102 protein-coding genes, 5 tRNA genes and 1 other RNA gene (2 of these 108 running past the window's edge) are annotated in these 112,462 nt (G+C 63.6%); 43 read left to right on the forward strand and 65 right to left on the reverse strand.

The window, feature by feature from the left end:
* The 10 genes from AB7E19_RS04915 to AB7E19_RS04960 form a co-directional block, all read left to right on the forward strand.
* Nucleotides 1-77, forward strand: partial view of an acyl-CoA dehydrogenase family protein gene (locus tag AB7E19_RS04915; RefSeq protein ID WP_427934689.1) — the end only. 1,081 nt of this gene lie to the left of the window's left edge; only the last 77 of its 1,158 coding nucleotides appear in the window; its start codon lies off the left edge, out of view; the stop codon is at nucleotides 75-77.
* Nucleotides 78-195: 118 nt separating this feature from the next.
* Nucleotides 196-987: an enoyl-CoA hydratase gene (locus tag AB7E19_RS04920; RefSeq protein WP_427934690.1), complete on the forward strand. Its 792-nt coding sequence runs from the start codon at nucleotides 196-198 to the stop codon at nucleotides 985-987.
* Nucleotides 988-1,065: 78 nt separating this feature from the next.
* On the forward strand, nucleotides 1,066-2,166 hold the full coding sequence (locus AB7E19_RS04925; RefSeq protein WP_427934691.1) for an enoyl-CoA hydratase/isomerase family protein: 1,101 nt from the start codon (nucleotides 1,066-1,068) through the stop codon (nucleotides 2,164-2,166).
* Nucleotides 2,167-2,193: 27 nt separating this feature from the next.
* Nucleotides 2,194-3,114 (forward strand): 3-hydroxyisobutyrate dehydrogenase, encoded by a 921-nt coding sequence (mmsB, locus tag AB7E19_RS04930; protein WP_427934692.1) that lies wholly within the window; start codon nucleotides 2,194-2,196, stop codon nucleotides 3,112-3,114.
* A gap of 71 nt (nucleotides 3,115-3,185) precedes the next feature.
* Nucleotides 3,186-3,947: an SDR family oxidoreductase gene (locus tag AB7E19_RS04935; protein WP_427934693.1), complete on the forward strand. Its 762-nt coding sequence runs from the start codon at nucleotides 3,186-3,188 to the stop codon at nucleotides 3,945-3,947.
* Nucleotides 3,948-4,312: 365 nt separating this feature from the next.
* Nucleotides 4,313-5,749 (forward strand): arginine-ornithine antiporter, encoded by a 1,437-nt coding sequence (gene arcD / locus AB7E19_RS04940; protein ID WP_010674600.1) that lies wholly within the window; start codon nucleotides 4,313-4,315, stop codon nucleotides 5,747-5,749.
* Nucleotides 5,750-5,840: 91 nt separating this feature from the next.
* Nucleotides 5,841-6,629, forward strand: a complete 789-nt coding sequence (locus tag AB7E19_RS04945; RefSeq protein ID WP_043155469.1) for a sulfite exporter TauE/SafE family protein — start codon at nucleotides 5,841-5,843, stop codon at nucleotides 6,627-6,629.
* Between the two features lie 102 nt (nucleotides 6,630-6,731).
* Nucleotides 6,732-6,828, forward strand: an RNA gene (gene ffs, locus AB7E19_RS04950) — signal recognition particle sRNA small type.
* Between the two features lie 590 nt (nucleotides 6,829-7,418).
* Nucleotides 7,419-8,204, forward strand: a complete 786-nt coding sequence (locus AB7E19_RS04955; protein ID WP_427934694.1) for a MetQ/NlpA family ABC transporter substrate-binding protein — start codon at nucleotides 7,419-7,421, stop codon at nucleotides 8,202-8,204.
* A 183-nt stretch (nucleotides 8,205-8,387) separates the two neighbouring features.
* A complete protein-coding gene (locus AB7E19_RS04960; protein ID WP_210538005.1) occupies nucleotides 8,388-9,701 on the forward strand; it encodes an NAD(P)/FAD-dependent oxidoreductase in 1,314 nt (437 codons plus the stop codon).
* A gap of 61 nt (nucleotides 9,702-9,762) precedes the next feature.
* On the opposite strand, the gene yjfF is transcribed toward AB7E19_RS04960, so the two are convergent.
* From yjfF to AB7E19_RS04985, 5 genes are all read right to left on the reverse strand, one after another.
* On the reverse strand, nucleotides 9,763-10,776 hold the full coding sequence (gene yjfF / locus AB7E19_RS04965) for a galactofuranose ABC transporter, permease protein YjfF (RefSeq protein WP_202042518.1): 1,014 nt from the start codon (nucleotides 10,774-10,776) through the stop codon (nucleotides 9,763-9,765).
* Entirely contained in the window at nucleotides 10,769-11,788 is a 1,020-nt protein-coding gene (gene ytfT / locus AB7E19_RS04970; RefSeq protein WP_010674605.1) for a galactofuranose ABC transporter, ATP-binding protein YtfT, read from the reverse strand. The genes yjfF and ytfT overlap by 8 nt, the downstream gene beginning before the upstream one ends.
* A gap of 1 nt (nucleotide 11,789) precedes the next feature.
* Nucleotides 11,790-13,298, reverse strand: coding sequence for a galactofuranose ABC transporter, ATP-binding protein YtfR (ytfR, locus tag AB7E19_RS04975; RefSeq protein WP_039039167.1), 1,509 nt, complete (start codon nucleotides 13,296-13,298; stop codon nucleotides 11,790-11,792).
* Nucleotides 13,299-13,383: 85 nt separating this feature from the next.
* Entirely contained in the window at nucleotides 13,384-14,343 is a 960-nt protein-coding gene (gene ytfQ / locus AB7E19_RS04980) for a galactofuranose ABC transporter, galactofuranose-binding protein YtfQ (protein ID WP_010674607.1), read from the reverse strand.
* Nucleotides 14,344-14,626: 283 nt separating this feature from the next.
* The gene (locus AB7E19_RS04985) at nucleotides 14,627-15,592 is read right to left on the reverse strand and encodes a LysR family transcriptional regulator (protein WP_427934695.1); all 966 of its coding nucleotides are present in this window, start codon (nucleotides 15,590-15,592) and stop codon (nucleotides 14,627-14,629) included.
* Between the two features lie 117 nt (nucleotides 15,593-15,709).
* Between AB7E19_RS04985 and AB7E19_RS04990 the strand changes: the two genes are divergently transcribed.
* A complete protein-coding gene (locus AB7E19_RS04990) occupies nucleotides 15,710-16,561 on the forward strand; it encodes a type 1 glutamine amidotransferase domain-containing protein (protein WP_427934696.1) in 852 nt (283 codons plus the stop codon).
* Between the two features lie 62 nt (nucleotides 16,562-16,623).
* Here AB7E19_RS04990 and AB7E19_RS04995 read toward each other — a convergent pair whose 3' ends face one another.
* Nucleotides 16,624-17,502 (reverse strand): LysR family transcriptional regulator, encoded by an 879-nt coding sequence (locus AB7E19_RS04995; RefSeq protein ID WP_427934697.1) that lies wholly within the window; start codon nucleotides 17,500-17,502, stop codon nucleotides 16,624-16,626.
* 161 nt (nucleotides 17,503-17,663) lie between these two features.
* Between AB7E19_RS04995 and fdhD the strand changes: the two genes are divergently transcribed.
* Together fdhD and AB7E19_RS05005 are read left to right on the forward strand one after the other, a co-directional pair.
* Nucleotides 17,664-18,449 carry a formate dehydrogenase accessory sulfurtransferase FdhD gene (gene fdhD / locus AB7E19_RS05000; protein WP_427934698.1) on the forward strand — a complete coding sequence of 262 codons (786 nt, stop codon included), beginning with the start codon at nucleotides 17,664-17,666 and terminating at the stop codon, nucleotides 18,447-18,449.
* Nucleotides 18,433-20,730, forward strand: a complete 2,298-nt coding sequence (locus AB7E19_RS05005) for an FdhF/YdeP family oxidoreductase (RefSeq protein WP_039039077.1) — start codon at nucleotides 18,433-18,435, stop codon at nucleotides 20,728-20,730. Before fdhD ends, AB7E19_RS05005 begins: the two co-directional genes overlap by 17 nt.
* Before the next feature lie 81 nt (nucleotides 20,731-20,811).
* Here AB7E19_RS05005 and AB7E19_RS05010 read toward each other — a convergent pair whose 3' ends face one another.
* Together AB7E19_RS05010 and AB7E19_RS05015 are read right to left on the reverse strand one after the other, a co-directional pair.
* Nucleotides 20,812-22,386, reverse strand: coding sequence for a sensor domain-containing diguanylate cyclase (locus AB7E19_RS05010; RefSeq protein WP_239053500.1), 1,575 nt, complete (start codon nucleotides 22,384-22,386; stop codon nucleotides 20,812-20,814).
* 101 nt (nucleotides 22,387-22,487) lie between these two features.
* Nucleotides 22,488-23,405, reverse strand: coding sequence for a LysR family transcriptional regulator (locus AB7E19_RS05015; RefSeq protein ID WP_128297473.1), 918 nt, complete (start codon nucleotides 23,403-23,405; stop codon nucleotides 22,488-22,490).
* 163 nt (nucleotides 23,406-23,568) lie between these two features.
* Here AB7E19_RS05015 and AB7E19_RS05020 point away from each other — a divergent pair, with 163 nt between their 5' ends.
* Nucleotides 23,569-25,002, forward strand: coding sequence for a glycoside hydrolase family 1 protein (locus AB7E19_RS05020; protein WP_128297474.1), 1,434 nt, complete (start codon nucleotides 23,569-23,571; stop codon nucleotides 25,000-25,002).
* A gap of 95 nt (nucleotides 25,003-25,097) precedes the next feature.
* On the opposite strand, the gene AB7E19_RS05025 is transcribed toward AB7E19_RS05020, so the two are convergent.
* A complete protein-coding gene (locus tag AB7E19_RS05025) occupies nucleotides 25,098-25,856 on the reverse strand; it encodes an SDR family NAD(P)-dependent oxidoreductase (protein WP_128297475.1) in 759 nt (252 codons plus the stop codon).
* Nucleotides 25,857-25,986: 130 nt separating this feature from the next.
* On the opposite strand from AB7E19_RS05025, the gene AB7E19_RS05030 reads away from it, so the two are divergent.
* On the forward strand, nucleotides 25,987-26,922 hold the full coding sequence (locus tag AB7E19_RS05030; protein ID WP_427934699.1) for a LysR family transcriptional regulator: 936 nt from the start codon (nucleotides 25,987-25,989) through the stop codon (nucleotides 26,920-26,922).
* Here AB7E19_RS05030 and AB7E19_RS05035 read toward each other — a convergent pair.
* Nucleotides 26,902-27,912, reverse strand: a complete 1,011-nt coding sequence (locus tag AB7E19_RS05035) for a helix-turn-helix transcriptional regulator (RefSeq protein WP_048207601.1) — start codon at nucleotides 27,910-27,912, stop codon at nucleotides 26,902-26,904. The two genes, AB7E19_RS05030 and AB7E19_RS05035, sit on opposite strands and share 21 nt — an antisense overlap.
* A 231-nt stretch (nucleotides 27,913-28,143) precedes the next feature.
* Here AB7E19_RS05035 and AB7E19_RS05040 point away from each other — a divergent pair, with 231 nt between their 5' ends.
* From AB7E19_RS05040 to AB7E19_RS05050, 3 genes are all read left to right on the forward strand, one after another.
* Entirely contained in the window at nucleotides 28,144-30,180 is a 2,037-nt protein-coding gene (locus AB7E19_RS05040) for a glycoside hydrolase family 3 protein (RefSeq protein ID WP_427934700.1), read from the forward strand.
* Between the two features lie 169 nt (nucleotides 30,181-30,349).
* Nucleotides 30,350-31,207: a deoxyribonuclease IV gene (gene nfo, locus AB7E19_RS05045; protein WP_042880583.1), complete on the forward strand. Its 858-nt coding sequence runs from the start codon at nucleotides 30,350-30,352 to the stop codon at nucleotides 31,205-31,207.
* A 35-nt stretch (nucleotides 31,208-31,242) separates the two neighbouring features.
* On the forward strand, nucleotides 31,243-32,220 hold the full coding sequence (locus AB7E19_RS05050; RefSeq protein WP_427934701.1) for a Gfo/Idh/MocA family protein: 978 nt from the start codon (nucleotides 31,243-31,245) through the stop codon (nucleotides 32,218-32,220).
* 85 nt (nucleotides 32,221-32,305) lie between these two features.
* Here the strand turns inward: AB7E19_RS05050 and AB7E19_RS05055 are convergent, their stop codons facing one another.
* On the reverse strand, nucleotides 32,306-33,190 hold the full coding sequence (locus AB7E19_RS05055; protein WP_010674621.1) for a LysR substrate-binding domain-containing protein: 885 nt from the start codon (nucleotides 33,188-33,190) through the stop codon (nucleotides 32,306-32,308).
* 103 nt (nucleotides 33,191-33,293) lie between these two features.
* Here AB7E19_RS05055 and AB7E19_RS05060 point away from each other — a divergent pair, with 103 nt between their 5' ends.
* The 4 genes from AB7E19_RS05060 to AB7E19_RS05075 all read left to right on the forward strand — a co-directional run bounded on the left by AB7E19_RS05060 (nucleotide 33,294) and on the right by AB7E19_RS05075 (nucleotide 37,589).
* On the forward strand, nucleotides 33,294-34,274 hold the full coding sequence (locus AB7E19_RS05060; RefSeq protein WP_069651447.1) for a TDT family transporter: 981 nt from the start codon (nucleotides 33,294-33,296) through the stop codon (nucleotides 34,272-34,274).
* A gap of 220 nt (nucleotides 34,275-34,494) precedes the next feature.
* Nucleotides 34,495-35,484, forward strand: coding sequence for a lipid A biosynthesis (KDO)2-(lauroyl)-lipid IVA acyltransferase (locus AB7E19_RS05065; RefSeq protein ID WP_045524804.1), 990 nt, complete (start codon nucleotides 34,495-34,497; stop codon nucleotides 35,482-35,484).
* Nucleotides 35,485-35,638: 154 nt separating this feature from the next.
* Nucleotides 35,639-36,634 (forward strand): lipid A biosynthesis acyltransferase, encoded by a 996-nt coding sequence (locus AB7E19_RS05070; RefSeq protein ID WP_029314477.1) that lies wholly within the window; start codon nucleotides 35,639-35,641, stop codon nucleotides 36,632-36,634.
* A gap of 94 nt (nucleotides 36,635-36,728) precedes the next feature.
* A complete protein-coding gene (locus AB7E19_RS05075; protein ID WP_029314478.1) occupies nucleotides 36,729-37,589 on the forward strand; it encodes a PA4780 family RIO1-like protein kinase in 861 nt (286 codons plus the stop codon).
* 59 nt (nucleotides 37,590-37,648) lie between these two features.
* Here AB7E19_RS05075 and AB7E19_RS05080 read toward each other — a convergent pair whose 3' ends face one another.
* A complete protein-coding gene (locus tag AB7E19_RS05080; RefSeq protein WP_322131930.1) occupies nucleotides 37,649-38,527 on the reverse strand; it encodes a pirin family protein in 879 nt (292 codons plus the stop codon).
* 241 nt (nucleotides 38,528-38,768) lie between these two features.
* Here AB7E19_RS05080 and AB7E19_RS05085 point away from each other — a divergent pair, with 241 nt between their 5' ends.
* Nucleotides 38,769-41,171 carry a DNA polymerase II gene (locus AB7E19_RS05085; protein WP_427934702.1) on the forward strand — a complete coding sequence of 801 codons (2,403 nt, stop codon included), beginning with the start codon at nucleotides 38,769-38,771 and terminating at the stop codon, nucleotides 41,169-41,171.
* A gap of 131 nt (nucleotides 41,172-41,302) precedes the next feature.
* Here AB7E19_RS05085 and AB7E19_RS05090 read toward each other — a convergent pair.
* From AB7E19_RS05090 to AB7E19_RS05120, 7 genes are all read right to left on the reverse strand, one after another.
* A tRNA-Val gene (locus AB7E19_RS05090) sits at nucleotides 41,303-41,379 on the reverse strand.
* Nucleotides 41,380-41,418: 39 nt separating this feature from the next.
* Nucleotides 41,419-41,495, reverse strand: a tRNA-Val gene (locus tag AB7E19_RS05095).
* A gap of 121 nt (nucleotides 41,496-41,616) precedes the next feature.
* Nucleotides 41,617-41,693, reverse strand: a tRNA-Val gene (locus AB7E19_RS05100).
* 17 nt (nucleotides 41,694-41,710) lie between these two features.
* Nucleotides 41,711-41,787: transfer RNA gene (locus AB7E19_RS05105), tRNA-Val, on the reverse strand.
* Nucleotides 41,788-41,798: 11 nt separating this feature from the next.
* A tRNA-Val gene (locus AB7E19_RS05110) sits at nucleotides 41,799-41,875 on the reverse strand.
* A 194-nt stretch (nucleotides 41,876-42,069) separates the two neighbouring features.
* Complete coding sequence (locus tag AB7E19_RS05115; RefSeq protein ID WP_427934703.1) at nucleotides 42,070-43,449, reverse strand: MATE family efflux transporter; 1,380 nt, start codon at nucleotides 43,447-43,449, stop codon at nucleotides 42,070-42,072.
* A gap of 151 nt (nucleotides 43,450-43,600) precedes the next feature.
* The gene (locus AB7E19_RS05120) at nucleotides 43,601-43,807 is read right to left on the reverse strand and encodes a YaeP family protein (RefSeq protein WP_010674629.1); all 207 of its coding nucleotides are present in this window, start codon (nucleotides 43,805-43,807) and stop codon (nucleotides 43,601-43,603) included.
* A 133-nt stretch (nucleotides 43,808-43,940) separates the two neighbouring features.
* On the opposite strand from AB7E19_RS05120, the gene AB7E19_RS05125 reads away from it, so the two are divergent.
* Complete coding sequence (locus AB7E19_RS05125; RefSeq protein WP_039039091.1) at nucleotides 43,941-44,552, forward strand: riboflavin synthase; 612 nt, start codon at nucleotides 43,941-43,943, stop codon at nucleotides 44,550-44,552.
* Between the two features lie 102 nt (nucleotides 44,553-44,654).
* A complete protein-coding gene (locus tag AB7E19_RS05130; protein WP_029314482.1) occupies nucleotides 44,655-44,945 on the forward strand; it encodes a YciI family protein in 291 nt (96 codons plus the stop codon).
* Nucleotides 44,946-45,023: 78 nt separating this feature from the next.
* Here AB7E19_RS05130 and AB7E19_RS05135 read toward each other — a convergent pair whose 3' ends face one another.
* The 4 genes from AB7E19_RS05135 to AB7E19_RS05150 all read right to left on the reverse strand — a co-directional run bounded on the left by AB7E19_RS05135 (nucleotide 45,024) and on the right by AB7E19_RS05150 (nucleotide 48,288).
* Nucleotides 45,024-45,227, reverse strand: coding sequence for a CPXCG motif-containing cysteine-rich protein (locus AB7E19_RS05135; RefSeq protein WP_005336871.1), 204 nt, complete (start codon nucleotides 45,225-45,227; stop codon nucleotides 45,024-45,026).
* A gap of 130 nt (nucleotides 45,228-45,357) precedes the next feature.
* Entirely contained in the window at nucleotides 45,358-46,017 is a 660-nt protein-coding gene (gene hxpB, locus AB7E19_RS05140) for a hexitol phosphatase HxpB (protein WP_069785071.1), read from the reverse strand.
* 128 nt (nucleotides 46,018-46,145) lie between these two features.
* Nucleotides 46,146-47,324 carry a formate-dependent phosphoribosylglycinamide formyltransferase gene (gene purT, locus AB7E19_RS05145; RefSeq protein ID WP_322131177.1) on the reverse strand — a complete coding sequence of 393 codons (1,179 nt, stop codon included), beginning with the start codon at nucleotides 47,322-47,324 and terminating at the stop codon, nucleotides 46,146-46,148.
* Nucleotides 47,325-47,397: 73 nt separating this feature from the next.
* Nucleotides 47,398-48,288: a DMT family transporter gene (locus tag AB7E19_RS05150; protein ID WP_041211382.1), complete on the reverse strand. Its 891-nt coding sequence runs from the start codon at nucleotides 48,286-48,288 to the stop codon at nucleotides 47,398-47,400.
* A gap of 226 nt (nucleotides 48,289-48,514) precedes the next feature.
* On the opposite strand from AB7E19_RS05150, the gene AB7E19_RS05155 reads away from it, so the two are divergent.
* On the forward strand, nucleotides 48,515-49,102 hold the full coding sequence (locus tag AB7E19_RS05155) for an FMN-dependent NADH-azoreductase (protein ID WP_039039094.1): 588 nt from the start codon (nucleotides 48,515-48,517) through the stop codon (nucleotides 49,100-49,102).
* Between the two features lie 95 nt (nucleotides 49,103-49,197).
* Here the strand turns inward: AB7E19_RS05155 and AB7E19_RS05160 are convergent, their stop codons facing one another.
* From AB7E19_RS05160 to AB7E19_RS05175, 4 genes are all read right to left on the reverse strand, one after another.
* A complete protein-coding gene (locus AB7E19_RS05160) occupies nucleotides 49,198-49,377 on the reverse strand; it encodes a hypothetical protein (RefSeq protein ID WP_041215220.1) in 180 nt (59 codons plus the stop codon).
* 161 nt (nucleotides 49,378-49,538) lie between these two features.
* On the reverse strand, nucleotides 49,539-49,727 hold the full coding sequence (locus AB7E19_RS05165) for a DUF4250 domain-containing protein (RefSeq protein ID WP_043155974.1): 189 nt from the start codon (nucleotides 49,725-49,727) through the stop codon (nucleotides 49,539-49,541).
* Nucleotides 49,724-50,194: a MarR family winged helix-turn-helix transcriptional regulator gene (locus AB7E19_RS05170; protein WP_010674639.1), complete on the reverse strand. Its 471-nt coding sequence runs from the start codon at nucleotides 50,192-50,194 to the stop codon at nucleotides 49,724-49,726. Before AB7E19_RS05170 ends, AB7E19_RS05165 begins: the two co-directional genes overlap by 4 nt.
* Before the next feature lie 150 nt (nucleotides 50,195-50,344).
* Nucleotides 50,345-51,577, reverse strand: a complete 1,233-nt coding sequence (locus tag AB7E19_RS05175; protein WP_322131178.1) for a UPF0149 family protein — start codon at nucleotides 51,575-51,577, stop codon at nucleotides 50,345-50,347.
* Between the two features lie 271 nt (nucleotides 51,578-51,848).
* On the opposite strand from AB7E19_RS05175, the gene AB7E19_RS05180 reads away from it, so the two are divergent.
* Both AB7E19_RS05180 and AB7E19_RS05185 read left to right on the forward strand, forming a co-directional pair.
* Nucleotides 51,849-52,718, forward strand: coding sequence for a CvfB family protein (locus tag AB7E19_RS05180; RefSeq protein WP_042014378.1), 870 nt, complete (start codon nucleotides 51,849-51,851; stop codon nucleotides 52,716-52,718).
* Nucleotide 52,719: 1 nt separating this feature from the next.
* Nucleotides 52,720-53,031 carry a DUF1289 domain-containing protein gene (locus AB7E19_RS05185; protein ID WP_048207615.1) on the forward strand — a complete coding sequence of 104 codons (312 nt, stop codon included), beginning with the start codon at nucleotides 52,720-52,722 and terminating at the stop codon, nucleotides 53,029-53,031.
* A 45-nt stretch (nucleotides 53,032-53,076) separates the two neighbouring features.
* Here AB7E19_RS05185 and AB7E19_RS05190 read toward each other — a convergent pair whose 3' ends face one another.
* From AB7E19_RS05190 to minC, 6 genes are all read right to left on the reverse strand, one after another.
* Nucleotides 53,077-53,400: an HI1450 family dsDNA-mimic protein gene (locus AB7E19_RS05190; protein ID WP_010674643.1), complete on the reverse strand. Its 324-nt coding sequence runs from the start codon at nucleotides 53,398-53,400 to the stop codon at nucleotides 53,077-53,079.
* A gap of 284 nt (nucleotides 53,401-53,684) precedes the next feature.
* Nucleotides 53,685-54,461: a monofunctional biosynthetic peptidoglycan transglycosylase gene (gene mtgA / locus AB7E19_RS05195; RefSeq protein ID WP_410487966.1), complete on the reverse strand. Its 777-nt coding sequence runs from the start codon at nucleotides 54,459-54,461 to the stop codon at nucleotides 53,685-53,687.
* Entirely contained in the window at nucleotides 54,446-54,772 is a 327-nt protein-coding gene (locus AB7E19_RS05200) for an HI1450 family dsDNA-mimic protein (protein WP_167825555.1), read from the reverse strand. The genes mtgA and AB7E19_RS05200 overlap by 16 nt, the downstream gene beginning before the upstream one ends.
* 180 nt (nucleotides 54,773-54,952) lie before the next feature.
* Nucleotides 54,953-55,222, reverse strand: coding sequence for a cell division topological specificity factor MinE (minE, locus tag AB7E19_RS05205; protein WP_010674646.1), 270 nt, complete (start codon nucleotides 55,220-55,222; stop codon nucleotides 54,953-54,955).
* A gap of 2 nt (nucleotides 55,223-55,224) precedes the next feature.
* Nucleotides 55,225-56,037: a septum site-determining protein MinD gene (gene minD / locus AB7E19_RS05210; protein WP_010674647.1), complete on the reverse strand. Its 813-nt coding sequence runs from the start codon at nucleotides 56,035-56,037 to the stop codon at nucleotides 55,225-55,227.
* A gap of 18 nt (nucleotides 56,038-56,055) precedes the next feature.
* Entirely contained in the window at nucleotides 56,056-56,781 is a 726-nt protein-coding gene (gene minC, locus AB7E19_RS05215) for a septum site-determining protein MinC (RefSeq protein ID WP_039039101.1), read from the reverse strand.
* Nucleotides 56,782-56,887: 106 nt separating this feature from the next.
* Here minC and AB7E19_RS05220 point away from each other — a divergent pair, with 106 nt between their 5' ends.
* Together AB7E19_RS05220 and AB7E19_RS05225 are read left to right on the forward strand one after the other, a co-directional pair.
* The gene (locus AB7E19_RS05220) at nucleotides 56,888-57,166 is read left to right on the forward strand and encodes a YcgL domain-containing protein (RefSeq protein ID WP_029314494.1); all 279 of its coding nucleotides are present in this window, start codon (nucleotides 56,888-56,890) and stop codon (nucleotides 57,164-57,166) included.
* Nucleotides 57,163-58,125: a lytic murein transglycosylase gene (locus tag AB7E19_RS05225; protein WP_010674650.1), complete on the forward strand. Its 963-nt coding sequence runs from the start codon at nucleotides 57,163-57,165 to the stop codon at nucleotides 58,123-58,125. Before AB7E19_RS05220 ends, AB7E19_RS05225 begins: the two co-directional genes overlap by 4 nt.
* Nucleotides 58,126-58,286: 161 nt before the next feature.
* Here the strand turns inward: AB7E19_RS05225 and AB7E19_RS05230 are convergent, their stop codons facing one another.
* The 3 genes from AB7E19_RS05230 to AB7E19_RS05240 form a co-directional block, all read right to left on the reverse strand.
* On the reverse strand, nucleotides 58,287-59,657 hold the full coding sequence (locus tag AB7E19_RS05230) for an L-serine ammonia-lyase (protein ID WP_266142441.1): 1,371 nt from the start codon (nucleotides 59,655-59,657) through the stop codon (nucleotides 58,287-58,289).
* Between the two features lie 284 nt (nucleotides 59,658-59,941).
* A complete protein-coding gene (locus AB7E19_RS05235; protein WP_010674652.1) occupies nucleotides 59,942-61,324 on the reverse strand; it encodes an L-serine ammonia-lyase in 1,383 nt (460 codons plus the stop codon).
* 156 nt (nucleotides 61,325-61,480) lie between these two features.
* Nucleotides 61,481-61,765, reverse strand: a complete 285-nt coding sequence (locus AB7E19_RS05240) for a pyrimidine/purine nucleoside phosphorylase (RefSeq protein ID WP_010674653.1) — start codon at nucleotides 61,763-61,765, stop codon at nucleotides 61,481-61,483.
* Nucleotides 61,766-62,033: 268 nt separating this feature from the next.
* Between AB7E19_RS05240 and AB7E19_RS05245 the strand changes: the two genes are divergently transcribed.
* Nucleotides 62,034-63,278 (forward strand): dicarboxylate/amino acid:cation symporter, encoded by a 1,245-nt coding sequence (locus AB7E19_RS05245; protein ID WP_041215213.1) that lies wholly within the window; start codon nucleotides 62,034-62,036, stop codon nucleotides 63,276-63,278.
* A gap of 108 nt (nucleotides 63,279-63,386) precedes the next feature.
* Here the strand turns inward: AB7E19_RS05245 and AB7E19_RS05250 are convergent, their stop codons facing one another.
* Nucleotides 63,387-63,785: a MerR family transcriptional regulator gene (locus tag AB7E19_RS05250; protein WP_010674655.1), complete on the reverse strand. Its 399-nt coding sequence runs from the start codon at nucleotides 63,783-63,785 to the stop codon at nucleotides 63,387-63,389.
* Between the two features lie 132 nt (nucleotides 63,786-63,917).
* Between AB7E19_RS05250 and AB7E19_RS05255 the strand changes: the two genes are divergently transcribed.
* Nucleotides 63,918-65,084 carry a thiolase family protein gene (locus AB7E19_RS05255; protein ID WP_427934704.1) on the forward strand — a complete coding sequence of 389 codons (1,167 nt, stop codon included), beginning with the start codon at nucleotides 63,918-63,920 and terminating at the stop codon, nucleotides 65,082-65,084.
* 61 nt (nucleotides 65,085-65,145) lie between these two features.
* On the opposite strand, the gene AB7E19_RS05260 is transcribed toward AB7E19_RS05255, so the two are convergent.
* From AB7E19_RS05260 to AB7E19_RS05310, 11 genes are all read right to left on the reverse strand, one after another.
* A complete protein-coding gene (locus tag AB7E19_RS05260) occupies nucleotides 65,146-66,387 on the reverse strand; it encodes an EAL and HDOD domain-containing protein (protein WP_113070305.1) in 1,242 nt (413 codons plus the stop codon).
* A 116-nt stretch (nucleotides 66,388-66,503) separates the two neighbouring features.
* Entirely contained in the window at nucleotides 66,504-67,760 is a 1,257-nt protein-coding gene (locus tag AB7E19_RS05265) for an outer membrane protein transport protein (protein WP_427934705.1), read from the reverse strand.
* Between the two features lie 251 nt (nucleotides 67,761-68,011).
* Nucleotides 68,012-69,283: an outer membrane protein transport protein gene (locus AB7E19_RS05270; protein WP_039039109.1), complete on the reverse strand. Its 1,272-nt coding sequence runs from the start codon at nucleotides 69,281-69,283 to the stop codon at nucleotides 68,012-68,014.
* 408 nt (nucleotides 69,284-69,691) lie between these two features.
* Nucleotides 69,692-70,435: a DUF3379 domain-containing protein gene (locus AB7E19_RS05275; protein WP_041215209.1), complete on the reverse strand. Its 744-nt coding sequence runs from the start codon at nucleotides 70,433-70,435 to the stop codon at nucleotides 69,692-69,694.
* Entirely contained in the window at nucleotides 70,428-71,018 is a 591-nt protein-coding gene (locus tag AB7E19_RS05280; protein WP_109112700.1) for a sigma-70 family RNA polymerase sigma factor, read from the reverse strand. Before AB7E19_RS05280 ends, AB7E19_RS05275 begins: the two co-directional genes overlap by 8 nt.
* 30 nt (nucleotides 71,019-71,048) lie before the next feature.
* Nucleotides 71,049-72,527, reverse strand: a complete 1,479-nt coding sequence (locus AB7E19_RS05285; RefSeq protein WP_322131212.1) for a hypothetical protein — start codon at nucleotides 72,525-72,527, stop codon at nucleotides 71,049-71,051.
* A 62-nt stretch (nucleotides 72,528-72,589) separates the two neighbouring features.
* Nucleotides 72,590-74,050, reverse strand: coding sequence for a vWA domain-containing protein (locus AB7E19_RS05290; protein WP_322131183.1), 1,461 nt, complete (start codon nucleotides 74,048-74,050; stop codon nucleotides 72,590-72,592).
* A 21-nt stretch (nucleotides 74,051-74,071) separates the two neighbouring features.
* A complete protein-coding gene (locus tag AB7E19_RS05295) occupies nucleotides 74,072-75,034 on the reverse strand; it encodes a VWA domain-containing protein (RefSeq protein ID WP_069651224.1) in 963 nt (320 codons plus the stop codon).
* A complete protein-coding gene (locus tag AB7E19_RS05300) occupies nucleotides 75,031-75,588 on the reverse strand; it encodes a DUF4381 family protein (RefSeq protein WP_322131184.1) in 558 nt (185 codons plus the stop codon). The genes AB7E19_RS05295 and AB7E19_RS05300 overlap by 4 nt, the downstream gene beginning before the upstream one ends.
* Nucleotides 75,573-76,463, reverse strand: coding sequence for a DUF58 domain-containing protein (locus tag AB7E19_RS05305; RefSeq protein ID WP_322131185.1), 891 nt, complete (start codon nucleotides 76,461-76,463; stop codon nucleotides 75,573-75,575). Before AB7E19_RS05305 ends, AB7E19_RS05300 begins: the two co-directional genes overlap by 16 nt.
* Before the next feature lie 28 nt (nucleotides 76,464-76,491).
* On the reverse strand, nucleotides 76,492-77,442 hold the full coding sequence (locus AB7E19_RS05310; protein ID WP_039039116.1) for an AAA family ATPase: 951 nt from the start codon (nucleotides 77,440-77,442) through the stop codon (nucleotides 76,492-76,494).
* A 183-nt stretch (nucleotides 77,443-77,625) separates the two neighbouring features.
* On the opposite strand from AB7E19_RS05310, the gene fadI reads away from it, so the two are divergent.
* The 7 genes from fadI to AB7E19_RS05345 all read left to right on the forward strand — a co-directional run bounded on the left by fadI (nucleotide 77,626) and on the right by AB7E19_RS05345 (nucleotide 84,572).
* Entirely contained in the window at nucleotides 77,626-78,936 is a 1,311-nt protein-coding gene (fadI, locus tag AB7E19_RS05315; protein ID WP_039039117.1) for an acetyl-CoA C-acyltransferase FadI, read from the forward strand.
* Nucleotides 78,936-81,083, forward strand: coding sequence for a fatty acid oxidation complex subunit alpha FadJ (gene fadJ / locus AB7E19_RS05320; protein WP_408777696.1), 2,148 nt, complete (start codon nucleotides 78,936-78,938; stop codon nucleotides 81,081-81,083). The genes fadI and fadJ overlap by 1 nt, the downstream gene beginning before the upstream one ends.
* Before the next feature lie 262 nt (nucleotides 81,084-81,345).
* The gene (locus tag AB7E19_RS05325) at nucleotides 81,346-81,486 is read left to right on the forward strand and encodes a TIGR02808 family protein (RefSeq protein WP_010674670.1); all 141 of its coding nucleotides are present in this window, start codon (nucleotides 81,346-81,348) and stop codon (nucleotides 81,484-81,486) included.
* A gap of 189 nt (nucleotides 81,487-81,675) precedes the next feature.
* Nucleotides 81,676-82,233 carry a YaeQ family protein gene (locus tag AB7E19_RS05330; protein ID WP_010674671.1) on the forward strand — a complete coding sequence of 186 codons (558 nt, stop codon included), beginning with the start codon at nucleotides 81,676-81,678 and terminating at the stop codon, nucleotides 82,231-82,233.
* 11 nt (nucleotides 82,234-82,244) lie between these two features.
* Nucleotides 82,245-83,129: an AEC family transporter gene (locus tag AB7E19_RS05335; protein ID WP_322131188.1), complete on the forward strand. Its 885-nt coding sequence runs from the start codon at nucleotides 82,245-82,247 to the stop codon at nucleotides 83,127-83,129.
* Nucleotides 83,130-83,506: 377 nt separating this feature from the next.
* Entirely contained in the window at nucleotides 83,507-83,737 is a 231-nt protein-coding gene (locus AB7E19_RS05340; RefSeq protein WP_201888700.1) for a hypothetical protein, read from the forward strand.
* Nucleotides 83,738-83,753: 16 nt separating this feature from the next.
* Nucleotides 83,754-84,572, forward strand: a complete 819-nt coding sequence (locus tag AB7E19_RS05345; RefSeq protein WP_322131189.1) for a hypothetical protein — start codon at nucleotides 83,754-83,756, stop codon at nucleotides 84,570-84,572.
* 165 nt (nucleotides 84,573-84,737) lie between these two features.
* On the opposite strand, the gene AB7E19_RS05350 is transcribed toward AB7E19_RS05345, so the two are convergent.
* From AB7E19_RS05350 to AB7E19_RS05365, 4 genes are all read right to left on the reverse strand, one after another.
* Nucleotides 84,738-85,967: an MFS transporter gene (locus AB7E19_RS05350; protein WP_322131190.1), complete on the reverse strand. Its 1,230-nt coding sequence runs from the start codon at nucleotides 85,965-85,967 to the stop codon at nucleotides 84,738-84,740.
* Between the two features lie 55 nt (nucleotides 85,968-86,022).
* Entirely contained in the window at nucleotides 86,023-86,793 is a 771-nt protein-coding gene (locus AB7E19_RS05355; RefSeq protein ID WP_322131191.1) for an ABC transporter ATP-binding protein, read from the reverse strand.
* Nucleotides 86,786-87,838, reverse strand: a complete 1,053-nt coding sequence (locus AB7E19_RS05360) for a FecCD family ABC transporter permease (protein ID WP_010674675.1) — start codon at nucleotides 87,836-87,838, stop codon at nucleotides 86,786-86,788. The genes AB7E19_RS05355 and AB7E19_RS05360 overlap by 8 nt, the downstream gene beginning before the upstream one ends.
* A 101-nt stretch (nucleotides 87,839-87,939) precedes the next feature.
* Nucleotides 87,940-89,061: an ABC transporter substrate-binding protein gene (locus AB7E19_RS05365; protein ID WP_322131192.1), complete on the reverse strand. Its 1,122-nt coding sequence runs from the start codon at nucleotides 89,059-89,061 to the stop codon at nucleotides 87,940-87,942.
* A 597-nt stretch (nucleotides 89,062-89,658) separates the two neighbouring features.
* On the opposite strand from AB7E19_RS05365, the gene AB7E19_RS05370 reads away from it, so the two are divergent.
* Nucleotides 89,659-92,877, forward strand: coding sequence for an ExeM/NucH family extracellular endonuclease (locus tag AB7E19_RS05370; RefSeq protein ID WP_427934706.1), 3,219 nt, complete (start codon nucleotides 89,659-89,661; stop codon nucleotides 92,875-92,877).
* A 155-nt stretch (nucleotides 92,878-93,032) separates the two neighbouring features.
* On the opposite strand, the gene AB7E19_RS05375 is transcribed toward AB7E19_RS05370, so the two are convergent.
* Nucleotides 93,033-93,572, reverse strand: a complete 540-nt coding sequence (locus AB7E19_RS05375) for a glycine zipper 2TM domain-containing protein (RefSeq protein WP_010674678.1) — start codon at nucleotides 93,570-93,572, stop codon at nucleotides 93,033-93,035.
* A 160-nt stretch (nucleotides 93,573-93,732) separates the two neighbouring features.
* On the reverse strand, nucleotides 93,733-94,530 hold the full coding sequence (locus AB7E19_RS05380) for a helix-turn-helix domain-containing protein (RefSeq protein WP_427934707.1): 798 nt from the start codon (nucleotides 94,528-94,530) through the stop codon (nucleotides 93,733-93,735).
* Nucleotides 94,531-94,997: 467 nt separating this feature from the next.
* Here AB7E19_RS05380 and AB7E19_RS05385 point away from each other — a divergent pair, with 467 nt between their 5' ends.
* The 3 genes from AB7E19_RS05385 (at nucleotide 94,998) to AB7E19_RS05395 (ending at nucleotide 97,895) form a co-directional block, all read left to right on the forward strand.
* Nucleotides 94,998-96,620, forward strand: coding sequence for an acyl-CoA synthetase (locus tag AB7E19_RS05385; protein ID WP_427934708.1), 1,623 nt, complete (start codon nucleotides 94,998-95,000; stop codon nucleotides 96,618-96,620).
* A gap of 190 nt (nucleotides 96,621-96,810) precedes the next feature.
* Entirely contained in the window at nucleotides 96,811-97,509 is a 699-nt protein-coding gene (locus tag AB7E19_RS05390) for a helix-turn-helix transcriptional regulator (RefSeq protein WP_236277237.1), read from the forward strand.
* Between the two features lie 65 nt (nucleotides 97,510-97,574).
* A complete protein-coding gene (locus tag AB7E19_RS05395; RefSeq protein ID WP_322131196.1) occupies nucleotides 97,575-97,895 on the forward strand; it encodes a hypothetical protein in 321 nt (106 codons plus the stop codon).
* 92 nt (nucleotides 97,896-97,987) lie between these two features.
* Here AB7E19_RS05395 and hisIE read toward each other — a convergent pair whose 3' ends face one another.
* The 11 genes from hisIE to hisG form a co-directional block, all read right to left on the reverse strand.
* Nucleotides 97,988-98,623: a bifunctional phosphoribosyl-AMP cyclohydrolase/phosphoribosyl-ATP diphosphatase HisIE gene (gene hisIE / locus AB7E19_RS05400; RefSeq protein WP_319887711.1), complete on the reverse strand. Its 636-nt coding sequence runs from the start codon at nucleotides 98,621-98,623 to the stop codon at nucleotides 97,988-97,990.
* Nucleotides 98,616-99,389 (reverse strand): imidazole glycerol phosphate synthase subunit HisF, encoded by a 774-nt coding sequence (gene hisF, locus AB7E19_RS05405; RefSeq protein ID WP_042881382.1) that lies wholly within the window; start codon nucleotides 99,387-99,389, stop codon nucleotides 98,616-98,618. Before hisF ends, hisIE begins: the two co-directional genes overlap by 8 nt.
* Nucleotides 99,390-99,567: 178 nt before the next feature.
* A complete protein-coding gene (locus AB7E19_RS05410) occupies nucleotides 99,568-103,539 on the reverse strand; it encodes a PAS domain S-box protein (RefSeq protein WP_427934709.1) in 3,972 nt (1,323 codons plus the stop codon).
* Nucleotides 103,536-105,689 (reverse strand): PAS domain S-box protein, encoded by a 2,154-nt coding sequence (locus tag AB7E19_RS05415; RefSeq protein ID WP_316286273.1) that lies wholly within the window; start codon nucleotides 105,687-105,689, stop codon nucleotides 103,536-103,538. The genes AB7E19_RS05410 and AB7E19_RS05415 overlap by 4 nt, the downstream gene beginning before the upstream one ends.
* Nucleotides 105,682-106,791 (reverse strand): response regulator, encoded by a 1,110-nt coding sequence (locus tag AB7E19_RS05420; RefSeq protein WP_010674688.1) that lies wholly within the window; start codon nucleotides 106,789-106,791, stop codon nucleotides 105,682-105,684. The genes AB7E19_RS05415 and AB7E19_RS05420 overlap by 8 nt, the downstream gene beginning before the upstream one ends.
* 132 nt (nucleotides 106,792-106,923) lie before the next feature.
* On the reverse strand, nucleotides 106,924-107,670 hold the full coding sequence (gene hisA, locus AB7E19_RS05425) for a 1-(5-phosphoribosyl)-5-[(5-phosphoribosylamino)methylideneamino]imidazole-4-carboxamide isomerase (RefSeq protein ID WP_045524835.1): 747 nt from the start codon (nucleotides 107,668-107,670) through the stop codon (nucleotides 106,924-106,926).
* Between the two features lie 5 nt (nucleotides 107,671-107,675).
* Nucleotides 107,676-108,299 (reverse strand): imidazole glycerol phosphate synthase subunit HisH, encoded by a 624-nt coding sequence (gene hisH / locus AB7E19_RS05430; protein WP_039039129.1) that lies wholly within the window; start codon nucleotides 108,297-108,299, stop codon nucleotides 107,676-107,678.
* Nucleotides 108,299-109,432, reverse strand: a complete 1,134-nt coding sequence (gene hisB / locus AB7E19_RS05435; RefSeq protein WP_322131200.1) for a bifunctional histidinol-phosphatase/imidazoleglycerol-phosphate dehydratase HisB — start codon at nucleotides 109,430-109,432, stop codon at nucleotides 108,299-108,301. The genes hisH and hisB overlap by 1 nt, the downstream gene beginning before the upstream one ends.
* Before the next feature lie 19 nt (nucleotides 109,433-109,451).
* Nucleotides 109,452-110,522: a histidinol-phosphate transaminase gene (hisC, locus tag AB7E19_RS05440; RefSeq protein WP_322131201.1), complete on the reverse strand. Its 1,071-nt coding sequence runs from the start codon at nucleotides 110,520-110,522 to the stop codon at nucleotides 109,452-109,454.
* A complete protein-coding gene (gene hisD, locus AB7E19_RS05445) occupies nucleotides 110,519-111,844 on the reverse strand; it encodes a histidinol dehydrogenase (RefSeq protein WP_322131202.1) in 1,326 nt (441 codons plus the stop codon). The genes hisC and hisD overlap by 4 nt, the downstream gene beginning before the upstream one ends.
* Before the next feature lie 30 nt (nucleotides 111,845-111,874).
* Nucleotides 111,875-112,462: the 3' portion of an ATP phosphoribosyltransferase gene (hisG, locus tag AB7E19_RS05450; RefSeq protein ID WP_010674694.1), read on the reverse strand. It continues 309 nt past the right edge of the window; only the last 588 of its 897 coding nucleotides appear in the window; its start codon lies beyond the right edge, outside the window; the stop codon is at nucleotides 111,875-111,877.

Raw genomic sequence — 112,462 nt, forward strand, 5'->3', positions numbered from 1 at the left:
TGGAAGGGACGAATGAAGTGATGCGGCTCATCATCGCCCGCCACCTGCTGGCCGACCCCGGCCTGTCGCTGGAGTAGCGGGAGGGGCCTGCTCTGAGGACGCAGTCGGCGCGTCCTCATGCTTTGTGAGCCAGGTGCAGGTTGGCTCCATTCAACCCTGTCATCATGGGGCAGTTTTTTTGACAAGGACAACGCAATGACAAGGATCAGGCTCGAATATCACGGCCACGTGGCCTACATCACCCTCGATCACCCACCCGCCAACACCTGGACGCTCGCCAGCCTGAAAGCCTTCTTGCAGATGATGGTGGAGCTGGATGGTCGCCCCGACGTGGTGGCCCTGGTGATCCGCGGTGCCGGAGAGAAATTCTTCTGCGCTGGCGCCGATCTCAAGATGTTCGCCGACGGCAGCCTGGCGCATGCCCGCGAGGTGGCCGAGGCTTTTGGCCACGCCTTCGAGGCGCTGGCCCGCTTTCACGGGGTCAGCATCGCCGCCATCAACGGCTATGCCATGGGAGGGGGGCTCGAAGTCGCGCTGGCCTGCGACATCCGCATCGCCGAGCAGCAGGCCAAGCTGGGGTTGCCGGAGGCCTCGGTGGGGCTCCTGCCCTGTGCTGGCGGCACCCAGCGCCTCACCGAGCTGGTGGGGCCGGGCTGGGCCAAGCGGATGATCCTCTGCGGCGAGAAGGTGAGCGCCACCCTGGCCTACGAGATGGGGCTGGTGGAGGAGGTGGTGACCGAGGGGCACGCCTGGGAGGCGGCGCAGCAGATGGCCCAGCTGGTGGAGCGCCAGAGCCCGAGCGCCCTGCGTGCCTGCAAACAGCTCATCAATCAGGGGCGAAGCACCCACAGGGACGCGGCGCTGCCGCTCGAGCGCAGCCTGTTTCTCGCCCTGTTTGACGATACCAACCAGCGCGAAGGGGTGGCGGCCTTCCTCGAGAAGCGGGCCCCGCGCTGGCGTTACGACCAATCCAGGCCGAAAGAGTGAGGGAGTGAAGAATGAATGAGGTAATGATGGCGGCCCGCCATGTCGCAGGGGCAGATACCCGGTCTGCGGGGGCTGCCCATGAGTGAGCCCGTGCGCATCGAGACCCGCCCCACGGCGGATGGTGGCCACATCGGCATCCTCACCCTGGACAGCCCCGCCTCCCTCAATGCCCTGAGCCTTGAGATGATCCAGTTGTTGCAGGGGGCGTTGACCCGCTGGGAGCAGGATCCGGCCATCGTCTGCGTGCTGTTGCAGGGGGCCGGCGAGAAGGCATTCTGCGCCGGTGGCGACATCCGCTCCTTTTATTACCGCAAGCAGGAGGGGAGCGAGTCGGCACTGTTTGGCTATGCCCGCGACTTCTTCGAACAGGAGTACCGGCTCGATCACCACATCCACTGCTACGGCAAGCCCCTTGTCTGCGTGGCGGACGGCATCTGCATGGGGGGCGGCATCGGTCTCTTTGCCGGGGCCGGGTTCCGGGTGGTGACCGAGAAGAGTCTGTTCGCCATGCCGGAGGTGACCATAGGCCTCTATCCGGACGTGGGGGCCAGCTGGTTTTTGAGCCGGATGCCGGGGCGGCTCGGACTCTGGCTTGGCCTCACCGGTGCCCGCTTCAACGGGGCGGATGCCATCGGCCTGGGGCTCGCGGATCATGCCATGGGGAGCCGCGAGCGGGTGGAACTGCCGGTGCGCCTCGCCGCCCTCGACTGGTCTGCAGGCGACCCCTGCGAGCAGATCGAGGTGCTGCTCACCGATTTGCAGGAAGCCCCTGGTCAGGCATTGCCGCCTCCCGTACTGCTGCCCCACCAGGCCCGCATCGATGCGCTGTTGGCTGGCCGCTCCCTGCAAGGGGTGCTGGCACGCCTCGAGGCCGCCGGGCTGGACGAACCGGCGCTGGTTCAGGGGCGGGAGACCTGCCTTCGCGGCAGCCCCATCAGCCGCGCCATTCTCTGGCGCCAGTTCTGGCAGGCACGGCGCCAGTCCCTGGCCGAGGTGTTTGCCGACGAGCTGACCCTCTCGGTCAACTGCGTGCTCAGAGGGGACTTCGTGGAAGGGGGGCGGGCCCTGCTCATCGACAAGGACAAGTCCCCTCGCTGGCAGGCCCCGCAGGCGGGGGAGGCCTGGCTGGATGCCTTCTATCGCTGGCCCGAGGGTGACAACCCCTTGCGCCCCCGCTGACGCGGGATCACACACAAGGAGCACACCATGACAAGGATTGGGTTTATCGGGCTTGGCAACATGGGGGGGCCCATGGCCGCCAACCTGGCCAGGGCGGGGCACAGGGTGCAGGTGTTTGATCTGGTGCCCGAGAGCCTGAGCCGGGCCATCGAGGCTGGCTGCATTGCCGCCGGGAATGCCCGGGAAGCGGTGAGCGGCTGCGAGCTGGTCATCAGCATGCTGCCAGCGGGCGAGCACGTGCGCAGCCTCTGGCTGGGGGAGAGTGTCGGTGAGCGGGGCGGCCAGGATCTGCTGGCGGCCCTGTCGCCCGGTGCCCTGGTCATCGACTGCTCCACCATAGACGTGGCCTCGGCCCGTCAGGTGGGGGCGGCGGCGCAGGCGCGCGGCATCCGTTTTCTCGATGCCCCCGTTTCGGGGGGCGTGGCTGGCGCGGCGGCGGGCACGCTCACTTTCATCGTCGGCGGCGAACAAGCGGATTTTGAAGCGGCCAGACCCGTGCTCGCCTGCATGGGGCAGAACCTGTTTCACGCCGGTGCCCTCGGCGCGGGCCAGATCGCCAAGATGTGCAACAACATGCTGCTCGCCATCCACATGGCCGGCACCGCCGAGGCGCTGGCGCTCGGGGTCAAGGAGGGGCTGGATCCCGCCGTGCTCTCCACCATCATGGGCAAGAGTTCGGGCAACAACTGGAGCCTTGAGCGCTACAACCCCTGGCCCGGGGTGATGGAGAACGTCCCGGCATCCCGTGGGTATACAGGGGGCTTTATGACCCGGCTGATGGTCAAGGATTTGGGGCTCGCCATGGCGTTGGCGGAACATGCCCACAGCGCCGTGCCCATGGGGGCCCTGGCCCGCAACCTCTTCAACCTGCACGGGAGCCTGGGCCAGGAGAACAAGGATTTTTCCAGCATCCTCGAGCTCTATCGGGACAAAACAGCGTCGGGTTAAGGGCCGCTATCTACCTTTTTACCCGATAGTCTTTGACTCGACAGTCACCGGCCATCTCACCAGGAGCATTTATGGATATCACACGGAAAGTCATCGCCATCACGGGGGCGGGCAGGGGGCTCGGGCGCGCCATCGCTCTGAGTCTGGCGGAGCAGGGGGCCGTGCTGGCCCTCATCGACGTCAACCGCACCGATCTGGAGGTGACCGAGGCGGAAGTGCGCAGCCGTGACGGCCGCTGCGCCCTGTTCGTCTGCAACGTGGCAAGCGAGCCAGAGGTCGAGGCGACCTTCGCCGCCATCAAGGATCAGTTCGGTGCCCTGCACGGCCTCGTCAACTGTGCCGGCATCCTGCGCGACGGCATGCTGATCAAGGTGAAGGAGGGGGCACTGACGGAGAAGATGAGCCTGGCCCAGTGGCAGAGCGTCATCGACGTCAATCTCACCGGCACCTTCCTGTGCGGGCGCGAGGGGGGGGCGCTGATGGCCACCGGCGGGGAGGGGGGCGTCATCATCAACATCTCCTCCATCGCCCGGGCCGGCAACATGGGCCAGAGCAACTATGCCGCCAGCAAGGCGGGGGTGGCCTCTCTGGTGGTCACCTGGGGGAAGGAGCTGGCCCGTCACGGCATCCGGGTGATGGGCATCGCCCCCGGCGTCTTTGCCACCGACATGACGGCGGCGATGAAGCCCGAAGCCATGGCCCGCATGCAACAGGCCATCCCGGTGGGCACCCTGGGGCAGGCGGCGCAGCTGGCCCAGACGGTGCAGTTCATCCTTGCCAACGACTATCTGTCGGGGCGGATGATCGAGCTGGACGGCGGCTTGAGGCTCTAGTCCCCCCTGCATATACCCTCTCTGACGCCCCTCCAGCAGGGGCGTTTTTGCAGGGGAAAGGCCCCAGTGCAAGGGTGCATAGCCATGCAGGTCCGGCTTTTGAAAAGCGGGGCGGCATCATGAAAAGTCGTGAAATATCAACGGGTCTTTCTTAATTTGAACCAGCTCACAGGCACCCCGGGTCAGTGCTGTAAAATTGCGCGCGGTCAAGGCGGCTCATGATTGACGGCAAGAGGGATTGCGGCCGGAATAGTCATGCAATATAGTTGCCGCCTTTTTCACGGGGTATGGATTTCTAGCCCCTCCCATGTCGCGCGCTGTATGAATACGGATGCTCAGCCGCCGCCTAATAAAACAGGTTTGAGATGGACAAGAAACTGGGGCTGGGTGCCCTCATTTCGCTGGTGATCGGCTCCATGGTCGGTGCCGGGGTTTTCAGTCTGCCGCAAAACATTGCAGCGCACGCCAGTGCCGGGGCCGTCGCCCTGGGATGGGCCATCACGGGGATCGGCATGATCTGCCTCGCCCTGGTCTACCAGAATCTCTCCATGCGTCGACCGGATCTCGATGGCGGCATCTTCAGCTACGCCAAGGCGGGGTTCGGGGATTTCGTCGGCTTCAACGCCGCCTGGGGTTACTGGCTGTGCCAGCTGCTGGCCAACGTCTCCTACGCCATCGTGGTGTTCAGTGCGCTGAGCTACTTCTTCGACACGCCGGACAATGTCATCTTCGGTGACGGCAATACTCCGGTCGCCATCACGCTCGCTTCCCTGCTCATCTGGTCGGTGCATGCCCTGGTGCTGCGCGGCATCCAGGTGGCGGCGCTGGTGAACATCGTCACCACCATCGCCAAGATGGTGCCCCTCATCGTCTTCTGCGTAGCCATCCTGCTCGCTTTCAACATGGAGACCTTCACCCTGGATCTCTGGGGGCAGGGGAGTCCCGAGCTCGGCTCCGTGATGGATCAGGTCAAGTCCACCATGAAGGTGACCCTCTGGGTCTTCATCGGCATCGAGGGGGCCGTGGTGGTCTCCGCCCGTGCCCGCCATCGCAAGGACGTGGGCCGCGCCACCGTGCTGGCGCTGCTCGGCGCCCTGGCGCTCTACGTCATGGTGACCCTGTTCTCCCTGGGTGTCATGAACCAGCCGCAACTGGCGGCCCTCAAGAACCCCTCCACCGCCATGATCCTGGAAGCCGTGGTCGGCCCCTGGGGCGCCTGGCTCATCAACATCGGCTTGGTGATCTCGGTGATGGGGGCCCTGCTGAGCTGGACCGTGCTGGCGGCGGAAGTGCCCTACATAGCCGGCAAGACCGGGGTCTTCCCGGCCTGGTTCGCCAAGGAGAACAAGAACGGTTCCCCCAAGGTGTCGCTCTGGTGCTCCACCTGCCTGGTGCAGATCTTCCTCATCATCATCTACTTCCAGAACAGCACCTACCTGGCGTTGGTGAACATCGCCACCTCGGCGGCCCTGGTGCCCTATGTCTTCTCTGGTGCTTACGGCCTCAAGCTGGCGTTGAAAGGGGAGACCTACGCGGGCCAGCCCCATCAGCGCAAGCGCGACCTGCTGCTGGCCCTGGTGGCCACCGTCTATGGCTGCTGGCTGGTCTATGCCGCCGGGGTGGAGTACCTCTTGCTGGTGGCACTGCTCTACAGCCCGGGGATCTTCATCTACTGGAAGGCGCGCCAGCACCACGGCCTGCGCAGCCTCAACCGGCTGGAGCAGGGGATGACGGCAGCCCTGCTCGGATGCGCCGTGCTGGCGTTCTACAAGGTGATGGACGGTACCATTCCCCTGCATTAATCGGCACAATAAAGAGATGGCAAGATGCCATCTCTTTTTTATGGATAATGGCGGTCAAGTTGACCGCTGTTTCGTTATTGAAGGAATGTTTATGCTGTTTGTGGGCTATCTGGTGTTGGGCGCCTTCGCGGGCATGCTGGCCGGGCTGTTCGGTATCGGCGGCGGCCTCATCATCGTCCCCGTGCTGGTCCTGAGTTTTCACGCACAGGGCGTGGCGCCGGAGATCATCACCCATCTGGCCCTCGGCACCTCGCTGCCCACCATGATCTTCACCGGTTTCAGCTCCCTGCGTGCGCACCAGGAGGCAGGAGCGGTAGACTGGGGGATGATTCGGCGCCTGGGCGCCGGCATGCTGGTCGGTGCCTGGCTCGGCGGCATGACCGCCAACCTGCTGAGCGCCAGCACCCTCAACATCATCATCGGCTGCTTCGCCTGGACCATGGCCCTGCAGATGGGGCTCAATCTGAGGCCAAAAGCGGAGCGACACATGCCGGGCCCCCTTGGTACCGGGATCGCCGGCACCGTCATCGGCTGGATGTCGGCCTTGTTCGGCATCGGTGGCGGCTCGCTGACCGTGCCTTACCTCACCTGGAATTCGGTGCCCATGCGCAACGCCGTGGCCGCCTCCGCCGCCTGCAGCATGCCAATCGCCCTGGCAGGCAGCCTCAGCTACCTCTATGCCGGTTGGGGAGACGCCGAGCTGCCCGAGTGGAGCGTCGGATTCATCTATCTGCCGGCCCTGCTTGGCATCGTGCTCACCAGCACCCAATTTGCCCGTCTGGGCGCCAGACTGGCACACAGAATGCCACCCCGGCGGCTCAAGCAGGCCTTTGCCCTGCTCATGTTGCTGGTGGGTGCCAAATTCATGCTCTTTAGCTGAACCCTTGGCCAGATTGTTGAAAAATAAGGCGAACGGCTCGTGATGCGGTAGAAAGCCATTGCATTGAGGGGCCAGTTTGCCTATTCTCCTCGCCGGTGGTCCTATTGGTCCTCTCGCATTGATAACCCGTCGACCTGGTCAGGACCGGAAGGTAGCAGCCAAGGCGGGGGACTCGAGTGCCGGGATGTGGCTGGTAGGGCCACCACCTGTTTTTGCCATTCAACAAGTTACAGCTAATACCCCCTTCAGACCTCTTGGTAATCCACTTCATGTGGATGAATCAGGAGTCTTCAAAGTGAATCTCTGGCTCAATCCACACGGCAGCTGATACTACCGGAAAGTCACCAGGCACCCCTGTGGTGGTCGTAAAGCGTGCTCGTTGTAGCGATCAACAATCCCTGCAAACCCGCGACAAGCTGATGGCCCGTGCGGCGGTAGCCAAGTGGCCTGCGCCATCTCCTGGTGTGCTCCCCATTCCCTGTTGCCTTGGTCATCCGTCGGTGTTTGCCGGTCGTGCCCGTGCAGACCGTCAATACCCTCTCTTCGGCCCTGCCTGTTTCCTCGCTGGGCGGAAAGTCGACATGGGGAGTTCCAGCAACTGGTGTCGGCCGTCATCGGCGTACCACATGGCGGAAATAAAAGATTGAAAATAGCCCCTGGCATCGGGCTATTTCATTGATCCCGGCATTCGTCAATTTTGGTATATCCAAGGGATATCTTGTGCTTTGTACTCCTTGCATCGACCCCGTAATCTCGGGGGCGTCATCATTTATTAACAAGGAAAAAGCCATGTTGCAAACCATATTTAAATTGACGCCTCTGGTTGCCGCCATCATGTCAGGATATGCCAGCGCCGGGGAAACCATCCGGCTGGGGATAATGAGCGGCGAAGATGAAGGTGTGTGGAAAGTTGCCTCGGTACAGGCCAAAAAGCAGGGGCTGGATATCGAGCTTATCAAGTTCAATGACTATATTCTGCCCAACGAGGCGCTGGAGAATGGCGAAATAGATGCCAACGCATTTCAGCACAAACCCTACCTGGACAATCAGGTGAAGAGCCGTGGCTACCATATCGTGCCGGTCGGCAATACGGCGGTGTGGCCCATCGGTCTGTATTCCAAGAAATTCAATGCGGTCGGTGACTTGCCGGAGAGGGCCATCATAGGGGTGCCCAACGATCCCAGCAATGAAGGGCGTGCGCTGCGGGTGCTGGCGTCGGCCGGGGTCATCAAGCTGCGTCCCGGCTCGGGCATATTGGCGACCACTACGGATATTATCGACAACCCCAAGAAATTGCAGATAAGGGAGCTGGATACCGGCATCATAGGGCGCTCTCTGGAGGATCTGGATGCCGCCGTGGTCAATACGGACTGGGCATTGAAATCCGGCTTGAGCCAGCAGCAACGTATTTATTCCGAGACGGCAAAAGAGAATCCTTACAATAATTTCATCGCGGTCAAAAGCGGCAATGAAAGCGCCCCCTGGGTGAAAACTCTGGTGGCATCCTATCAAAATGAGCAAGTCAAGGCTGCGCTGGAAAAATACTATAAAGGGACGGCTATCCCTGCGTGGTAATTAATACCGGTGATCCATCACTGATGATTTATTGGTTATGGATACTGCCTTCTATCGGGGCCGCCTTCTCACCGGAGCGCGGTCCCCTATTTTGGGTGGCCGCACAGTGCGGCCATTTTGCAAGACAACCTGGGCCGGTACTCGACCGGGCCCTTGCAGACAAAGACATGAGCAGGATGCGCCATGAAGTTCCGTTATTTTCCCCGCACTGAAGAGATCAACGGTTGGGCCGCCATCTTGCCCGAGCGGGTGCCCAGCGCACCGCTGAAGGGGGTGGTCCAGGGGGACTGGGTGGTGGTGGGGGCGGGCTATGCCGGGCTGGCCTTTGCCCATGTGCTGGCCGAGCATCAGCCACAGGCCCGCATCGTGCTGCTGGAAGCGGGTGTGGTGGGGGACAACGCCGCCGGGCGCAACTCGGGGTTTGCCATCGATTTGCCCCACAATATCGGCAGCGGCACCGCCGAGCTGGCCAAGGCCAGCCACTATCGGCGACTGCTGAAAGGGGGACTGGCCCAGTTGGCGCACTGGGTCAGCCGGTATCGCATTGATTGCGACTGGCAGCAGAGCGGCAAGTATCACTGCGCCGTCAAGGCCGGATCCGCCGGGCTGCTCAAACAATACGCCCACGAGCTGGATCTGCTGGACGAAGGCTATGAGTACCTGGAAGGGGCCGCCCTCTCGGCCCGTCTCGGCACCGGCTTTTACCACTCGGCCATCTATACCCCCAATACAGTGCTGCTCAATCCGGCCGCTCTGGTGCAGGGGCTTGCCGACAAGCTGCCGGGAAATGTGACCCTGTATGAGCGTAGCCCCGCCTTGCGGGTGGACAGCGCAGGCGGCGTTCGTATCACCACGCCCCATGGGGAGGTGGTGGCGAGCAAGGCCATGTTTGCCATCAACGGCGGCGCGGGTCAGCTGACCCCCTTTGCCGGCAAGCTTGCCTCCCTGGTGACCCATGCCACCCTGACCGAGCCGCTGACGCCCAAGCAGCGGGCCGGGTTGGGGGACATTGCGCCCTGGGGACTGACCCCGGTCAACGCCATCGTCGGCGCGACCTTTCGCTACACCCGGGATCACCGCATCCTGATCCGCCAGCATGTCGCTCATGCGCCGACACTGCACAGCCGTGCCGGGACCAATGAGGCCATGGTGCGGCGTCACCGCCAGTTGCTGCTCTCCCGCTTTCCCGCGCTGGGGGAGGTGGCCTTCGCCCATAGCTGGTCCGGGCTCATCAGCGTGAGCCGCAACGGGGCGCCGCTGTGGGGCCAGTTCGGCCCGGATCTCTACGCCGCGCTGGGATGCAACGGGGCTGGCATTAGCAAGCAAACCATGGCGGGCAAGGCGCTGGCCGATCTAGTGTGCGGGGTGGAGAGCCCCTGGGGCGAGCAGATGCGCGCCCTGGGCACGGCAAGCTATCTCCCGCCACGGCCCTGGCTGGATCTGGGGGTGCAAGGCTATCTCTGGAAAGAGCGGCTGCTGGGGGCTGGCGAATACTAGCGCCTGGTCACCATGGGGGACCTGCCCCCTGGCTGAGCAGGGGACAGGTTGTGTGACGGTGTCAATCAAGCTGGGCGGCGGCAGACGCCTGGCGCTTGAAGGGACCTGGCTTGTTGGCCTTGCGGTGTTCCGAAACCAGGATCAGCAGGCGCTGCAGGGCGATGAAGCTGAACAGCAGCAGGCCGATGATGATCTTGGTCCACCAGGAGCTGAGGGTGCCGTCGAAGTTGATGTAGGTCTGGATCAACCCTTGGATCAGCACCCCGAACAGGGAGCCGAAGACGGTGCCCACCCCGCCGCTCAGCAGAGTGCCGCCGATGACCACGGCGGCGATGGCATCGAGCTCCACCCCGACGGCGGCGAGCGGATAGCCCGCCGAGGTATAGAGCGCGAACACGATGCCTGCCAGGGTCGCCAGGGTGGTGGAGAGCAGGTAGATGCGAATGGTGGTGTGGCGCACCGAGATCCCCATCAGGGCTGCCGAGGTGGCGTTGCCGCCGATGGCGTAGACGTTGTTGCCAAAGCGGGTGCGGTTGGCGAGCAGGATGCCGAAGACCACCACCGCCAGCATGATGAGGGCCAGCAGGCTCAGGCGACCGCCCCCCGGTATCTTCCACGACAGGCTCGACAGGTAGGTGAAGGTGGGGTGATCGATGGGCAGGGACTGCTCGGAGATGAGAAAACTGGCCCCCCGCAGGAAGAACATGCCCGCCAGGGTGATGATGAAGGCGGGGATCTTCAGGGTGTCGATCAGCCAGCCCATGAGGGCGCCAAAGCCTGCTCCGAGTACCAGCACCAGAGGGATGGCCAGCACGGGGCTGACGCCCAGCTTCCCGATGAGGGTTGCCAGCAGCACGCCGGTGAAGGCGATGACGGCCCCCACCGACAGATCGATGCCCCCCGAGAGGATGACGAAGGTCATGCCCACCGCCACTATGCCGAGAAAGGCGTTGTCCGTCAGTATGTTGCAGATGATGCGGGTGGACATGAAGGCTGGGAAGGAGGCCAGGCAGAGCAGATAGCCCAGCACGAAGACCATGATGGTCACCATCAGGGGGAGGTTGCGTTTAAACATGGCGAGTCCCTCGCTGGAAGAGGTGGTTGAGGGCCGGTGACTGCATGACCAGCACCGCCAGCACCACCAGGGCCTTGACGATCTGGTTCCACTGGGGTTGGTAGCCGGAGAGCAGGATCCCGGTGTTCACCCCCTGGATGATCAGTATGCCGATCAGGGAGAGGGCGAGGTTGAAGCGCCCCCCCATCAGGGAGGTGCCTCCTATCACCACCGCCAGAATGGCGTCCATCTCGAGCCAGAGCCCGGCGTTGTTGGCATCGGCACCCCGGATGTCGGCGGCGACTATCATGCCGGCGACGGCGGCCATCATGCCGCTCAACAGGTAGGTGGCGATCACCACCATGGGGGTGTTGAGCCCGGCGTTCTTGGCGGCCTTGATGTTGATCCCCACCGCTTCGATGAAGAGGCCGAGGGCGGTGCGCTTGGTCAGCAGCCAGAGCAGCAGCGCCATGCCCAGGGTGATGATGACCGGGGTGGGCAGATAGAAGAGGGAGCCGCTGCCGATCCAGGCGAGTGCGTCGTTGTTGAAGGTGATGATCTGCCCCTCGGTGATGAGCTGGGCGATGCCCCGGCCCGCCACCATGAGGATCAGGGTGGCGACGATGGGCTGGATCTTGAACACCGCCACCAGCAGGCCGTTCCACAGGCCGCACAGAAGGCCCACCCCGATGACGGCGGCGAAGATGACCGGCAGGCTGTGACCGCCGGTGGCCAGGCTGGCCATGGTGGCCCCGCTGATGGCCATGACGGCGCCCACCGACAGGTCGATGCCGCCGGTGGCGATCACCAGCGTCATGCCGAGGGAGAGCAGGGCCACCGGGGCACAGCGGTTGAGGATGTCGATGAGGCTGCCAAACAGCCGCCCATCCTGGATGTGGATGGCGAAGAAGTTGTCGGCGACCAGGGCATTGATGAGCAGCACGCACACCAGGGCGGCGCACTGGGCCGAGCCCGTGGGCCACTCCCTGCGGGCGCGCGACCCCTTGGCGAGGGGAAGAATGGATGACGTCATATCAGGCCTCACATGCAATGGCGTTCATGATGGCGGGGACGCTCAGGGCGTCCGTCGCAAGCTCTGCCACCTGTTTTCTGTCACGAAGGACGATCACCCGATCGGCATAGCCCACCAGCTCCTCGAGCTCGGAGGAGATGACCAGCAGGGCCAGCCCGTTGGCACAGAGGGATTCGATGAGGCGGATGATCTCGGCGTGGGCCCCCACGTCGATGCCCCGGGTAGGCTCGTCCAGGATCAGGAACTGGGGTTTGGTGAGCAGCCAGCGGGCGAGCAGCACCTTTTGCTGGTTGCCCCCGGAGAGAAACTGGATGGGCTGCTCCGGTCCCGGGGTCTTGATGGCCAACTGCTCGATGAGGCGGGCGGTGATCTCGTCCTGTTCCTTGCGAGACAGGGGATGCAACCAGCCCCGCTGGGCTTGCAGGGCCAGCACCATGTTCTCCCGCACCGAGGCCGAGGCGATGATGCCGGCGCTCTTGCGATCCTCCGGGCAGAAACCAAAGCCGTTGGCGGCCGCCTGGCGTGCAGAGCGGATGGTCACCGGCTTGTCCCGCACCCGGCACTCGCCGCTGTCGCTCGGCACTATGCCGAACATCAGCTCGGCGGTCTCGGTACGACCGGACCCGAGCAGGCCGGCGAGGCCCACTATCTCCCCGGGCATGACGTCGAGACTGAAGGGGGCGATGACTCCCCGCTTGCCATAGTCCCTGAACGACACCATGGGCTGGTTGCTGCGCAGTGTCTTGCCCGCCCGCTTGAGGGCATTGTCGTCCAGCTCGCGTCCCAGCATCATCTTGACCAGCTCCAGTTGTGGCAGTGCCTGGGTGTCGCGGGTGCCGACCAGCTCGCCGTTGCGCAGCACTGTGATGCGATCGCTGATGGCGTAGACCTGATCGAGAAAATGGGTGATGAAGATGAGGCTCACCCCCTGATCCCGCAGGCGCGTCATGAGGGAGAAGAGCATTTGGACTTCGCTGGCATCCAGGCTCGCGGTGGGCTCGTCCAGGATCAGGATCCTGGCGGAGAGTGACACCGCCCGGGCGATGGCCACGATCTGCTGCATGGCGACCGAATAGTGGTCGAGGGGCAGGGTGACATCCATCTCGAAGCCGTGGCTGGCCATGATGGCGCTGGCCTGCCGGGTCATGGCGCCCCGGTCGATGAAGCCGAAACGGCGGGGCTCATGGCCGATGAAGAGGTTGTCCGCCACCGACATGTTCGGCAGCAGGTTGACCTCCTGATAGACGGTGCCTATCCCCAGACGCTGGGCATGGGCGGTGTCCGTCGGGGAGATGGGGACGCCATCGAGTTCGATACGGCCGGCGTCTCGCTGATAGACACCAGTGAGGGTCTTGATCAAAGTGGACTTGCCGGCCCCGTTCTCGCCGAGCAGCGCCATGATCTCTCCCCGGCGCAGGGAGAAGTCCACCTGATGCAGGGCTCGTACTCCGGGAAACGCCTTGCATATTCCGCGGGCATTCAATACGACATCGTGAGTGTTCTCTGACATGAACATTGGCTCTCCGATATAGCGCGCCATACAAGTTCAATCACTTATATGGCGCGCTATGTGACAGTCTGGCGGGGGAGCGGGATTAATAACCCATGTCTTTTTTCAGCTCGAGCTGCGCCTCGGCACTCCCGGGCTCAAACAGTTTGGACTCCGTCTTGATATGTTTGGGGGGCAGGGTGCCATCTTTCTTATAGGCCAGCAGGGCATCGAAGGCCGGTCCCGCCATATTCGGCGTGAGCTCCACCGAGGCATTGGCTTCGCCTGCGATCATCGCCTTGAAAATATCCGGCACGCCATCGATGGAGATGATCTTGATATCCTTGCCCGGTTTCAGCCCGGCCTCTTTAATGGCCTGGATGGCGCCGATGGCCATGTCATCGTTATGGGCGTAGACGGCGCAAATATTCTTGCCGCTATTTTCCGCCTTGATGAAGCTCTCCATCACTTCCTTGCCTTTGCTGCGGGTGAAATCGCCGGACTGGGTGCGGATGATCTTGATGGTGGGCACGGCCGAGACGGTGTCGAGGAAGCCCTTCTTGCGATCCAGCGCCACGCTGGCACCCACCGTGCCCTGCAATTCAACCACGTTGCACGGTTTGCCATCCTGCTGCTTGATGAGCCACTGGGCTGCCACTTCCCCTTCGTGGACGCTGTCGGCGGCGACCCCGGTCATGAAGAGACCGTCATCTTTTACCGTGATATTGCGATCCAGCAGGAAGACCGGGATCTCGGCCTCTTTCGCCTCCTGCAATACCGGCTCCCAGCCAGTCTGTACCACGGGGGCAATAAAGATGGCATCCACTCCTTGGGCAATAAAGGAGCGAATGGCCTTGATCTGGTTCTCCTGTTTCTGCTGGGCATCGGCAATTTTCAGGATGATGCCGCGTTTTTGGGCCTCGCTCTTGGCGACCGATGTTTCTGCAGCTCGCCACCCGGATTCAGAACCAATTTGCGAGAAGCCCACGGTCATCTCTGCAGAATATGCAGTTGCCGAAAGAATAAGGGTGCTGATAATGCTCGCCAGTTTCACTTTTTTATACATATGACACTCCTTTGTGATGCATGGTGAAATAAACCGGAACACGTCAGGTTTTTATTGTACGGGTCAAGGTTATAGGCTCTTGAATTAAACGGCGGGAGGTGGCTCACAGAAAATTTTCAGCAGCACGATGCTTCATACAAACAGCAGAAGAGTTCATATATCGAGCCCTGCCTGCATTGATTTTTATGCATATTTATTTAATTAGGCAACCATTGTGTCCAGAGTGCCACCTGCTTTTTGCCCCCGTTATCGGGGGCGCAGGCACGCAGATGAGGGGCCCTCGTCAACGAAGAGGGGGATATTCCCCTGGCACAGGCGACCCCTCTTGGCGCACCGCTGCCAGCAGATAATCCACGAAGGCCCGGACCCGGGCCGAGAGGTGACGGTGCTGTGGATAGAGGGCGTAGAAGGGGCGGGATCGCCCCGCAAAGGGGGTCATCACCTCGACCAGCTTGCCTTGCAACAGCGCCTCGGCTGCCACGAAATGGTAGATCTGGAACAGACCGCCCCCAGCCACCGCCCAGCCCAGGCCCGCCAGCACATCGTCAAGCACCCGCTGTCTGCTCTGAACATGAAGGTCGACAGGGTCCCCCTGCTCGTTCACGAACTGCCAGGGGAAGGGGCGACCCGTGCTCGGGGTGATGAACTGGATCAGATCATGTTGCGACAGCATCTCCAGGGAGGTTGGCGCGGGGCGGCGGGCGGCATAATCGGGGGCGCAGAAGACCCCGAGGCTGGCATCCTCCAGCTTGCGGGCGATGATCCGCCCATCGCGCGGCTCTCCCAGCCGGATGGCCAGATCGTAACCATCATCCACGAAGTCGATGTTCCTGTTGGAGACATTGAGCTCCAGTTCGACCTCGGGATAGGCCGCCATGAAGCCCGGCAGCAGGGGCACCAGACGGTGGTGGGCATAGACGGTGCCCACGCTGATGCGCAGCACTCCTCTGGGGTGGCGCTGGCGACCGGTGATGGCCCGCTCGGCCTCGGCGATTTGCTCGAGCGCTTGCTGGCACTGTTCCCGATAGAGCTCCCCGTCATGGGTGAGGCGCACGCTGCGGGTGGTGCGATGGAAGAGTTTGACGCCGAGCCTGGCCTCGAGACGCTGGATGGAGCGGCTCACCGAGGCGGGCGTCACCCCCAGTACCTGAGCCGTGGCGGTAAAGCTGCCAAGTTCGGCTGCCTTGCAAAAGAGCTCTATGGTGCCGAGCTGGACGGGGTCGAAGGCACGGGACGTATGTTCATCCATGTAAATAATCAAGTTCAATGGTGTGAGTTTATTCGTCCGTGGGTAATCAGTAAATTGCTCATCGAGGGCGGCCCGGTGGCCGCCCGATCGATCACTGCCATCAAAAGGAAGATCACGATGAAGAACACCCTCAAGGCCGTGCTGGCCTCACTGCTGCTGGCGACCTCCGCTGCGGCCAGCGCCGCCCCGAAAGGCGAGATCCTGGTGCTGCTCTCGAGCGAGATCGAACTGCCGCTGCAAGGGGGCAAGAGCCTGACCACCGGCTTCTACCAGAATGAACTGGGGGTGCCTGCCGCCGCCCTGCTGGAGGCTGGTTATACCCTGACCCCGGTGACCCCGAGAGGGAACCGGCCCGTTGTCGACAAACACTCCGTCGATCCCCAGTACTTTGGTGGCAACCCGCAGGAGATGGTGCGCATCGGCGCCGTCGTGGAGGGGCTGCTTGGCGCCGGCAAGGTGCTCTCCCTGAGGGAGGTGCTGGCATCCGGTCCCGAGCGCTATGCCGGCCTCTTCATTCCCGGCGGCCATGCGCCCCTCATCGATCTTGCCAAGGATCCCGAGGTGGGGACCCTGCTTCGCCACTTCCATGACAACCACAAACCCACGGCCGCCATCTGCCACGGCCCCATCGCGCTGCTGGCGGCGCAGGCGGATCCGGCCGGGTTCGAGCAGTCGGTCATTGCAGGCAAGGCAGACGGCGCCAGAAAGTGGATCTACGACGGTTACAGGATGACCATCTTCTCCGACAAGGAAGAGGCGGTGTTTGAAGGCTCCCTGGGGGGTGACAAGCTGCGCTACTACCCGGCGAAGGCCATGGCCCAGGCCGGCGGCAGCATGCAGTTCGTGGCACCCTGGCAGCCTGGCGTTGTGATCGATCGCGAGCTCATCACAGGCCAGAATCCCTTCTCCGACCACGCCCTGGCGAGCGCCTTCATCACGGCGCTGGACAAACAGCAAGGGGCAGGCTGACGCCAGGAGAGGTGCAAGTTCCCCCCTTGATCAGTGCAGGCAGCCCCCGTGGGCTGCCTTTTTCATGCCTCAGCCTTGGCGAGAAACGCCTTCATGGCGGGGGTGACACTGTGTTTTCGGGTGATGAAGGCGATGGTGCCTGCGCTCGCATCGCTCAGGGGATGGCAGGGCAGTTTGAAGAGCTGCTGGGCGGTGGCGGCGATGCCGGCGCTGACCACGGCGCAGCCCAGGCCGTGGCTCACCCCGTTGACCAGGTGGAACAGGGAGTCGGTCTCCAGCACCACCCGCAGGCTGATCTGCTGGCGGGCGGCGGCCTCGTCCAGGTAGCGGCGAAACTGCATGGTGGTGCTTGGCAGGATCAGGGGGAGATCTTGCAGGTCCGCCAGGGTCAGCGGCCCGGTCGAGGCGCAGTGGGCAGGCAGGGGGCCCAGCAGGGCCATGGGGTTGGGGTGGCGCAACTGAACGTCGAGGGAGCGGCGCTGATGCTCGGTGAGCAACTCGTCAAAGCCGAGCCCGATGTCGATGCGATGCAGATCCAGCTGCTCCATCAGGGTGGCATGGGTCATCACGCAGAGGTGCAGGCCCACCTTGGGGTAGGCGTCGTTGAACCCCTTGAGCAGCGGCATGATGTCGATGCTCGACTGGGGCACGACGCCGATGCGCAGCGCCCCCGACAGCCCGCCCCGAAAGAGGCTGAGCTCCTGGCGCATGGCATCCTGCTCCTGCAGCATCCGCTCGGCGTGGTGCAGCACCACTTCCCCCGCCTGGGTCAGGGCCACGAACTGGCTGTTGCGCACCACCAGTTCGGTGCCAAGTGACTTCTCCAGGGCGGTGATGCTGGCCGACAGGGTCGGCTGGGTGATGAAGCAAGCCTTGGCCGCCTTGGCGAAGTGACGGTGCTGGACCAGCTCGTAGAAATAGTGCAACTGCTTGATATTCATCGTGGTAATGGCAGCAGGCAAAGGCAATGAGCGACAAATTTAATCAATCGACATCCCGATGGCAATAGAAGTTATCTATTGGTGAATAGATTTGTTTCATTGGTTTTGGCGCGGCGGCTTATCTAAACTTGAGGCCCGAATACAGCTTATAAGCGTCTCGCATGATCCCTTTCAATTCACGGTTGCCCAGTCTGGATGAGCTGGTGGAGGAGGTGGCCGTGTCCGTCAACATCAACGGCATCAACCATGCCGTCATGATGGCCACCCCGGACGATCTCGACGATTTCGCCATCGGTTTTCTGTTTGGCGAGGGGATCATCGGGGGCAACCACGATGTGCACGATATCCAGAGCACCCCGTCCGAGCACGGCATCGTGCTCGATGTCACCATCGCCAACCGCTGTCTGGCAGTGCTTGGCCAGCGCAAGCGCCGCCTGGCCGGTGCCAGCGGCTGTGGCATCTGCGGCGTGGAGGCCATCGAACATGCGTTGCCCGTGCTCACTCCGCTGACCCCGGGCGCCCCCTTCGACACCGCCTCTTTGCAGGATCTGCGGGAGCGCATCGTCCCCTGGCAGAGCAAGGCCCGCCAGAGCGGTGCCCTTCATGCCGCCCTGGCGCTGGATGATCGCGGCGAGATCCTGGCCTGCCGGGAGGACATAGGGCGGCACAACGCCCTGGACAAGCTCATCGGCATGCAGCTGCGCCAGCCGGTGCAGGCCGCCACCCTGGTGATCACCAGTCGCTGCGGCAGCGAACTCATTCACAAGGCGGTGCAATTTGGCGCCGCTTACCTCATCAGCCTTGCTTCCCCCAGCCAGCTCGCAGTGCGACTGGCCCTGAAGTACAACCTGACCCTGATCCATGTGCCCCGATCCGATGCCCCGGTCTGCTATGCCAGCCCCCGCGCCCAGGATCACGTTGGAGACTCCCATGTCCAGTCATATTGAGAAACCGGCCAAGGCCGGCGGCTTTTCCTCCCTGCAGTCCACCTTCAAGCAGGTGCTGCGCAGCCAGAAGACCCGCCAGAACATCAAGAACCTGCTGCGGGTCAACCAGACCGACGGCTTCGACTGCCCCGGCTGCGCCTGGGGTGACAACAAGCAGGGGGCCTTCCAGTTTTGCGAGAACGGCGCCAAGGCGGTGGCCTGGGAATCCACCGGCAAGACGGTGGGGGCCGATTTCTTCGCCGAGCATTCGGTGCGTCGCCTCGCCACCCAGAGCGACTACTGGCTCGAATACCAGGGGCGACTGACCGAGCCCCTGCGCTACAACCCGGCCACCGATCACTACGAGCCGGTTAGCTGGGATCAGGCGTTTGCCCTCATCGCCGACAAACTCAAGAGCCTGGCCAGCCCCGACGAGGTGGAGTTCTACACCTCGGGACGCGCCAGCAACGAAGCCTCCTACCTCTATCAGCTGTTTGGCCGCCTCTATGGCACCAACAACTTCCCCGACTGCTCCAACATGTGCCACGAGGCGAGCGGGGTGGGGCTCATCCAGTCCGTCGGGGTGGGCAAGGGCACCGTGGTGCTCGATGATTTCGACGCCGCCAAAGCCATCTTCGTCTTTGGCCAGAACCCGGGCACCAACCACCCGCGCATGATGAACGCCCTGCGCAAGGCGGCGCGCCAGGGGTGCCAGATCGTCACCTTCAACAATCTCAAAGAGGTGGCCCTAGAGCGCTTCGCGAGCCCCCAGAGCCCGGCGGAGCTACTGACCCCGGCGGCCACCACCATCAGCCACCAGTACCTCACGCCAAAGCTGGGCGGTGACATGGCGGCCATTCGCGGCATGGCGAAATACATCCTGGAAGAGGAGGGGGGGCGCATCGATCTCGCCTTCATCGAGCAGCACACCGCGCACTTTGACGACTACCTGGCCCAGGTGAAGGCCACGGAGTGGACGCAGATCGAGGCGCAATCCGGCCTCGGTCGGGAGGCGATCACCCGGGCGGCGCAGATCTTCGCAAGCAGCGAGAGCGTGATCAGCTGCTGGGCCATGGGGATCACCCAGCACAAGCATTCGGTCGACACCATTCGCGAAATCGTCAACCTGCACCTGATGTGCGGCCAGATTGGCAAGCCGGGGGCCGGACTTTGTCCGGTGCGCGGTCACAGCAACGTGCAGGGCAACCGCACCATGGGGATCAACGAGAAACCCAATGCCGCCTTCCTCGATCGCCTGGAGCGCCGCTTCCCGGTGGGCTTCAAGCGCACGCCGGGGCACAACGTCTACGAGGCCCTTAAAGCCCTTCATGGCGGCAAGAGCAAGGTGCTCATCTGCCTTGGGGGCAACCTGGCAGCCGCCGCGCCGGATACCGAGTTCACCTATGAAGCGATGCGAAGGAGCGAGCTCAACGTGCAGATCAGCACCAAGCTCAACCGCAGCCACCTCATGGTGTCAAAAGATGCTCTTATCCTGCCCTGCCTGGGCCGTACCGAGCTCGATCAGCAGCGCACCGGGGTGCAGAAGATCACCGTGGAGGACACCTTCAGCATGGTGCACGCCTCCACCGGGATGAACGAGCCGGTCTCGCCGCTCTGTCTCTCCGAGATAGACATCGTGGCCCGCATGGCCGAGGCAACGCTTGGCAGCGATCGGGTGGACTGGCTGGCGCTGCGGGATGACTACGGGCTGCTGCGGGATCTCATCGAGGAGACCATCGCGGGCTTTGGCGACTTCAACCGCCGCATCGAGGAGCCCTGCGGCTTCCATCTGGAGAACAGCGCCGCCCTGCTGCGCTGGAACACCGCGAGCGGGCGCGCCGAATTCAGGGCGAGCCGTTTGCCGGACTCCATCCTGCCCGAGTGCACCAGCCACGCGGAGCAGATGGTGGACCAGCCCGTGCTGCTGCTTCAGAGCCTGCGCTCCCACGATCAGTACAACACCACCATCTATGGCATGGATGACCGCTATCGCGGCATCAAGGGGCGACGCAACGTGGTCTTCATGAACGAGGAGGATGCCAGGAGGCTGGGGCTCGCCGAGGAGCAGCGGGTGGACATGAGTGCGGTGTGCAACGATGGGCGCGAGCGGGTGGTGCGGGGCTTTAGCGTCATCTTCTACGAGATCCCGAAAGGCAACATCGCCGCCTACTACCCGGAGACCAACCCCCTGGTGGCCATCGAGAGCATAGGGGAGGGCTCTTTCACCCCCACCTCCAAATCGGTGCCCGTACTGGTGACCCCGAGCGCCGCCTCGGTCGAGAGCCTGGCTGTCACGCTCTGATCTCCTGACATGGATACCGTCCGACCCCTGCCATGGCAGGGGTTTTTTATGGGCGAACGGTGTCCGGCAAAGCCTGGGCCATCAGCCCAGGGCCACCACCACGCAGTTTCGGCCCTGGCTCTTGGCATCATAGAGCGCCTTGTCCGCCTCCTTGAGCACGGCGGCGATGCTGGTGGCATCCGCCCCCCAGTGGGCGACGCCGAGGGAGATGGTGATGTGGCCTGCTACCTCCATGTCGTGGCTCGCCACCCGGGTACGCAGGCGCTCGGCGATCTTCTGCGCCTGTGCAAGGGAGACCCCGGGCAGCAGCAGCAGGAACTCTTCGCCGCCGCTTCGACACAAGGCGGCATCGGAACGCAGATCCTGCTGCATCAGGGTGGCGAGGGAGACGATGACGGCATCCCCCACGTCGTGACCGAAGCGGTCGTTGATGGCCTTGAAGTGATCGATGTCCAGGGCAATCACCGTCAGGGGCTGACGCTCGACCTCGTACTCGTCCAGCATCTGCTGCATGGCCCGGCGGTTGAACAGGCCCGTCATGGGGTCGGTGTGGCTGTCGGTGTGCAGCTTGTCGATCTTGGTGTTGAGCAGCCCCAGCCCCTTGAGGATGGCCTGCTTCAACTGGGCCGCTTCGAAATACCAGGCGCGGATCCCCGAGATGCTGGTGGCGGCCCCCTGCTGATCCATGAGCCCGGCCCGGTTGGCCAGTTGCCGCAAGGGTCTGGCGATGATGGTGGCCGAGAGCCAGATGACGAAGAGAATGAAGAGGGTGACCGGGATCATCCCCTTGAGGATCTCCAGCATCTGTTCATCCAGGCCGGCCAGGGTGGCGCTGCGGGGGCGCTGGGCCACCACCCCCCAGCCTGCGTCCGCCACCGGGGCAAAGCCTGCCAGCATCTCGCTGCCCCGGGAGTTGAGCACGCTTTGCGCGCCATCCTGCCCCTTGAGCACCGCATCCACCACCCGGTTCTTGCCAATCCTCTGGCCGATGCGCTCCGGGTTCGGGTGGTAGATGAGGGTGCGCTGGCGGTCCACCACATAAAGATAAGAACCATCCTGGTAGTAGTGCTGCCCCAGCAGGCTGGAGAGCACGCTGGCGGACTCCAGATAGATGGTGCCGGCGACATAGCCGAGGTAGCGTTTGTCTGCCGAGAAGATGGGGTGGGAGAGGCTGATGAGGTAGTTGCCAGTGAGGGAGACCAGGGGATCCGCGATGAGGGGCTGCTGGCTTGCAAGGGTCCGGCTCGCATTGGCCGAGGTGAGCTTGACCCCTTTCACATGCAATGCCTCGGGAGAGACGGCGACGATGACGGAATCGGTGTTCACGATGGCCACCGAGTTGAAGGTGTTGGTCTGCTGGCGCAACTGGCCTGCCACCTCCTCGAGTCCATGGAGGTCGTTGTCCTGCAGCAAGGGGGCGAGCCGGGCCGCGCCATAGGCCAGCTGTCCCTGGGCCGAGCGCAGCATGGTCTCGGTGGAGGCTGCGAGCTTGGTGGCATAGACCCGGTTTGCCTCCAGGGTGCTGTCGATGAGCAGTTGTCTTTGTGCCTGATAGATGGCGTAAAAGCTGTTGCCAAAGGTAGCCAGCACGCCGATGACGGCCAGCGCAAGGATGAGGCGATGCAGATCAAACCTCAGCAGCCAGTGAGAGTGCATGAACGAAACGGATCCTTGTCGTGGCGTCGGGGCAGTGCGGCAATTTTAAGGGGGGTGACCGCCCAATGCCATCGTTAATGTGATTCTCGAATGGTTCCCTTTCATGGCGTGTCCCGGGCGGCAGCCCCGTCCCCTGTCGTCATGAGGCCGGTGAGGGCGGGATCCGCCAGCTCCGCCACCGTCTGCCAGAAGGGGGCGACGAGGGGATTGTCGTTGCCCGGCGGGCGAATGAGCCCGATGATCCAGCTCGCGTCGGCCTCCCCGAGGGGCAGGGTCAGCACATCGGGATGCTCAATGGTGGTGGAGGAGGGGACCAGGGTCCAGGCGATGCCGGCCGCCGCGGTGGCGATGCCGGCGGCGAAGTCGTTCACGTACTGGATGTCCTGAAAGCGCAGGCCGCTCTGGGCGAGGTAATGGATGAACTGATCGTAAAAAGAGGGGGCCTTGTCCCGGCGCAGGATGGCGAGCGGCTTCTCCTGCAGATCGGCGAGCCCTGCCACCCCCTGATAGCCTGCGGGCAGCACGGCGACAAAATGGGCGCGCACCACGGGCAGCACCGGCCAGCCCTTGGGGGCGGGCAGGCGGCAGAAGCCGAGATCCAGGCGACCCTCCGCCAGCGCCAGCAACTGGTGATGGGTGGAGAGATCGTTGAGCTCGATGGCGACCCCGGGGCGGCTGGCCCGAAAACGGGCGATGGCGGCGGGCACCAGCAGCTTGGTGGCGACCCCGAAGCCGATGCGCAGGGTACCCGCGTGGCCCGCCAGCACGTCGCGGGCGCTGCGGGCGAGCTGCTCGCTCTGGGCCACCAGGGTGCAGGCGTCGGCGTAGAGGGCGCGCCCGAGCACCGTCAGCCGGGTGCTGCCGGCGTTGCGCTCGAACAGCTCGCCGCCAAGGTCCGCCTCCAGCCGGCGGATCTGCTTGCTCAGGGCCGACTGGGTGACGTGCTGGCGCGCCGCCGCCTGACCAAAGTGCAATACCTCCCCCAGGGTGACGAAGGCTTTCAGGTCTCTCAACTCCATGGTGCCTCGCTTGATTCCAGATAGGAATGATAGGTGGCCATAATTGTCATTGGACGGAATTCTAGAAGTGTTGGATGCTGGTGCCAACTCATTTCGGGCCCCTGTACGGGGCCGACGTATCACGGGATGGCCCCCGCCATCCGCGCAGAAGGAGCAACACCAGATGCATCATCACAAGTTCAACGACTTCCCGAACGGTTTCCTCTGGGGCGCCGCCTCCGCCGCCTATCAGGTGGAAGGGGCCTGGAACGAGGAGGGCAAGGGCCCCTCGGTATGGGACAGCTTCACCAAGCTGCCGGGCAAGACCTTTGAAGGGAGCAACGGAGACGTGGCGGTGGATCACTACCACAGGGTGGAAGAGGACGTGGCGCTGATGGCCGAGATGGGGCTCAAGGCCTATCGCTTCTCGGTGAGCTGGCCGCGCATCTACCCGACCGGGCGTGGCGAGGTGAACGAGGCGGGGCTCGCCTTCTACGAACGGCTCATCAATGCCCTGCTGGCCCACGGCATCGAGCCTGTGCTGACCCTCTATCACTGGGATCTGCCCCAGGCGCTGCAGGATGAGTACGGCGGCTGGGAAGACAGGCGCATCATCGACGACTTCGAGCGCTACTGCGTCACCCTCTATCAGCGCTTCGCCGGCAAGGTGAAGTACTGGGTGTCGCTCAACGAGCAGAACTACAACCTGACCAACGCCTACCAGCTGGGCACCCATCCTCCCGCCGTGCAGGACAGGAAGCGTTTCTTCGCTGCCAACCACATCGCGTTTCTCGCCAATGCCCGGGTCATCAAGGCGTTTCGCCAGCACGTGCCAAACGGCCTGATCGGACCGAGCTTTGCATACTCCCCCGCCTATCCGGCCTCCTGCGCCCCGAGCGACATGCTGGCGTTCGAGAATGCCGAGGAGTTCACCAACCTCTGGTGGCTGGATGCCTACTGCTTCGGCCGTTACCCCCAGGCGGCGCTCGCCTATCTGCGGGAGACCGGCGAGGCGCCGGAGATCCTGCCGGGCGATCTCGAGCTCTTGCGCGAAGGCACCCCCGACTACATCGGGGTCAACTACTACTACACCCTGACCTTCACCGACAACCCCCTCGGCGGCCAGACGATGCAGCGCATCAACACCACGGGCAAGAAGGGCACTACGCCCTCCAGCGGCATTCCCGGCCTCTACAAGACGGCCCCCAATCCGCACCTTGAGACCAGCAACTGGGACTGGGCCATCGATCCCACCGGGATGCGCATCGCCCTGCGCCGGCTCTCCTCCCGCTACGCCTTGCCGCTTATGATCACCGAGAACGGCCTGGGGGAGTTCGACAAGCTGGAAGCCGGGGACAAGGTGAACGACGACTACCGTATCGCCTATCTGCACAGCCACCTCAAGGCGTGCCAGGAGGCGATGCAGGACGGGGTCGAGCTGATTGGATATTGCGCCTGGTCCTTCACCGACATCCTGAGCTGGCTCAACGGCTACCAGAAGCGCTACGGCTTTGTCTACGTGGACAGGGACGAGCAGGGAGGATCTCTTCGTCGCATCAAGAAAGAGAGCTTCCACTGGTACAGCCAGGTCATTGCAAGCGGTGGCAAGACCCTGTAACGGGCCCGGTGCGCCGCACCTCGTCTGCCCAATGCCGGAAGGCCCCCTCATCGGAGGGGGCCTTCCTTGTTTGTGCAGCAGGCAACCATGACCGCCTAGATAAACATGCCGCCCGAGGCTTCGATGCGCTGGGCGGTGATCCAGCGGCAGTCATCGGAGAGCAGGGCGGCGATGGCGCCACCGATGTCGTCGGGCTGACCCACCCGGCCAAGGGCGGTCTGGCTCGCGAGAAAGTCGTTGACTCCCTTGTTGTCGCGCACCACGCCGCCGCCAAAATCGGTCTCGATGGCGCCGGGGGCCAGCACGTTGACCGCGATGCCCCTGGGGCCCAGCTCCTTGGCCAGATACTGGGTGAGCACCTCGACGCCCCCCTTCATGGCGGCGTAGGCGGCATAACCCGGCATGGCGAAGCGGGTGAGGCCGGTGGAGAGGTTGAGGATGCGACCGCCGTCTGCCAGGAGGGGCAGGAGCGCCTGGGTCAGGAAGAAGGTCCCCTTGAGGTGGATGTTGAGCAGGGTGTCGAACTGCTGCTCCGTGGTCTGCTCGAAGCTGGCATGAATGCCGATCCCGGCGTTGTTGACCAGGAAGTTGAAATGGGTGCGCTGCCACTCCCGGGCGAGCAGTTGCGTCACCTCCTCTGCAAAGGCCGCGAAGGTGGCGCTCTCGCCCACGTCCAGTGTAAGGGCATGGGCCCGAACGCCGAGGGCGCGGGCCTGGGCCACCACCGCCTCCGCCTCTGCGGCCTGGCTGCGGTAGGTGATGATGAGGTCGACGCCTTTGGCGGCGAGGGCCAGGGCCCCGTGCTTGCCAAGGCCGCGGCTGGCCCCGGTGATGAGGGCGATGGGTCTGGTCATGGTATGACTCCTGTCAGGGTGGCGGACACAGGCTCGATACGAGCCGACCGGATCACTGTATTGTTCCTTTTAAACTGGATAAATAGCGTGATAATAGAATCACTGTTCCGTTTATCGAGACAATCAGGTCATGGATCAACTGGATGCGATGAGAGCCTTCGTGCGTGTCGCCGAGCTGGAGAGTTTTACCCGCTGCGCCGAACAGACGGGCATCCCCAAGGCGACCCTCTCTGCCGCCATCCGCCGGCTGGAGGAGCGCATGGGGACCCGGCTCCTGCTGCGTACCACGCGGCGGGTGCAGCTCACCACGGACGGCCAGCTCTGCTATGCCAGATGCCGGGAGCTTTTGGCGGACATGGAGGAGTTTGACGGCCTGTTTCGCCAGGGGGGGCAGATCTCGGGACAACTGCGGGTCGACATGCCAAGCCGGATGGCCCGCCACCTGGTGATCCCGGCCCTGCCGGACTTTCTGGCGCAGCATCCCGCCCTGCAACTGATGCTGAGCAGCACGGACAGGCGGGTGGATCTGGTGCGCGAGGGGTTTGACTGCGTGGTGCGGGTCGGGGTGCTTGAGCCCTCGAGCCTGGTGGCCAGGCCCCTTGGTCACTATCGCCAGATCAACTGTGCCAGCGCAGGCTACCTGGCTCGCCACGGGGTGCCCCGCACCCTTGTGGATCTGGCGGGCCACCGGCTGGTGCACTATGGTCCCGGGTTTGGTGCCGGGCAGGGGCGCAGCGAGCCCGGCTTTGAATACCTGGCAGAAGATGGCCGCCGCGCCCTGCTGCCCATGGCGGGGGCCCTCATGGTTAATGACAGCGAGACCTACCTGGCGGCGGCGCTGGCGGGGCTTGGCATCATCCAGATGCCGCGGGTGGGGGTCGAATCCCTGCTCGCGGGGGGCGAGCTGGTGAGCATCCTGCCCCAGTGGCAGCCGCCGCCGCTCCCCATCCACGCCCTCTATGCCCATCGCCGCCAACTGGCCCCCAGGGTCCAGCTCTTCATCCACTGGCTGGCGGGGTTGCTCGCCGCCCATCTCGGGGGCACCTCAGAGGCGGCTGCGCCTTGAGCGAAACTCGCGGGGCGAGAGGGCAAACGCCTCACGAAAGAAGCGGGTAAAGCTGCTCTGGCGGGCAAAACCCAGGCGCTCCCCCACTGTCTGCAGGGGGAGGGCGGGATCCTGCAACAGGCGGCAGGCCTCCTCCCGGCGTACCCGCTCCAGCAGGCCCGAGAAGTGGCACCCTTCCTCCCGCAGATGGCGGTTGAGGGTCCAGCGGGTCAGCTTGAGGTGCTCGCACACCCCATCGAGCAGAGAGGAGGCCTCGGCGCTCTCTTGCCACAGTTGCTGGCGAATGAGTGTCATCACCCTGTCCCGGTAGCGGCTGCTTGGGCGAAGCTGGGCCATCTGCCGGTCGAGCTCCCCGAGCAGCAGGGGTTGCAGGGGCAGGTTGCACTGCCCGTGGGCGAGATCGAGCAAGGCGGCGGGAAAGCGGAGCTCGAAGGCCGCCCCCTGTTGCAACCGCCCTTCCAGCCAGCCTGCCAGCTCACGCCACAGCCTGGGGCGTACCGGGGTGGGCAGCACCAGCAGCCCCTGGCCCGGGTGGTAGAACTGGAGCAGGGCATAGAGGTGGCAGAGGTTGGCCAGGCTGCTCAGGGCGATGACGTCCGGATGATCGGACTCCGAGTGGTAGCTGATCCTGGCCTGTCCCTCTTCTTCTTGCAGGCGGATCTCGTCGCTCTCGCCGATGAGGGGGCGGTAGGCAAGGAAGAAGTGCAGGGCCTGGCGAAGGGTGGCGGCGTTGCAGCACAGGCTCGCCAGCGACATGAAGTCGGCAAAGAGACCGGGGAGGGCGGGGGGCGTCCAGTCGAGGGCCAGATCCACGTGGGGGGCTGCCCCGGCCAGCAGCCGGAAGTGGCGCCCGGTGTCGAGCCGCCCCTGGGGGATCAGCAGCTCTTCGTGAGCGATGCCGCAGGGGTGCAGGAGGGCAGCAGGATCCCGCCCGCGGGCCTGCCAGTGGTTGAGGCAGTGCAGGGCAATCCGGTTGGAGACGGTCTTCACGGCAAAAATCCTTGTCAGCGGTGGCCCACCATCATCGACCAACGGCGGCGGATTGCCGTGAGCCAGCGCCGCTTTCATGTTTCAGATTTGTAACCAAGGGTAACCCTGCAACCCTTTTCACACTTTTCAATCCTGCTCCCAACCGGCAACTTTCTGCACCCGACGGGCAAGTGAGAGGGGCCGCTTTTGCATAGAGTGGCGACTCCTACACACACAAGGAAGATAACAACAATGAAACACCACTCGCTCTCCCGAACCCGTGTCGCCCTCGCCATCGGGGCCCTGCTGCTGGCAGGGTGCAACGACAACGACTCCACCCCCAAGCCCGAGCAGCCCGTTCTGGGCCACCGCACCGTCACCCTCATCGAGCAGGACGGCCTGCAATTCAAGGATCTCGATGGCAGCGGCACCCTGACCCCCTACGAGGACTGGCGCCTCGGCGCCGCCGAGCGAGCCCGGGATCTGGTGGGCAGGCTCACCCTGGCCCAGAAGGCAGGGCTGATGATGCACGGCACCCTGGTGCTGGACGGGGCGGGGCGGGTGAACCTCGCGGCCATGGACAAGATGCTGCGCGAGGACGGGGTCAACACCTTCATCACCCGCATGGCCGGTGATCCGGCGGCCATCGCCGCGGACAACAACACCCTGCAGGCCCTGCTGGAAGGGGTGGGATTCGGCATCCCCATGACGGTGAGCACGGATCCCCGCAACCACTTCACCCATGATCCGAACGCCACCAGCATCGGTGCCGGGGCCTTCTCCCAGTGGCCCGAAACCCTGGGGCTGGCCGCCATCGGCGATGCCTCCCTGGTGCAGCGCTTTGGCGACATCGCCCGTCAGGAGTACCGTGCCGTCGGCATCCACGAGGCCCTCTCGCCCCAGGCGGATCTCGCGACCGAGCCGCGCTGGGGCCGCATCAACGGCACCTTCGGGGAAGACAACCTGCTCGCCAAGTCCCTGGTCAAGGCCTACATCGAGGGCTTCCAGCAGGGGAGCGAGGGGATAGGCAAGGAGAGCGTGGTCACCGTGGTCAAGCACTTCGCCGGGGCCGGTCCCCAGAAGGACGGGCTGGATGCCCACAACCCCTGGGGCAAGGAGCAGGTCTACCCCGGCGGTCAGTTTGCCTACCACCTGGTGCCCTTCGAGGGTGCCTTCGAGGCCAGGGTGGCCGCCGTGATGCCCTATTACGCCATGCCCCTGGGCCTGACCCAGGATGGGCAGCCCGTCGAGGAGGTGGGGTTTGGCTTCAACCGCCAGATCATCACGGATCTGTTGCGGGGCCACTTCAAGTTTGACGGCGTGGTGCTGAGCGACTGGGGCATCGTCAATGACTGTGACAGCCGCTGCGAGCAGGGGCTGACCCAGGATGAAGTCAATGCCGGGGTGAGCCCCTGGACCGTGCCCTTTGGCATGTCCTGGGGCGTGGAGAAGCTCACCAAGGCCGAGCGTTATGCCAAGGCCATCGACGCCGGGGTGGATCAGTTCGGTGGCGTAGAAGATCCGGCTCCCCTGCTGGCGGCGGTGCAGAGCGGTCTGGTGACCGAGGCGGCCATCACCACCTCGGCCGAGCGGATCCTGGCCCAGAAGTTCGCCCTCGGACTCTTCGAGAATCCCTATGTGGATGCCGAGGCCGCGGTGGCCCTGGTGGGCAAGGCCGAGTTCCAGCAGGAGGCCCAGGCCGCCCAGGCGGCGTCCCATGTGCTGCTGAAGAACGAGGGGGCCCTGCTGCCGCTGAAGGCGGACGGCAAGCGGGTCTATCTGCACAATGTCAACGCCGAGGTGGCCAGGGCCAACGGCTATACGGTGGTGACGAACCTGGCCGACGCGGAGCTTGCCATCGTGCGGGTCAACGCCCCGGGCGAGCAGGATCCCCGCTTCCCGTTTGGCAGCATCCACTTCGGCCAGCTCGGCTTTGCCAGCAATGATCAGGTGGTGCAGGAGACGGCCCACGAAGGGGTCTACCGCGGCGCGGATGACTATGCCGCCATCCAGGCCATCGAGCAGGCCGGGGTGCCCCTGGTGCTCTCCGTCTATCTGGACAGGCCCGCCATCCTGACCGAGGTGGCCCCGGCGGCCCGGGTGCTGCTGGCCAACTTCGGCGCCCTGGATCAGGCCCTGTTCGATGTCATGAGCGGCACCCAGAAGGCACGCGGCAAGCTCCCCTTCGAGCTGCCCTCGAGCTGGCAGGCGGTGCTGGCCCAGTCCCCGGACGTGGCCAAGGACTCACAAAGCCCGCTCTATCCCTACGGGGCCGGTCTGGCCTATTGACGGACAGGGATGTTCTGTCTCTCATCAAGGCGCCTGCGGGCGCCTTTTCCATTGCCCCCATCGACAATCCCGGTTTGGCGCAAGGGGTTGGCTTGGGCATAATGGCGCCCCGGCAACGGGTGCGGTGGCCAGCGCGGCAGGCACCCGGTCACAGTGCACAGGAGATGAGATGAAATTTATCGGAGCCCACGTCAGTGCGGCGGGCGGAGTGGAAAACACCATCGCCCGGGCCAAAGCCATCGGGGCCAACGCCTTCGCCCTGTTTACCAAGAACCAGCGCCAGTGGCAGGCGGCGCCCCTCTCCGAGGCCAGTATTCGCGCCTTCAAGGCCGCCTGCGAGAAGGAGGGCTTTCGTCCCGAGCAGATCCTGCCCCACGACAGCTATCTCATCAACCTGGGTCATCCCGACCCCGACGCCCTCGCCAAGTCCCGGGATGCGTTTCTGGACGAGATGAAGCGCTGCGAGCAACTGGGGCTGTGCTACCTGAACTTCCACCCGGGCAGCCATCTCAAGCAGATCCCCGAGGCGGTGAGCCTGAAGCTCGTGAGCGAATCCATCAACTGGGCGTTGGAGCGCAGCGAAGGGGTGACGGCGGTGATCGAGAATACCGCCGGCCAGGGCACCAACCTCGGCTGGTCGTTCGAGCACCTGGCCACCCTCATCGACGGGGTAGAGGACAAGAGTCGGGTCGGCGTCTGCTTTGACACCTGCCACGCCTTCGCCGCCGGTTACGATCTGCGTACCCCCGAGGGGTGCGAGGCGGTGTTTGCCGACTTCGACCGCATCGTGGGGTTCCAGTACCTCAAGGGGATGCATATCAACGGCGCCAAGTGTACCTTCGGTAGTCGGGTCGACCGTCACCACAGCCTGCGGGAGGGCAACCTCGGCGAGGCGGTGTTCCACCACATCATGAACGACGACCGTTTCGACGGCATCCCGCTTATCCTCGAGACCATCGATGAGTCCATCTGGGGCGAGGAGATAAGCTGGCTGCGCAGCCTGGCCGGGAGCCCGCGCCCGGCGTGATGCTGGGGTCCACCATTGGGTAGCAAGGAGAGACGATGCACGACGAGACAAGGGCGCCCCTGCGCTTTGGCATTGCCGGGGCGGGGGCCATCGCCCGGCGTTTTTGCCGCGATGTGAACGGGCACGCCAGGGGAGCCGAGGTGGTGGCCATCGCCGCCCGGGACCAGGGACGGGCGGACGAGTTCGCCCGGGATCTGGGGCTGCCCCACGCCTATGGCAGCTATGAGGCCCTGGCCGCCAGCCCCGAGGTGGAGGCCGTCTATGTGGCGGTGATCCACCCGGAGCACGCGGGCCTGGTGAGGCAGATGCTGCTGGCGGGCAAGCACGTACTGGTGGAAAAACCGGCGGTGACCCGGGTGGCGGATTGGGACGCCCTGGTGGCGCTCGCCCACGCACGGGGCCTGCTGCTGCTCGAGGCCATGAAGGTGATGTGCTTCCCCGCCATGCGCGCCCTGTTGCAGCGCCTGCCCCTGCTGCCGCCGCCGCGCGAGCTGCGGGCGGCGTTCGGTTCGACCCAGCCCAGGGTGGGCAAGCTGTTCGATCCGGCGCTGGATGGCGGCGCCGCCTGGGACGTGGGGGTCTATCCCCTCTGGCTCCATGCCGCCCTCTGCCATCGGCTGGGGCTGGGCTGCCCCGCCCCCGAGGTGACGCTGACGCGGGCTCCGGGGGAGGTGGATCTCGCCGCCAGCTTCACGTTCGATGAGCCGTTTCGGGCCGAGCTCGAGGCCTCCATCATCGAGGATTTCGAGCGGGAAGCGTCCTTGTCCGGGGAGGGGTGGCGCCTGGTCATCGAGGGCAAATGGTGGAATCCCCAGCACATTCGCTGGCAAGGGGGGCCTGCTCCCGTCATCTGGCCGGCGGACATCTACCTGCCGGTGGAGGGGGGCGGCATGCAGCACGAGGCGGATCACTTCGCCGATTGCCTGCGCCACCGGCTACTGGACTCCCCCTGGGTGCCCCAGGCCGTGACCCGGCAGGTGCTCGGCTGGATTGAAGGGGGACTCGCCGGCTGAGGCCGGGGAAGGGCTGAGGGCCGAGGGGAGCATCGGCTGAACGACAAGGGCGCCAATGGCGCCCTTGTCGTATCCGAAGGGGTTCTCACGCCAGGGTCTGGGCGCGGCAGAAGGCCAGGAAGCGGCGCAGGGCGACGGAGTGGAACTTCTGCTTGTGCCAGACGAGGGAGAGCTGGCGGGGGAAGCGGCGACTCGGGGTGAGGGCCACCAGGCGCCCCTGTGCCAGTCGGTCCGCCACCGCGAGGCGGGAGATGAAGGAGATGCCGAGCCCCTTCTCCACCGCCAGCATCACCGCCTCCAGGGTATTGAGCTCTATCCCCGCCTGCCAGCGGGGCAGGTGGGGCTGGAGCTGCTGCTCGAACTGCTCGCGGCTGCCGGATTGCGCCTCGCGCAGCACCCAGGTTTCCCCGGCAAGCCGGCGCAGGGGCAGCTCGAGCTGATCCGCCAGGGGGTGACCGGGGGCGGCGATGATGAGCATCTCGTCCTCCAGCCAGGGTTCGCTCACCAGGTCCGGGTGGTGGTTCTCCCCCTCGATGAGGGCGAGATCCAGCTCGAAGTGGGCAAGGGCATGGCACAGGAGGTGGGTGTTGGCGATGGTGACCCTGGGGGCGGCCCCCAGCTCCTGGGCCCCCTCCGCCAGCAGGGCGGGCAGCAGGTAGTTGCCGATGGTCTGGCTGGCCCCGAGGTGCAGCTGGCCGCTCGGCTCGGCATCGGGGCTGAAGAGCTGCTCTATCTCCTGCATCCGGGTCAGCAGCTCCTCGGCGGCCGGTTGCAGCAGGCGCCCCTCGCTGTTGAGCTGAAGCCTCGGGTGCACCCGGTCGAACAGGGGCGTGGCGAGCTGGCGCTCCAGCTCCTGCAGCGACTGGGAGACGGCCCCCTTGCTCAGGCAGAGTTCATTGGCGGCGCCCCCCAGGTTGCCGTGGCGGGCGATGGTGGCAAACACCTTGAGTTGTTGCAGGGTGAGCTTCATATCGTTTGATTTTCCTAAACGCTAAGTTCAATTCATTTAGATATCGTAAACGATAGACCCCCTTTATCCTATGCCCATCGTCATCATCAAGAGGGTATCCGCCATGATCGCAAGAACCCGCCGCTCCCTGGCCGCCGCCCCGACCCCCATGGCCGGTCTGGCACTCGGGATCGCCAGCCTCGGCTGGTGCTGGGAAAATGCCGGTCAGTTCGATGGCCGTCTGCAACTGCTGGGGGCCGCCATCGCCGCCGTGCTGCTCCTCGTCCTGACCTTCAAGTTCCTGATCCACCCGCGCCTGCTGTGGCAGGATCTCGCCCATCCCGTGGTGGGCAGCGTGGTGCCCACCTACGCCATGGGGACCATGGTGGTCTCCAAGGCGGTCGGCCTGCTCGCCCCGACGCTGGGGCAGGGGCTCTGGCTGTTTGCGGTCGTCGTCCACCTCGTCTTCCTCGCCACCTTCGTCTGGCACAGGGCCAAAGCGTTTGAAATCCATCACATGGTGCCGAGCTGGTTCGTGCCGCCGGTGGGGATCATCGTGGCTGACGTGGCCTACCCGGGCGGTCCCTTCGCATCCCTGGCCACCGGCCTGCTCTGGTTCGGCATGGCCTGTTACGGCCTGATGCTGCCGCTGATGCTCTATCGCCTCATCTTCAGCCACGAGGTGCCGGATGCCGCCAAGCCCACCATCGCCATCCTGGCCGCCCCGGCGAGCCTGTCGCTGGCCGGCTACCTCACCGTGAGCCAGGATCCCTCCCTGCTGCTGGTGGCGGTGCTGCTCGGGATCGCCGTGCTGATGACCGGCATCATCTACCTGGCCTTCATCAAGCTGCTGCGCCTGCCGTTCTCGCCGGGTTACGCCGCTTTCACCTTCCCCCTGGTGATCGGGGCCACCGCCCTGTTCAAGGTGAGTCACCTGCTGTCGCAGTGGCCACAGGCGGCCCGCTATGCCGAGCAGCTCCATCAGCTGGCCTATCTGGAGCTGGGGGTGGCCACCCTGGTGGTGGGTTACGTGGCCCTGCGTTATCTGATGTTCTTCCTGCCGGCCGTGCAGGATGACCTGCCGGGGCAGCCCGCACGCCGCTAGGCACAAGGTTTTCATCCCCCCTCGTCATCGACCCCGCCCGTGCGGGGTCTGCCGTTCGTGATGCAGTGACACAGAGAGGAATCAAATGAAGCAGATTAATTTTGTCAATCCGTGAAGTGGCTTAAATAGTTGCCCATACAGGCGACATTCAGTTGGCGTTAACTGGTAATACCTGTCACGATGCGCGCCACTTTATCTTCCCATTGTTTTGTCGTGCCCCATGTCCTCATCTGATCCCGTGTTTGACGCCCGATTCCAGCCTCGTCTGCTGCACCCCCGTTACTGGTTGAGCTGGCTCGCCCTCGGCGCCATCGGTGTGCTCGCCTTCGTTCCCCCGCGCTGGCGGGATCGCCTGGCCGATGCTCTGACGCCCCTGGTATGCGCCATCTCGAAGAAGCAGATCTACATCGCCAGGACCAACCTCGCCATCTGCTTCAAGGAGAAGAGCGAGGCCGAGCGGGAGGCCATCCTGATGACCTCCATCCGGGTCGGCCTCAAGAGCCTGCTGGGCTTTGGCGAGTTCACCTGGCGCAGCCCCGCCCACGTGATGGGGCGGATCCAGGTCAGCGGCTGGGAGCATATCGAGGCGGAGCAGGCCGCTGGCCGACCGGTGATCCTGGTGGTGCCCCACAGCTGGCCCATCGACGCGGCGGGCTACTACTTCGCCCAGCGGGGCCTGCCCATGTGCACCATGATGAAGAGCGCCCGCAACCCGGTGTTCGACTGGCACATCAACGGCGCGCGGGCCCGGCACGGCTGCCGCGTCTATGAGCGCAGCGCCGGCATCAAGCCGGTGATCAAGGCGGTGAAATCCGGTCTGAGCTTCTTCTATCTGCCGGATCAGGATCACGGACGGGAGGCGAGCCTGTTCGCCCCCTTCTTCAACCACCCCAAGGCGACGTTGCCGGCCCTGCCACGGCTGGTGAAGCTGACCGGTGCCCGGGCCCTGCCGGTGCTGGCCTGCTATGACGAGCAGGCGCACGGCTACCGGCTGGAGGTCGAGGCTCCCTACGCCGACTACCCGAGCGCGGATCTGATGGCGGATACCTGCCGCATGAACGACAGCGTGGAGCGCCAGCTCTGCCGCCACCCGGGCCAGTACATGTGGTTCCTCAAGATCTTCGACACCCGTGAGGATCAGGTGGGGCCGGATGGCCTCTACGAAGAGGGGATCCGGCGCATCCGTCGGGGCCTTGCTCCTCATCCCTGAGCCTTGCGCTCACCCGGTGCAAAAATGTGGCCCCAAGCGGGCCACTTTTTATTTCTAACTTGTCTGATCAGTGACTTGGCGCGGTGGCGCTGTGCAGGGCAGGGTAGAAAAAGTTGTCAGGATCACTAAAATGACGGTCTGTTTTGATGATTCGATGGCGACCATGTCCGCACAAGATCCGGTGTTTGATACCTCTTTTCATCCGCGCCTGCTGCACCCCCGTCTATGGGGCAGCTGGCTGGCCGTCGCCCTGCTCTCCCTGCTGGCCTGGGTGCCGGCAAGGGCACGGGACAAGCTGGCCGACTACCTGGCCCCCCTGCTGCTGCGCGTCTCCAGGAAGCAGGCCTACATCGCCGACACCAACCTCAAGATCTGCTTCCCCCATCTCGACGAGGCGGGCCGTCAGGCCCTGCTGCTGAAATCCATCCGGGTGGGGCTCAAGACCTTCCTGGGCTTTGGCGAGCTGACCTGGCGCAGCCCCGACTTCCTCAAGGGGCGCGTCAAGGTGAGCGGCTGGGAGCACGTGGAAGCGGAGCGGGCAGCCGGTCGCCCCATGATCTTCGTGGTGCCCCACACCTGGGCGGTGGACATGATTGGCCGCTACTTCCCCCTCCAGGGGATCAAGATGTGCACCATGATGAAAAGCCCCAAGGATGCGGTGTTCGACTGGTACATCAACCGCGAGCGCAGCAAGGGCGGGCGTATCTACGAGCGCAGCGTCGGCATCAAGCCCGCCATCAAGGCCCTGCGCAGCGGCGACAGCTTCTTCTATCTGCCGGATCAGGATCACGGCCGGGAGGCGAGCCTCTTCGTGCCCTTCTTCAACCACCCCAAGGCGACCCTGCCGGCCCTGCCCAAGCTGGTGAAGCTGACCGGTGCCCGCGCCGTGCCCATTCTGGCCTGCTACGACGAGGACGAGGGGTGCTACCGGCTGGAGATCGAGGCGCCGTTCGACCCTTATCCCACCGCGGACCTGGTGGCGGACGTCAACCAGATGAACCGCATGGTGGAGCAGCAGCTTGGCCGCTTCCCCGAGCAGTACATGTGGTTTCTCAAGATCTTCGAAACCCAGGAGCACGATCAGGGCGAGGACGGTCTCTACGAGGCGGGGATCCGCCGCATCCGCCAGGGGCTGCCACCGGAACCTTGATCGACACGGCCCCCTTGCGGGCCGTTTCTGACAGGGGTGGCAGGCCACCAGCAAACAGGTGCAAACAAGGTGCAAATAGGGTAAAAGGGCGGTCATGAAAATTCCAAATCGAATCCAACCTCTGGTTGATGACGGCCTGGTGGACGATGTCATCAGCCGGCTGATGAGCGGCAAAGAGGCCGACGTCTATGTGGTGCGCTGCGGCGACGAGATCCGCTGCGCCAAGGTCTACAAAGAGGCGTCAAAGCGCAGCTTCAAGCAGGCCGTGGTCTATCAGGAAGGGCGGCGGGTGCGCAGCAGCCGCGATGCCCGCGCCATGGAGAAGGGCTCCAAGTACGGTCGCAAGCAGCACGAAGAGGTGTGGCAGAACACCGAGGTGGATGCCCTGTTCAAGCTGGCGGCGGCCGGGGTGCGGGTGCCCAGGCCCTATGTCTGCCTTGATGGCGTGCTGCTGATGGAGCTCATCACCGACGCCGACGGCAACGTCGCTCCCCGTCTCAACGATGTGGCCCTGACCCGTGAGCAGGCTCTGGTGGATCATGGCAAGGTGATCCGCTACGTGGTGCGCATGCTCTGCGCCGGGCTCATTCACGGGGATCTCTCGGAGTTCAATGTGCTGGTGGATGAAGAGGGGCCCGTCATCATCGACCTGCCCCAGGTGGTGGATGCCGCCGCCAACAACCAGGCCAGGGCCATGCTGGAGCGGGATGTCGACAACATGCGCAACTACTACGGCATGTATGCCCCCGAGCTGCTCAAGACCCGGTATGCCCGGGAGATGTGGTCCTTGTTCGAGGATGGCAAGCTGGGCCCCGAGACCGAGCTCACCGGCCTGTTCGAAGAGAGCCGGGAGGCCATCGATCTGGATGGCGTGCTGCACGAGATAGAGAGTGCCCAGGAGGAGGCCATGGCCCGCCGGGCCAGGTTGCAGGCGGAGCAGGAAGAGGAGTCCTGACGGGCCTTCATTCCAATCAAAAAGAGCGCCATGGGCGCTCTTTTGTTTTGGACCCTGGCTCAGAGCCCGGTCAGGGGTGGCGCCTTGAGACGGGGCCCCTGGTAACCCGTCACCTCGCCAAAGCGCGGATGACCGCTCTCCCAGTCGGCGGCGGCGGTGCGAATGGCCTCCTTGTCGACGCTCACGAAGTTCCACCAGATCTGCAGCGGTCTGGGCAGGGGTTCGCCGCCAATGAGCAGCAGCCGGGCACCCGGGCGCAGGGTCAGCATTACCTCCCGGTTGCCGGGGGGCAGGTAGAGCAGCTGCTCCGGGGCCAGGGCCTCCCCTGCGACGATGGTCTCCCCCGCGAGGGGAAAGAGGCCGTGCTCGAAGGCGGGATCCAGGGGGAGGGTGATCTCGCCTCCCTCGGGGGCGTGCAGATCCAGCCCCAGAATGGGGGAGAAGTGCAGGGTGGGGGCGCGCTGGCTGCCGTGCTCGCCGATGAGCAGGGTGAGGGTGATCTCCCCTTGCTGCCAGCAGGGAAGAGTCGGGTAGTGATCGAAGCGGGGCGGGGTATGCTGATCCGCCTCGGGCAGGGCTATCCAGAGCTGGGCGGCGTGCAGATCGGGCTGGTTCGGGACCGACTCCTCGGTGTGGGCGATGCCCCGTCCTGCGGTCATCAGGTTCACCTGGCCCGGACGGATCACCTGCTTGCTGCCCAGGCTGTCCCGGTGGAGGATCTCCCCCTCCAGCATCCAGGTGAAGGTCTGCAGGGCGATGTGGGGGTGGGGCCCCACATCCATGCCGGGGGCGCCGGGGGCAAAGCGGGTCGGGCCGATATGATCGAGAAAACACCAGGGCCCGATGGTGCGCCGCTCCTTGACCGGGATGGCGCGAGCCACCGGGATGCCGCCCACATCGGTGAGGCGGGAGGCAATGCGTTGCCACTGTTGTGTCATGGGGTGCTCCTTGTCGAGGAAAAGGTTGGCGCACGCGCGCAGGTGGCTGCGTCTGCCGGGAGTTGGACATGCCGTCTCGCCCGGTGCCGGTGAGTGATGCCGAGGTTACTATGCCCCAATCCGGCGCCGGATGGCAAAGACGGGGCACAGCGCCTGCCCTGAGGGCCTAGCCCGGCAATTGCAGCCGGGTACTGTATGAACGTACAATAGTCCCATCCCACTCTTGAGCCCGACCACCTGCATGACCGACATCCAGCCCCTCCCTCCCGTGACCCCGCCGCTCGACGGCTTCATCCTGACCCGCCATGGTCGGGATGTGCAGGGGCGTACCGAGATCGTGATGTGGCTCTGGAGCGCACAGGGACCGGTACGGGTTGTGGTGCCGGGGCAGGAGCCGGTCTTCTTCCTGCCGGAACGCCACCTGGAGGAGGCGGCAGAGCTCTTCAAGGGGGCCGGGGTGAGGGGGCGTTTTCGCCGCCTCCCCATGCACACCTTCGAGGGGAGTCGGGTGGTGGGCTGCTACTTTGCCACCCTGAGCGCCTTTCACCGCGCCATCGAGCTGCTGCTCATCCGCGGATTGGAGCACTTCGAGGCGGATATCCGCCTGCCCGAGCGCTTTCTCATGGAGCGCTTCATCACCGCCGGGATGCGCTTTGACGGCAAGGCGAGGCGCAAGGGGGGCAGGCAGGGTTACTGGGAGGTAAACGAGGCGCGCTGTGCGCCGCAGGCGGTGACGCCGGCCCTCTCCTGGGTCTCCCTGGACGTGGAGTGCGCCATGGACGGGGCCCTCTTTTCGGTGGGGCTTCATAGCGAAGAGGACGCGCGGGTCATCATGATTGGTGCCCCGGAGCCGGACTCGCAGGACTGGGAGACCCCCGTCGAGTGGGTGGCGGACGAGCCAGCCCTGCTCGCTGCCCTGGAGGGCTGGTTCAGCCTGCACGATCCCGATCTCGTCATCGGCTGGAACGTGGTGAATTTCGACTTTCGCCTGCTGCTGCGCCGCGCCGAACTCCACAAGCGGCGGCTGCGGCTCGGGCGCGGGCGGGAGCTCTGCTTCTGGCGCTCGTCCCGAAACGACCCCCAGAGCGGCAACGTCATCATCCCGGGGCGCATGGTGCTGGACGGCATCGATACCCTCAAGAGCGCCACCTGGCAGTTCCCGAGCTACAGCCTGGATGCGGTGGCGAGCGAGCTGCTCGGGCGGGGCAAGGACATCGAGGACGTGGCCAACCGGGGGGAGAAGATCACCGAGCTGTTCCACTCCGACAAGGAGGCGCTGGCCCGCTACAACCTGGAAGATTGCAGGCTGGTGTGGGAGATCTTCGATTTCTGCCACCTCATCCCCTTCGCCATCGAGCGCGCCTCCCTCACCGGTCTTGAGCTCGACCGGGTGGGCGGGTCGGTGGCGGCGTTCACCAACCTCTATCTGCCACGGCTGCACCGCGGTGGCTATGTGGCGCCCAACCTGCCGGCAGACGGCGGGCTCGCAAGCCCCGGCGGCTATGTGATGGACTCCAAGCCGGGGCTCTATCGCCACGTGCTGGTGCTCGATTTCAAGAGCCTCTATCCCAGCATCATCCGCACCTTCTGCATCGACCCCATGGGGCTGGTGGAGGGGCTCAAACACCCGGATAACGCCATTCCAGGCTTTCGCGGCGCCCTGTTCTCCCGAACCCGCCACTTCCTGCCGGATCTCATCGCCACCCTGTGGGCGGCGCGGGATCGGGCCAAGGCCGCCAGTAACAAGGCCCTCTCCCAGGCCATCAAGATCATCATGAACTCCTTCTACGGGGTGCTGGGGTCGGGGGGTTGCCGCTTCTACGACCCGAGGCTCGCCTCCTCCATCACCTTGCGGGGCCACGGCATCATGCAGCAGACCCGGGAGTGGATAGAGGCAGAAGGGTTCGAGGTGATCTATGGGGATACCGACTCCACCTTCGTGCACCTGGGGAGCGATATCCGTCTCGAACAGGCGGACGAGATTGGCCAGCGGCTGGCGAAGATGATCAACGACAACTGGGCCGCGCTGATCAGGCGGGAGTTCGACCTGCCGAGCCATCTGGAGATCCAGTACGAGACGCACTACCGCCGTTTCCTGATGCCCACCATTCGCGGGCTGGAGAAGGGGAGCAAGAAACGCTATGCGGGACTGGTGGGCGAAGGGGAAGGGGAGCGCCTGGTGTTCAAGGGGCTGGAGACGGTGCGCACCGACTGGACACCCCTTGCCAAGGCATTCCAGACCCGGCTCTACGAAATGGTGTTCCACGACCAGGATCCCAGCAGCTATGTGCGCACCATGGTGGACGAGACCCGGGCGGGCCGTCACGACGATCTGCTCATCTACCGCAAGCGGCTGCGCCAGAAACTCGAGGAGTATCAGAAGAACGTGCCGCCCCATGTGCGGGCCGCGCGCCTGGCGGATGAGGAGAATCTGCGCCGCGGCCTGCCCCAGCGCTATCAGCACAGGGGCACCATCGCCTACCTGATGACCCTGAACGGCCCCGAGCCTTTGGAGTACCGGCGCAGCGCCGTCGACTACGAGCACTACATCGACAAGCAGCTCAGGCCCATCGCCGACGCCATCCTTCCCTTTGTGGGGGAGTCGTTCGAGCGGATCTGCGGCCAGCAGCTCGATCTCTTCTGACAACGCGAGGTAAACGCGGCGGCCATGGCACGACAATGGCGGCCCGCAGGCCAGGAGGCAGATGACGGGGGAGAGCGGGGGTCTGAGCCGACCAATGCAAAAAGCCCGCTATCAAGCGGGCTTTTCAAATCTGGTGCGTCCTAGTGGATTCGAACCACCGACCCCCACCATGTCAAGGTGATGCTCTAACCAGCTGAGCTAAGGACGCAGGGTGCGCAAGGCGACTTTGTGTGTCATTGCAGGGGAGTGGTGGGTTTAATTGGATTCGAACCAACGACCCCTACCATGTCAAGGTAGTGCTCTAACCAACTGAGCTATAAACCCACATCTGTGTTCAACCGGATTCGAACCAACGACATTGCCTACGCCATGTCAAAGTACTGTTCTAACCAACTGAGCTATAAACCCACATCAAATTCATATCTGCAATTTATTCAAACTGTTATGGTGCGTCCTAGTGGATTCGAACCACCGACCCCCACCATGTCAAGGTGATGCTCTAACCAGCTGAGCTAAGGACGCATAACAGGGTTTCGTGATGGTGCGTCCTAGTGGATTCGAACCACCGACCCCCACCATGTCAAGGTGGTGCTCTAACCAGCTGAGCTAAGGACGCATCACGAAAAGTGGTGGGTTTAATTGGATTCGAACCAACGACCCCTACCATGTCAAGGTAGTGCTCTAACCAACTGAGCTATAAACCCACTTCATAAACCGGGTTGAAAACCCGTTTTATCCCGCCAGCACTGCTGGCGTGGTCGGCATACTACCCATGGCCCCCAAGGCTGTCAACAAGGGACATGCACAAAGGAGACTGTTTGCCCAGTTCTTGTGCAGCCTGTTGATTTTACAGGCGAGCCGCCCCAAAAGTGCGGCTCCCCGTGCCCCTGGCCGCGCCCTATTGCGCCCGGGAGAGGGCGGTGCAGGCCGCGGGGCTGGCGAAGCGGCCGTAGATGACGCGCAGCCGCGCGCCCAGCATCAGGGCGGCGGAGGTGAGACCGACGATGAAGCCTATCCAGAAGCCCTGCGGGCCCATGCGCGGTACCACCCAGTCGGTCAGCCCCAGGATCATGCCGGTGGGCAGACCCAGCCCCCAATAGGCGACGATGGTGACGTAGAAGATGGCCTGGGTGTCCTTGTAACCGCGCAGGGCCGCCGCAGCTACCACTTGCACCGAGTCGGAGATCTGGTAGATCGCGGCGAAGAAGAGCAGGGTGGCGGCGAGGCCGATCACCTGCAGGTCGTCGGTGTAGATCCCCGCGATGGGGTCGCGCAGCAGCACGGTGAGGGCGGCGGTCGCGGCGGCGACTCCCATGCCCAGCATCAGGCCGGTGCGGGCGGCGACCCTGGCCTGATCCGGTTGACCTTCCCCTATGTTGTGACCGACCCGGATGGTCACACCGACACCGATGGACAGGGGCAGCATGAAGACCAGGCTGGAGAAGTTGAGCGCAATCTGGTGACTCGCCACCGTCTCCGCGCCGAAGGGGGCCAGCATCAGGGCCACCACGGTAAACAGGGTCACCTCGCAGAAGATGGCCATGGCGATGGGAAACCCCAGGCGAAACAGGCGCCAGATCCGGCTGCCGTTGGGGCGTGCCAGCTGGGCGAACAGGTTGATGCGCTTGAAGTGGGCAGAACACTTAACATAGACGATCATCGCCAGCAGCATGGCCCAGAGCACGATGGCAGTGGCCACGCCGCAGCCGACGCCGCCGAGTTTCGGCATGCCAAAGTGGCCGTGAATGAAGATGTAGTTGGCGGGGATGTTGACCGCGAGCCCCACGAAACCGATCACCATGGTCGGCATGGTGTGGGAGAGCCCCTCACTGAAGTTGCGCAGCACCTGGAACATCACGAAGGCGGGCAGCCCCCACACGATGGCGTGCAGGTAGCCGGCAGTCTTGGCCGCCATGACGGGATCCACATCCATGAACTGCAGTGCCAGGGGGCTGAAGTAGAGTGCCACCATGGCGATGGGCGTGACGATGAGGGCGAGCCAGAAGCCCTGGTGCACGGCGGGGCGCACCTCATCCTGCTTGCGGGCGCCGTTGAGCTGGGAAACGATGGGGGTGAGGGCCATGATGATGCCCTGCACCAGCAAGATGATCGGCAACCAGAAGCTGGACGCCACCGACACGGCGGCCAGATCCACGGCGCTCACCTGTCCCGCCATCACGGTATCGACGAAGTTCATGGCGATCTGGGCCACCTGGGCGACCAGAATGGGGCTGGCTAGACGAACGAGCTGCTTCGCCTCGGACCAATAACGTTGCACTGACACCTCCGAGTGGATCAGATAAAAGAGAAAGAGCGGGCAAGAGAGATGGGCTTTTGCCTCCTCGTCCTGAGGAGACAAAATGCGGGGGTGTCATTCTAGCCTGAAAAACCGCCAACGGGGAAGGTCGGCGGCAGATTTGTAGCCGGGATCAGGCGTCTTCGTGATCGCTGATCAGCAGATTGGCCGCGGCATAGGCCGCCTGCTCGCGCAGATCCGCCGGTACCCGCTCGTCGGAGGCCACGGCGTTGAGCGCCCGTATGCTGGCGGCAATGGCCTGGGGCACATAACCCTGCTCACCGGAGCCAATCTGGTTGTAGGCGATGCGAATGGCTTCACAGCATTGATATACCTGCATTTTTGTTTCCTCGTTCAGTCTGGATTGATTGGGGTCACTATAGCGATCGCGCTTCTCCTTGTCAGCCGGCACCCTTGTCTTGCAAGGTGGCCGGGGGTAACCTGCCGACAATTTTCACAGCCTGGAGAGACTCATGTTCACCGGCATCGTACAAGGGACCGCCGAACTGGTGGCCATCGATTCACTGCCCAATTTTCGCACCCACGTGATCCGCATGCCGAGCCCGGCCTGGGGCGAGGGGCTGGCCCTGGGGGCCTCGGTGGCCCACAACGGCTGCTGCCTGACCGTCACCCGGGTGGAGGGGGATCTGGTCAGCTTCGATCTGATGCAGGAGACTCTGCGCCTCACCAACCTTGGGCAACTGGTGGTGGGTGACAAGGTCAACGTGGAGCGGGCCGCCCGCTTTGGGGACGAGATTGGCGGCCATGCCATGTCCGGCCACATCATGGGGACGGCCGAGGTGACCTCGGTCATCGACACCCCCAACAACCGCCAGGTGTGGTATCGCCTCGATCCTGCGCTGATGAAGTACGTGCTGACCAAGGGCTACATCGGCATCGACGGCATCAGCCTCACCGTGGGCGAGGTGCGCGCCAGCGAGTTCTGCGTCAACCTGATCCCCGAGACCCTGGCCCGCACCAATCTGGGCTGGGTCAAGGCCGGCTGGCGGACCAACATCGAGATTGACCCCCAGACCCAGGCCATCGTCGACACGGTGGAGCGGGTGCTGGCGGCGCGCCAGTAACCACCTGAGCGCTGCCCCCAGGGTTTGAAGAGGAGGGCGGCATCCCGGGAAAGGCGCCCTCTTGTGGAAGAGGCGCCGCCCCAGAGCCTTGGAGACTTCTCTATGTTTGTCGTGACATTGACTTATGTGAAACCGCTGGCGGAGATCGATGCCCTGATCCCGGCCCACATTGCGTGGCTGGAGCGGCAGTATGCCGCAGGCCATTTTCTGGCGTCCGGGCGTCGGGTACCCCGAGTCGGGGGCGTCATACTGGCGCAGGGAGTGAGCCGAGACGCCCTGGAGGCGATGCTGGCAGAGGATCCCTTCAAGCAGGCAGAGGCGGCCGATTATCAGGTGGTGGAGTTTGTTCCGACCATGACGTCGGCGAAGGCGGCGTGCTTGAGGGAGGCGTGATCCAGCCTGACGATGGCACCAGAACAAACGGGACCCACAGGGTCCCGTTTGTTTTTATCTGTGTCTGGACAGGGGAATTCAGAACAGCTGCTCGTCGTCGGCATCCACGAAGAGTTGCAGGCAGTCGCGGGCTTCATCCCGGTGCAGCCGCAGGTGGATGGGGTTGCAGCAGGCCATGCAATCTTCGTAGAACTCCTGATCCCCCTGGCTGGCATCCAGCTCGACCCGGGTGTGGTGGCCACAGTGGGGGCAGACGATACGCTTGCTGGTGTATTCGATCATGGTGACCTCCTCGGGCCCGTGGGCCGTCTCTGTGCTCCTGCTGATTCTAGTCGCCACAAGGCGGCGCAACCGCGAGCAAGCGCACGTTTATGAGCGGGCTCAAGGGAGGCAGGAGGTCAGTCCGTGTTGCCTACTTGACCCAGTCGGCCAGCATCTCTGCGTTCAGCTCGGCAAGAGAGCGCAGCTCGTGGTTGGCGATGGCCAGACGGGGATCGCCGACCAGCGCCGGGTCCGGCACGATCAGCGCCGTCATGGAGGCTGCCTTGGCCGCCAGCAGGCCGGTGAAGCTGTCCTCGATGGCGAGACAGTGCACAGGCTCGACGCCGAGCTTCTCGGCGGCGTGGATATAGACATCCGGGTGGGGTTTGCCAAAGCGCTCCACCTCGGCGGAGTGGACCGCCATGAAACGGTCCTGGATGCCGAGTTTGCCGAGCACCGCCTCGACCATGGCAAACGGGGAGGAGGTGGCGAGCCCGATCTTGAGCCCTTGGGCCTCGATGAGGTCGAGCGCTTCCAGCACCCCGGCCTTGGGCTGCCCCTCTTGCAGGATGAGCGCGATCACCTGATCCAGGATGCGCTGTACTACCTCTTCCTGGCTGGGGCTGCTCCAGGGGCGGATCCGGTACCAGTGGGCCACCAGCTGATCGATGCGCACCCCTATGGTGGAGTTGCAGTCCTCCTCGGTGTGGAAGTGGCCCAGTTCGGCGAAGACGGCCATCTGTGCCCGTTGCCAGAAGGGTTCCGAGTCGATCAGAACACCATCCATATCGAAGATCACGGCAGTTAACATCTTGTACTCCTGACATAGGTGAAGGGGGGATTATAAGCCTGGTGCTTCAATGGGAAAGGGGCAGTCACCTGCCCCTTGCGCCGGATCACGCAGATAAACGTTTGTTTTTGCGTGGTAAAGCGGATTGCCTAGAACAGTACTTCTACCCGGGCTGCCACCGTCTTGGCCTGCTCCACGGCTTCCTGGCAATCCTGCCCACGGGCGAGCGCCACCCCGAGGCGACGACGACCGGCGATCTCCGGCTTGCCAAAGAGACGCAACTGGGCACCGGGCACCAGGGCCAGTGCCTCGCCAATCCCCTGATAGCGGATATCCTGGCTGTGGCCTTCCCGCAGCACCACGGCAGAGGCGCTCGGACCGTACTGGGTGATGGTGCCGACGGGCAGCCCCAGGATGGCGCGCACGTGCAGGGCGAACTCGGAGAGATCCTGGGAGATCAGGGTCACCATGCCGGTGTCGTGGGGGCGGGGGGAGACTTCGCTGAACCACACCTCGTCACCCCTGATGAAGAGCTCGACCCCGAACAGACCGTAGCCGCCAAGGGCTTCGACCACCTTGGCCGCCACCTCCTTGGAGCGGGCCAGGGCCAGCTCGCTCATGGCCTGGGGCTGCCAGGATTCGCGGTAGTCGCCATCCTCCTGACGATGGCCGATAGGCTCGCAGAAGTGGATGCCATCGACCGCGCGCACCGTGAGCAGGGTGATCTCGTACTCGAAAGGAACGAAGCCTTCGACAATCACCTTGCCACGACCGGCACGGCCCCCCTCCTGGGCATAGGTCCAGCTTTCATCCAGCCTGGCGAGATCGCGCAGCAGGCTCTGCCCCTTGCCGGAGGAGCTCATCACCGGTTTGACCACGCAGGGGAGGCCGATGGCCTCGACGGCGGCCACAAACTCCTCCTTGCTCTGGGCAAAGCGGTAGGCAGAGGTGGGCAGCCCCAGGGTTTCGGCGGCGAGGCGACGGATCCCCTCCCGGTTCATGGTGAGCTGGGTGGCGCGGGCATTGGGCACCACCTTGACCCCTTCCTGCTCGAGGGCGGCCAGGGTGTCGGTGGCGATGGCTTCAATCTCGGGGATGATGAGGTCGGGCTTGACCTCGGCCACCAGGGCGCGCAGGGCGGCGCCATCCAGCATGTCCAGCACGCGGGCCTGGTGGGACACCTGCATGGCGGGGGCGTTGGCATAGCGGTCGGCGGCGATCACCTCGATACCGAGCCGCTGCAGCTCGATGGCGACCTCCTTGCCGAGTTCGCCTGATCCCAGCAGCAGGGCGCGGGTCGCAGTGGGGCGGGTGGCGGTTCCAAACATCTGATCTCTCCTGAGGTCGGTGGTCAGCAGGGCTGATCCGGGTGAGCAAAAAAAGAGGTACGCATGGCGTACCTCAGGAAGTGGGTGGGTGGGCGCGCTGCTCCAGATGGGTGAGCAGGGTGATGGCGCCGATGATGATGGCCGCCCCCAGCCACAAGCGACCGGGGGGCGCCCAGCCAAATACCAGCCAGCCGGCCAGCACGTTCATGGGCAGCTTGGCAAAATCGAAAGGTTGCACGAAGGAGGCCTCCGCCACGCTGTAGGCGCGGGCGATGGACATCTGGGCCAGTGCCGACAGTACGCCAGAGGCGGCCACCAGCAGCCACTGGGTTTCGCTCGGCCACTGCCATTCAGGGATCGCCAGCATGGCGTTGAACGGGGTGCTGAAGACGAGCAGGTAGACGACGATGGTGTGGGACGACTCGCTGGCTGCCTGATAGCGCACCAGCAAGGAGTAGCCTGCCCAGAAGAGGGCGGCCGCCACCGGCAGCAGGGAGGCCAGGGTGAAGTCGTCGGTCCAGGGTGCCAGGATCAGCATGGCGCCCACAAATCCCGCCAGGGTCGCGAGAATGCGGGCCCGGCTCACTTGCTCTTTGAGAAAGAGGGCTGATCCCAGGGTGGCAAACAGGGGGGAGGTCATCAAGAGCGCGATCCCCTGCCAGATGGGGACGGGGACCGCCAGGGCCCAGAGCCAGAACTGGATGCCGGTCACCGCAAGGGCGACCCGCAGCAGGTGCAGGCGCAGCTGGTTCGTCATCAGGGACTGGCGCAGACCGTGGCGCACCAGCCAGGGCAGCAGGCAGACCAGGGCTATCAGATATTGGTGAAAGGCGACCTGGGTCGAGGGAAGGCCGAGCGTGAAGCTGACATACTGGCTCAGGCTGTTGACGGCGGCGAAGCAGAGGCCTGCCACCATCATCCAGACGGCGCCGGCAAAGGGGGAGTGCCTGCGGGAGGAGGTCATGAGATCCGGATCACGTACAAAAAGTGCGGCGGATCATAACGGCAATCGTTTGTCATGCCAAGGGTGTGGAGTTTGATGAGCCCCTCTCTGCCGAGGAAATGCACAGGCATCAAATTTTTTGAATGACTTGAGCATCTATTTTCGCTATCAGGCTTTAATGCCAGTCTTTATAGTGACCTCCATCGACAGCCTGGCTGTTCAATTGACAATCAAATGGAGTTTCACCATGGCCAATATCCTCGTTCTGAAGTCCAGCATCCTGGGCCAGTATTCCCAATCCAACGCCCTGATCGACGGCTACCTGGCCGAGCGCCAGGGTGACACCATCCAGGTACGCGATCTGGCGACCCTGAACCTGCCGGTGCTGGACGGCGAGCTGGCCATGGGCCTGCGTGGTGGCGAGAACCTGAACGAGCGTCAGCAAGCGGTGCTGGCCCAGTCCGACGAGCTGGTCGCCGAGCTCAAGGCGAGCGATCTGGTGATCATCGCGGCCCCCATGTACAACTTCAACATCCCGACCCAGCTGAAGAACTGGATCGATCTGGTGGCCCGTGCCGGCGTGACCTTCCGTTACACCGAGACCGGTCCGGTCGGCCTGGTGGAGAACACCCGCGCCCTGGTGGTCAGCCCCCGTGGCGGCATGCACGTGGGCAATGCCACCGACCTGGTGACCCCCTACATGCGTACCGTGCTGGGCTTCATCGGCATCAACGAAGTGGACTTCATCTATGCCGAAGGCATGGGCATGGGGCCGGAGGCGCAAGCCAAGGGGATCGAGCAGGCCAAGGAGCAGCTGGAAACCCTGGCTTACTGATGCGACTCGGGGCCTTGGCCCCCAGTATCCTGAAACAACAACGCAGCCCTCGGGCTGCGTTGTTGTTTTTGGGCAGGCATCACGCTCTGGCGTCGTTATTCGCGCAGGAAGTGGCGGCAGCCGCTGCCGACCATCAGAAAGACCGCCACCAGGGAGGCCAGCAGCAGGGTGGTGAGCCACTGCTCGGCGCTGCTGGGGACCTGGGGGAGGAAGAGGCTGATCACCAGCAATGTGCAGAGGGTGATCAGGCTGGTTGGTCGAATGAGGCGCATCATGGGTCATCCTTGGCTGCGGGTGGTGAACAAGAGGCTAACCGCGGTCTGTGACAACAAGATGTATCCATACCTCTTGCGAACATCAACGGACCGGGTAGCCACCACCTTAGCAGCTTTTGCCGACGGAGCCAGCGGCATGGGTCGGGTTGTGATCCGGATCCCTATCTGAACTGCTTCTGATCTTCCTGATAGTGGAAATCGCCGCTGGCCAGCCTGGCGACCAGGGCCTCCTTGTCGAGATCCTGCGCCCGGCAAAGATCATCGAGATCCTCGTAGTGATCACGCAGCTGCATGTTGACCAGGCTCAGCAGCATGTTGACATCCATGGTGGCAAAGTTGTTCAGCTTCATGAGGGTTGCTCGTTGTCCAGCAGGTGAAGTTGTTCGATGGCATCGCTGACGCTCTGCAGGTGCAGGCGAATGCTCTGACGCGCCTCGGCCGGCAGATAGTCGGTGAGGGTGTGCTGCCAGCTTCCCGCCTCCGTCTTGAGCTGCTGGAACAGGGTGAGCCCCGCCGGGGTGAAGGAGACCAGGCTGATGCGCTTGTCCTGCACGCTGTTCTCGGTGAACAGGATGCCTTTCTCCACCAGACGATGGATCTCGCGGGAGATCCGTACCTTGTCCATGCCGCTCGCCTCCACCAGTTCCTTCTGGCTGATGGGGTAGTGGGGGCCGAGCACCATCATCAGGCGCCACTGGGGCACGGTGAGTTGGTACCGCTGCTGATAAAACTGTTCAAAGGTATCGCGCACCATCTCAGCGGCGTGAACCAGCTGATAAGGAGGGTAGTGCGCGAGCAGCTCAATGATCTTCGACATATGACATCCTGCTGTGGCGGCTGCATCGGGTGCAGTTTCTCTTGATACTTTGGCCTTGATGATACGTAACACAGGGGCATTTGTCTGACCAGTCACCAGAAAAATGTGCGTTTGCGCACGTGTTCTGTCATCGAATCGGCAATTGGGGTCTCAACTGGCCTGCTTGCCCGCACTCTTTCGCAGCCATATCAAGGCGTTGTGGGTCAGCCAGGCCTCGCGACTCTGCAAGGCGTAGAGCGCCGCCTCGTCACGGCTGCCTCCCTGCCAGCGGCGAGGCTCCTGCTTGGGCAAGCGGCGCTGGCCCAGCAAAGTGGCGGGCACATGGGGATTGACCCCCATTGCCGCCGCCAGATGAGGGCGCGCCGCCGCTTCCCCTTCGCAGACAAAGCTCATCAAGGCCTTGTTGTAGAGCAGCCAGCAGGAGGCTTCATCAAAGCGCACCAGCAGTTGTTGCAGGGCATCCCATTCCCCTTGCCAGGCATAGAGGGTGGAGAGGGGGTGGCGGCAAGCGGGCTCGTCGGCTCGACAGAGGGCGAGCAGGGCCAGGTACTCATCCCGTGCCTGCCCAAGCTGCCCAAGTCGCAGCAGGCAATCGGCTCGACCGGCCCTGGCCGCGATCAGAGGGCGTGCCTCGGGGACCTGCCAGCCATGGCCCGCGTGGGCTTGCCAGAATGCCTCATCGAACAGGAGGTTGGCATCGGCAATGATGCGCTCGAACCAGCCAAGGCGAGCGAGGGGATCGCGGCTCTCTGCCGCCAGCTCGAACCACTGCTGCCACTGGCGAGTCTGCTCGTTGTCCAGGGACGGGCTCTCTTCAGGCTCGGCCTCGTAGTGATCCTGGCCGAGCAGGAGGTTGAGGGCCGTCTTCATCTGCTGGCGTTGACGCTTGCAAAAATCGAGGAAGGGGAGCTCGCTGGCCGCAGCCTGGTGCAGCATCATGGCCATGGGCTTGTCGCGAAACAGGCAGAGCTCGGCCACCAGGCTGAAGCGATGGCGGGTCGCCGGATCGTTCAGGTCGGTCGGCGCCGGCCAGCAGGCTACCCCCTGACTGAAGCCATAGCTCCATTGGCCCAGAGGATGGCGCTTGTCAAACACCTGCTCCGGGTTGTCGGTAGAGAGGCGACACTGGCTCGGCAGGGCTAGCTGCGCGTCGTCGGCCTGGGCTTCCAGCTCGGCGATCAGGTGATGCAGCGCCTCGGCACTCTTCTCGTCCAGCGCCGTATCATGAGGCAGCAGGCCGGCCAGCGGATCTTGCCAGTCGGGGGCTACGGGCCCCGTCAGACGGGCGCACAGGAAGCCGTGCAGGGCGGGGTAACTCATCTCCTGCTGGCTGTGGGTCTGGATCCATTGATTGAGATGACGGGTACGAGTGGCTGGGTTCATCGACGCTTCCTCTGGATTTGACGGCCGCGAAGTCTACCTAAAAGTGGGGTTATTTGCAGCAAAGGGGGAATTGAATGCTGCTAATATCGTCAATCTGGCCGCCCGGGAGCGGGAAAAGAGGTCAGACACAGGGGGGAGGGGCTAGGTCCTGCTGCCGCTCTGGGGTAACATGCGCGCCTGCATGACATAAATCGGCCCCGTCCTCTCTCATCCGACGGAGGCGATGCACCTCTATATGACGGGTCTTCCATGAGATGGGCCCATCCGGATATTGAAAGAAGAGATCACCATGTTACAGATTGGCAAGATGAACACCCTGACCGTCGTCGAGATCGAGGAGCGCGGCGCCTGGCTGGCGGCGGGGGAATACGGCGAGCTGCTGCTGCCCAGGCGCCAGTTGCCGGAAGGCGTCGCCGAGGAGAGCGAGGTGTCCGTCTTCCTCTATCTGGATGCGGATTGCGAGCCGGTGATCACCACCGACAAGCCCTTCGCCATGGTGGGGGACATCGTCGGTCTCAAGGTGGTCAACGCCAACAAGATTGGTGCCTTCCTCGACTGGGGCATGAAAAAGGATCTCTTCGTACCAAGCCGCGAGCAGAACAAGCCGATGCAGGTAGGCCATGTCTATCTGGTGCACCTGATGCTGGACAACGAAGGGCGCATGGTCGGCACCAGCCGTCTGGAGCGCTTCCTGCGCATCGACCCTCCTTTCAAGAGCGGTGACGAGGTGACGGTGCTGCCGGGGGAGCACACCCCCCTTGGCATCAAGGCCGTGGTCAATGGCCAGTACGCCGGCATGCTGTTCAAGAACGAGGTGTTCGGCCGCGTGATGACGGGCCGACCGCTGACCGCCTGGGTCAAGCAGGTGCGCGAAGATGGCAAGCTGGACCTGACCCTGCAAAAGCCGGGGCTGGCCCGGATGGATGACGCCGGCGCACGCATTCTGCTGCGCCTGCAAAAGCAGGGGGGCAGCCTTGCGGTGGGAGACAAGAGCGATCCTGACGTCATCTACAAGATGTTCAGCATGAGCAAGGGCACCTTCAAGAAAGCGATCGGCGGCCTCTACAAGCAGGGCAAGATCGTCATCGAGGAGCACAGCATCCGCCTCGTGGGCTCCGACACGCCGGCAGGGGACGAATAAGGTGCCGAGTCCCTGCATCGGTGACTGCCGGGCCAAGGAGGGGCTCTGCCTCGGTTGTGGCCGCACCCTGACCGAGATAGGCCAGTGGTCCACCATGGACAGCGAGGCCCAGCTGGCCCGCATGGCCGAGCTCGATGGCTCGAAGAGCACCCATGCCTGCCCGGGCTGCGGCGAGCCGGCGTTCTGCGCCGTGTCGGCGGGGGAACCCATCGAGCGCTGCTGGTGCAGCCAGCTTCCCGCGTTGCCCATGAGCGATGCCAGCGCCTGCTGGTGTCGCCGCTGTCTGGCCAAGGCCATCGCGACACGCCCCTGACTCGGGCATCGCAAAAAACGAAAAAGGCGCCTGGGGCGCCTTTTCTTATGCCTGTTGCTGGCGGTGCCAGCGGATATGCACGTCGTGCTCGCTTTGATCCCGGGGGAGCAGGAAGGTGGCGTAGATCACCTCGAACTCGTCCTGATGATCCAGCAAGCCGACCCAGACCTCGGCCCAACGTGCCATGTCCACCGGCTCGCCGAGTTCGGTTGACCAGTCGGCATTGGGCAGGGTTGCCTCCACCGCGCCACGTTGCTCGAACTCGAGGGTGATGTCGACGATTTGTTCGGGGGCCAGCATGTCGGCGGCCTGCTCCAGAAACTGATCATAGGCCCACTCGACCAGCTGATCCGGGCTACGTTGTTCCATGAAATCACTCCAGATACGTCCAGGTTCGCCACTTTAACAAGTATTGGGATGGGCAGCCAGCCCGGGGGCGGTGACGCCGTGCTGTCAAATGGCGGGATCAGGGGATAAGGTTAACAGAGCCGCCAGCAGGGGCGGCGTGACGGGGCGGCCTGGCAAGATGAAGCGACGACAGTACAGAAGGCAGATCAAGCGGCGGCGCGAAACCTGGTGGTGGCACTATCTGCCCCTTCATCGGGAAACCGTCGGCGGCCATCTGGGGCCCGCCTCTGATCCGCAGGATGGCGTTACTCTGTGCCGTGGACCCGGTTCAGGGTGACTTGCCCGAGTTGACCCATCTGACGACGGATCCAGGCCGAGCGCTGTTGCACATAGGGTGAGGGGGGCTTGACCCGATAACGCCAGGGATTGGGCAGGGCGGCGGCGAGCAGGGAGGCCTCGTAGCGGGTGAGGCGTATCGCCGGTTTGCCGAAGTAGTGCCTGGCGGCCGCCTCGGCGCCATAGATGCCGGGTCCGAACTCCACGATGTTGAGATACACCTCGAGAATGCGGGACTTGTCCCAGCCCAGCTCCATCAGCAGGGTGAACCAGGCCTCTATCCCCTTGCGCAGGAAGCTGCGATCGCTCCACATGAAGAGGTTCTTGGCGGTCTGCTGGCTGAGGGTGCTGGCACCGCGCACCCGCCCGCTTTGCTGGTTGTGCCTGAGGGCCGAGCTGATGGCATCCATGTCAAAACCGTGATGTTCGGCAAAGCGCTGATCCTCGGCGGCGATCACCGCCAGTTGCAGCTCCCGGGAAATCTGCTCAAGCGGCACCCAGTCGTGCTTCACCTCGGCCACCTTGGCAGGGGGAAACAGGGCGCGTTCGAGGCGCCAGGTCCACATGGGGGGGTCGATGAAGCGCAGCAGCGCGACCGAGACGATGGTGCTCGCAAAGGCGGCCAGCAGCAGCTTGCCGAGCCAGCCCAGCAGTCGCCGTCTGTGCGAAGGCATCACGGGCGCGGGCCCGCCGTCCCAGTCATAGTGGCCAGGATCATCGGGATCCGGAATTATTGGGGCAGCCATTCGATGTGGCAGAACTTCTCGTCGACGCGGCGGGAGAGCAGCATGCGGGCAAACAGGTGCTCGTACTCTTCTTGTTCGTTGCCAAGACCGACCCAGATCTCGGCATAGTCGGCGTCGTTCACCTCAAACCCCACGTCGGCCGCCCAGTCGTCGGCGGGATCGGTCTCCGCCAGCAGGCCGCGGTCGTTGAACTCCTGATTGAAGCGGACGATTTCCTGCTCGGGCAAGTTGTCGGAGGCCAGCTCCATGAAGAGTTCGAGGGCGGTGTCGAGCAGTTCCTCGACGCTGTGCATTTCGTCATTCAAAGACATAAAAGCCGTGTTCCAGATAAGGGGGGAGGGAAAGTCCGTCGGCAGCGCCTCGGGGTGCGCGGTATTCTAGCTGGCCCTGATGCCCTTGGCGAGATGCCGGGACGCCAGGCATTAAAAAACCGGATCCTGGGAAAGGATCCGGTCTTCATTGGGGGAAGGGGTCGCGCATGGTGCGTCAGCTCATCCCTTCTTCTGGTCGTCGGCGAAGGTGATGTTGAGCTCCAGCACCGACAATTCGTCACTCTTCTGATCAAGCTGGACGGTGATCTTGTCCGGGTCGATCTGCACGTATTTGCGGATCACGTCGAGGATGTCCTGCTTGAGCTGGGGCAGGTAATCCGGCCCCCCTCTGGATGAACGCTCGTGAGCCACGATGATCTGCAACCGCTCTTTGGCCAGTTGTGCGGTGTTCTGTTTCTTGTTGGAACGAAAATAATCCAATAATGACATGCTTAACTCCCGAACAGTCGGCTAAAGAAGCCCTTCTTCTCTTCTTCCAGAAAACGGAAATCCTTGGTGTCACCCAGCAGACGGGCGACGGCGTCCTCGTAGGCCTGACCGGCATCGGACTCCTTGTCCAGAATGACCGGCTCGCCGGAGTTGGAGGCGCGCAGCACCGCCTGGGACTCCGGGATCACCCCGAGCAGTTTGATGGCCAGGATCTCCTGTACGTCCTGCACGCTCAGCATGTCGCCGCGGTTGACGCGGGTCGGGCAGTAGCGGGTCAGCAGCAGGTGCTCCTTGATGGGATCCTCACCGCGCTCGGCACGGCGGGACTTGGAGGCCAGGATACCGAGGATGCGATCCGAGTCACGCACGGAAGAGACTTCCGGGTTGGTGGTGACGATGGCCTCGTCGGCGAAATAGAGCGCCATCAGGGCGCCGGATTCGATACCGGCGGGGGAGTCGCAGACGATGTAGTCAAACTGCATCTCCGCCAGCTGATCCAGGATCTTCTCCACCCCTTCACGGGTCAGGGCATCCTTGTCCCGGGTCTGGGAGGCGGGCAGGATGAACAGGTTTTCGCAACGCTTGTCCTTGATGAGGGCCTGGTTGAGGTTGGCTTCCCCGTTGATGACGTTGACGAAGTCATAGACCACGCGCCGCTCGCAACCCATGATGAGGTCCAGGTTTCTCAGACCAATGTCAAAATCGATGACCACGGTCTTGTGGCCACGCTGGGCCAGACCGGTGCTCAGTGCCGCGCTGGTTGTCGTCTTGCCAACGCCACCCTTGCCCGATGTAACGACTATGATTCGCGCCATTCTCGCTTCCTTGTAACTCTATTTGATTCGGTCTATACGAAGTTGTTCATTGTCGAGCCGGATATGGACCGGCTCTTGTATCACGCCTGCAGGCAATGCATCGCTGAGCTGGAAGGTGCCCGCGATGGAGAGCAGCTCGGCCTGCAATTGCTGGCAATAAATGCGGGCCTTGGGATTGCCCTTGGCCCCTGCGATGGCTCGGCCACGCAGGGCACCATAAACATGGATGCTGTCATCGGCGATGACTTCGGCGCCAGGGCTCACCGAGCCCAGCACCACCAGCGAGGTGCCGGCTGCATAGATCTGCTGACCGGAGCGCACCGGGCCCACGTGGACCTTGCTTGCCTCCACGGGCGCTGGCACCGGAGGAACCGGTGCGGCCTCCACTGGCTTGGGCTCAGGCACTGGCGGCGTCGGCTCAGGTTCTGCCTTGCGGCTCTTGCCTGACACCATGACGGCGAGGCCTGCCGCCTTGGCGGCCGTCTTCATCGCCTCGTCCCGCGCCCCCGTGATCCCGACCAGCACGAAGTCTTCCGACTCGACCAGCTCCCTGAGCTGTTCGAAATCGGGGATCGCCTCGAGGCGTTCCACATTGAGGACGAGGGGGGCACAATTAAAAAACTGGGGGGCCTGCGCGACCTTGGCCTCCAGCAGTTGTCGGATCCGGGCCGGATTGCCATCGCTGAGATGCAACACAGAAATAGTGAAGGTGGTCCCTTTCAATTCGTTATCGCGTTCAACCATGAATCTTCCCCGAACCGAGACGGTAATACGTTATTGTTATTCAATTCCTGATGTTATAGTTTGCCACCACCAGAGGCAATAAACCCGTCGGATTATATCAATTTCCATGTTGTGTGCAGTCTATAAAAGTCGCAAAAAAGCCGAGACCTATCTCTTTATTGAACGAAGAGAGGACTTTTCCCGCGTTCCCGAGGTGCTGATGAGTACCTTCGGGCGTCCCGAACTGGTCCTGATGACCAAACTGGACCCGGCCAAGCCCCTGGGGCTGGCCTCCACGGAGCGGGTGATGGCCGCCCTGAAGAGCCAGGGCTTTTATCTGCAGGTGCCACCGCCACCGGAAAACCTGCTGGAGCAGCACAAGGCGCAATTAAAGGGCGCACGATGAGGGCGGGGCGGCTGGCACTGCTGTTGTCAGGCGCCCTGTCGGGATCGCCGGTGCAGGCTGGCCCCGATTTTGACCAGTACGTGGCGAGCCTCAAAGAGCAGGCGCTGGCGGCGGGCATGTTGCCCGAGACGGTGAGTGCGGCCTTTGCGGATGTACATCTTGTCGATGCCGCCATCAGGCACGACAAAAATCAGCCGGAATTCAAACTGACCCTGGACACATATATTCCCCGGGCGGTGCCGGAATGGAAAGTCAAGCAAGCCCAAACCTTATATCGCCAGCATTTGCCGCTGCTCACAAAAATAGGCCGGGAATATGGGGTACAGCCCCGCTTTATTGTTGCCTTGTGGGGAATTGAAACCAATTTCGGCAAAATAACCGGCCATTATCCCCTTATCTCTTCTCTCTCGACCCTGGCCTGGGACGGTCGCCGTGAAGCCTTCTTCAAAGGCGAGTTGTTCGATGCCCTGCGCATTCTGGAGCAGGGACATGTGAACCCCGCCAACTTCAAGGGATCCTGGGCGGGGGCCATGGGACAGGTGCAGTTCATGCCCTCGTCATTCCTGCGATACGCGGTGGATCAGGACGGGGACGGCAAGAAGGATCTCTGGGGCAATCTCGCGGATGTATTTGGATCGGCTGCCAATTATCTGAGCCAGAACGGCTGGCGCGAAGACCAGACCTGGGGACGGCGGGTGAGGGTGCCAGAACGCCTGGACCCCGCCTTGCTGGGGCTTGATACCCGCAAGTCCCTGGCGACCTGGCAGGCCCTCGGGGTTCGCCAGCAGGACGGCTCACCTCTGCCTGCGGTCGACATGCAGGCCTCCCTCATCCGCCCCGACGATATTCACGGGCGAAGCTACCTTGCCTATGACAATTACCGGGTACTGCGTCACTGGAATCGCTCCCCCTATTTCGTGGTGGCCGTCGGCACCCTGGCCGATCGCATCGTGAAATAGCTCTCCCCCGTTCTCCTGTCACGGCGAACGGGTGGAGGTGATATGCCCGTCTCTTTTTATCCCTTGTCGGCCTCCCTTTATCCACGAACGCTGCCCTTTAAATCGCGACCAAAAAAAAGCGGGAATATATCCCGCTTTTTTCATGTCATCGCGATCCGGCGTTAGTCGCAGGCGACCTGCATCACCTTGATGGCCAGGCCACCACGGGAGGTCTCGCGGTACTTGGAGTCCATGTCCTTGCCGGTGATGTACATGGTCTCGATCACCTTGTCCAGCGACACGCGCGGCTTGGAGGTGCGACGCAGGGCCATGCGGGAGGCGTTGACCGCCTTCATGGCGGCGATGGCGTTGCGCTCGATGCAGGGTACCTGTACCTGGCCGGCCACCGGGTCGCAGGTCAGACCCAGGTTGTGTTCCATGCCGATCTCGGCGGCTTCACAGACGTGCTCGGGGCTGCCGCCCATCAGCTCGGTCAGGCCGGCGGCGGCCATGGAGCAGGAGACGCCCACTTCACCCTGGCAGCCCACTTCGGCGCCGGAGATGGACGCGTTCATCTTGTAGAGCATGCCGACGGCGGCAGCGGCCAGATAGAAGCGGGTGTACTCGTCGCGGCCCACCGGCTGGATGAACTTGTCGTAGTAGGCCAGCACGGCCGGGATGATGCCGGCTGCGCCGTTGGTCGGCGCGGTGACAACGCGGCCCCCGGCGGCGTTCTCTTCACTCACCGCCAGGGCGAACATGTTGACCCAGTCAACGATGTTCATGGGATCGTTGGAGAGGTTCTCGTTGGTGGTCAGCTGGCGGTAGAGCGGCGCGGCGCGGCGCGGTACGCGCAGCGGGCCGGAGAGGACGCCCTCGGTGCGGCAGCCGCGCTCGATCCCTTCCCGCATGGTGGTCCAGATCTTGCCAAGCTTCTTGTAGATCTCTTCCGGGGTGTTGAAGCACTTCTCGTTTTCCATCATCAGGGCGGAGATGGAGAGACCGCTCTGGCTGCAGTGGGCGATGAGCTCGGCGGCACTCTTGAAGGGATAGCTGACGGACATGTCGCCGCTGTCACCCTTGCCAAAGTTCTCTTCGTCGACGATGAAGCCACCGCCGATGGAGTAGTAGGTCTTGCTGTAGACGGTGTCATCTTCGATGAAGGCAGTCAGCCTCATGCCGTTTTCGTGCAGGGGCAGGGCCTCGTCATGGAAGATCATGGCGCCCTTGGGGAAGCTGACGGTGTGGCAGTGCAGGCCGATGGGCAGACGACCGGTCTGCTCCACGCGGGAGATGAATTCGGGGATGGCGTCGATGTCGACGTTCTCCGGCAGGTTGCCCGCCAGACCCATGATGATGGCGGTATCCGTGTGGTGGCCTTTGCCGGTCCAGGAGAGGGAGCCATAGACATCGACCTGGATCCGGGTGATGTCACGGATCTTGCCGCCAGCACGCAGTTCATCCACGAACTGTTTGGCTGCCTTCATGGGGCCGACAGTGTGGGAAGAGGAGGGGCCAACACCGATTTTGAAGATATCAAAAACGCTGATCATGTAACAATTACCTCAGGGTAGAAGGGGGCGCCATGCCCACTCGCAGAAAAGGGATCCATGGGACGGGTCTGTCGTCACAAAGGCCAGGGAACCGGATAACCACAGTGTAACGGTTCAATGCCTAAAAAAAGTTGAAACAGATCTATTTTTGTTGAATTCGTGGCGCGAGTATAAAATTTATTTTGATGGTTATCCATTTTGTTAAGCGCCAGACAAACGTTTTGCAAAAAAATACCCGGCGATGCCGGGTATTCGAGTGCCATATGCGGCTTTATCACAGAGGCTTAACACTCGGTGATGTTGACGGCAAGGCCGCCCCGGGCGGTCTCCTTGTACTTGGTCTTCATGTCGTTGCCGGTTTCCCACATGGTTCTGATCACCTTGTCCAGCGACACCTTGTGCTCGCCGGTGCCACGCAGGGCGAGGCGGGCAGCATTGATCGCCTTGACCGCGCCCATGGCGTTGCGCTCGATGCAGGGCACCTGCACCAGACCACCGACGGGATCACAGGTCAGCCCGAGATTGTGCTCCATGCCGATTTCGGCGGCGTTCTCGACGATGGCGGGGCTGGCGCCCAGCAGCTCGGCCAGGGCACCAGCGGCCATGGAGCAGGCCACGCCGACCTCGCCCTGACAGCCCACCTCGGCCCCCGAGAGGGAGGCATTCTTCTTGTAGAGGATGCCGATGGCGGCGGCGGTGAGGAAGTACTGCATCAGCAGCTCGTCATCCACCTTGCGCACGAAGCGATCGTAATAGTGCAACACCGCGGGGATGATGCCGGCGGCGCCGTTGGTCGGCGCCGTCACCACGCGGCCCCCGGCGGCGTTCTCCTCGTTGACGGCCAGCGCAAAGAGATCCACCCACTCCATCACCATCAGCGGATCCTTGTTGAAATTGGTCTCGCCACAGAGCTGGCGATAGAGGGCGGGAGCCCGGCGCTTGACCTTGAGACCGCCTGGCAGCACCCCCTCGCTCTTGCAGCCACGCTCCACACACCCCTGCATCGCCTGCCAGATCTTGCGAAGCCCGGCCTTGATCTCCGCTTCCGAGCGAAACACCTTCTCGTTGGCCAGCATCAGCCCCGAGATGGAGAGGCCGCTCTCCTGGCACTGGGCCAGCAGTTCGGCGCCGCTCTCGAAGGGATAGGGGATGGGGTGGGCGGCATCGAAACGGGCCGCCTCTTCCCGGGCGTTGGCGAAGTGACTCTCCTCGATGATGAAACCGCCCCCGATGGAGTAGTAGGTCTGCTCGAACACAAGGGTGTCACCCTCATAGGCGCGCAGTGTCATGCCGTTGGAGTGGGCGGGAAGGGTCTTGCGCCGGTTGAAGAGGATGGCGCCGATGCGGGGAAATTCGCTGGGTTGCTCGCCGCCAAGGCAGAGGGTCTGGGTCTGCTCTACCTGGGCGAGGAAGGCGGGAATGGCCTCAATGTCCACGGATTCGGGTTCAAATCCGGCCAATCCCAGGATGATGGCCTTGCCGGTGCCGTGCCCCTTGCCGGTCTGGCCCAGTGAGCCGTAGCACTCGACGACGACGCGTCCGGTACGGGAGAGGAGTGCGTTCGCTTTGAGGGTCTGGATGAAGGCGCAGGCGGCCCGCATCGGTCCCACGGTATGGGAGGAGGAGGGGCCTATCCCGATGGAAAACATGTCGAAGACACTGATCATGACGTACTCCAATTATGGATTTCGTCTAAACATTGTAAATTTTTTGTAGTCGTTGAAAAGGGGGGAGATAGCGGGGTGTGATGGCGGTAGGGAAATGGGCGCGGGAGAGACGCGCCATGGGGGAACCGCTCGGCATCCCATGGCGCCCGTGATACATCAGTCGAGGAACTCGCACAGATAGGCGGAGGCGATCTTCACTTCCAGCTTGAAGGAGGAGTGACCGGCCACGTCGAAGGATTCCCCCTGCTGGTAGGTGTGCCACTCATCTTCGTCGGCCAGCTGGATGGTGAGGGCGCCCTTGATCACCGTCATGCGCTCCGGGGCGGCGGTATTGAACAGGTACTCGCCCGCTTCCATCACACCAACGGTAGCTTTCTCGCCTTTTTGCTCGAAACCGATGGATTTAACATTTCCGTCAAAATATTCGTTAACTTTCAGCATCTTTTCTTCCCTGTATGCACGTTTGCAGAGCCAACGTAGCACACTGTTTTGGATGTTGTCATGGTAAAAGGAGCAAAAACAGCCGTGTCTCTTTTGAGGCTTTACTTTCTCATAAAGTTATCAATGCATTTCGTTAACGGATTCTGATGTAAAACGGGGCGCAAATATGAGATAAAGCGCACCGCCAGAGCAATGGAGAGGATTTGACGCTCTGGGTGGTCATTTACGCTGTAAAAGTGTGAGTAATTGCTAAATAAAGGAACATTCTGTGTTAACAAAAGGATTAATCAAAAACATCGGCTTCCAGGTAGTGGTGGCCATGGTGCTGGGCGCGCTGGTCGGGGCGCTCATGGGAGAGCAAGCCACGGTGTTTGCGCCGCTCGGCACCCTGTTTATCCAGCTGATCAAGATGCTGGTGATCCCGCTGGTGGCGGTGGCCATCCTGTCCGGGGCCGCCAACCTGGGGGCCAGCCCCGCTGCTGGCAAGATTGGCGTCACCACGCTCGCCTTCTTCCTCGGCACCTCCGCACTGGCGGTGTTCCTGGCGCTGGTGATGGGTCAGGTGTTCAAACCTGGTGTGGGCGTTGACTTTGGCGCCACTGCGGCCATGTTCTCCGGCGACTACGCCGACAAGGGTGCACTGCCCGATGCGGTGGCCACCCTGCTTGGCATGATCCCGACCAACGTGTTCAGCGCCTTGAACGAGGCCAACATCCTGCAGATCCTGGTGTTCTGCATGTTCCTCGGCATCGCCCTGGCCAAGCAGCCCCGTGAGCGCGCCAAGCCGCTGGTAGACGGGCTCAACACCCTGGTGGACGCTTTCGTCTGGATGATCAACAAGGTGATGCTGATCGCCCCCATCGGCGTCTTCGGCCTGATGGCCGACGCCATCGGCACCTACGGCTTCGACGTGCTGACTCTGGTGCTCAAGCTGTTCGTCGTCTATGTCGCCGCCATCCTCATCTTCGGCTTTGTGGTCTATCCGCTGCTGATCGCGTTCTTCTCCAACACGCCGGTACGCAAGTACTTCTCCGCGATGAAGAAACCGCAGATCGTGGCCTTCTCCACCGCCTCTTCCATGGCGACCCTGCCGGTCAACATGGAGACCTGCGAGCGCGATCTGAAGGTGACCAACGCCACCGCTTCCTTCGTGCTGCCGCTGGGCGCCACCATCAATATGAGCGGCAATGCCATCTATTACGGCCTGGTCGCCATCTTCTTCGCCCAGGTCTACAACATCGATCTCTCCATGGGAGCCTGGGCGGCGATCATCGTCACCTCCACCCTGGGTGCCATCGGTCAGGCCGGTGTGCCGGGCCCGAGCTTCCTGGTGGTTGCCGTGCTGCTGGCGGCCGGGATTCCCATCGAGGGTCTGCCGCTGCTGTTCGCGCTGGATCGTCTGTTCGACATGATCCGCACCGCGCTCAACATCACCGGCGATGCGGCCTGCGCCATCATTGTCGATCGCTACAGCCCGGATTACGATCCGAACCGCTGGAGCAAGGAGGCCTGATATCGGGTCATCCACCGTGCATGACAAGAGGGAGGCTTCAGGCCTCCCTCTTTCATTTGTGTCTATTTGCTGGCGGTGATCCCCGCTTGCCTCGCCCGTCTGCGTGACTCAGGGAGAGAGGTGGGCCAGGGCCTGGCGGCAGCGCTGTTCGGCCGCCTCCAGCTCCAGCAGGACCATCTGGATATCTTCCAGCTGCTGCTGCAGGGTCTCCCGCTTGTCGGCCACCAGCCCCAGCATGGTCTGCAACTGGGAGCGGCTGCTCTTGTCCGCATCGTAGAGATCGAACAGCTCCCGGATCTCTGCGAGGCTGAAGCCCAGACGTTTGCCGCGCAGGGTCAGCTTGAGCCGCACCCTGTCCTGACGGCTGTAGATCCTGTGCTGTCCCTGGCGGGTCGGGTTGAGCAGGCCCTGATCCTCGTAGAAGCGAATGCTGCGGGTGGTCACATCGAACTCGCGAGCCAGTTCGCTGATGCTGAAGGTGCGGGTGTCGTCCCTGGATTTGGTCATGGGGCTGTCTTGGCTGCCATCTGGTTGTCAATGCAGGCTGGCACCTTACCCAAACGTCAACTTCCCCGCAAGTCTTGTTCCCGTCGCGGTCGCGGCATATGTTATCCCGATGTAACAAGGAGAGTGCTATCGATGGATATCGTGATTGTGGCGGCCAAACGTACCCCCATGGGGGCCTTCCAGGGGGCCCTGAGCGTGCTCGGTGCCCCCGAGCTTGGCGCCTGCGCCATCCACGCCGCGCTGGCGCAGGCCGGGATGACGGGGGAGCAGGTCAATGAGGTCTATATGGGCAACGTGCTGAGCGCAGGGGTCGGCCAGGCGCCAGCCCGCCAGGCAGCGCTCAAGGGGGGGCTGCCGGACAGCGTGCCCTGTACCACCATCAACAAGGTGTGCGGCTCCGGCATGAAGGCGGTGATGCTGGCGGCGGACAGCCTGCGCCTGGGGGAGGCCGAGGTCGTGGTGGCGGGGGGCATGGAGAGCATGAGCCGCGCCCCCTATCTGCTGGACAAGGCGCGCAGCGGTTTTCGCATGGGGCACCAGAGCGTGCTCGATCACATGTTCCTGGACGGCTTGCAGGATGCCTACGAAGGCCATCTGATGGGTCATTACGCCCAGTTGAGCGCCGATCGCAGCGGACTGACCCGGGCCGACATGGATGCCTTTGCCATCGCCTCCCTGGAGCGGGCGCTGACGGCGCAGCGCAGCGGTGCCTTTGCCGCGGAACTGGCTCCCGTCATGACCTCTGAGGATACCCTGCTGCTGGCCGAGGATGAGCAACCGGGCAAAGCCAGGCCCGACAAGATCCCCGGCCTCAAGCCGGCCTTCAGCAAGCACGGCACCATCACGGCGGCCAATGCAAGCTCCATCTCGGACGGGGCGGCAGCCCTGGTGTTGATGCGGGGCGAGACCGCTGCCCGGCTCGGATTGCCGGTGCTGGCCAGGGTAGTGGGTTACCAGAGTCACGCCGCCCTGCCGGCGGAGTTTACCAGTGCCCCCGTCGGCGCCATTGACAAGTTGCTGGCCCGGGTGGGCTGGTCGGTGGAGGAGGTGGACCTGTTCGAGGTGAACGAGGCATTCGCCATGGTGAGCATGCTGGCCATGGCAGGGTGCGGCATTCCCCATCACAAGTTGAACGTGAACGGCGGGGCCTGTGCGCTGGGGCACCCTCTTGGCGCCAGTGGCGCCCGCATCCTGGTGACCCTGATCCATGCCCTGCGTGCCCGCGGCCTCAGACGAGGGGTGGCGAGCCTGTGCATCGGGGGAGGGGAGGCAACGGCCATCGCCATCGAGGCAGGCTGAATGCGTGGGTGAGAGTGCAGCGGGTTGATGGAATGACAACGTCCCTTCAAGAGGGAAGTTGTCATGTCTGGCGGGAGTGGACCGGTTGCTCTTCCATGGCCTGAAGCTGCTGGTTGACCCAGGCGGTGGCGCTCAGATAGAGGTGGCTGACCTTCTCTTCGTTGAGGCCGAGCCGGACGGTGTTGGCGGCAACCCGCTGCCAGTCGGCTTTCTCGAAATCTTCACAGAACGCCAGGTAGAACCCGAGCTTGCCCTTGCGGGTGAGCAGGGCGGCACGAATGTCGTCGGTCAGGGGAATGGAGCCGAGCAGCTGATCCAGCGGTTCTCCCATGAGCACGTCCAGCAGGGAGAAGAGGCCGGTGACAAAGGCTTGCTGTGCCTGCTCTGCGGGCGCATGGGTCTGGGCCAGCAGTTCGCAGAACCGGGCTCTGATGAGGGACATCTGATGGAGCTCGGCGCTCTTTTCACTCCCCGCACTGGTGGCGGCGATCAGGGCGACGAAGCGCTTGAGCTGGGCGTGCCCCAGGGAACTTGCGGCCTGGCGAAACGAGGCGATGGGCTGGGGGAAACGCTTGAGGTGGTTGATGTAGCGCAGCAGCTTGAGGGAGAGGGTGAGATCCTGGTTGAGCAGTTGCTCAATCTTGTCCAGGTCCGGTTCGGTCTGATTGACCACCTCGAGCAGCTGCATCACCACCAGCTGGGCCGGCGGTATGGTGGGCTGTTGCACCATCTGGGGGCGGCTGAAGAAAAATCCCTGGAACAGGGTGACGCCGAGCTGCTTCATCCGCTCGAACTCGGCCTGATCCTCGACTTTCTCGGCCAGATAGGTGAGGGGCAGGTGGCGATGATTCGCCATGAAGTGCTCGATGCAGGGTTGCGGCGTGCTGCGCAGGTCGAACTTGATGATATGGATGTAGGGGAGGAACCTGTCCCAGTCTGAGACCATGGTGAAGTCATCCAGCGCCAACCGATAGCCCAGCCCATAGAGCTGGATCACTTTTTCCAGCAGCGCATCGTCGGGCTCGGCATCCTCCAGGATCTCGATCACCACCTTGTCACGGGGGAGGCATTCGGCCAATCCATCCAGCAACAGGGAGTGGGGGAAATTGATGTAGCAGGGGTGATCTCCGATGAGATGATCGATGTTCTGCTGCAAGAACTGCTCGGCAACCAGCCTGGAAGTGGCCTGCTGTGCGGAGACGGAGGGAAATACATTGTCCAGGCTGTCGCGAAACAGCAGCTCATAGGCTTGGGTGTTCAACTCCCGATCCAGAATGGGCTGCCTTGCTACATAGGAATACATGCATCTCTCCACCATGGTTACAGGCTTGATTCTATGGTGAAGCGGATCACTATGCCAGTGCCGACCGGTCGGGAAGGTCAACAACTGGCATACTATTTGTCAGGAAACCCGGAGTGTCAGAACAGGTAGTTGAGCTGCAGGCCGGCGAGCCAGGCATCCCCTTCCGAGGTGCCATTGAAGGTGGAGGTGGTCTGGGGGATGCCGGGCCTGAGCTGCATGGTTTCGCTCACGTCCACCTTCTTGCCGTCGATCAGGGTCAGCCCCAGATCCAGCGAGAGGTGGCGGTCAATCTGGTAGCCCACGCCAGCGCTGTACCAGACCCGATCCGAGTCGGGGATGGAGATGGTGCGGCGATCCGCCGGGACCGGGCTGCGGTCGTAGGCGATACCGGAGCGCAGTTGCCACTGGGGGGCCAGCTGGTAGGTCATCCCCAGCGCATAGCGCCAACTGTCTTCCCAGTGCTCCTCCTTGATGTGCATGGTGCCGTGGTGGTCGAGTTCGGATTCGAGCTGCACGAACTTGCTCCAGTTGGTCCAGTTGATGCTCGAATGCAGCGCCAGGGCCGGGGTGAGCTGATGGAACAGGGCCAGCTCGGCGGTGGCGGGCAAGGGCAGATCCAGGCTGCCGGTATCGGTGAAGGGCTGGCCCCTTTGATCGATGCCGATGGCGTCACCGGAGAGGGTCAGGGTTACGTCGTGGCGATAGGAGAGACCGATGCGGGTTGCCTGCGACAACTCAAGCAGGGTACCCAGGTTCCAGCCCATGGCCCAGCCATCCCCTTTCAGGTGCTTGGCTATCTGGTTGTTGGAGGGGAAAGTGCCGCCCACTTCCCCTTCCCCCTGAATGGCGGAGAGACCTGCCCCGACGGACCAGATGCGGCTGATGCGATAGGCCAGGGAGGCCCCCAGATCCACTGTCTTGATGTCGGAGACGTTGCCGAAGTGACCGGCGTTGTAGTTGTCCGGCATCTTGACCCCGAGTCCGTAATAGGAGGTGGCGGCAAGCCCGAGGCGCCATTGCTCGCTGAGGGGCACGATGAGATAGGCGTTGGGTACCCAGGCGTCACCCGCAATGTCGTGGGCTCCGGCATCCAGACTGACCGGCCCCTGGGGGGTAGGCACCCGGGTGGTGCCCTCGATGTTGACGTCGGGGTGCACATGGATGACGCCGCCGGAGAAGGCCAGAGTATCGAATCGGGTCATGGCGGCGGCATTGCGGGAGAGCACGCTGGCATTGTCGGCGATGGCGGCTTCACCCGCGAAGGCACGCCCCATGCCGGTGGCGGATTGCTCCGCGAGCTGGAAGCCGGCAGCCTGCACCTGGCTCGACAGCAGCAAGAGGGCTATGAGGGAGGGTTTGAACGTCGGATGCATGGTCTTTCCTCGGGATGAACTGGGTGTTCATTCTGTTATTCGGTTGGGGCCGGGATTTTATATGGTATGACCAGCAAGGCAACGGGGAGAGGGGAACGTGCGGCAAAACGGGATTAAATGCTGAAAGAAATCCCCATAACAGCTTGATAAAAAAAGAAAAGAGTACAGTTGTTTACTACAACTGTGCGCTCAGTTGGCGAAATTGGATAAAAAAAGAGCGCCCTGGGGCGCTCTTGATGATGACATGAAAATCAGAATTTCATGTTGAACTGGGCGGAAGCCAGCAGGGCGTTGCCGTGAGAGGTGCCCTTCCAGCGCAGCGCATCGCTGTGGTTGCGCAGGCCTTCGTTCACGTCCACTTCCTTGCCGTCCAGATAGGCCATGCCGAAGTCGAGGCTCATGTCCGGATTGATGTGGTAGGTGGCACCGGCGCTGTACCAGATACGGTCGGAGTCAGGAATGCTCAGGCTACGGTATTCCGGCTCGATGGGGCTGTTGTCGTAGGCGAAGCCGATACGGGCTTCCCAGGACGGGTTGACGTACCAGGTACCGCCCAGGGCGTAACGGGCAGAGTCCTTGAACTTCTCGTCTTTTTGCAGGCACACGCCGCCGGCGCAGTTGCTGCTGGTGGCCTTGAGCTCCTGGAAGGCGCTCCAGTCGGTCCAGTTCACGGAGTAGTGGACAGCGAATTGCTGGTTCAGGCGGTGGTAGCCTGCAAATTCGGCCTGGGCCGGCAGATCCAGCTTCAGGTTGCCATCGACGACGCGGTTGCCGGAGGTGGCACCCTGGAAGTCGCCGTCAAAGCTCAAGTCCACCTGGGAGCGGTAGGTCAGGGCGAGGCGGTTGTTTTCGTTGATCTCGTACAGGGTGCCGACGTTCCAGCCAAAGCCCCAGGTGTCGCCCTTCAGGTGAGCCAGACGGGTATCGGAGTTGGCACCCGGAATGGCAGCGGAGAGCGCACCGGCATAACGGTTCAGCTCGGCGGCGGCGTAGACGGCATTGATGCCGGCGCCGACGCTGAAGCTGGAGTTGATGCGATAGGCGATGTTGGGGTTGATGTTGAAGGTCAGCAGCTCGGTGTCACCGGCGCCGGCACCGGCCGCGAAGGTCTTGGAATATTCGGTGGAGAGGCCGTAGTTGGAGAAGAGGCCGATCCCCCAGGCCCACTGATCGTTCAGGGGCTGGATGAAGTAGGTGGCCGGCACGAAGGCATCGGGGGCGATGTCGCTCTCGCTGGACGGAGCCAGCTTGGTTGGGCCGGCATAGATGTCGCCAGCCACGTCCACGTCGGGCTTGATATAGGTGCCGGATACAGACAGTGCCATCTTGTCGAAGGTGGTCATGGCCGCCGGGTTGCGGGACAGCACGGCCGCGTTGTCGGCGATGGCTGCTTCACCTGCGTAGGCGCGCCCCAGACCGGAGGCAGAGTGCTCGTTCAGCTGGAACGCAGCGGCGAAGGTCTGGGTGCTGGCCAGGGTCACGGCCGCAGCGATCAGGCTTTTCTTGAAAAAGGCAGTTGTCATAGTGTTCTCTCTTTGTAAGCAGATTTTCTGTCGACATCGCGGCTCTTTGGCGGCTATTGACGACATGATCTGTTGTTATGTCAGCTTCTTCCCATTCATTGCTGGCGTGATTCTATGGATCTGGTAGGAGGTAAGAAATCAGACCAGTGACAGCAGAATACATAAAAGTTTCCATTGTGTTAATCATTTGTTTTGACTTGCCGTTTTATTAGGCTGATTTATCTATTATTGGATGAATAAAGCACAAATGGTGCCGTTTGCGTCATTTAAAATAAATGGTAGAAATGTGACTTCGCGCAGGCAATAGGCGGGAACATGCGGGGATGTGGGGATGAACAGGCAGACAATGAGGATGTCTGCCTGTGATGTGGCTGAGGCGGAGGACGAGTCAGCCTGGGTCAAGGTCTGTTAAATGGACCAGTGCAGACGTGACTCAAGCTGGCGGGCAACCGGGGCGAGGGGCTCCTGCATGTCTCCGATGAGCACCATGTTGGCCCCCTTGAGCGGCAGTATCTCCCCCTTGAGGGTCCCGTCTGCAAAATCGGACTGGATCGTCAATGGCAGGTGCTTGGGGACGAGGAACAGGGTGACCGGTCCCATCTTGCCCTGCAGCACCATGTGCAGGGCCGGTCCCTGGTAGAAGGCGCAGTGGTTGACATAGGTTACCTTCATGCCCGGCATCTCGCTCAGGGTGGCGCCATATTTCTCCATTTTCGCGTTGATGGTGTGCAGGCTGACCCGCTCATCCACCGCATGAATGAAGGGCTCTTCCCCATAAACGTGGGACATGGCGACCTGAGCCAGCGACAGGGTGTCCGGTGCCACAGGCCAGCTGATCCAGCGGGTGCTCATGCCGAGCAGGAAGGCGACCGAGGCTGCGATAGCCAGAGCGCGCCATTGCGTGCGTGCAGGAGTGACGGGCAGCGGGACCACCTGCTCCTCTTCGGCTGCCATCGCCTGCCTGAGCAGGATCCGCTCCGCAAGACCGGCCGGTACGTCCACTTCCAGAGTGCTGCGCACCTGGCGCTCGAGCTGCTGCATCTCGTCCAGATGCTTGCGATTGGCCGGTGACGCCTCGGCGGCTTTCAGGAAGGCGGGATCCCTGTCCGAGGGGTGAGTGATGGCCCGGCGGCGAAATTCAAGCTCATCCATTGGTGTGTCCTCTCTGTTGTTTCGCAGACTCCATGGCCTCTTTTATCTGGTTGCGGGCGCGAAACAGCCTTGTCATGACGGTGTTCTTGTTCAGGCCGAGTTGCTCGGCGATCTCCTCCCCGCTGAATCCCCCCAGTACCTGCAGCAGCAGCGGCTCCTGATATTCGGCAGGCAGGCGGGCGATGTGGCGTCTGAGCCATTCGTGCTCCATCTCCTGCTCGCTTGGCAGGACACCCTGATCCCGCAGGGGGTGCTCGTCGAGGTCGACAAGATCGAACTGCTTTCGCTCAAAGCGGCGGGCATTCTCCCGCCGCAATATGGTGATGAGCCACGCCTTGGCAGCCTTGTCGTCCAGCAGGGTATCTATCGCCTTCCAGGCGCGCAGGAAAGTCTCCTGCACCAGATCCTCGGCGATTTGCGGATCCCGGCACAGCCAGTAGGCGTAGCGGTAGATGTCCCCGTGCAGGGCGTGCACCAGGGCTTCGTACTTGGTTTGTTTGTCTGCCATCTCCCCATAGACCGGAGAAGCGGAGGGATCCTTTCCCGTGTCGGCCCTTTTTCTTCTGAAAAAACCTAACGCCATAAAGGGGTGTCCTGTTTCATGAGGGGCGCATCATGCACGCATCCACGCCAGTATTCGAAGACCATAGGCTATCGCAAAGCTCTCCCAGGTGCACAACTCCCTGGCGAGCGCCTGTCTGGGCAGGTGTTCGCCAGGGGCGAGTACGGGGGCAAAACAGGCCCGATCCAGGTCGTCCAGCAGCGCTCCCATGGCGGGGTCGCGGTGACAGGGCAGCCTGGCCAGATGCAGACAGGGGGCGTCCCAGCGCAGGACGGCCCAGGTCAGAAGGGTTTCCCTGGCCTCGTCAGGAGAGCCCGTGGCGAGGGCCCGTTGCAGGCGATAGAAGGCGTGCCAGCGCGGCCAGCGGCGCATGAATGCCCGCAGCAGGATGGACACGAGCACCCAATAGAGATACTGGGTCCCCAGTGTGGGGGAGGCGGGAGTGGCGCTCTCCCTTGCCGTGAACACCAGAGAATGTGCGGGCAGGCGCACCTCCTCGATGCGACCGCTCTGGGTGTTGAACCAGCGCAGGGTCTGGGGGGGCAGCACATAGCGCCCCGCCTCGTCGGCGGTCAGGGCCTGGCGCCACTGGCGCTCGAAGCGAAGCGCCCCCTCGGCCACGAATCGCTCCTGTTGCTGCTCGCCGTCCGGCTTCATGGAGAGGCCGGCGGGCAGGGGCGGGGCCGGCAAGGGGGGCAGGCGGTTGCCATCCCCCCCTTCCATCACCAGGGTGAGGGTGCGGATCACCGGCTCACCCACCCTGGCCTGCGCCGGGCTGAACTGCTGGCGCAACACCAGGCTGCTCGCCACCGGCTCCAGGGGGGCCTTGTCCACCTTGATGAAGAGGGTCGCCGCCCTGGCGGACAGCAGATCCCCCGCGTTGCCTGGCGCGGTCGCACCGGCCTGGTCCTGGTGCGGCAACCGCCCCTGAAAGCGGGGGGATTCGACGGGATGGAGCCCGGGCCCTTTGGCCTGCAGCAGCCATTTTCGCGTGAGACGTCCTGGCAGGTCGGGGCTGGCGGGAGAGTCCCAGCGATCCTCGCCGAGGCGGCGAATGGTAAAGGCCGGGGTGATGGGCTCGCCGAGGTTGGGGGCCTCCAGGTTGGCAGGCAGCCAGAGGGTCAGCTCATAGATGAAGGGCTGGCCGGGGTAGAGATTCCCCTCATGGAGCACCCGGGCCTGCAGCTCGACCGGAGAGATTACCGGGTCTTGTGCCGGCATCAGGGTGCCGTCCAGAGAACGTGTCGGCACCACCAGGGAGGGGGTGAGATCGGCGCCAAGGGGCAGGGAAGGCACCTGGCGCGGGCTGGTATCGAGCAGGTGCAGGGGGATCTGCCAGCGGGTCAGGCTGCGGCTCTGGGCACTGACCCGCTGGATGCTGACCCGCCCGACCGCAAACTGGCGCAGCAGCGGTTGCAGGTTGAGATCCTCATCGCGGTGCAGCCCGTCGGCTTCGATGACGAGCAGCCAGTCGCGCTCGCTCGCCCCCGGCAACAGCTCGGCCTCGACAGGGGCGGCCTGCACCCGCATGGCGCACAGGGCGAGCAGCAGCCAGCAGCCGAACCGGGGGGAGAGCAAGCGCAGTACGAGGATCACCAGGGCTCCTCCACCTTGAGCAGGGGGCGGCGCAGGGCCTCCTTGCGAAGGCGCTGCTCCAGCAGCAGCACGGGGGGCGCCGGGGGGCGGGGAGCCTCTGAGGCGCGGGCGGGGTCGGGAGTGTCGGCATGCTCCGGGGCATTTGCCGAGGGCGCCGACTGTGGCAGGTTGGCCCGCAGCAGGGCCAGGTTGTGCAAGGCATCCCTGTGCCCAGGTTCAAGGCGAAGGGCGCTCAGATAGGCCTGCTCCGCGGCGGCAAGATCCCCGAGCCAGACCAGGGCATTGCCCCTGTTGTAGTGGGCGGTGGCGCTGTTTGCCCTGCCATAGGCGGCGACGGCCCTGGCGTAATCCCCGGCTCTATACCAGGCGTTGCCTTGCCAGACCGGATCCTGGAAGGCGTTGGCCGCTTCCCGATAGTGTCCCTGGCGATAAGCCTGCCAGCCTTCTTCATCTTGTCGGGAGGCCGCCTGCAGGGAAGGGGGCGCGACGCCAATGACGAGGATCACCAGCAGCCAGTGGGCGCCGATCCGCGCCAGCAGCGCCAGGGGGAGCAAGGTGATGAGCAGCCAGGGGCCGAGATCCCGGGATTGCCCCTGCGTCAGGGTCTGGCCCATGGGCAGGGGGGCAAAGCGGGGCAGGCCGGAATCAAGCCAGGCCAGCCTGCCTCCAGTACTGGCGGCAAGGGCGGCCATGGCCTCCTCGTCGGGCGCCGGCAAGGTGCGGCCGATCGGGCTGCCGAGCTGCCAGCGCTCGGCAGCCACGCCGGGCAGCCGGGTCTCCTTGCCCCCGCTGGCCAGCAGGATGTCGAGCCGCGGGGCCGAGCCTGCCTTGCAGAACAGGTCGTTGAGGCAGGGCCAGAGGGCGGCGATGTGATCGCGCGCTGTCCCGGAGAGGCCGTCGGTCACGAGCAGCAGACGGGCGGACTGGCCCGGCGGGATCAGGGTGAGGGCCAGGGCCACGGCGCGCTCGGGGGCGCTGCCCTGGACAGGCATGATGGCCGGGCGCAGGTCCGGCAGCAGCAGGGCGATGGCCTGATGATCCCGGGTGGGAGGCATGGCGAGGTAGGCATCCCCGGCAAACAGGATGAGGGCGATGGGATGGGGCGCATCCTGCCGCGCTATGTCGGCCAGCATCTCCTGCAATCCCAGCCTCACCCGGGTTGCCCGGTCCGGCGCCAGATCCTGTGCCAGCATGGAGTCGGAGAGATCCAGCAACCAGATATCGAGGGCCGGGCTCGGCATGGGGAGACTCTGCTGGCGCAGGGCGGGGCCCGAGAGCGCGAGGATCACCGGCAGACAGGCAAGCCAGCGCCAGGGGATGGCCCGATGGCGGCTCGGCAGCAGATAAGCCTGCATGGCCGGGGAGAGCAAGTCGGGATCGCGGCGGCGGCGCCACCCCTGCCACAGCCAGGGGATCAGGGCCAGCAACCAGAGGGGGCGCAGCAAGGTCAGCTCCATGGTGCCACCGTCATGACCAGCCTACTCATGGGATGGCCTGTGTGACAGGGGGATGTGCCAGCGGGCTGGCCAGCAGAGCAGCAGCCAGGCCAGGGCCAGTGGCCAGGGGTAGAGCTCCTGGTGGGGCCGGGAGAGGATCTGGGGCCGGGCGAGGGGCTCCAGGGTGTCGATGGCCTGGTTGATGGCGGCGAGATCGCCCCGGTTGCGGGCGCGAAAATAGCGGCCTCCTCCCAGCGTCGCCAGCTGCTGCAACAGGGCTTCATCCAGTTCGGCACTGGGATCGGCGTCCCCTGCGGGCCCGGCGAAGGTGTCGGGGTCGGCGCCCACCCCCAGGGTATAGAGACGGATGCCGGCTTTGGCGGCGAGCCTGGCCTCGGTCAGGGGATCCGCATTGCCCGAGGTATTGCGCCCGTCCGTCACCAGCAGCAGGGCGGTGGGGCGGGTGGGGTCGGCGTGCTGGCGTGCCAGCAGGATGGCTTCCCCCAGGGCCGTGGTGCGCCCCACCAGATCGAAATCGAGCTCCCTGGCCAGGGTGAGCAGGGCCCCGGTCTCCTGGGTGAGGGGGGAGAGCAGATAGGCGTGATCGGCAAAGACGACGAGGGCGATGCGATCCCCCGGGCGGGAGGCGACAAGGTTGCTTATCTGCTGGCGCACCGCGGCAAGCCTGTCCGTTTGCTCTCCGTCATCCAGCATGTCCTGGGTGCGCATGCTGTCGGAGAGATCCACCGCCAGGATGAGGTCCCGGCTGCTCTGGTAGTGAATGATCGGGGGCTCCTGCCACTGGGGGCGGCACAGGGCCAGTACCAGGGCACACCAGCAGATCATCATGCGCCACAAGGGCTGCCCCGCCTGGGGCTGGAGCAGGGGAAAACCTCCATGAACGAGCCGGTTTCCTCCCTTGCGCCCCTTCATGGGAGGCAGGCCGAAGCGCACCAGCAGCGGCAGGGCGAGGGCGAGGGAAAACCAGGGCCAGGCGAGGATCATCGCGTACCCTCCGGGGAAGGGGCCCCTCGCTTGCTTGCCGGGAATCGCGGCGCGCTGACGCAGCGTCGCCCCCAGGCGAGATAGGCGAGGCGCAATCTTTTGCGCTGCGCCTCATCGGGCACTCTGCCCCCATAGAGCCAGAGCGGCCACTGGGCGGCAAACCGGGAAAAATCGCTCCCCCCCTTGCTGTCCAGCCAGGCGAGCCAGTCCTCCCCTTGCAGGGGGGCCGCCTCGGGCCAGCGGGCCATGGCCGCTTCTCGCAGGGCATCCTGCAGCCTGGGGACGAGATCGTCGGCCTGCCAGTCTATCCGGAGCGCCCAGTGGCGCTGGCGCCACAGGGTGAGGGCCGTCATGGCGATCAGGCAAGCGGCGATCGCCGCGATCAGCAGCCCACCGAGTGCCATCAGGCGAGGATCCTGTGTAGGCTCGAGAGCGGGGCCTTGGTGGATGTCGCGCAGCTCGGCACGAATGGCTTGCAAGGTCTCGCTGGACGAGGGCTGGCGATATGCATCCGGTGCGGGCACGCCCTGCTCCCCCCTCAAAACAGACGGCATCCGCCCTCCTGCCACTGGCGTTGCAGGGTGGCGCCGTTGTCGAGGCGATAGAGGCGCGTCACCAGGGGCAGTAACTGCTGGCGACAGGCCTCGGCCTGTTCGTCGGCCGCCCTCTGATAGCGGGCGCGAAAGCGGGGATCTTCTCCCGCGAGCCAACCGCTGTGTCTGCCTGCCTGCACTGCCAGCAGCCCCTGTTCGGGCAGCGCGGCTTCCAGGGGATCGCGGATCTGCCAGTAGTGGATGTCGTGGCGCAGGCGAAGGCGTTGCAACTGCTGGCAGAGTGCCTGGTCCGGTGCCTGGTGATGGCTTATCAGGGTCAATCTGGCCCCGTGGGGCAGGGTGAGTCGTGCCAGGGTCTGGGCCAGCGTCCTAGGCGGGGGGACGCGATCCAGCCCTACCTCGTAATGGCGGCAGAGCGCTTCCAGCAGAGGCATGAGAGAGCCGCGTTGGTGCTCTGTGTGGGGGGCTGCGCCCTGGCAGATCAAGGTATTGGCTTGTTTCTCCCCCTGCCAGAGCAGGGCGGCGGCCAGCTCGCAGCCAAGGCGGGCCTTGAGTTGGGCGCGGGAGCCAAAGTACATGGCGGGTGAGAGATCCAGCAGCAACCAGTGGGCCTGATCCTGCTCTTCCCCGTAGAGGCGGGTGTGGGGGCGGCCGAGGCGGGCGGTGACCCGCCAGTCGATGTGACGCACCTCGTCACCGGCCTGATAGAGGCGAAGCTCCCTGAAATGGAGCCCGGGCTGGCGCCCGATACGCCCCTGGGCCGCCTGATGAATGCGGGCACGCTCGCCCTGGCGCGTCCAGAGGCGAACCGCCAGCAGCCGCTCGAGGGTGAGGGCGATGTCGGGGTGATCCCGGGGCTCGGCGACGGGGGTCATGGCGACAGGGCTGCCTGCGGGGGCCGGTTCAGGGGCATGGAATGGCATCCAGCAGCAGGGTGATGAGCGCCTCGCTATCGAGGTTGTCCGCCAGCGCCTGATAACTCGGGATGAGGCGGTGGCGCAGCACGGCAGGCGCCAGTTGCTGGATGTCTTCGGGTAGCACGAAGTCGCGCCCGGCGAGCCAGGCCCGGGCCCGTGCGGCTCTTGCGAGGCCGATGCTGGCTCTGGGACTGGCCCCCACCGCGACCAGGGGGTCTAGCTCGGGGCACAGGCCGCTGCCGGGGCGGGTGGCGCACACCAGTTGCACCAGATAGTGCTCGAGGCGCCCCTGCATCTGTACCCCTTGAACGGCGGTGCGGGCTTCCAGCAAGTCGGACTGGCTCAGGGTGACCGGCGGCGTCGGCAGGGCGTCGCCACGGGCGTTGAGTTGAAGGATGGCCAGCTCCATGGCGGGGCTGGGGTAATCCACCAGCAGTTTGAGCAAGAAGCGATCGAGCTGGGCCTCCGGCAGGGGATAGGTCCCTTCCTGCTCGATGGGGTTCTGGGTGGCGGCGACCATGAAGAGGGAGGGCAGGCGCCAGCTCTTCTTGCCCACGGTGATCTGGTGCTCGGCCATGGCCTCCAGCAGAGCGGACTGCACCTTGGCCGGCGCCCGGTTGATCTCGTCCGCCAGCACCAGGTGATTGAACAGGGGGCCGGGTTGAAACACGAAACTCGCATCCTGGGGATGGAAGACCTCGCTGCCGGTGAGATCGGCAGGGAGCAGATCCGGGGTGAACTGGATACGGGCAAAGCGCCCCTCCACGGCACCGGCCAACGCCTTGACCGCCCGGGTCTTGGCAAGACCGGGGGCCCCCTCGATCAGCACATGTCCTTCACATAACAGGGCGATCAGCAGCCCCTCGATGAGGGGGCCCTGTCCCAGGATCTGGCTGCCCAGATAGTCTCCAAGTGCTCTGAACTCGGCCGCTGCCATGCGATAAACCCGTTGTTTTTATGGAAGTTGATCTTTTTATACCCCAGTTGGCTCACAAGGGCGAGGGAGGGTGGCAAGATGGGGACAATTTAGTTTCAATCAGCCGTATGAAAGTTGTGATTGGATTGTTAAGATGTGGCGCAATGAGGTCAGACCTCTGCCTTTTTAACCCAAGGAGCCAGGATGAAACAGCCATTGAAACTGACGACTCGCCAGGGCGAACGGATAGCCGTCGTGGCGGGTCTGCGCACCCCCTTTGCCAAGCAGGCCACCGCTTTTCACGGCGTGCCTGCAGTGGATCTGGGCAAACTGGTGGTGAGCGAGATGCTCGCCCGCACCGATCTCGACCCCAAGCTCATCGACCAGCTGGTGTTCGGCCAGGTGGTGCAGATGCCGGAAGCGCCAAACATCGCCCGGGAGATCGTGCTCGGCACTGGCATGAGCGTCAGCACCGATGCCTATAGCGTGTCGCGCGCCTGCGCCACCAGTTTCCAGGCGGTGGCCAATGTCACCGAATCCATCATGGCCGGCACGGTGGACATCGCCATCGCCGGCGGTGCCGACTCCTCTTCCGTGCTGCCCATCGGAGTCAGCAAGTCTCTGGCCCGCGCCCTGGTGGATCTCAACAAGGCGCGCAACCTCCAGCAGCGTTTCAATATTCTGCGCCGTCTGCGCCTGAAGGACCTGCTGCCGGTGCCCCCGGCCGTGGCCGAGTATTCCACCGGTCTCTCCATGGGGCAGACCGCCGAGCAGATGGCCAAGACCCACCAGATCAGCCGCGAGGCGCAAGATGCGCTGGCCCACCGCTCCCACACCCTGGCGGCCGAAGCCTGGGCGCAGGGCAAATTGAATGGTGAGGTGTTCACCGCCCACGTGCCCCCCTACAAGTCGCCGCTGGAGCGGGACAACAACATCCGTGAAAGCTCGGATCTGGCGAGTTACGCCAAGCTCAAACCGGTCTTTGACCGGGCCCACGGTTCGGTGACGGCCGCCAACGCCACTCCGCTTACCGACGGCGCCGCCGCCGTGCTGATGATGCGCGAAGGGCGTGCCCGCGAGCTGGGTCTGGAGCCGCTGGGTTACATCCGCAGCTTCGCGTTTTCCGCCATCGACGTCTGGCAGGACATGCTGATGGGCCCCTCCTATGCCACGCCGCTGGCGCTGGACCGTGCCGGCATCACCCTTGGGGATCTGACCCTCATCGACATGCACGAAGCCTTTGCCGCCCAGACGCTGGCCAACCTCAAGATGTTTGCAAGCGCCGAATTTGCCCGTGACAAGCTGGGCCGGGATCAGGCCATTGGCGAGGTGGACATGGAGAAGTTCAACGTGCTCGGCGGCTCTTTGGCCTTTGGTCACCCCTTTGCCGCCACCGGGGCGCGCATGATCACCCAGACCCTGCATGAACTGCGGCGCCGGGGTGGGGGATTGGGGCTCAACACCGCCTGTGCGGCGGGTGGGCTGGGTGTGGCCATGGTGCTGGAGGTGGAATGATGAGTGCCAAGACTTTTTCTCTGGATATTCGCAAAGACGGCATCGGCATCCTCACCATGGATGTGCCCGGTGAGAGCATGAACACCCTGAAGGCCTCCTTTGCGGACGAGATCCGCACTCTGCTGGCCGAGGTAAAGGGGAACGGGGATCTGATCGGCCTGGTGATCGTCTCCGGCAAGAAGGACTCCTTCGTTGCCGGGGCCGACATCGCCATGCTGGCGGCCTGCACCAGCGCCCAGGATGCCGAAGCGCTGTCCCGGGCCGGACAGGACGTGTTCGCCGAGATCGAAGCCCTGGGGATCCCGGTGATCGCCGCCATTCACGGCCCCTGCCTTGGCGGCGGGCTGGAGCTGGCGCTCGCCTGTCATGGCCGGGTGGTGACCGATCACGGTAAAACCGTACTGGGTCTGCCGGAAGTGCAGCTCGGCCTGCTGCCGGGCTCCGGCGGTACCCAGCGCCTGCCGCGCCTCATCGGGGTGGCCAAGGCACTGGATCTGATGCTGACCGGCAAGCAGGTGCGGGCCAAACAGGCCAGGAAGCTCGGGCTGGTGGATGACATGGTGCCCCCGTCCATTTTGCTGGAGGCCGCCATCAAGCTTGCCAAGAAGGGCAAGCCACGCCACCACCTGAAACGGGATCTGCAGGGCAAGGTGCTGGAGACCAACAAATTTGGTCGCAAGGTGTTGTTCGATCAGGCCCGCAAGGGGGTCAAGGCCAAGACCCGGGGCAACTACCCGGCGCCGGAGCGCATCATCGAGGTGGTGCGCATCGGCGTGGAGGAGGGGATGCAGGCCGGCCTGCAGGCCGAGGCCCGCCACTTCGGCGAGCTGGTGATGACGCCGGAATCCGCCGCCCTGCGCTCCCTCTTCTTCGCCACCACGGAGATGAAGAAAGAGGTGAGCTATCGGGGGGCCGAGCCGCGCAAGGTGGGTCATGCCGCCGTGCTGGGGGGCGGCCTGATGGGGGGGGGCATCGCCTTCGTCACCGCCACCAAGGCGGGGGTACCGGTGCGGATCAAGGATGTGGCGAGCGCCGGCATCGGCAATGCTATGCGTTACAGCTACGACCTCCTCGCCAGGAAGCTCAAGCGTCGCCAACTGCTGCGCAGCGAGCTGGAAAAACAGATGAGCCTGCTCACCGGCACCCTGGACTATTCCGGTTTCCACCGGGTGGACATGGTGGTGGAAGCGGTGTTCGAGGACATCAACCTCAAGCACCAGATGGTGCAGGACGTGGAGCGCGAGTGCGGCGAGCACACCGTGTTTGCCTCCAACACCTCCTCCCTGCCCATCCACCAGATCGCCTCGGCGGCGACGCATCCGGAGCGGGTGGTGGGGCTGCACTACTTCAGCCCGGTGGACAAGATGCCGCTCGCCGAGATCATTCCCCACGCGGGTACCAGCGCCGAGACGGTGGCCACCACCCTGGCCTTCGCCCGGGCCCAGGGCAAGACCCCCATCGTGGTGAAGGACGAGGCGGGCTTCTACGTCAACCGCATCCTGGCGCCCTACATGAACGAGGCGGCGCGCCTGGTGCTGGAAGGGGAGCCGGTGGAGGTACTGGACGGCGCTCTGCTCGACTTCGGTTTTCCGGTCGGCCCCATCACCCTGCTGGACGAGGTGGGGATCGACGTGGGGGCCAAGATCTCCCCCATCCTCGAAAAAGAGCTGGGTGGCGAGCAGTTCCAGGCGCCCAAGGCTTTTGACAAGCTGCTGGAGGACGATCGCAAGGGGCGCAAGAACGGCAAGGGCTTCTATCTCTATGGCAAGGCTGCCCCGCGCAACAAGCTCACCGGCAAGGAGGGCAAGAAGACGGTGGACGCGAGCGTCTACGACGTGCTGGGCGTCAAGCCCCAGGCCAAACTGGCCAGGCAGGAGATCGCCGAGCGCTGCGTGCTGCTGATGCTCAACGAAGCAGCCATGGCCCTGGATGGCGGCGTGGTGGCCTCGGCCCGGGATGGCGACATCGGCGCCATCTTCGGTATCGGCTTCCCTCCCTTCCTGGGTGGTCCGTTCCGCTACATGGACAGCCTCGGCATCGACTATCTGGTGGGGCGCCTTGAGCACCATCAGAAGCGCTTTGGCGACCGCTTCGCCCCCTGTGCGCGGCTGAAAGCGATGGCGGCGGAGCAGCAGACCTTCTACTGATGGCGCTCGACGGCATGCATCGAGCGAGGCGACCCCAAGGTCGCCTCGCTTTTTGTTGGGCGTACCTTCCCGGTTTGGGGCGAGGGCGCGAAGAAAAACGGGGCGGAGAGGGGTAAAACCTTGATCTGGCGCAAACAGGTGCCCCATTTATTACTTTGGTGGCATAGGACTCAGGCGCGGGTTGAGGTCAAATAGTCTCATCAGGAACGGGGGCGACCCCGTCACGAAAGGGACACCCATTTCACTGGATGAAGGACACACTATGAGTCTGCTTGAACACACCATCTGGACTGTATTGGGGTATGGGGCCATGCCCTTTATCTTCCTGAGCGGGTTCGTGGCAGTGGCAGTGACCTGCTGCCTGCTGCTCAATGCCTTCGGGGTCAAGTCCGCCGAGAAGTGAGTCACTCTCGTTCATGCCGCCAAATGCCAGTCTCACGACTGGCATTTGTTTTTTTGTGTCTTCTGAAGCACTTGCCCGCCCCTGATGGGGTAAAGGGAGCGCAAGACGGTCGAACCCGGCGGCCATTTTGATTACACTGACGCCCGGCATGTCCGCCCCCTTCTCTTTTATCAGGTATTCACGACTTCTATGGCGCTCAAGGCAACCATCTTCAAGGCCCAGATCAGCTTGTCTGACATGGATCGCAATCTCTATCAGGACTTCTCCCTCACCCTGGCCCGTCACCCCTCCGAGACCGACGAGCGCATGATGATCCGCCTCGCGGCCTTCGCCTGGCATGCCGCCGAGCGGCTGGAGTTCACCAAGGGGCTCTCAGCCGACGACGAGCCTGAGCTCTGGTGCAAGAACTACTCCGACGAGATTGAACTCTGGATTGAGCTGGGTCAGCCGGACGAGCGCCGTCTCAAGAAGGCATGCAACCGCTCTCGCCAGGTGGTGCTCTACCTCTATGGTGGTCGTGGCACCAGCGTCTGGTGGAAGCAGAACCAGGGCAAGCTCGGTCTGCACGACAACCTGAGCGTCATCGAACTCTCTGACAGCCAGACCCTGCCCCTGGCGGCCATGGTGGAGCGCACCATGCAGCTCACCTGCACCATCTCCGACGGCCAGCTCTGGGTCAGCAACGGCAGCCAGGAGGTGACGCTGGACCCCGTGGTGCTGATGGGACGCCCGGCCCGCGAACTGTAAACGGAATACCCATGTTCAGTGCCCTGCTCAATATCGTCATTCCCGTGTTTGCGGTGGTGGGCCTTGGCGCCCTCTATGGACGGTTGCGACCGGGCGGGGCCCTGGGTTATGTCAACCGGGCCAATATCGAACTCTTTACTCCGGCGCTGGTCTTCTCGGCCCTGGTGAAATACCCCTTGGATCTCGCGGCGCACCTGCCCCTTGTGGGGGCCGGTGCCTTGGTCATCCTGCTGCCCGGCTTGCTGCTCTCCCTGCTCAAACTCAAGGAGATAGAGCGAGCCGCGCTGATCTTGCCCGCCATGTTTCGCAACACCGGCAACCTCGGCATTCCGCTGATGGTGCTCGCCTTTGGCGAGCAGCAGCTCGGCGCCATCGTCATCCTCTTTGTGCTCTCCAACCTGCTCCACTTCTCGGTGGGCATGTTTATCCTCTCCGCCAGCAGCTCCCGCTGGCTCTGGCTGAGAAGCCCCGTGCTCTGGGCCGCCTTCGCCGGGCTGCTGGTGGCCAACCTGCATATCCCGCTGCCGGAATACCTGGTGACCAGCGCCACCCTGCTCGGCCAGATAGCGGTGCCCCTGATGCTGTTTGCCTTGGGAGTGAGGCTGATGGAAGGGGAGCTGGATCATCTGGGGCTGGCCATCAAGTGCAACCTGCTCTACCTGCTGGCGGGGGGCCTCTCCCTGGGGCTCGCCGTCTGGCTGCTGCCCCTCGAACCTGACTGGATACCACTCCTGATGTTGTCGGTGGCGCTGCCCCCGGCGGTGCTCAACTACATGCTGTGCGAGCAGTACCAGTGCCAGCCCGACAAGGTGGCCAGCATCGTGCTCGGCGGCAATGCGCTCTCTGTGCTGGTGATCCCCCTGGCGGTCTGGTTGGCGCTGCATCTGGGGAGTTGAGGTGTAGGGGAACAAGTGGCTTGCTCAGACTCAGGCCCGTAAGCATGGCCTCTCGGAGCTGTAGACTTCTGTGTTGGTGGCAGAGCCGCAGGTTCTGATGAGGCACCGAAATCAGCTGGACCTGTTCGGCCATCAATACCGATGATCCTGCTAGTAAGAGAATCCCACGAAAGCGGAGTTCTCTTCTCTGGAAACATACGTATTGCTGCATACAGGTTGAGTTATTCTAAGGAAGGGGAGGTGAATCATTGTCAATAGATATGAGAACCTCTATAGTTTGAATCCTAAAGCATCAGTGGAAGCTGTTGATAACCAAAGAAATTCAATATGTAGTGTCTGCTTTCTATTTTTCAACACAACATGTAGTGGGAGGGCACATGGCAGATAAACTCTATACCTGGGTTGCTACTCCAGTAGAGTGGCTTCATAGCAAGTTTGGTAGTTCCAGCTTGTCATTGGATGAGGAGAAAGCCAAGACCGCAGCTGTCATTGTTGATAAGGATGGCAATGTTCAAGTCAACATGCAGAGCGAAGCGTTCCAGCGTGCGTTTGAACAATCCGTGAACGAGCTGAGTCGTTTGAGGCTTGATAGTAGTCATAAGGGATAACTACAGAGAGGCATAGTTGGGCGCTTTTTTATTGTTTGTTGTGTTAACTATTGGCTTCATTTATACCTCTCGAGATTTAGAAGCGAGATATAAACAAAAGAAGTCAACTAACTGGGAGTCCTACTCGCATATGGCGTTGTGGGGCTTTATTTTTTGGGGCGCAGGAATGTGCTTGGTTGCTTTTTTTTGGTTGTTCCTTGCTATCGTAAGCGTTTTTTTAACGACGGTGGGAAGCTTGTTTTCTGATTCGTTTCAGGTTACTTGGCATACTGTTTTTTATCATTGGACGATTGTTGAAACCAATGTCCCATTAGTCCTTTCTTTAGTTTTTGGCGGGATGTTTGCCTGGGCAGTAACAGAAGCTAAGGCCAAAAAAACGAAAAGTGATCCCCAAGCCAGGTTGAATGTAATTGAAAAGATTGCGGCTTCCGACAATATCCAACTGTTGCTCATTGAGTCCACAAGGCACCAACTGAGAGTCATGCTAACGTTGAAGTCTCGAAAGGTTTATATCGGCTTTATCAAGCAATTTGCTCATGAACAGGTCGTTCCTGGGGATGAGGATATCGTTATTATTCCGCTTATCAGTGGTTACCGTGACAAAGACACACTTAAGTTTCATGAGTCTCACAGTTACGTAACTCTGTACGATGAGCAGGGAATTGGAACTGATACCGAACCGCTGTCTCTGGATGACTTCAGAGTTGTTGTACCAAGAGAACAGATTGAATCGGTATCGCTTTTCGATCCCAAAACATATGTGGCGTTTCAGAATCAAACGTGTGATGGCGCTGAAAGATTAGCCAATGGGTCGACTAAGCCAAAGCAAGACTAATCCACCATCATTAAGACCCCCTCAGTACGCTGCGATTACGCAGTTCATTAATGTTGCCTGATACTGATCCCTTATATGCCTGCATGCTTTGCCACATGTGGAGGGGGCGAAGTCAATCACTCGAACCACAGGGTGGCCACACCAAGTAATGCATGGCCGCCCTGTTTATTTATTGACGGCCGCTTGCTCGTGGCCATCCTTACGCAGTTGGGTATAGAGACCAAACCCGGCCAGCAGGCCGGCGAGGGCCAGCAGCCACCAGATGGCGGTGGCGGGGCGGCTGCCCGCATCCCCCAGCATAAAGCCGATGAGCAGGTTGCCAAAGAGCGCCATGCAGCCCCCGGCGCTGGCATAGAAGCCGTAGTAGCTGCCGAGCTGCTCAGGGGGGGCGTAGCGGGGCAGTTGGGCGGCGAACAGTGGGAAGCAGAGGATGGAGCCCAAGGAAAGCAGGGCCACCTGCGTCAACACGCCTGCCGTCGGCCAGGGTGCCAGCAGGGGCAGGGCCAGGTAGCTCAGACCCATCATGCCTATCCCCAGCCCCATGGCGAGCGGCACCCCCAGGCGGCGCTCCACCAGGCGGGAGGCCGGGAGCTGGAGCACGACACCGATCACCGCCGAGAGGGTGAAGACGCCGCCGAGCAGGTGGGTGGCGTCCGGCAGGCTCTGGATATGGGCGGGGAGGGCGAGATAGAGCTGGTGGAACAGGATCTGGTAGCTGCCTGCCAGCAGGGTGAACCCCATGAAGGGGCGCTGGCGCACTATCTCCCCCCATTGGCGCAAGATGGCGCCACGGGGGCTCTGGTTGCTCACCGGGCGTTTGGGCAGCACCCGGTATTGCAGCACTCCGAGCAGGGCGAAGAGGCTCGCCGCCAGGATCCCCGTCAGGGTATAGCTCTGCTGGGTCAAGGTGAGGCCGACCAGGGGGCCAAGCAGCATGCCCGCCTCGCTGGCCAGATTGTGCAGGGCGAAGGCGCGCTGACGCTGGCTCGGGTTGTGGCATTCGCTGGCAAGGTAGGCCTGGGCGCAGGGGGTGAAAAGAGCCCCCGCAAAGCCGGTGAGGGCGGCGGCCAGCAGCAGGATGGGCAGGGACTCGGCCCAGCCCAGCAGCACGAAGCCCAAGGATCGTACCAGGCAGCCCCAGACGATGGCGGGATGGTAGCCGATGCGATCTCCAAGGGTACCGCCCAACAGGAAGAGCCCCTGCTGGCTGAAGACCCGCATCCCCATGACGAGGCCACAGGCCCAGCCGGCCAGGCCCAGCCCGCTGCCCATGTGCTGGGCGAGGAAGGGCATCATCATGTAGAAGCCGAGGTTGAAGGCGAGCCCATTGGTGATGAGCAGGCGGGCGGCCGGGCTCATGCCCTGCCAGTCCCGCCAGTAGGAGGCGCCGTTCATGGTCGCCTCCCGCCAGCGCGTGGGGAGGTGGTCGCCGGGGTGGCGCAGCACTGTGTCATGATGTCTTTCGCAGGGTTCTGAGGAAGGGGATGCCGTGCTGATCGTGGCTTATCTCCACCGGCACCTGGTAGAGGCGCTCGATGAGGGCCGCGTCGAGCACCCGGGCGGGGGGGCCGAAGGCCTGCAGATCTCCCCCTGCCAGCACGATCAGCTGATCGGCAAACTGGGCGGCCAGGTTGAGATCGTGCAGCACCACCAGGGTGATCCACTGCTGCTCCCGGGTCTGCTGGCACAGGTGCTCCATCAGTTGCATCTGGTGGTGCAGGTCCAGGGCGCTGACCGGCTCGTCCAGCATCATGATGCGGGGGGCGCGCAGCAGCACCTGGGCGAAGAGCACCATCTGCCGCTGGCCGCCGCTCAGGGAGTAGAGGGGGCGATCCGCCAGATGGGCGATGCCGAGCGCCTGCAGGGCGCGGCCGGCAGCCAGGATGTCCTCGTCCGCGAGGCGCATGGAGAGGCTGTCGAGGCGCCCCAGCACCACCACTTCGATGACGCTGAGATCCAGCTCCAGCTGGATGTTCTGGGGCATGTAGCCAAACTGCTGGCGCCACCTGGCTTGTGTCATCTGGCGGGCACTCTGGTCCCCGAGGCGAATGTCGCCACTGTTCGGGGTCAGTTCACCAAAGAGGGTGCGCATCAAGGAGGTCTTGCCGGTCCCGTTCGGGCCGATGATCACATGGACCTGACCCGGATGCAGAGTGAGGCTGAGATCCCGCAGCAAGGTCTGCTGGCCGAGGGAGAGGGAGAGTCGGGATATTTCAAGCACGTTTACGCCCCCTGCCGAGGATCAACCAGATGAAGAAGGGCACGCCAATGAGCGCGGTGACGATGCCGATGGGGAAGAGGGCCCCCGGAATGATGGACTTGGAGAGCACCGAGGCCGCCGAGAGCATGCAGGCGCCGCACAGGGCGGAGAGGGGGATCAAAAAGCGCTGATCTTCCCCCACCAGCATGCGGGCGATATGGGGGGCCACCAGGCCGACGAAGCCGATCACGCCGACGAAGCTGGTGGCGGTGGCGGTGAGCAGGGCGACCAGCACCAGGGTTTTCATGCGCAGTCTGTCGACATTGACCCCGAGGCTGCGGGCGCGGGCTTCCCCGAGGCGCAGGCTGGTGAGGGCCCAGGCGTCACGGTAGATGAGCAGGGTGCAGATCAGGGTGACGACTGCGGTGATGATCAGGGAGTCCCAGGTGGTGCGCATCAGGCTGCCAAACAGCCAGAACAGGATCTGCTGGTTGAGTTCGGGGGAGGAGAGGAACTGCAGCAGGGAGAGCAGGGACTGGAACAGGAACAGCAGGGCGATGCCCGCCAGGATCAGGGTCTGGCTGCTGACATGGCGCATCATGGCCAGACCAAACAGCAGGCAGGCGGCAAACATGCACACAATGAAGGCGCCGGCCGGGATGGCCACCAGGGGAGGAAGCCCGAGGCCGCCGGTGTAGAGTGCCAGCGCCGCGCCAAGGCCCGCCGCCGCCGCGAGCCCGAGGGTGTAGGGGCTGGCGAGGGGGTTGTCCAGCAGGGTCTGCATCTGCACGCCGCCAAGGCCGAGAGAGGCGCCGACCACCAGAGCCATGAGGGCGATGGGCAGGCGCATGTCGTGGACGATGGTGCGGGTCATGGGATCGGCCTGGGCGGGGGAAACCAGGGCATCGATCACGTCGTGCAGGGCCAGCAGGGAGGGGCCGGTGGCGATGTCGAGCACCAGGGTAATGCACAGGACCAGGGCGAGCAGCAGGAGCCAGTGCCAGCGACGGCGCTCCCGTTGCCGCTGCCGGGCGAGGGTCTGCTGCAGGGCAGCCAAATCATTCATGATGTCAATCCTGAAACGGGCGCCGCAAGAGGCGCCCACACAATCCAAGAGGGTTGCTGAAGAGGGGGTGGCCGAGGTGGGCCGCACCCGAAATGCCGGGGTTAGCTTGCGTCATCCTGCTTGATGCCCAGCATGAAGGTGCCCTGGGGACGGATGGGCAGATAGTGCTGGTAGAACGCCTGATAGGTGGCCAGGGGATCGAGATCCTGGAAGAGGTCCGGATAGAGGGCCTTGGCCATGAACTCGATGAGGGCGGCATCCATGATGCTGCGGGTTGCGCCGTGATAGACCGCGTAGAGGCGACCCTGCTTCACCGCAGGCAGCTCGCTCCAGCCCGGACGGGCGGCAAAGCCTTGCAGACGCTGGCGCACGGTCTCTTCCGACACATCCTGGCCGACCTGCATGGCGACGGCACTGCTCACGCTCTCGTAGCCAGCCATCAGGATCACCTCGGGCTTGCTCGCCAGCAGTTGTTCCGGGTGGATGGGGCCCCAGCGATCGACGAAGGGGGCGGCCACGTTGTTGCCACCGGCCAGCAGGGCCATGGCGCCCCACATATCCTTGCCATAGGTGTAGCTGTACTCGGCCGGGCCCTTGTCACCCAGCTCGATGTAGACCCGGGGCGGCGTGCGCTTCGCGGCGGCGATGCGGGAGGTGATGGTGTCAATCTTGGCCTTGTACTCGTCGGCCATCTTCCGGGCGCGGGCCTCCTGGCCGGTCAGCTTGCCAAGCAGCAGGGTGCTCGCCATGTGCTGTGTCAGGGTCTGGGCGTTGTAGTCGATGACCACCACCGGGATCCCCGCCTGTTCAAGGCGTGGCAGGTCGGCGCTCAGGGCCTCATATTGCCACTTCGCCAGGATCACCAGGTCGGGCTTGACCGCCAGGGTCTTCTCGATGGAGAAGCTCTGATCCTGCACGTTGCCAAGGTCGGGGACCTTGGCCAGTTGTGGCTGGCTGGCCACGTAGAGAGACCAGATGGCGGGACGGGACTTCATGAACCAGCCCAGGGACATGCCCACCAGGCGCTCGGCCCCGCCTTCACCGGCCACTGCCAGGTAATCTTCGGGATAGAAACCGAGCACGATGCGGTTTGCCGGAAGGCTCAGGGAGACCTTGCGGCCCATCACATCTTCCACTTCAACGGGGGGGGCGGCCTGCGCCATCCAGCTCACCAGGACGAGCTGGCCGAGCAGCAGCAACTTTGCCAGGGGGTGACGAAACATCTTGTAGCACCTCGAGAATAGAGACGGTCAAAAAAAGAAAGTGAGAACTATTGCTATTCGCGAGCGCAAAAGCAACAAACGTTTGTGTCATCCCCTCTCTTGTTATTTCTGTCATTACTGGAACCGGTTCCACAAGAGCACCAGGAGAGAGTCTCATCCCCCGGTTTTCTGCCTTCGCGGGCCACGCAGGGGGTGGCGCCCGGTATGGCACCCATGGATTTGCCCATGATCCAGTGTCTGTGAGTGGGATTGCTCACGAAATGGTACCGGGCAGAGGCCCGCCGTAGTGCTCCCCCGTCTGGCCCGGCGCCGATGTCGCTCCCTGACAGAGGCCGCCAGCAGGGGCTGGGGGGCGACAACTTCCTGCGCAGCGATGGCAGACACTGCCCATTCGGGTATTGCCCGTCACCTTGGCGCAACATTTTGTTGTCATTGTTAGCCAGCTCGCAGCAGCCCCGGCGCCGACGGGGCAGAGTGGGCACGCAGTTTCGGTCGGGGGCTGACATGCCTCCCGTTGATGGCTGCATCCAAGGTGCTGCGGCCCGCCTTGTGCGGGGCGCCAATAACATGATCTGCAAATAAAAAAGGAAACTGACCATGTCAGGAAGACACTCTCTGGTGGCGCTGGCCGTCGGGCTGGCGCTCGCTGGACAGGCACAGGCGCAACTGCTTATCACCGAATACCTGGAAGGGTCCGGCAACAACAAGGCGGTGGAGCTGAGCAACCTCGGTTCGGACCCCGTCGATCTCTCCCAATACCGGCTGGCCCTCTACGCCAACGGCAAACCCATCAGCGAATCCCCCACCAACAGCCTGGCGCTGCAAGGCACCCTGGCCCCGGGCGCCAGTCTGGTGCTGGCCAACCCCTCCGCAAATGCCGAGATCCTGGCCAAGGCCAATCAGACCAGCGGCAACCTGGTGTTCAACGGCGACGATGCCCTGGTGCTCTATCGCGGCAGCGAGATAATCGACAGCTTCGGCCAGGTAGGGGTGGATCCGGGCACGGCCTGGGTGTCGGGCAACGTCTCGACCCTGGACATGACCCTGCGCCGCAAGGCCACCGTCACCATGGGCCGCACTGATGGAACCGCCCCCTTCGATCCGGCGCAGGAATACGTGGCCGCCCCGAAAGATGACGCCAGTGGCCTGGGTTGCAGTGGCGATGGCCCCTGCGATGGCACCCAGCCGCCCGCTTTCGTCTGCCCGGTGGATCAGTTGGTTCCCGTGCCCGCCATTCAGGGCCCGGGCAGCAGCAGCCCGCTGGTGCCGGCCGGCAAGTTTGAATCGGAACAGGCTTATGCCACTCGCGGCGTGGTAACCCAGGTAGTGAGCGGCCTCTACAAGGGCTTCTTCATTCAGGACGAGCAGGGGGACGGCGATCCGGCCACCTCCGACGGCCTCTTCGTTTACACCACCAAGGCCAACGCTGCCGTCGTGCCGGGGGCCGAGGTGTGCGTTTCGGGCAAGGTGAAGGAGTATTTCAACCAGACCCAGATCAATGCCGACGAGCTGGTGGTGACCCGGCCACAAGGGGCCATCCCGGCTGCGGTGGATCTGCTGCCGGTGGCGGGGGAGAGCCTGAGCCAGCTGCTGGAGCGTCACGAGGGGATGCAGGTACGGCTGGTGCCGGGCTCCAGCCTGGTGGTGACCCGCAACTTCAGCTTCGATTACGACGGCAAGCGCAACAACCTGGTGCTGGCCTATGGCGCGCCGCTCATCAAGTCGACCCAGAAATTTGCCGCCATGAGCCAGGAGGCGAGCGACTGGGCCCTTCGCAACCAGCAGAACCAGCTGGTGGTGGAGACCGACGCCAAGGCGCCGGACGGCGTGCTGCCCTGGTTCCCCGGCTTCAACGCCGAGGACGGTTACCTGCGCATCGGCGACAAGCTCAACGGGCTGGAGGGGGCGCTTGGCTACTCCTACAACCTGTTCCGGCTGTTGGCCAGCAACCGCATCGACGCGAGCCAGATTGATCACAGCGGCTGGGATCGGGTGGAAACGCCGGAACTTGCCGAGGCGGGGGATCTGCGGGTCGCGAGCTTCAACGTGCTCAACTTCTTCACCACGGTCGTGGGGGGCGATGCCAACCCCACCGGCAGCAACCGGGGCGCCCTGACGGTGGCGGAGTTCGAGTTGCAGCGCACCAAGATCGTCAGCGCCATCACCCGCCTCAATGCCGATGTGGTGGGGCTGATGGAGATCGAGAACAACGGCTACGGCGACAACTCCGCCATCGCCAACCTGGTGGCGGCCTTGAACGCCGCCCAGCCGGACGAGGCGGATCACTACCGCTGGATTGCCTCGCCGGATGGCAAGCCCATTGGCACCGACGCCATCACGGTGGGGCTCATCTACCGGCCCGCCAGCGTGAGCCCGCAAGGGGCCGCCAGCCTTATCGCGCTGCCGGTGCAGCAGGCCGAAGCGGTGGACGCCAGCGGCAAGCCGGTGACCATCAATCAGGGAATGCGCGAGTCGCTGGTGCAGCGCTTCAGCTCGCCCAAGGGGGATGCGCCCCTGACCCTGGTGGTCAACCACCTCAAGTCCAAGGGCTCCGCCTGCTTCGAGGATTACCCCGACTACGCCACTGCCGATCCGCTGGATGGCCAGGGCCACTGCAACGCGCTGCGGGTCTCCGCCGCCAAGGTGCTGGGGGAGCAGCTCAAAGATTTGACCGGGGATCTGCTGCTCATCGGCGACATGAACGCCTATGGCATGGAGGATCCCATCCGGGTGCTGACTGACTATGATCCGGCCGCCCAGGTGCGCCAGATCATGAGCGCCTCCTTCACCACCCTGGCGGGCCAGCCCTTCGAGGAGAGCGGCAGCGTCCTGGGCAAGGGGTATGGGTTTGTGAACCTCAACACCCGCTTCCACGGCACCGACACCTACTCCTACAGCTATGAAGGGGAGCTCGGCAACCTGGATCACGCCCTGGCAAACCCGAGCCTCGCGGCCAAGGTGATCGGCATCGAGGATTGGCACATCAACTCCGCCGAGAGCAACTTCTTCGAGTACGGCAGCAAGTACAGCGGCCAGCTGGCGAAATCCGAAGGGCCCTTCAGCGCCTCGGATCACGATCCCGTGCTGGTGGCCATCCAGTATCCGCTGCCGCCCGCCGGGGTATTGAGCCTCGAGAGCGCCACTGCAAACGTGGAGGAGGGCAACACCCTGGTCTTGAGCGTGGCGCGCCGCGATGGCAGCCATGGGGAGGCGAGCGTGAGTTATCGCATCGTCCATGGCAGCGCGGACGCAAGCGACGTGGCGCCGCTTACCGGCACCCTGCACTGGGCTGCCGGGCAGAGCGAGCCCCAGACCATCAGCATCCCGGTGAAGAGCGACACCCTGCACGAGGGGGATGAGACCTTCACCCTGGAGCTGTTTGACCCAAGCGGCGCGGCGCTCGGCGAGCAGCACCAGACCCTGGTGACCATCAAGGACAAACTGGCACCGTCCACCATCGCCCTGGCGCGCGCCAGCCTGACGGTGGACGAGGGGCAGTGGTTTGCCGAGATCCCTGTGGTGCGAAGCGGCGATTTGAGCAAGCCCGCCCGTGCCACCCTGGGCCTTGAGGGGATCACGGCGCGCTGGGGGCTGGATTTCCTGCCCTGGTTCGGCCAGTCGGTGAGCTGGGCCGCGGGCGAGGGGGGCAGCAAGTCGGTCAAGGTGCTGATCATCGATGACTGGTTCGTCGAGCCCACCGAGCAGTTCAGGGTGAGCCTCGATCGGGTGGAAGGGGGCCAGCCCGGCGCCCTGCAGCAGACCCGGGTCGACATCCAGGACAACGACAAGCCCTGGTGGCCCTTCGGTCGCAACTGAGGATGATTGAGCAACAAGAAAGGGGCCTGCGGGCCCCTTTCTGTTGAGAAAACGTTTGTTGGGAAGACCTGTTGCAGACAGGTGGGGTTGCGAAGATGAAAAAGGCCCACCGTCATGGTGGGCCTTCCTCATGGCAGGGCGCTCCTAACGGAGTATCAACCCTGCGCGTTGCTCAGTACCAGCTTGCCATCCTTGACCGGAATGGTGGGGCCGGGTTGCTTCTCCATGCGTACCACCCCTTCCTGGCCGGCGAGGCGGTAGGTGACGTCATAGCCGATGGTGCGGGTGCTGCTCTCCTGCACCGTCTTGCAGCGCTGCTCCGTGGTGGTGTAGGTATCACCCGCCTGCATGTTGCCCTGCACCTGATTCCCGGCATAACCCCCTGCCACGGCACCGGCGGCGGTGGCCACCTTCTTGCCGCTGCCACCGCCAAACTGGTGGCCGACCACGCCGCCCAGGGCTGCGCCAACCACGGTACCCAGGATCTTGTGCTCGTCCTGCACCGGCTTGCGGTGGGTCAGGGTGACGTTGCGGCACTCCTGACGTGGCGTCTTGATGGTCTCGGTCACCGGCTTGCTGGCCAGCACCTCGGCAAACTGGGGCTCTGATGAAAACAGGGATCCGCTGGCGACCGCCGACAATGCCAGCGCAGAGGCCACACCGATCCCGACACCTGCCAACATGGATTTGTTCATCACTCTTCTCCTCATACTCATACCCGTTGAGGGCTTGGGATCATTCTTGGCATTTTGCGCCGCAGGCTCAAGGCAAGGGCCACGGGATCGCGACAGGGGCTGACTGCGCAAAAAGTGACCGCACAAAAATAGCGTCGGCGATTGGCGACAAAGAAGAGACCTATGTGGAGGGATTGAGGTTGACGGGTTGCGGCAACATGGGTTGATAACTGCCCAGTGCGCCCATGTCCAGGATGGTGTAGTCCGCCAGACCCGGCGTGGCAGGGTCACGCTTGAGGCTCACTTTGAGGGTGTCCAGCATGAGCGTCTCCAGCGCAAGGCGGTACTCCATGAACTCGGCTTCGGTCAGCCGAAGCCGGGCGGTGATGAGATAGGCCTGACGATCGCGGGGCGTCAGGTGCTGGACGCGTGCCTGCAACCCTTCGATGACTTGATTCTTGAAGCGCAGGGGGAAGCGGGCCGAGTCCCGAAATGCCACGTGCCGGGGCACCAGCAGACGAAAGCTGAGTCCGCTCTGCAGCGCCACGAGTCCGAGCTGCTCAAGCTCGCGCAGATACAGATAAAGCGAGGTGGCATTGAGCCCGAAGTGCTGGCACAGCGCATCGGGATCCGTGCCCTGTTGCAGGATCTGCAGCAACAGGCTGTAGAGCTCGGGGCGCTGGCAGAAGGCGGCATCCTGCTGCGGCGTGAAGTGGACGACGCTTGCGGCCAACTGCTCTGCCTCCGTCAGGATCTGGGAGAGGGGAACGCCGAGGAGCGTGGCAATCGCCAGCATGCGGTCCAGAGTGAAGGGTTGAGTCTGATTGAGCAGTCGTTTGACACTGGCTTCCGACATGTTCAACTCCCCCGCCAGCGCCTTGTACGAGATGCCGGCGCGCTTGAGGTGGCGCTTGAACAACTGGCACATGGCGTGATCGATGCTTTCTCTGTCCCGAGGGAGGGTCCTCTCTCTATCCATTTGGTATCTCCTGGTGACCATTCATTTGTATTTATGGCCTTGATGTGGTCTTGGCGTGATGCTTTGCTCTCTTTTAGCACATGGAGAGGTAGTCATGTATCGCGATCAGATGAGGGGCGGTGTTCAGTGGATAGACAGGAGTGAGCACAGCCTGTGGGTGAGTGGGGGGCTCAGGGGACTGGCGCTGCCCCCCGTAGTCAACGTACTGGCGTGCCTTCTGGTTTGTCTGATGTTTGTGCTGGCGGCATTGATTTGAGGCTCGTTCATGCTCCTTGGCAAGGTGGTCGGTGGGGGCATGTGTCATCTCCTCACCACCCTAAGACGTTTCGCTAATACCTGGGCTCGGCCCCCCTTGATACCCTTTCATCCGGTTCCCGCCGGCATCCTGGCCCCGCGTCAGGGCGCAATGCCGGTCGTGGTGAACCGCGAGAGCCACCCCGTTTTGTGCCCCTGTGAGGAAGGATCCGATGACAGAGCAGAACATGTACGACGCCGGCCTTGGCAAGACGCCCGCCAATTTCGAGGCGCTGACCCCCTTGATCTTTCTGGGGCGGGCCGCCCGGGTCTATCCCGACTATCCGGCGCTGATCCACGGGCCCCTGCGCCAGAGCTGGGCTCAGACCGAACGCCGTTGCCGCCAGCTCGCCTCGGCCCTGCGCCGTCGCGGCATTGGCGAGGGGGACACCGTCTCCATCGTCGCCCCCAATGTGCCGGCCATGTTCGAGGCGCACTTCGGGGTGCCCATGAGCGGCGCCGTGCTCAACACCATCAACACCCGGCTCGATGCGGACGCCATGGCCTTCATCTTCCAGCACGCCCAGAGCAAGGTGGTGCTGGTGGATCGGGAGTTCGGCGCCCTGGTGCGAAAGGCGCTCTCTCTCATTGACAGCCAGCCCCTGGTGATCGCCATCGACGATCCCCTCTACCGGGAAGGGGAGCTGGTCGGCGAGCTCGACTACGAGGGGTTCATCGCCCTGGGGGACGGGGACGAACCCGGCTGGCTGCCGGTGGACGAGTGGCAGGCCATTTCCCTCAACTACACCTCCGGCACCACGGGGAACCCCAAGGGGGTGGTCTATCACCATCGCGGCGCCCACCTCAATGCGGTCAACAATGCCCTCTCCTGGGAGCTGCCCAAGCACCCGGTCTACCTCTGGACCCTGCCGATGTTTCACTGCAATGGCTGGTGCTTCCCCTGGACCCTGGCGGCCACCGCCGGGGTGAGCGTCTGTCTGCGCCACGTGCAGGCGGCGGCCATCTACGGGGCGCTGCGCGAACACAAGGTGAGCCATTTCTGCGCCGCCCCCATCGTGCTCAATATGCTCAACAATGCCGATCCGGCCCTCAAACAGGGACTCGACCACCCCGTCAAGGCGATGACGGCGGGGGCCGCGCCGCCCGCCACCGTGATCGCCGGCATGGAGGCCATGGGGATCGCCGTGACCCATGTCTATGGCCTCACCGAAACCTATGGCCCCTGCGTGGTGTGCGAGCCGCAAAGACGCTGGCAGGGGCAGGATGCCACCACGCTCTCCCGTCTCAAGGCGCGCCAGGGGGTGGCCTCCCCCCTGCAAGGGGAGATGCGGGTCATCAACCCCGTCAGCGGCGAGCCGGTCCCCATGGATGGCAAAACCCTGGGAGAGATAGTGCTGCGGGGCAACATCGTCATGAAGGGCTACCTCAAGAACCCGGCGGCGAGCGAAGAGGCGATGACACAGGGATGGTTTAGAAGCGGGGATCTCGCGGTCTGGCACCCGGACGGCTATGTGGAGATCAAGGACAGATCCAAGGACATCATCATTTCCGGCGGGGAGAACATCTCCAGCCTGGAGGTGGAGGACGTGCTCTATCGCCACCCCGATGTGGAAGAAGCCGCGGTGATCGCCATGCCGGACGAGACCTGGGGGGAGGTGCCCTGCGCCTTCGTCAAGCTCAAGGAGGGGCGCGAGCTCACCCAGGCCGAGCTCATTGCGTTCTGCCGCGAGCAGATGGCCCACTTCAAGGCCCCCAAGCGCATCATCTTCACCCCGCTGCCCAAGACCTCCACCGGCAAGGTGCAAAAATTCATGCTGCGCAAGCAGTTGGCGTGACGACAAAGGCGCCGCGCCATCAACGGGCCTGCGGGCCCGTTTTGTGTTGCGTGATGCAAAGAAGCAGGGCCTCGCCGGTAGCGGTCGCCAGCCAACAAGACGTGCCTTTCGAGCCCGTCCCGGCTTACCATGGCCGCCATGTCCCGCCAGCCTGAGGATGCCTGTGAGAAAATCGGACCGACTGTTTCAACTGACCAACCTGCTGCGGGCGCATCAACCCCTGACCGCCCGGGATCTGGCGACGCGCCTGTGCGTGTCGGAGCGCACCATCTACCGCTATATCGACGATCTCTCTTTGGCGGGCATTCCGCTTTACGGGGAAGCCGGGCTGGGCTATCGGCTGAGCGAGGGGTTCGAGATGGCCCCGTTGCAACTGAGCGCGGCCGAGCTGGAGGCCCTCATCACCGGGGTGAACCTGGTGGCGGTACTGACGGGCAAGGGGATGGCCGATCCTGCCCGCGCCCTGCTCGCCAAGATTGAGGCGGCCCTGCCCGCCAAGGAGGCTCGGGCACCTCGCGTCCCCGTGGTCCGGGTACCGGACTATCCCACGGCGCACCCGGCATACGCTCGCTGGGACAGGTTGCACGACGCCATCACGGCCGGTCACTGGCTGCACATTGGCTACCGGGATGCCAGCGCCAGCAGGACGGAACGCCAGCTCTTTCCCCTCGGGCTCTTCTACTGGAGCGGATGCTGGACGCTCGGCGCCTGGTGTGCGCTGCGCCGGGCCTACCGGGATTTCAGGGTGGATCGCATCGACACCCTGGCGCCGTGCCGACCGGGAGAAGGGGCACCATCTGGCGCGACCCTGGCCGATTACCTTGCCCTGCGCCAGTCGGACGCGTTTCCCCCTGGGCGCAGTGGCGCCGAAAAGGTCATTCAGGACTGACACAAGGCTGTCAGTAGCCCTTCGTTATGCTGGGTTCTCCAGACCATCCACAACGGAGAAAAAAGATGATCATCAAGGGCGACATGCAAGGGGTAGGGGGCGTCGAGTTTGCCACTTTCAGGCTCAGGGAAGGGGTGACGGAGGCGGATTTGCTCGCCCTGTCACGGCGGGTCGAGTCCGAGTTTCTTGTCCAGCAATCCGGGCTCATCATGCACTGCCTGCTGCGCGGCGCCGACGGCCTCTATGCGGACGTGGTGATGGCCCCCAGCCAGTCGCTGGTGGAAGCCTACTGCCAGCAGTGGCTGCACAACGACGTGGCAGGGGAGTACCTGACCCTGCTTGACCATGACTCGGTCAACATGAGCTTCTGGACCCGTATCGGCTGAGGGCGGCGCGGGGCATGCCATCCCCCGGCGAGGGGACAATCATGAAATGAAACGGGCCCATAGGGCCCGTTTTGTTGAACAGAATTCAATAATTACTTGGTGTGGCGCTCATGCAGGCGCTGCACCACATCCTTCAAACCCAAGCCTTCGTTTTGCAGCAAGACGGTCAGGTGGTAGAGCAGGTCAGCGGATTCGTTGATGAGCTCTTCTCTGTCTTTCGCCATGGCGGCCAGGGCCACTTCCACCCCCTCTTCACCCACCTTCTGGGCGATGCGCTTGGTGCCTTTGCCATAGAGGCTGGCGGTGTAGCTGGTGGCGGGATCTGCCCCTTTGCGTGATGCCAGGATCTGTTCGAGCTCGGCCAGGAAGCCGAGCGGCGGCACGGGGTGGCCGTCGAAGCAGGAGGGGTTGCCCAGATGGCAGGTGGGGCCGACCGGGTCGGCGGCAATGAGCAGGGAGTCCTGATCACAGTCGGTGGTGATGGTGACGAGCTTGAGCACATGGCCCGAGCTCTCGCCCTTGGTCCACAGGCGCTGCTTGCTGCGGCTGAAGAAGGTGACCTGGCCGGTGGTCTGGGTCTTTTCCAGCGCCTCGCGGGTCATGAAGCCCTGCATCAGCACTTCGCCGCTGAGGGAATGCTGGACGATGGCGGGGATCATGCCCTCACACTTGGCCCAGTCCAGGCGCTCGGCCAGCGGCAATGCATTGTCTACTGCTTGATTATTCACGGATGGCGACTCCTTCGTTTTTCAGCCAGCGTTTCAATTCGGGAATGGGAATGAGGCCCTTGTGGAACACGGAGGCGGCCAGCGCCCCGTCCACGTCGGCCAGGGTAAAGGCATCGCGAAAGTGCTCCATGGCCCCGGCGCCGCCGGAGGCGATGAGGGGCACCTTGCACACGGCGCGCACCAGCTTGAGCTGCTCAAGGTCGTACCCCTGACGCATGCCGTCCTGGTTCATCACGTTGAGCACTATCTCCCCCGCGCCCCGGCGCTGCACTTCCTGTACCCACTCCAGGGTGGTCCAGGTGGTGGTGCGGGTGCGGCTCTCGTCGCCGGTAAACTGTTTGACCTGATATTGACCGAGGGCGGCATCGAAGTAGGAGTCGATACCCACCACCACGCACTGCACGCCGAAGCGCTCGGCGAGCCGGGTGATCAGGGTGGGATCGGCCAGGGCGGGGGAGTTGATGGAGACCTTGTCGGCACCGAATTCCAGGATCTGGCGGGCATCCTCCACGCTTTTGATGCCGCCGGCGACGCAGAAGGGGATGTCGATGACTTCCGCCACCCGGCTTACCCAGCTCTTGTCCACTACCCGTTCGTCGCTCGAGGCGGTGATGTCATAGAAGACCAGCTCATCGGCGCCCTCGGCGGCGTAGCGGCGGGCGAGGTCGACAATGCCGCCCATCACCTCGTGGTTGCGAAACTGCACGCCCTTGACCACCACGCCATCTTTGACGTCGAGACAGGGGATAATACGCTTTGACAACATGCTCATTGCTCCATGTAAAGCACGGTTAAAGAAACGTCGTTCTGCCGCCGGCGTTGGCCCGGGCGGCGGACGGGAACACGGTTGGCATGCCTTGAACGGGGGCCCATGAAGGGAGAAACGACAGGCCCGGCAGGCCGTCTCGTCGCCTCTGGGCACCCCACTATATGCATGACTTCATTCAGTGATTCAACCCTTTGTCGCCCTTCACCTGCCCCGGATGGCAGGCTGGCGCCTCGGGGAGGGGAGCCCGATCGTCCGGGTGGGTCTCGTCCGTTGCCATATGCTGGCGCAGGGTGAGCAGGGCGGCATCAAAATCAAACGCCTTCAGTTGCCTGGTCAGGGTGTCGCTGCGAGACCCCAGCATGAGGCGAAGGGGACCGGCATACTGCTCGTAGAGGGGGATCACGGCGGTGTCGCTTTGCACCAGCAGGGCTTCCATCTGGCCCAGCAGTTGCTGGCGCCACTGATCCCCCAGAGGCACCAGATCGGTGGTCGGGGCGGCGAGATCGTCCCCGAGCAGAGCGCAAAGGGCGGCGATCTCTTCATCGATGGATGACATGAGTCCGGTGGGCTCAGTGTTGCCGTCCGCGATGGCCTGCTCCAGGGCCAGGCAGTGGCGCGACAGCTCATGTGCCCCCAGGGTGCTCGCCACGCCGCGCAGGCTGTGGACCATGCGGGTTGCATCGCTGTGCTCCCCGGCCTGCAAGTGGCGGTGCAGCCGGGTCATGTCCTGGCCATGCTCATGGATGAAGTAGCGAAGCAGGGCCAGGTATTTCTCCTGATTGCCGTTGAGGGCCGCCAGCCCCTGGTCGAGATCCAGACCCGGGTGTGCCTGCAGGCGGGCAAGGGGGCCTGTCACGGGATGGCGAGTGCTGTCGTCCGGGGCAAGCTCGGGGACCTTGCCCTGGGGCAGCCAGCGCTGCAGGGCTTCAAACAGCTTGGCGGGGGTGACGGGCTTGGCAATGAAATCGTTCATGCCGGCCGATGCGCTCGCCTTTCTGTCCTCCTCGAAGGCGCTGGCGGTGAGCGCCAGGATGGGCAGCCTGTCCATGCCGGGCAGGGCCCGGATGGCGCGGGTGGCGCTGTAGCCATCCATCACCGGCATCTGTATGTCCATCAGGATGAGGTCGAAGGGATGCTGGTTGACGAGGGCCAGGGCCTCCTGGCCGTTGACGGCAGTCTCGATGACGAGGCCGCTGTGGCACAGGAGCTCGAGCACCACTTCCCGGTTGATGGCGTTGTCTTCCACCAGCAGGATCCGGGCGTGGCGAGGGAAGCTGAAGGCCTGTTGGTTCCCCTGCTCGGACGGGGTCCGGGAAGGAGCGTCCTCTTTTGCCTTGAACAGCCTGGCGGTAAACCAGAAGCAGCTTCCCTGGCCTGGCTCGCTGGTGACTCCGACCTCACCCCCCATCAGGGCGGCGATCCGGCTGGTGATTGCAAGGCCAAGGCCAGTGCCGCCATATCTGCGAGTGGTGGAGACATCCGCCTGTTCGAACGCCTGGAACAGCTTCTCGCGCTGTGCAGGGGTGATGCCGATGCCGGTGTCTTCCACCTCGAAGCGCAGCAGGTAGCCGGTGGTGAGGGGGCGGGCCAGCCTGACGCGCAGGGTGACGGTTCCCTGCTCGGTGAACTTGATGGCGTTGGTCGCATAGTTGAGCAGGGCCTGGCGCAGGCGGGTGATGTCGCCGTGCACCCAGGCGGGGGTATCGCCGATGTCCGTCACTATGGTGAGCCCCTTGGCCCTGGCCTGGTCGTTCATCAGGGCGCGGACGTTGTCCAGCATGGCGGTGAGGGAGAAATCGGTCAGCTCCAGCGTCATCTTGCCCGCATCGATCTTGGAGAGATCCAGGATGTCGTTGAGGATGCTGAGCAGGTGCTGGGCGGCAGTGTCTATCTTGGTCAGCCGTTCGAGGTCGGTGGGATCCCGGGTGTCGCGCTTGAGCAGATAGGTGAGCCCCAGGATGGCATTCATGGGGGTGCGGATCTCGTGGCTCATGTTGGCAAGAAAGGCGCTCTTGGCGTGGTTGGCACTTTCGGCCCGCTGGTGGGCCTGGGCCAGCTGCCGGGTGCGCTCGTTGACCATCTCCTCCAGGTGGTAGCGATACTGGTCCAACTCCTCGCCGAGCTGTTTCTTCTCGGTGATGTCGGCCTGGACCGTGACGTAGTGGGTGATTTCACCGCTCTCCTGGCGGATCGGCGACACCGTGGCCAGCACCTGGTAGTGGGAGCCATCCTTGCGCTGGTTGATGAATTCGCCATGCCAGCGCTGGCCGTGGTTGATGGCATCCCACAGGGCGACATAGCTGGCATCCGGGGTGAGGCCCGAGCGCAGCAGGGACGGGGTCCGGCCTATCACTTCGTGCTGCTGGTAACCGCTGGCGGCGAGGAAGGCGGGGTTGACGTACTCGATGCGCGCCCGGGTGTCGGTGATGAAGACGCCGTCAGGGCTCTGTTCGAGGGCCAGGGACAACTGGCGCAACTGCTGCTCGGCCAGCTTGCTCTGGGTGATGTCCAGATGGATGCCAAGGAGGCGCACGGGTCGCTGCTGGGCGTCCCGATAGACGCTCCCTTTGCTCACCAGCCAGCGGATGCCGCCATCTGGCAGCAGGATCCTGAACTCCAGCTCGACGGGGGCGCCGCTGACCGCCCGCTCCGCCAGCAACTGCTCGATGCGGGGCCTGTCATCCGGATGCAGGCAGGCCTGCCAGGCTGCCAGCTCGCCGAGCACCTCGGCACTGCGGCCATAGAGGCGGGCGCATTCCGGCGAGAAGAAGAGACGGTTGCTGACCATGTCCCATTCCCAGATGCCGACATGGGCCCCTTCCTGGGCCATCAGCAGGCGCTGTTCGCTCTCGCGCAGGGCGCTGCTGACGGTTTCGGCGCGCACCCGTGCACTGATGGCGTCGTCCATCAGGTTCAGGGCTGCGAGGCGAGCACGACGCTGGGTATCGAGCGCCATCTGCTGATTGTGTTGCAGGCTCTGCTCCGCGAGCTTGCGCTCCGTGATGTCCTGCACGGTGCCGTAGAGCTCGAGTATGGTGCCATCCCTGTCCCTGAGCGCCGCCCCGCGGGCAATGACCCAGGCGGTCTCCCCCTGCTCCGTGATCACTTCGGCATCGCACTCGTAGGGCTGCCCGTCCATCCTGCAGCGCTCGACGGCCTGGGCCACCGTGTGCCACCCCTCCTGGGTGAAGTATTTTCTGACCTCGGGATAGACGGCGGGGGGGAGGGCCGGATCCCGGCCATAGATGCGATAGATCTCCGGTGACCAGAAGTGGCTGTCATCGGCCACGCGCCAGCGCCAGTTCCCTATCTTGGCGAGACGCTGGGACTCGCGCAGTATGGCTTCATTGCGGCGCAGCGCCTCCTCGGTCTCCTTGTTCTGCCGGTTGTCCTCGATGATGGAGATGAAGTAGTCGGGATTGCCTTCGGCGTCGCGCACCAGGGCCACCGTCAGAGTGGTCCAGATGATCTCGCCCCCCTTGTGCAGGTAGCGCTTCTCCAGGGTGTAGTGGGGGATAGTTCCCGCCAGCACCCGGGCCACATGGGCCTCATCGAGGTAGAGATCGTCCGGGTGGGTCAACTGCTGGAACGTCATCCCGGTGAGCTCGTCGGCCCGGTAGCCCAGGATGTGGCACAGCCGCTGATTGACACGCAGCCAGTGTCCATCGGGGGAGACCAGGGCGATGCCGACCGCCGCCTGTTCGAAGGTGACCTGGAAGCGGTTCTCGCTCTGCTGCAACTGGTTCTGGGTGTTCATCAGCTCCTGCCAGCGCAGGACCTCTCTGGCCCGGGCGCGATGAAAGGCGGCACTGAGCACGCTGATGAGCAGACCGTTGGCGATGAGCAGGCACCATTGCACCAGATCCTGGCCAGCCTCGACACTCAGTGAATAAATGGGGGGGAGCATGAAATAGCTGGTGACCAGGGCGGTGATCAGGGTGCAGAGCAGACCTGGCAACAAGCCCCCCAACAGGGCGCAAACGATGATGGGCAGCATGAAGAGAACCAGCAGCGGTCGCTCACCAAAGGCGATGGGCAGCTGGACCCGGATTTGCAACATCAGAACGGGCAGCAGCACGGCCAGCAGGGAGATCCCCCAGCGCTGGGTGGAGGGGCGCACATGCCACAGGGGTGACCAGCTCATCATGGGAGATCCTCCGGTGGCATGGGGGCCTGGGGATAGGGGGGCGGCACTCCGAGCTGACGGGAGAGCCCGTTGATCTGGTGCTTGAGGGCCAGCATGGCGAGTTCCCTGTCCACCATCACCTTGTTGAACCGCTCCAGCTCATGGTTCTGCTGGCGCAGCTCGCTGGCCTGGCGGGTCAGGGCCTGTTCAACCTGCTCCCGTTCGGTGACATCGAGCAGAATGCCGATGATGGCGGGCTGGCCGAGGTAGTCGACGCGCCGCCCGTACAGCTCGACCTCCAGGGATTCCCCGTGCTGATGCAGGGCACTGAAGCGGGTGTGGATATCGCGCGCGTCCTGCTCGCACGCGTGCACCAGCTCGGCAACCCTGGTGCTGTCCTTGGGAGCGGCAAGGGCGTGCAACTGGCCAACGGCGATCAGCGCCCCCGGGGTGTCATAGCCAAACAGTCGGGCAAAACAGGGGTTGATGTAGCAGAGCCGACCCTGCTGGATGATGTAGATCCCGGCAAGGGATTGCTCCACCAGTGCACGGAACAGCCCCTCCCGCTCTCGCAAGTCGGCCTCGGCCCGTTTGAAGTCCGTGATGTCCCGAGAGATGCCGAAGATCCCGATCACCTGCCCCTCGCTGTCTTGCAAGGGGCCTTTGGTTGCGAGAAACACATGCTCGCCATCGGGCAGGGTCAGGTACTCCTCCTCGGTCTGCACCCGGTTGCGCTCTATGACCTGGCGCCCGGATGCCATCAGCATCTGCGCCTGCTGCGGCGGGAAGAGCGTCAGATCATCCTGGCCCAGCACCTCGTCAACCGGCTTGCCGACAAACTGGCTGGCGGCCCGGTTGAAGAGGATGTATCTGCCCTCCTTGTTCTTGGCGAAGATGGCGTCTTCCGAGCTGTCGGCGATGGCGGAGAGCAGTTGCAACGCCTCCAGCCGCTGGGACTGGGAATGCTGAAGCTGCTCGGCCATCTGCAGCCGGGTGTGCTGGCGCAGCAGGATGATGCCGGCGTTGGTGACAAAGAGCACCAGCAGGCCGATGAGACCGATCCAGACGCTCTCCTTGAAGGTGGCCTGGTAGAGTTCCGCCTTGTCGATCTTGGCCAGCAGGTACCAGTCCGTGTTCATGACCGGATAGACAACCCCGAAGACCTCGCTGCCCCGGTAATCCTGGCCATAGAGTACCTGGGGCATGCCGCGTTCGGCGAGCCGCAAATACTGGGCAGCCAGCAGGGTGGGGTGGGTGACGGGATAGTGCAGGGTGAGAGCCGGTTCCGGGCGATAGCGCAGGCTACTCAGATAGTGGACCTGATCCCCCTGCTGGCGAAACAGAATGGCTTCTCCACTGCTGTCTGGGACGGGCCAGGACCCCAGGATCTGATCGAGCCAGCGATTTGCGCTTATCTGCATCACCAGCACGGGGGCAGGTCCTGCAGCAACCTCCAGATTGACCAGAAAGTCCAGCCTGGCGTGACCGCGATCATCGAGATAGGGACCAAGACGCATGACGTTGCCCTGCTCGAGCCGTGGCAGGGCGTCACGCAACGTGGCATTCATGGTGTCGCCACCCGGGGTATGCCACAGGGGCTGTCCGGCAGGATTGAACACGGCCGCACCGTGAAATCCGCGTACCGAGATGAATTCGAGCAGCCTTGCCAGTGGTGGCGTGATCGCTTCGGGTGAGGATGGTGCTTGTCCGGGACGATAGAAATCAGTACTGCCCAGACCCTTTATGAGCTGGTGAATATCCTGCTCGTGGGTTCCGAGCCACTCGGTGACGCGCTGGCTCTTGAGATCCGCGATGGCTTCGAGACGAGCCACCTCCTTGTTGCGTGCCAGTTCGATGTTGCGGGCGATGGCCATGGCGGTCAGGGCCAAAATGAGCCCGTTGAGCAACAGGAAGGGGATCCATTGACGCCGCGTAAAGACAGGTGTGCTGCCGGTGGTGTCAATGCGACGACGCAGCATGGCATAAAGCATGAGGGCCGTGATGAGGATGAAGAGCCAGCCCTTGATGGTGCTTGCCATGGCGAACTGGGCAGGGGTGCTGAACAGCCACTCCACCGCCTTGTCGGAGAGCAGGATCCACAGGCTTGCCACGGCGGCATAGGTGAGCACGACGTTGAGCACATGTGCCCGGGTCAGGGGAGCCTCAGCCATCCACGGCCTCGCTGCCATCCTGGTAGCGTTCGGCAATGGTGACGAACGCGTCGAAATGGCGATCGAAGGCGGTCACGACATCGGGATCGAAATGGTGGCCGCTGCCGGAGAGGATGAGGGCGCGAGCCTCGTCGTAGCTCATGGCCGGCTTGTAGACCCTGGCGCAGATGAGGGCGTCAAACACGTCTGCCAGCGCCATCAGGCGGGCCGAGAGGGGTATGGCGTCCCCTTGCAAGCCGTCCGGGTAGCCGCTGCCATCCCACTTCTCGTGGTGCCAGTGGGCGATCTCCTTGGCCAGGGTGAGGAAGGCCAGGGGCTGCTCCATGTCCTGTTCGGCCTCCTCGATGGCATCGCTGCCGAGCTTGGCGTGGGTGCGCATGATCTGCCACTCCTCCGGGGTCAGCTTGCCCGGTTTGAGCAGGATGTGGTCGGGAATGCCCACCTTGCCGATATCATGAAGCGGTGCGGAGCGGCTCAGCAGATCGATGTAACCCGGGGTCAGGGTATCGGCGAAACGGGGGTGATCAGCCAGGGCGCTCGCCAGCAGACGTACATAGCCCTGGGTGCGCAGGATATGGTTGCCGGTTTCGGGGTCGCGGATCTCCGCCAGATGGGCGAGAGCGCGGATGGAGACCTGCTGGATCAGGTCGTTTTCCGCCATTCGCCGCGCGACCTCGGCTTCCAGCGCCGCATTCTGGTTTTGCAGACCGTCACGGGCCTGCTTGGCCTCCAGCTGGGTACGCACCCGGGCCTGAACGACCACCGGTTTGATGGGCTTGGTGATGTAATCGGCGGCGCCGAGGGAGAGGCCGAACTCCTCGCTCTGGGGGTCGGCGAGGGCGGTGAGCAGAACGACGGGAATACGGCTGCTGATCGGGGACTGACGCAATTGCCTGAGCACTTCATAACCATCCATGCCGGGCATCATCACATCCAGCAGGATGAGGTCAGGCTTTGGATCCGCGCTGACGATGCGCAGGCATTTTTCCCCGCTCTGCGCAGCCAGCACGCGGTAATGAGGCGAAAGCAATTCGGTCAGTACCATCAGATTTTCGGGTGAGTCGTCGACGATCAGGATGGTGGCGTTGTGAGGTGTCAACATATGTCTTCCATGACGCTATCCCTGTGAGGTCGAGTATAGAGCCAATTGCTGCCAAATCATAAGGTTCGCCCCCATCGGGGAGAAAGAGGCCTGCCCGGATGGGCAGGCTGTCTGATGCCGGAAAGGGGCGCGTCACGCAGCGCGGCCGTCACCCCAGCAGTGAATGGCTTCTGCCACGTCAAACTTGCCCTCCAGCAGGGCTCGGCCTAGGATGATCCCCTTGACGCCGGTTCCCTTGAGCGCCTCGATATCCGCCAGGCCGCCGATACCGCCGGACGCCTGGAAGCCGACGCTCGGGTAGCGGGCACAGAGATCCCGGTAGAGTTCGACGTTGGTGCCCGCCAGGGTACCGTCACGGCTGATGTCGGTGCAGAGCACGTGTCTGAGTCCGGCGGGGAGGAAGCGCTCGATCAGCGCCTCGATGGAGATGCCGCTGTTCTCCTGCCAGCCAGCTACTGCGATGTGGCGGTTGCCCTGTTCATCGATGTTGACATCCAGTGCCAGCACGATGCGCTCGGGGCCATATTTCTCCATCCAGCTGGCCACCAGATCCGGGGATTTGACGGCGGTGGAACCGATCACCACCCGGCTGGCGCCGGCCGCCAGCAAGTCGGCCACGTCCTGTTCGCTGCGCACGCCGCCGCCGACCTGCACCGGTGCCTCGGTGGCGGACAGCAGCTGGGCGATGAGGGCCAACTGGCGGGCCTTGGCATCCTTGGCGCCGTCCAGATCCACCAGGTGCAGCTGTGCCGCCCCCTGGCTGACATAGTCATCGAAGCGGGCCTGCGGGTTGTCGCTGTAGGCGGTTTTCTGGCCGTAGTCGCCCTGATAGAGGCGCACGACCTGACCGTTGATGAGGTCGATTGCGGGAATAATCATGCCTGTCATAGCTCCAGAAAGTTTTGCAGTAGGCGGGCACCGGCCGGGCCGGATCGCTCCGGGTGGAATTGGGCGCCAAAGAAGTTGTCCCGCCCGACGATGGCGGTAAAGGGCAGGCCGTAGTCGCAGGTCGCCAGGGTCGCGTCGGTCACCTCCAGCGCATAGGAGTGGACAAAGTAGAAGTAGCTGCCGCTGGGGATGCCTTTGAGTAGCGGGTGGGTCTCGTCGTGTTCAATCTGGTTCCAGCCCATGTGGGGCAGGCGCAGGTTGCCCACCTCCATCAGGCGGATCCTGCCAGGCACGATGCCGAGGCAGTCGATGAGCGCTCCTTCGCTGCCATCGGCGCTCATGTTCTCTTCCGAGGCCTGTGCCAGCATCTGCATGCCGAGGCAAAAACCGAGCAACGGCTGCTTGGCGGCGCGAATGAGGGGCACCAGTTCCCGCTCATTGAGGTTCTTCATGGCGGCGATGGCGGTGCCGACGCCGGGCAGGATCAGCTTGTCCGCCTGCTCGATGTCGGCGGCCTTGCAGCTCACCCTGGGTTGCACGCCGAGGCGCTCGAACGCCATGCGCACCGAGGCGAGGTTGGCGCAGCCGGTGTCGATGATGACCAGGTTCTGTTTCCCCATCACAGCACCCCCTTGCTGGAGGGAAGCTCGCTCCCTTCCACGCGAATGGCCTGGCGCAGGGCGCGGCCAAAGCCTTTGAACAGCGCCTCCACCTGATGGTGGGTGTTGCCGCTGCCCACCTTCATCTGCAAGGTGATGGCCATGGCGTCAGAGAGGGAGCGGAAGAAGTGGGGCACCATCTCGGTGGCCATCTCTCCCACGCTGTCTCGACCAAAGCCGCTCGGGCAGTCGAACACGAAGTAGGGACGGCCGCTCAGATCCAGCGCCGTGGCCACGTCCAGCTCGGTCAGCGAGGTGCTGTCAGCCTCCTGGCGGGGACGCCCGTCGATCACCGCCTGCACCTCGTCCATCGCCAGCACGAAGCCGAAGCGGCCGATGCCGCGCTTGTTGCCAAGGGCCTGGCGCAGGGCTTGACCCAGTGCCAATCCCACATCTTCCACCGTGTGGTGATCGTCGATGTGCAGATCGCCGCTCACTTTGAGCTTGAGGCGAAAGCCCGCGTGGGTCGCTATCTGATCCAGCATGTGATCGAAGAAGCCGATGCCGGTGGCGATCTGGTTGCCACCGCTCTTGTCGAGATCCACCGCCACCTGGATGCGGGTCTCCTTGGTGTAGCGCTCCACCTCGGCCACGCGCCCCTTGGAGAGCAGCTGATCACGAATGGCAGTCCAGCCGTGATCTTGCGGGTGGTAGCGTATGCCGCGGATGCCCATGTTCTCGGCAAGCTGGATGTCGGTCTGTCTGTCGCCAATCACGAAGGAGTTGGCAAAGTCGATGCGGCCCGAGGCGAGATACTCCTTCACCATCCCAAGGTGAGGCTTGCGGCAGCTGCAACCGTCGGTGGGGAAGTGGGGACAGATCAGCACTTGCTCCCAGGTGACGCCCTGGGATTCGAAGAGGTGCATCATCAGGTCGTGAGGCGGCTGGAAGTTTTCAAGGGGCAGGCTGGCGGTGCCGAGCCCATCCTGGTTGGTCACCATCACCAGCACGTAGCCGGCGGCCTGGAGCTCACGCAGCACAGGTATCACCATGGGCTCGAAGCGCAGCTTCGCAAGGCTGTCCACCTGCTTGTCGGTGACCGGCTCCTCGATCAGGGTGCCGTCACGGTCGATAAACAAAAACGGGGTTTTCATCGCTACATCCTTGCTTGTCTTACAGAGAGGGTGGGGGCAGGTCACGCAGCACGGCGAGCACGGCGTCCATTTCGCCCTGATAGCCGATGGTGATGCGGATGCTGTTGTCAAGGCCAGGCTTGCTGGAGAAATCACGCAAGATGATGCCGGCGGCCTTCATGGCGGCGAACACGGCGGCGCCATCCACGAAGCGCACCAGCACGAAGTTGCCCTTGTCCTCGAACACTTCCTTGACGCAGGACAGACGAAGCAGCTCCGCCTTGATGAGCGCCTTTTGCTTGTTGAGTTCCTGCACCCGCTCCTGCATCAATTCCAGCCCCATGGGAGAGAGCGCCTGGGCGGCAATCTGGGCGATGGGGTCGGGAATGGGGTAGGGCGCGATCACCTTGGCCAGCATGGCAATCACCTCGGGATCCCCCAGGGTAAAGCCGCAGCGGATCCCCGCCAGGGCAAAGGCCTTGGAGAGGGTGCGGGTCACCACCAGGTTCGGGTATTGGGCGAGCAGGTCCACCACGGAGGCCTCCGGGCAGAACTCGATGTAGGCCTCGTCCACGACGATGATGGCGCGGTCCCGGGCCTTCTCCAGCAGGGCGACGAGTCCCTTGCGGCCCACCAGATCCCCGGTGGGATTGTTGGGGGAGCAGAGGAACACCAGCTTCACGTCAGAGAGGCGATCGGCGATGGCGGGCCAGTCCGGCTGACGGCTGGCGGTCAATGGCTGCTCGACAATCCCCACGCCACAGGTCTCGGCGCTGATGGCGTACATGCCGTAGGTGGGGGGGCAGATGAGGATCTGATCTTCCCCTGCCTCGCAGAAGGTGCGGATCAGCAGCTCGATGGCCTCGTCGGCGCCGCGGCTCACCAGCACCTGATCCGGATTGACCCCGGCGTAGGCGGCATAGCCATTCACCACCTCGGCCGGCTGGCACTCGGGATAGCGGTTGAGGCGGCTCCCCTCGACGGTGAAGGGATAGGCCAGGGGTGCCTCGTTGGCATTGAGCCAGACGTGGCCCTTGCCGCCGATGCGGCGAGCGGACTGGTAGGGTGTGAGAGCCCGCACGACGCGACGGGCCAGATTGACGATGCTCATGACAAATCCTTCTGCTGTGCTGTTTGTTGGGGCTCGGCGGCCAGGGCGTTCAACCTGAGGGTGACGGCATGCTTGTGGGCATCGAGTCCCTCGGCCTGGGCGATGCGCTGGACAATGGGGCCAAGGCCGCGAATGCCGTCTGCAGTGAGCTCCTGTACCGTGTAGCGGCGCTGATAGTCGGCAAGCCCCAGGCTCGAGCAGGTGCGGGCATAGCCGTAGGTGGGCAGGGTGTGGTTGGTGCCGCTGGCGTAATCACCGACCGACTCCGGTGTCCATGCCCCGAGGAAGATGGAGCCCGCGTTCTCGAGCTTGTCCAGCAGATCCCGGGGGGCCCGGGTCTGCACGATGAGGTGTTCCGGGGCATAGGCGTTGGAGATGGTGCAGGCCTCCTCCAGGCTGTCGCAGAGGATCACCAGGCTTGCCTTCAGGGCTTGCTCGGCGATGTCGCGGCGGCTGAGGTCGGCGAGCTGCGCCTGGAGCTCGCTGCCGATGGCATCGGCCAGGGAAGCGGAGGTGGTGACCAGCACCACCTGGCTGTCGGGGCCGTGCTCGGCCTGGGAGAGCAGATCCGATGCCACGAAGGCCGGGTTGGCGCTCTCGTCTGCGATCACCAGCACCTCGGAGGGGCCGGCTGGCATGTCGATGGCGGCGCCCCGCCAGTCACGGGAAACCTGCCCCTTGGCTTCGGTCACATAGGCGTTGCCCGGGCCGAAGATCTTGTCCACCTTGGGGATGGTCTGCGTGCCATAGGCCATGGCCGCGATGGCTTGGGCGCCGCCGATGGCGAACACCTGGCGAACGCCACAGGCGCGGGCGGCAAACAGGATCTCGTCGCTCGCCGGAGACGGGGTGCAGAGCACCACCTCACGGCAACCGGCCAGGCTTGCCGGAATGGCCAGCATCATCACGGTGGAGGGGAGCGGCGCGCTGCCTCCCGGGACATAGAGGCCGACCCGGCTGATGGGTTGGGTGCGCAGCTCGCACAGCACCCCGGGCTGGGTCTCGACTCGGACGACGGGCTGTACCTGGGCGGCGTGGAAGGTACGGATATTGGCGATGGCGGCCTCGATGGCACCCTTGATGTCATCACCGAGTCGAGCGCAGGCGGCATCCACTTCCGCGTCGCTCACCCGAAGCTGTTCGCGAGGCGCGCGTTCGAAACGCTGGCTCAGCTCGCGCAGGGCCTCATCGCCCCGGCTGCGTACCGCAGCAATGATGTCTCGCACCACGGTACCGATGTCGGCTTCGTCGCCAAGGGCGGGCCGGGTCAGGACCTCGGCTTGCCGGGCGGGGGAGAGGGTCTTCCAGATCAGGGTCTGCATGATGTGTCTTCCTTATTCCATCATCTCGGCTTATTCCATCATCTTTTCAATGGGCAGCACCAGGATGGAGCTGGCACCCAGGGCCTTGAGCTGTTCCATGGTCTCCCAGAACAGGGTTTCGCTGGAGACGACGTGCAGGGCCACCTGGTTGGTGTCACCGGCGAGCTGCATGATGGTGGGACGCTCCGCCCCCGGCAGCAGATCGGTGATGGCATCGAGCTTGTCTTTGGGGGCGTGCAGCATGATGTATTTGCTTTCGCGCGCCTGCTGCATCCCCTGGATGCGGGGCAGCAGCTTGTCGATGAGTTTCTGCTTGGCATCGTTCAGGGGGTTGGGGGCCTGCACCAGAACGGCCTTGGAGCGGTAGATCACCTCGACCTCTTTCAGGCCGTTGGCTTCCAGGGTTGCGCCGGTGGAGACCAGATCGCAGATGGCATCGGCCAGACCCGCGCGGGGGGCCACTTCCACCGAGCCGCCCAGCATCACGCTCTTGAAGCCCAGGCCCTTCTCGTCGAAGAAGCGCTTGAGCAGACCGGGGTAGGAGGTGGCGATGCGCTTGCCAGCCAGGCTCTCGGGTCCTGTGTAGTTGACATCGTCCGGCACCGCCAGAGAGAGGCG

This window comes from Aeromonas sp. (assembly GCF_050252055.1).
GTDB lineage: Bacteria > Pseudomonadota > Gammaproteobacteria > Enterobacterales > Aeromonadaceae > Aeromonas > Aeromonas caviae.

Bases quoted from the DNA above. Each gene is read 5' to 3' on its own strand.
- ytfR (WP_039039167.1), bottom strand. From the start codon at position 13,298: ATGTCAGAGAACACTCACGATGTCGTATTGAATGCCCGCGGAATATGC.
- AB7E19_RS05085 (WP_427934702.1), top strand. From the start codon at position 38,769: ATGACCGACATCCAGCCCCTCCCTCCCGTGACCCCGCCGCTCGACGGC.
- AB7E19_RS04935 (WP_427934693.1), top strand. From the start codon at position 3,186: ATGGATATCACACGGAAAGTCATCGCCATCACGGGGGCGGGCAGGGGG.
- AB7E19_RS05250 (WP_010674655.1), bottom strand. From the start codon at position 63,785: ATGACCAAATCCAGGGACGACACCCGCACCTTCAGCATCAGCGAACTG.
- AB7E19_RS05075 (WP_029314478.1), top strand. From the start codon at position 36,729: ATGAAAATTCCAAATCGAATCCAACCTCTGGTTGATGACGGCCTGGTG.
- AB7E19_RS05280 (WP_109112700.1), bottom strand. From the start codon at position 71,018: ATGGCGTTAGGTTTTTTCAGAAGAAAAAGGGCCGACACGGGAAAGGAT.
- AB7E19_RS05415 (WP_316286273.1), bottom strand. From the start codon at position 105,689: ATGGCTGAGGCTCCCCTGACCCGGGCACATGTGCTCAACGTCGTGCTC.
- nfo (WP_042880583.1), top strand. From the start codon at position 30,350: ATGAAATTTATCGGAGCCCACGTCAGTGCGGCGGGCGGAGTGGAAAAC.
- AB7E19_RS04995 (WP_427934697.1), bottom strand. From the start codon at position 17,502: ATGAATATCAAGCAGTTGCACTATTTCTACGAGCTGGTCCAGCACCGT.
- AB7E19_RS05395 (WP_322131196.1), top strand. From the start codon at position 97,575: ATGATCATCAAGGGCGACATGCAAGGGGTAGGGGGCGTCGAGTTTGCC.
- AB7E19_RS05260 (WP_113070305.1), bottom strand. From the start codon at position 66,387: ATGTATTCCTATGTAGCAAGGCAGCCCATTCTGGATCGGGAGTTGAAC.
- fadI (WP_039039117.1), top strand. From the start codon at position 77,626: ATGAAACAGCCATTGAAACTGACGACTCGCCAGGGCGAACGGATAGCC.
- AB7E19_RS05225 (WP_010674650.1), top strand. From the start codon at position 57,163: ATGAGGGCGGGGCGGCTGGCACTGCTGTTGTCAGGCGCCCTGTCGGGA.
- AB7E19_RS05230 (WP_266142441.1), bottom strand. From the start codon at position 59,657: ATGATCAGCGTTTTTGATATCTTCAAAATCGGTGTTGGCCCCTCCTCT.
- AB7E19_RS05365 (WP_322131192.1), bottom strand. From the start codon at position 89,061: ATGTTTCGTCACCCCCTGGCAAAGTTGCTGCTGCTCGGCCAGCTCGTC.
- AB7E19_RS05170 (WP_010674639.1), bottom strand. From the start codon at position 50,194: ATGTCGAAGATCATTGAGCTGCTCGCGCACTACCCTCCTTATCAGCTG.
- AB7E19_RS05120 (WP_010674629.1), bottom strand. From the start codon at position 43,807: ATGCAGGTATATCAATGCTGTGAAGCCATTCGCATCGCCTACAACCAG.
- AB7E19_RS05155 (WP_039039094.1), top strand. From the start codon at position 48,515: ATGGCCAATATCCTCGTTCTGAAGTCCAGCATCCTGGGCCAGTATTCC.
- AB7E19_RS04955 (WP_427934694.1), top strand. From the start codon at position 7,419: ATGTTGCAAACCATATTTAAATTGACGCCTCTGGTTGCCGCCATCATG.
- AB7E19_RS04960 (WP_210538005.1), top strand. From the start codon at position 8,388: ATGAAGTTCCGTTATTTTCCCCGCACTGAAGAGATCAACGGTTGGGCC.
- AB7E19_RS05060 (WP_069651447.1), top strand. From the start codon at position 33,294: ATGATCGCAAGAACCCGCCGCTCCCTGGCCGCCGCCCCGACCCCCATG.
- AB7E19_RS05420 (WP_010674688.1), bottom strand. From the start codon at position 106,791: ATGTTGACACCTCACAACGCCACCATCCTGATCGTCGACGACTCACCC.
- purT (WP_322131177.1), bottom strand. From the start codon at position 47,324: ATGTTTGGAACCGCCACCCGCCCCACTGCGACCCGCGCCCTGCTGCTG.
- AB7E19_RS05235 (WP_010674652.1), bottom strand. From the start codon at position 61,324: ATGATCAGTGTCTTCGACATGTTTTCCATCGGGATAGGCCCCTCCTCC.
- yjfF (WP_202042518.1), bottom strand. From the start codon at position 10,776: ATGTTTAAACGCAACCTCCCCCTGATGGTGACCATCATGGTCTTCGTG.
- AB7E19_RS05410 (WP_427934709.1), bottom strand. From the start codon at position 103,539: ATGATGAGCTGGTCACCCCTGTGGCATGTGCGCCCCTCCACCCAGCGC.
- AB7E19_RS05065 (WP_045524804.1), top strand. From the start codon at position 34,495: ATGTCCTCATCTGATCCCGTGTTTGACGCCCGATTCCAGCCTCGTCTG.
- AB7E19_RS05240 (WP_010674653.1), bottom strand. From the start codon at position 61,765: ATGCTGAAAGTTAACGAATATTTTGACGGAAATGTTAAATCCATCGGT.
- AB7E19_RS04945 (WP_043155469.1), top strand. From the start codon at position 5,841: ATGCTGTTTGTGGGCTATCTGGTGTTGGGCGCCTTCGCGGGCATGCTG.
- AB7E19_RS05340 (WP_201888700.1), top strand. From the start codon at position 83,507: ATGGCAGATAAACTCTATACCTGGGTTGCTACTCCAGTAGAGTGGCTT.
- AB7E19_RS05005 (WP_039039077.1), top strand. From the start codon at position 18,433: ATGTCCAGTCATATTGAGAAACCGGCCAAGGCCGGCGGCTTTTCCTCC.
- AB7E19_RS05050 (WP_427934701.1), top strand. From the start codon at position 31,243: ATGCACGACGAGACAAGGGCGCCCCTGCGCTTTGGCATTGCCGGGGCG.
- AB7E19_RS04925 (WP_427934691.1), top strand. From the start codon at position 1,066: ATGAGTGAGCCCGTGCGCATCGAGACCCGCCCCACGGCGGATGGTGGC.
- AB7E19_RS05025 (WP_128297475.1), bottom strand. From the start codon at position 25,856: ATGACCAGACCCATCGCCCTCATCACCGGGGCCAGCCGCGGCCTTGGC.
- AB7E19_RS05265 (WP_427934705.1), bottom strand. From the start codon at position 67,760: ATGCATCCGACGTTCAAACCCTCCCTCATAGCCCTCTTGCTGCTGTCG.
- ytfT (WP_010674605.1), bottom strand. From the start codon at position 11,788: ATGACGTCATCCATTCTTCCCCTCGCCAAGGGGTCGCGCGCCCGCAGG.
- AB7E19_RS05165 (WP_043155974.1), bottom strand. From the start codon at position 49,727: ATGAAGCTGAACAACTTTGCCACCATGGATGTCAACATGCTGCTGAGC.
- AB7E19_RS05125 (WP_039039091.1), top strand. From the start codon at position 43,941: ATGTTCACCGGCATCGTACAAGGGACCGCCGAACTGGTGGCCATCGAT.
- AB7E19_RS05080 (WP_322131930.1), bottom strand. From the start codon at position 38,527: ATGACACAACAGTGGCAACGCATTGCCTCCCGCCTCACCGATGTGGGC.
- AB7E19_RS05385 (WP_427934708.1), top strand. From the start codon at position 94,998: ATGACAGAGCAGAACATGTACGACGCCGGCCTTGGCAAGACGCCCGCC.
- hxpB (WP_069785071.1), bottom strand. From the start codon at position 46,017: ATGTTAACTGCCGTGATCTTCGATATGGATGGTGTTCTGATCGACTCG.
- AB7E19_RS05310 (WP_039039116.1), bottom strand. From the start codon at position 77,442: ATGGCAGCGGCCGAGTTCAGAGCACTTGGAGACTATCTGGGCAGCCAG.
- fadJ (WP_408777696.1), top strand. From the start codon at position 78,936: ATGAGTGCCAAGACTTTTTCTCTGGATATTCGCAAAGACGGCATCGGC.
- AB7E19_RS05055 (WP_010674621.1), bottom strand. From the start codon at position 33,190: ATGAAGCTCACCCTGCAACAACTCAAGGTGTTTGCCACCATCGCCCGC.
- AB7E19_RS05290 (WP_322131183.1), bottom strand. From the start codon at position 74,050: ATGGAGCTGACCTTGCTGCGCCCCCTCTGGTTGCTGGCCCTGATCCCC.
- AB7E19_RS05200 (WP_167825555.1), bottom strand. From the start codon at position 54,772: ATGTCTTTGAATGACGAAATGCACAGCGTCGAGGAACTGCTCGACACC.
- AB7E19_RS05285 (WP_322131212.1), bottom strand. From the start codon at position 72,527: ATGCGGGTGCAGGCCGCCCCTGTCGAGGCCGAGCTGTTGCCGGGGGCG.
- AB7E19_RS05160 (WP_041215220.1), bottom strand. From the start codon at position 49,377: ATGATGCGCCTCATTCGACCAACCAGCCTGATCACCCTCTGCACATTG.
- minC (WP_039039101.1), bottom strand. From the start codon at position 56,781: ATGGTTGAACGCGATAACGAATTGAAAGGGACCACCTTCACTATTTCT.
- mmsB (WP_427934692.1), top strand. From the start codon at position 2,194: ATGACAAGGATTGGGTTTATCGGGCTTGGCAACATGGGGGGGCCCATG.
- minD (WP_010674647.1), bottom strand. From the start codon at position 56,037: ATGGCGCGAATCATAGTCGTTACATCGGGCAAGGGTGGCGTTGGCAAG.
- hisB (WP_322131200.1), bottom strand. From the start codon at position 109,432: ATGAAAACCCCGTTTTTGTTTATCGACCGTGACGGCACCCTGATCGAG.
- AB7E19_RS04920 (WP_427934690.1), top strand. From the start codon at position 196: ATGACAAGGATCAGGCTCGAATATCACGGCCACGTGGCCTACATCACC.
- AB7E19_RS05270 (WP_039039109.1), bottom strand. From the start codon at position 69,283: ATGACAACTGCCTTTTTCAAGAAAAGCCTGATCGCTGCGGCCGTGACC.
- AB7E19_RS05150 (WP_041211382.1), bottom strand. From the start codon at position 48,288: ATGACCTCCTCCCGCAGGCACTCCCCCTTTGCCGGCGCCGTCTGGATG.
- AB7E19_RS05015 (WP_128297473.1), bottom strand. From the start codon at position 23,405: ATGGAGTTGAGAGACCTGAAAGCCTTCGTCACCCTGGGGGAGGTATTG.
- AB7E19_RS04985 (WP_427934695.1), bottom strand. From the start codon at position 15,592: ATGGATGAACATACGTCCCGTGCCTTCGACCCCGTCCAGCTCGGCACC.
- AB7E19_RS05350 (WP_322131190.1), bottom strand. From the start codon at position 85,967: ATGAACGGCGCCTCCTACTGGCGGGACTGGCAGGGCATGAGCCCGGCC.
- AB7E19_RS05255 (WP_427934704.1), top strand. From the start codon at position 63,918: ATGGATATCGTGATTGTGGCGGCCAAACGTACCCCCATGGGGGCCTTC.
- hisF (WP_042881382.1), bottom strand. From the start codon at position 99,389: ATGTTGTCAAAGCGTATTATCCCCTGTCTCGACGTCAAAGATGGCGTG.
- AB7E19_RS05275 (WP_041215209.1), bottom strand. From the start codon at position 70,435: ATGGATGAGCTTGAATTTCGCCGCCGGGCCATCACTCACCCCTCGGAC.
- AB7E19_RS05190 (WP_010674643.1), bottom strand. From the start codon at position 53,400: ATGGAACAACGTAGCCCGGATCAGCTGGTCGAGTGGGCCTATGATCAG.
- AB7E19_RS05300 (WP_322131184.1), bottom strand. From the start codon at position 75,588: ATGCCGTCTGTTTTGAGGGGGGAGCAGGGCGTGCCCGCACCGGATGCA.
- AB7E19_RS05130 (WP_029314482.1), top strand. From the start codon at position 44,655: ATGTTTGTCGTGACATTGACTTATGTGAAACCGCTGGCGGAGATCGAT.
- AB7E19_RS05220 (WP_029314494.1), top strand. From the start codon at position 56,888: ATGTTGTGTGCAGTCTATAAAAGTCGCAAAAAAGCCGAGACCTATCTC.
- hisH (WP_039039129.1), bottom strand. From the start codon at position 108,299: ATGGGGAAACAGAACCTGGTCATCATCGACACCGGCTGCGCCAACCTC.
- AB7E19_RS05335 (WP_322131188.1), top strand. From the start codon at position 82,245: ATGTTCAGTGCCCTGCTCAATATCGTCATTCCCGTGTTTGCGGTGGTG.
- AB7E19_RS05325 (WP_010674670.1), top strand. From the start codon at position 81,346: ATGAGTCTGCTTGAACACACCATCTGGACTGTATTGGGGTATGGGGCC.
- hisA (WP_045524835.1), bottom strand. From the start codon at position 107,670: ATGATTATTCCCGCAATCGACCTCATCAACGGTCAGGTCGTGCGCCTC.
- AB7E19_RS05175 (WP_322131178.1), bottom strand. From the start codon at position 51,577: ATGAACCCAGCCACTCGTACCCGTCATCTCAATCAATGGATCCAGACC.
- AB7E19_RS05360 (WP_010674675.1), bottom strand. From the start codon at position 87,838: ATGAATGATTTGGCTGCCCTGCAGCAGACCCTCGCCCGGCAGCGGCAA.
- mtgA (WP_410487966.1), bottom strand. From the start codon at position 54,461: ATGGCTGCCCCAATAATTCCGGATCCCGATGATCCTGGCCACTATGAC.
- hisC (WP_322131201.1), bottom strand. From the start codon at position 110,522: ATGAGCATCGTCAATCTGGCCCGTCGCGTCGTGCGGGCTCTCACACCC.
- AB7E19_RS05375 (WP_010674678.1), bottom strand. From the start codon at position 93,572: ATGAACAAATCCATGTTGGCAGGTGTCGGGATCGGTGTGGCCTCTGCG.
- fdhD (WP_427934698.1), top strand. From the start codon at position 17,664: ATGATCCCTTTCAATTCACGGTTGCCCAGTCTGGATGAGCTGGTGGAG.
- AB7E19_RS05305 (WP_322131185.1), bottom strand. From the start codon at position 76,463: ATGACCCCCGTCGCCGAGCCCCGGGATCACCCCGACATCGCCCTCACC.
- AB7E19_RS05135 (WP_005336871.1), bottom strand. From the start codon at position 45,227: ATGATCGAATACACCAGCAAGCGTATCGTCTGCCCCCACTGTGGCCAC.
- AB7E19_RS05330 (WP_010674671.1), top strand. From the start codon at position 81,676: ATGGCGCTCAAGGCAACCATCTTCAAGGCCCAGATCAGCTTGTCTGAC.
- ytfQ (WP_010674607.1), bottom strand. From the start codon at position 14,343: ATGTATAAAAAAGTGAAACTGGCGAGCATTATCAGCACCCTTATTCTT.
- AB7E19_RS05380 (WP_427934707.1), bottom strand. From the start codon at position 94,530: ATGGATAGAGAGAGGACCCTCCCTCGGGACAGAGAAAGCATCGATCAC.
- AB7E19_RS05370 (WP_427934706.1), top strand. From the start codon at position 89,659: ATGTCAGGAAGACACTCTCTGGTGGCGCTGGCCGTCGGGCTGGCGCTC.
- AB7E19_RS04990 (WP_427934696.1), top strand. From the start codon at position 15,710: ATGAAGAACACCCTCAAGGCCGTGCTGGCCTCACTGCTGCTGGCGACC.
- AB7E19_RS05030 (WP_427934699.1), top strand. From the start codon at position 25,987: ATGGATCAACTGGATGCGATGAGAGCCTTCGTGCGTGTCGCCGAGCTG.
- minE (WP_010674646.1), bottom strand. From the start codon at position 55,222: ATGTCATTATTGGATTATTTTCGTTCCAACAAGAAACAGAACACCGCA.
- arcD (WP_010674600.1), top strand. From the start codon at position 4,313: ATGGACAAGAAACTGGGGCTGGGTGCCCTCATTTCGCTGGTGATCGGC.
- AB7E19_RS05010 (WP_239053500.1), bottom strand. From the start codon at position 22,386: ATGCACTCTCACTGGCTGCTGAGGTTTGATCTGCATCGCCTCATCCTT.
- AB7E19_RS05070 (WP_029314477.1), top strand. From the start codon at position 35,639: ATGGCGACCATGTCCGCACAAGATCCGGTGTTTGATACCTCTTTTCAT.
- AB7E19_RS05295 (WP_069651224.1), bottom strand. From the start codon at position 75,034: ATGATCCTCGCCTGGCCCTGGTTTTCCCTCGCCCTCGCCCTGCCGCTG.
- AB7E19_RS05040 (WP_427934700.1), top strand. From the start codon at position 28,144: ATGAAACACCACTCGCTCTCCCGAACCCGTGTCGCCCTCGCCATCGGG.
- hisD (WP_322131202.1), bottom strand. From the start codon at position 111,844: ATGCAGACCCTGATCTGGAAGACCCTCTCCCCCGCCCGGCAAGCCGAG.
- AB7E19_RS05020 (WP_128297474.1), top strand. From the start codon at position 23,569: ATGCATCATCACAAGTTCAACGACTTCCCGAACGGTTTCCTCTGGGGC.